The organism is Dyadobacter fermentans DSM 18053 (assembly GCF_000023125.1).
GTDB classification, from domain to species: Bacteria; Bacteroidota; Bacteroidia; order Cytophagales; family Spirosomataceae; genus Dyadobacter; species Dyadobacter fermentans.
The window spans coordinates 1,268,774-1,384,116 of sequence record NC_013037.1; the positions used below are offsets into that span (position 1 = coordinate 1,268,774).

Genomic DNA, 115,343 nt, shown 5'->3' on the forward strand with positions numbered 1-115,343 from the left:
CGCTGATATTCCCGTTGGAGGCTCCGCCGATTACATTGTCGGAACGGTTATGCACTACATGCACCACCACGGGTATGGTTACGATCTCGTCCGCGTGCGTACGCGCAGCTTTCTGCTCACGCAGGTAGTTCTGGATCGCTCCTTCCGAGCGCATGCGCAGGTTGCGCAATACAGGGTTTTTCAGCAAACGCACCGAATCGCGTTCGGTGCTCGCACAGCGCGTCACAGGCACCTCCTGCGCCTGCCCGAGCAGCGACAGGGCCAACAAGCCAGCCAGCAGCAAGCTATTTCTCCGATTTTTCATAGGCAGCAAGAATGTCCTTCACCAAACGGTGCCTTACAACATCCGACCCGTCGAGTTCCACGAAGCTGATCCCTTTAATGCCCTTCAAAACCGTCAGCGAGTCAATCAGACCCGATTTGAGGTTTTTGGGAAGGTCAATCTGCGATTTGTCCCCGGTGATGATCGCTTTCGAGCTGGGGCCCATACGCGTCAGGAACATCTTCATCTGCATCGGCGTAGTGTTTTGCGCCTCGTCGAGCAGAATGAATGCGTTGTTCAGCGTTCGCCCGCGCATGTAGGCCAGCGGGGCGATTTCGATCACCCGGCTTTCCAGGTACAATTTCAGTTTTTCGGGCGCGATCATGTCGTCGAGCGCGTCGTAGATCGGGCGCAGGTACGGGTCGATCTTCTCTTTCAGATCGCCGGGCAGAAATCCGAGGTTTTCACCAGCTTCCACCGCCGGGCGGGTAATGATAATCTTCCTTACTTCTTTGTTTTTCAATGCCTTCACCGCAATGGCCACCGCGGTATAGGTTTTACCGGTACCCGCCGGACCGATCGCGAACACGAGGTCGTATTTGGCGGCCTGCTCCACGAGCAGCTTCTGGTTGGGCGTTTTGGCCTTCACCACCAGGCCCTTGTTGCCGTAGAGGATCACGTCGTCGTCGTCCTCACCGGTGGCCACCGGCATTTTCGCAATGCCGTTCAGATAGCCCTTGACATTGTCGTTCGTTATTTTTCCATACTTCTGGTAATGCGCCAGAAGGGAGTCGATTACATCTGTGATTCGGATAATTTCGGGGGCAGTCCCCTGGATGCGGATCTCGTTTCCGCGTGAAATAATTTTACTTTCGGGGAAAGCTGCGGCGACTTCCTTGATATTCGAGTTATGAATCCCGAGAAAATCTACCATGGATACGTCTTCGAGCGTGATGATTTTTTCCAGCAAATGAATCAGAGTTTAATGTTTGTCTTAATCGTTGTAAAATTTAGTAATAATAACCAACATTTGTAAAACATAATTGCCGAAAAAACAATTGCGCCGCTAAATGTGCGGCCAAAAAATAAGTGTTTTCCGACCAAGTCTTTCATTATCAGACTGCCACAAATCGGCGCTTTCGGAGAAAAAAATTTAATGCTTCAAACAGCCCCGCCGTCCTTTTCTCAGAGGTGTCCAATCATTAACTTTGTCTTAATATGGAAAACGATAAGGCACCAAACAACTACCCCAGGGGCGGGTCCAAGGCCGGCAACGGCACCAAGCGGTCATCCCCCCCTAAGACGCCATCCAACGATCAGATATTCAGCAAATTACCACCACAGGCGATTGACCTGGAAGAGGCGGTTCTGGGCGCTTTGATGATCGAAAAGGATGCGCTTACGGCGGTGGCGGATATCCTCCGTCCGGATAGTTTTTACAAGGAGTCGCACGTGCGCATTTACAGCGCCATCGTTACGCTTTTCGCCGACTCCGAGCCGATTGATATGCTCACCGTTACTTCCAAGTTGCGGAGCACCGGCGAGCTCGAACTCGTCGGCGGCGCGTCATACATTATGGAGCTGACCAGCAAGGTCAACTCCGCCGCCAACATCGAATTCCACGCCCGCATCATTTCGCAGGCTTACATTAAAAGAGAGCTGATTAAAGTAGCTTCCGAAATCCAGCGCGACGCTTACGAGGACACGACCGACGTGTTCCGCCTGCTCGACAAAACTGAGCAATCGCTGTTCGAAATTTCGGAATCCAATATCAAGAAAAACTACGCCGACATGGGCGCGCTCATGCGCCAGGCGCTGGCCGAGCTCGACCAGAAAAAGAACAACAAAGACGGCCTCACCGGTGTACCATCCGGTTTCAGCGCGCTCGACAGGCTTACTTCGGGTTGGCAGAAAACGGAATTGATGATCCTTGCGGCACGTCCGGGTATGGGAAAAACGGCATTCGTCGTTTCCTCGTTGCGGAATGCGGCGGTGGACTTTAACATTCCGGTGGCTATCTTTTCTTTGGAGATGTCGTCGGTACAGCTGGTAAATCGTTTGATTTCCGCTGAGGCTGAGATCGATAGTGAGAAAATCCGTAAAGGAAGCCTTGCCCCGCACGAATGGGAGCAGCTGCACCACCGCATTCACCGTCTCACCAATGCACCCATTTACATTGACGACACCCCTGCCCTCTCCGTGCTCGAACTGCGCGCGAAATGCCGCCGTTTGAAAGCCCAGCATGACATTCAGATGATCGTAATCGACTACCTGCAGCTTATGACGGGCGACACAGGCGGCAAGAGCCCGGGTAACCGCGAGCAGGAAATTGCGATGATCTCCCGGTCGTTGAAAAACCTTGCAAAAGAGCTCGATGTGCCGGTAATCGCCCTTTCTCAGCTCAGCCGGGCCGTGGAAACGCGCGGAGGCGAAAAGCGCCCGCAGCTCTCCGATTTGAGGGAATCCGGGTCGATCGAGCAGGATGCGGATATGGTAATCTTCTTGTATCGTCCTGAATATTACGGCATTACAGAGGACGAAGCAGGTAATTCGGTAGCCGGTGTGGGTGAAGTGATTTTGGCTAAAAACCGTGCAGGTTCGCTGGATACCATTCAGCTGCGCTTTATTGGTAAATACACGAAGTTCGCCGACCTCGATTCCGGCTTCACGCCAGCGCCATTCTCTATCGACCGCCCGATCCAAACCTCGAATCCAATATCATCATTCGAAAACCAGGCCAAACCGACAGCCCCGCCGATGGGCGGAACGCTCCGCAGCCGCGCGAATGACCTGAGTAATTTCGATTACAAAGGCCCTGACTCGGAACCGCCGTTCTGATCTGCACGGCATTAACATTTTGATCTGGCTGGGAACAAGTAAACCGTTCGGGAATTCATCGGTTGCCGCCTGATCATCCCATTAGGTTCTCCCCTGCCTATATATATTCATTTGGATAGTCATCCAATTAAATCGACTATCCAAATGAAAAACTTTATCAGCCAACTACTGGTTGCACTACTGGTAACTTTCCCGCTGCTTCAATGCCAGCATGACAGGCCTACTCCTTCTCCCGGAGAAAGTCCGCAATCCGTTTCAATGGTTATTACCGCCAAAGATGCGGAAAGACTTGTTCTTGCCGGACTTTCGGAAGCCACGAATGCTACTTCCAGAACTTCTGCTGCAAATGCCGGTGCCTCCAAACGAATCAAAAACGTTCGTACTTTGAACGACGACGAGGGCAGTCCCTTAATGCACATCATTCATTTTGAGTCGGATACAAGTCCTGATGCAGGTTTTGTGATCATTGCAGGTGATAGACGTGTCATCCCGATTCTGGCAAAAGGCGACAGCGGCACATTCGAACCGGACGGCGAGAATCCCGGGCCCCGCATCTGGATCGAGCATGTAAAGGTTGAAGTGGCGGAGGGTAAAAAGCACGTCAACGAGCCCGGCAAGGGTATCGAATTAATGTGGCGGAAGCTGGAAGACGGAAATGCGTTGACATGGGGAAAAAGGAATAGTGAACCACCCATTGACCCTACTAACTGCCCGGCGGATACGTATTACAGTAGCGGGCTGCTCATCACGTCGCAATGGATGTCAAAAAAGGCGTACAGCATGTACTGTCCATCCAAAAGTTGCGATGGTTGCCCTACGGCAAATGCAGGTTGTGGCGCAGTTGCTATCGCCCAGGTTTGGAATGCCTCGTGCAATCAAAAGCCCGCGACATATTCAATTGCACCGGGGCCGGTTACGAATTACAATTTCCCCTTAAACGATAAGATTTTACGACTAACTGTTCATCAGCGAATCTTGCCGATCAGCAGATTGCGAACATGATACGCGTGGCTGGAATGTTCGCCGGCTCCAATTACAACCTGCTCGGGTGCAACACATTCACTTTGCGTGAGAACATTAAGTTGGCATTCCAGGCAGCCGGCTATTCCAATTCGGGAAAAAGGTCGGCGTTCAACAATGTATTGAATGAAGTTAGGTCAGAACTTATGAGTGGTCACCCCGTTATCATGGACGGTACGAACCAGTTTCTTGGATTTAACAATTGGCACATTTGGGTGATTGCCGGTATACAGGAAACGATTCTGCACGGAGTGGTTGAATTAAACGGGGCGGCAACTTGCATGGCCTGGACTTACAACTTGTACTACCTCAATTGGGGCTGGGAAGGAAGTTCAGACGGGTGGTATGCCGGCGGAAATTTCATGGGTGGCAACCAAAATTATGATACGGCGCTGAATGTAACTTACGGCATGCGGAAATAATTATGAATAACAAAAACTGTACAACATGGCTGATTTTCACCGCACTATTATGCGGTTGTGAATACAAGTATGGCCCGCAAATATCGTCAATGACTAACCGATCCACCTACGAGGCGGATCGGACTTACCATCGAAAGTCTGACAGAAACTTCTACTACGACAGCACACACACCCGGCGAATCATATTCAAAGGGTTTGATACGATAATGGTGGAAGACAACGGCAAAATCAGTGCGGTCATTTTTAAGATTACCAGGAAGATGATGCCTGGAACCGGGGAAGAAGAATCTCCTCATAGGATTTACCAGGGACGAGACTCGGTACATAATAGAAAATGCCTCCGGCTAACGCTTGAAGACGTCGACATAAACAAGCCCAGAATTGTAACCAGTGAGGTAATGGACGGCGAGTATAATCCCGCCGCCGATTCAATATGGACTTACTACAAATATCTAAATTTGAACAAGTAATGTGCACTAACAATTACTAAGAAACGTCCGGTAAGGGATGTTCATTTATTGCGTATAGCGATCTGCAAATGAACATCCCTGTCCAAAACCTATTTCCTAACCAGCAACGCCACGTTCTCCACATGGTGCGTGTTCGGGAACATATCTACCGGTTGCACGCGGGTGACTTCGTAGTCTTCCGACATTAGCGCCAGATCCCGTGCCTGGGTAGCCGTATTGCAGCTAACGTACACGACGCGGTCGGGGGCGGCTTTGAGGATCGTTTCGATCACGGGCACGTCCATGCCCGCGCGCGGCGGGTCGGTGATGATCACGTCGGGGCGGCCATGCGTGTGCAGGAAGCTCTCGTTCATAATCGCGCGCATGTCGCCGGCAAAGAATGCAGTGTTGGTAATGCCGTTCAGTTGGGAGTTAATGCGGGCGTCCTGGACCGCTGCTTCCACATATTCCACGCCTACCACTTTTTTGGCGCTGCGCGCGACGAAGTTGGCAATTGTGCCCGTTCCCGTGTAAAGATCGTAAACCGATTCGTTGCCCGTCAGCTGTGCGTAGTCGCGGGCGACGCTGAACAGTTTGTAGGCCTGCTCGGAGTTCGTTTGGTAAAACGATTTCGGCCCGACCAGGAACGTCAGGTCCTCCATTGTCTCACGGATCACCTTATCTCCCGCGTAATGGATCACTTCCTGATCCTGGTAGGAATCATTCCCCTTTAAGTTCACGATGTAATTCAGCGAGGTGATTTCCGGGTGGTTCTCATGCAGGAACGCCATCACTTCTGCAATAATATCGTCGTTCTGCTCGCCGAATTGCACGATCACCATCACGTCGCCGGAGTTGGCTGTGCGGATGATCACATTGCGCATAACACCCACATTGAAACGGACATCATAATAAGGATAGCCCTTTTCCTCCGAGAAACGGTGCAGCGAATTGCGGATCGCATTCGACGGGTCGGGTTGCAGGTGGCAGTGGTCTACGGTGAAGATTTTGTCAAAACGTTTTGGCACGTGGAATCCCAGCGCGGTTTTAGCAAAAGGCTGTCCCGAATCGAGCTGCTCCTTGGTCAGCCAGCGCCAGTTCGAGAAAGTGAATTCCAACTTATTGCGGTAATATTCAGTCTTAGGGGCAGCGAGAATCTCGTTGATCTCAACATTCCTGATCTTTCCTATCCTTTCAAAATGATCCACAACCTGCTGCCTTTTGAACCTGAGCTGGTGGTCGTAGCCGATATGCTGCCACTTACAGCCCCCGCAAAACCCGAAATGTTCGCAATAGGGTTCCGTACGTAGCGGGGATTGCGAATGGATTTTGGTGACGATCGCTTCCTTCAATTTCTTCTTCGTGCGGACCACCTGAAGATCGACGATGTCACCGGGAGCCACATTTCCTTCTACAAAGATTACGCCGTCTTCCGATTTAAATATACATTTGCCTTCTGCCGCAAAATCGGTAATTTCAACGTACTCGTACTTGTTACTCTTAGACATTATTTCCTGTTTTAATTACTAAATCCCAATATCCTATCGGATCAATTTTACTGCCGCATCATTCCATGAAAAAACGGTTCATCTTATTCATTCTGATGCTGTTTGCCATTTGCGAAGCCCGTGCGACGCACATCGTCGGCGGACAGCTCTTCATCACGCACAACCAGGACAGCTATTACAACTATAACATGGGCCTTACGATGTACTTCGACGCCCTGAATGGCAATCCCGGCGCGGAAGATCCGTTTGTTACGATTTATGTCTTCAGAAAGCGCGACAACCAGGCCGTAGGGTATCTTGAAGCCCCAAAAATAGAACGAAAATCGGTCAACTACGCAAACCCGCTCTGCGGAATCTCAACACTGCAAACTTACCAGATCACATATAGCGCCACCGTGCACCTCACACCGACCGAATTCAGCGATCCGCAGGGCTATTACATGGTGTGGGACCGGTGCTGCCGGAACGGGACGATCACGAACATACAGGCGCCCGGCGACGCAGGCAGTTTGTTTTACCTCGAATTCCCGCCGCTTTTCAAAAACAATGCAAATTTCAAAAACTCCTCCCCCGTTTTTCCTGAAATCAAAGGAGATTATGCGTGTGTGAATTCGCCATTCTTGTTCGATTTTGGCGGCACCGATGCCGATGGCGACAGCCTGGTATATTCGCTGATCACGCCCATGCAGGGCTATGCCGACAAATCCAACCCCAGCGCACCTGCCCGCGGCTCATCAAACTACCCGCGCCTGACTTGGGTCAACGGCATTACGGTCGATAACATGATCCCCGGCCCCGCGCCATTGAAGGTGAACCGCACCAATGGCATGCTGTCCGTCACCGCCGGGTCTATCGGATTGTACGTGTTTGCCGTGCAGGTGGATGAATACCGCAATGGCCAGAAAATCGGTACGCTCACGCGGGATTTCCAGCTCAAAGTCGTCGACTGCCCCAAAATGGACCCGCCCAAACTGTTATTCAAACCAAAAGGGAAGAACACTTATTACACGGAAAATGAAATAATTACCGTCAAAAAAGATGATCCCAATTGCTTCGAAGTAATGGTGACCGACCCGACGGTAAACCAGATCGTAAGCGTTGAGGGCGCGACGGTCAACAACTCCAAGAACTACTTTACCGTGCTTCCGGCCCAGTTTACCACGAAAGTCCCCAACGACACGCTGAAATTCCAGGTCTGCCTGGAAGACTGCTTCGTCACCTACGACAACCGCCCGATCCGTATCAGGCTGGTGGCGCAGGACGGCAGCTGCCCCTTTCCGCTTACCGACACCCTCAACATCTACATTCGCCGCGAAAACAGCAGCAACAATGCTCCGAGCGTGTCAACGTCGCTCGGGGGCGACTACGTGCACGTGAAGGCGGGCGTGCCTGTGACGTTCGATGTATTCGGCAAGGACCCCGACAAAGACAAGCTCGCGCTTTCGGGCCGCGGCCAGGATTTCAATATGACCGATATGGGAATGGAGTTCAAACCCGTGAGCGGCCAGGCCAGCGTACAGCAGAAATTCACCTGGGTGCCGCCCTGCAATGCCAAACAGGGGGACACGCTCGCCGTCGATTTCAAGGTGGAGGACATGCGGTGCGAAGGCAACCCGATGCCGGTTTCGAAGCCCGTGTATTTTATCGTCGACGAATCGCCGAATCGCCCCCCTGCCGTGCGCACCTCTCTGCCGATCCAGGAGATCACTTATCAGATTGGCAGTCCGCAGGGAATCACGTTCGATGTGCTGGCGACCGATCCCGACACCAATACGATCGTTCTGACGGCCGCAGGCCGCGGCTTCGACATGAAGAATGCCGGAATGATTTTCGAGGCCAAATCGGGCGTCAATTCCATCACTTCGCCGTATGCCTGGAACCCCGAATGCATATTGCTCGACGGCCAGCCCGAGCAGGCCTTCCTGGTCGACTTCATCACGCAGGACAAGAGCTGCGCCGCGGCCACCGACACGACCACCGTGAAGGTCATTTTAAAAGACAGCGGCACCACCCCTTTCCCCGAATTCCCGAACGTAATCACGCCCAACGGAGATGGAAAAAACGACTGCTTCGTATTCCAGGAACTCCCGGCCGACAACTGCCAGGATTATTTCAAGGACGTCACGATCTTCAACCGCTGGGGAAAACAGGTCTACTATTCCAAAGTACGCCCAAACGACTGGTGCCCCGACAAAATATCCGGCGGCTACTATTATTATGTGATCCAGTATACCAAACGCTCGTATAAAGGCGGGCTCACAATTCTTAAATAGCTGATAATCAATTCTATAATCCTGCCACATTTAATATTTTTGTAGCGATATATATTTTTCATATGTATTTAACATTCAATACTTTTAAAACATATTTCTTTACCTAAATGTATTTTGCATACTATACTTTTGTTTGCAATCACTTAGTAAGGCCGATTTCGATGGCGACGCAATCCTTTAATTACATTTTTTACAGTATAGAAATATGTTAAATATTAAACATACATTACTTTTTATACTTAATAAACATATAAAAAGTATTTTACGTTAAAAATGTATTTTGATCCGGCAACTACTGTCAGGCCTATGTTTCGATCTAACATTTCCCACTCGGAAGCTTGCATCAAATCAGCTAACAATCCCTCACTTCTTGCATTTCTAAAAAATTCCTGCACCTTCATACTGTAATAATAAACATTACAGTATGAACAGCGGCCGCTTTGCCATTTCGGTACACATTCTCACTTTACTGGCTTTCTCGGAAGACGAATGGACGTCGTCGGAATATCTGGCGGGGAGCATTAACATTAACCCCGTGCTGGTGCGGAAAGAACTGGGCAATCTTCGTGAGCGCGGGTTGGTGGCGAGCAAGGAGGGGAAGTCTGGCGGCAGCCGTCTTGCGAAACCCGCCGGCCAGATATTTATGTCGGAAGTGTACGAGGCGGTGAGGCAAAAAGACCTGCTCGGAAAGGGTATCAACTCCCCCAACCCCGACTGCCCTGTCGGCCGGAAGATCAACGATCATTTGGACGGTCTTTATGACGCCGCTGAGCAGACTTTGCTGGCTAGCCTGGGTAAAGTATCGCTCGCGGAGTTTTGCGCCAAATTCGGGTAGTTTATTTAACCAAAACTGTCACATTTTTTATTTCAGTAATATTTAATCTTAAAATCAACACTTATGAAAATTGCATTGATCGGCGCTACGGGATTCGTGGGCAGCCATGTTTTGACGGAACTCGTGTCACGCGGCCACCAGGTGACGGCCATTGCCCGTAATATCGACAAGATCGACGCCAGCAGCGGCCTGGTGACGGCGCAGGCGGCAGACGTAACCAATGCCGATGAAGTTGCCGCTGTCGTTGCGGGGCATGATGCGGTCATCAGCACGTTCAATTCGGGCTGGACGAACCCGAATATCTACAACGACTTCCTGAATGGAGCAAAGGCGATCCAGGCCGGCGTGAAGCAGGCAGGTGTAAAACGCTTCCTCACAGTGGGCGGTGCGGGGAGTCTGGAAATCAAGCCCGGCGTGCAGCTGGTGGACACGCCCACTTTCCCCGAATCTTATAAAGCGGGGGCGACAGCAGCACGCGACTATCTGAATTACCTCAAAACCGAAACAGATCTCGATTGGACTTTTCTAAGTCCGGCTATCGAGATGTCTCCCGCACATCCGGGTGAGCGTACCGGCAAATACCGCACCGCTCTTGACACCCCGGTGCTCGATGAACACCAGCGCAGCCGCCTGTCCGTAGGCGACACGGCCGTCGCGATCGTGGACGAGATAGAGCAAGGATACTTCATTAAGAAGCGCTTCACCGCTGCCTATTAGGTGATTACATTTGATACATTCATAATGTATTAAATAGTGAGATACGTATCAAATGTACGTGGCTTTCTGAACATTCTTTCAATATCAAACTTTCAGTTAGTCCCTTACATTTGAACTGAGTGGTTGGTGCAAATAAGCTGTATACTTTTCTAGTGCATGAAAAGTATACAGCTTATTTTACTTTTCATACATTTTATTCATTTAAAACGTGACGTTCATATCCGTAATTTTGACTCAAATGGTTCATATGTTACTTTTTATCCTTTAATTACTTTTGATGCTTTTATCACATTATATACATTACATACTTTTACTACTATTATTCATTTAGATACTTATATTTAGTATTAAACATTTGCTGTTCTTCCCTGTTAACACTTTTAATACATTAACTGCATCTAATAATACAATCAATACTATAAATATTATAAGTATTAAATATATAGATGCTTACATCCTTCTGGCAGTCAATTATTTAAACCACAAAATAACTCACACCTGCCGTTCAGCATCCTACAAACTCACATGCAACCTGCTTTGCTCACGCTGGCATTCCTGGCGGTTTAGCGTGCGTTGCGGGGTTGTTTTTTGGCTAACTTTGTGCTCTTAAAATCCCCAAAACATGGAAACAAGTGAGAAAAAATCTTCGAAAGAACAGCTGGCCAGGCTCTCGGCGGCGGCATTAAAGAACAAAACAGGCCGTGGATGGAAAGAATGGATCCAGTGGCTGGACGACCTTGGCGCTGATAAAAAGACTCCGAGGGAGGTGCAAGCTGCGCTGGCCGAACATGTGGACAATGTGTGGTACCGGCAGAAAATCGCGCTCGGCTACCGCGAAGCCAGGGGCCTGCGCGGCGTGGGGGAGCTCGAATCTGGTTATGAAATCGGCGTTACAAGGACTTTTCCGATCCATTCGAGCAAGGCATGGGAGGTGCTGACGTCCGAAGAAGGACTGGCTGCATGGGTCGGCGATCTGGAAAACGGCACCATCGGCCCGGCCGAATCATTCACTACCAAAGAAGGCATTACCGGCACGATCACCGTCCTCCAACCCGGCTCGCATTTCCGCATCGCATGGCAACCGCTGCATTGGCGCCAAAGCTCGATATTGCAGGTGCGCGTAATAGGCAGCAAAAGCAAAAATGCAGGCAAAAGCGTGATCAGCTTCCATCACGAAAAGCTTCCGGGCGCCGGCGACCGCTCCGCCATGAAGCAGCGTTGGGAAGAAAAACTATCGCATCTGGCTGAAATAATTAAGGGAAAATAAGGTTCTTTGTACCCCGATTTCATAGCCACCAATTATATACCAATGACGTTCCGTGTTGCCAGCCTAATTTTACTTTTTATACTTTTAAGCCATTCAAACCTTTTTGCCCAGCGCTTCCTAATGGACCTTGTGGACACTACAAACCAGATGGGAAAAGGAATGCTATCGATCTACGAACGTTATAACCGGGTGAGAATCAGCGGTTATATTCAGCCGCAGTTCCAGGTTATTTCCAAAGAGGGCGCAGAAACATACGCAGGAGGGAATTTCTCGGGGCTTTCCAATAACCGCTTCATGCTCCGGCGCGGGCGCCTTCGCGTGGACTATGCCCACCTGAACAAAAACAATGATCCGACTTCCTATTTCGTATTTCAGTTTGACGGCACCGAACGCGGCGTGGCCATCCGCGACTTCTGGGGAAGGTTTTATGAAAACAAGTTCAAGATTTTTGCATTGACTACCGGGATGTTCGCTCGGCCATTCGGACATGAAGTGAACCTGTCGTCGGCCAACCGCGAAACGCCCGAACGCGGGCGCATGTCGCAGATCCTGATGCGAACCGAGCGCGACATTGGTGCGATGCTTACCGTAGCCAGCCGCAAATCGGACCTGTGGCACCAGAAGCTCAAATTCGACATCGGGGTGTTTAACGGACAGGGAATGTCCGGACCGATGGATTACGACAGCCACAAGGACGTGGTCAGCCGCCTGAGTATGAAACCGACCAAGATCCGCGCGCTGGGTAATGCCACGCTCTCCGCGGCCATGTCGGGCTACGCGGGCGGCATTGTGAGCCAGGGCAACATATTATATAAAACCGAAAGACTGGGCAGCGAATACCAGGTCGTGCGGGACTCGTCGGCTTCTAACCTGCACAAAGTAAGGCCTCGCAACTATGCCGGTGCCGATTTCCAGCTCGCTTTCCCGAACCGGAAGGGCGAAACGGAGTTCCGTGCGGAATACATTAAAGGACAACAAACGGCGACGTTCGGCACGAGCGAAACGCCCGGCACGTACCCGACCACCAACGGCGTGAAAGATCCGCTCTACACCCGCAGCTTCGATGGTGCCTATTTCTATTATCTCCAGCACCTCGGCAGCCTGGACCATCAGTTCATCATGAAATACGACTGGTATGATCCCAACACCAAGGTTTCGGGCCGGGAAATTTCGGCAGACAATGGGTTCGGAAAGGCTGATCTGAAATATAACACGCTGGGAATGGGCTATGTATACATGGCCAACGAGTCGCTGAAATTCGTTTTTTACTACGAGTTTGTGCGTAATGAAAAGTCGTCGCTTGCCGGTTACGAAAGCGACGTTTCCGACGACGTATTCACTGCGCGCGTCCAATACAACTTCTAGGAGCCGAATCTTTCGGACAATACCTTTTTCCGGTAGACAAAAATCGCATTCACTTCCCGGTTCACGATCATCCGGTCTACCAGATTTCCCAACACGCCGAAAGGCACTTTATAATGCAGGATATCTTCCATCAGCACGCCGCCGTTTTGCTCTGTGAACCGGTGCTGGTGGTGCCAGAATGCATAGGGACCAAAGCGCTGTTCATCCACAAAATACTGTTTATCAACCACATGCGTGATTTCCGTACACCATTTGAGCGGAATACCCATGAGGGGCTTAACGATGTAGCGGATGATCTGGCCGGCGTACATGCGGTCGCCGTGCGCCGATGAGGTCACCACAAAACCCATGTGAGGCGGCGTGATGTCTTTGAGATTCGAGGGGTTGGAAAAAAAGTCCCAGGCCTCGTCGAGGCTGATCGGGAACCATTGCTTGAAATACAGCTCGCGCATGTCAACTTGTTTACCTTAATATACGTTAAATGAATGATCCGGATTAAAAATCCGGGCCGAAACTTTCTGGCACAGTTTTCTCACATTCAAAACAGTACTTAACTCCCAAGGACATGAACAGAAAACAGCTTGCAACCACAACCATTTCTATCCATGCAAGCCCTTCTGCGGTGTGGAAGGCATTGGTAGATCCCGAACTCGTCAAAAAGTATTTTCACGGCACCGAAATGCGTTCCGACTTCGAAATTGGCAGCCCTATTACCTTCGAAGGTGTCTGGCAGGGCCAGCATTATGTCGATAAGGGGGAAATCCTGCGGATTACGCCCGAGCGCGAACTCAGCTATTCGTTCTGGAGCCCGCTATCCGGTACCGAGGATTTTGAGGATAATTATACTCATGTAACCTTCCATTTGTCGGAATATCACGACAACACGACGCTGGTAGTAACCCAGGATAACCTGGACGACGACGAGGCCGTGGTGAAGGCCGAAGGGAACTGGATGAAAGTGCTGCACGATCTGAAAAGGGTTGTGGAGGAAGAACGGCTGCACGTGCTTTGACCGCCCGGAGATATGCAAAACCCGTCGGCAGCGAGCCGGCGGGTTTTGTATTTTTCAAAGTTTCATCGACAATGCGATCCGCTTCCTGGCGAGGTCTACCTCGGTGACTTTCACGGTCACGTGCTGCTGCAACTTCACGACTTCGTTCGGATCTTTCACAAACTTCTCGGCCATTTGTGACACGTGCACCAGGCCGTCCTGCTTCACGCCCACATCGACAAACGCGCCGAAGGCTGTGATGTTGGTGACGATGCCCGGGAGCACCATTCCGACTTTCAGGTCCTCGGGCTTCCGGACGGAACTGTCGAACTCAAACTTCTTGATTTCCGCGCGCGGGTCACGCGACGGTTTTTCCAACTCGGCCAGGATGTCCTTTAACGTAGGCAACCCCACCGACTCCGAAACATACTTTTCGATCCTGACCTGCCGCCTCAGCTCGGCTTTCTGCATCAGATCCTTCACAGTACTGCCTGCATCCTTCGCCATTTGCTCTACGAGGGCATATCGCTCCGGGTGTACTGCGCTGTTATCCAATGGATTAGCTCCATTTTCAATACGCAGGAAGCCTGCGGCCTGCTCGAAAGCCTTGGCCCCGAGGCGCGGCACTTTCAATAATTGCTGGCGTGATTTGAAATTTCCGTTTTTAGCCCGAAAATCCACGATATTCTGCGCCAAAGCGGGCCCAAGGCCCGAAACATAGCGCAGCAAATGCTTGCTCGACGTGTTGAGATTTACGCCTACGGAATTCACGCAGCTTTCTACGACTATATCCAAAGCATTTCGCAATGAATTCTGATCAACATCGTGCTGGTACTGGCCTACACCAATGGATTTCGGATCGATCTTCACGAGCTCCGCAAGCGGGTCCATAAGCCTGCGCCCGATCGACACAGAGCCGCGAACGGTAACATCCTTATCGGGGAATTCCTCCCGCGCCACTTCCGACGCCGAGTAGATGGACGCGCCCTGCTCGCTCACCATGAAAAGCCCGATTTCCGAAGATTTTTCCGAACCGTCGAGCAGCTTCTTTACAAAATCCTCCGTCTCGCGCCCAGCCGTTCCATTACCGACGGCGATGGCCTCCACCTTGTGCTTACGGATGAGCTCGCTGATACGTGCGGCGGCATCAGCCGGCTTGTCGAAAGGATAAATGACGTGGTCGGCCATGAGGTTGCCTTGGCCATCGAGCACCACTACTTTGCAGCCCGTGCGGTAGCCCGGGTCGATCGCCAGCACGGTTTTCTGGCCTAATGGCGATGCGAGCAGCAGCTGCCGCAGGTTTTCCGAGAAGACCTGGATCGCGGCCACGTCGGCTTTTTCCTTGGACAAATTGGCAAACTCCGTTTCAATGGACGGTTTCAGCAACCGCTTGTAACTATCGCCAATCGCGAGTTCGAGCTGGTCTTTACAGGCCTCCGTCCCAAACATAAATAGCCGGTCCAGCGCTTCGAGCGCCGAGTCCTCGTCCGGCGAAATATCCACGCTCAGGATTCCCTCTTCCTCGCCCCGGCGCAATGCCAGCAGCCTGTGGGAAGGTATTTTGGCCAAAGGCTCCGAAAACTCGAAATAATCGCGGTATTTGGCCCCTTCCTCCTCTTTTTTCTTTTTGACTTTCGACGTGATGACCGCCCCCTTCTGAAAAGTATACCGGATCTTCGTCCGCGCTTCCTGATTCTCGTTGATCCATTCGGCGATAATATCCCTCGCGCCCTGCAATGCATCGGCCGCATTGGCCACCTGATCATTCAGGAACGATGCTGCCTTGCCTTCCGGATCGCGCTCTTTTCCTTCAAAAATCAGCTTTGCAAGCGGTTCCAGACCCTTTTCAATGGCAATGGTTGCGCGGGTCTTTCTTTTCTGTTTATAGGGCAAGTAAAGGTCTTCGAGCTCAGTCAGTGAAAAAACGGCTTCAATCTTCTTTTTCAGATCGGGAGTGAGTTTCCCCTGCTCCCCGATACTCTTCAAAATAGCCTCACGCCGTTTCTCGACTTCCTGCTGCTTCTGCCAGGCGTCCCGGACGTTGCCGATCTGTACCTCGTCGAGCCCGCCGGTCGCTTCCTTCCGATACCGGGCGATAAACGGCACCGTGGCGCCTTCTTCGAACAGCGCAATGGTATTCCGCGCTTGCTTGTCGCTCACGCCGGCCTGTTGTGCAATTAGGGTGTAGTTCATGCTTACTAATGAAATTGGAACCGGCAAATAAAGCGGATATTCACGGTTTTCAAAACTAAAATTACCGGACGAACGACCAACGCACTTAACCGATTATATTTGGCTGGATTTAATGCGCTTCCCTAACCCTTACTGACATGAAATACCTTTCCGGAAAACCGCTGGCGATCGCATTCTTTGTGCTGTGCGTCCTGCTCGGTTCGCACTCTTCTTTCGCCCAAAACAATCCCAAAATCAATGTAATCGCCTTTTTCACGGGCAAGAACGATCGGGCACACGTCAGTTTTGTGCATGAGGCAAACCGGCGATTGCCCGAACTGGGCGCGCAAAATGGTTTTACTTATGATTCTACTTCCAATTGGGACAATCTGAATGCGGCATTCCTTTCCAAATACCAGGTCGTGCTCTTCCTGGATACAAGGCCGGAGACACCCGGCCAACGTGCTGCATTTCGGCAATATATGGAAAATGGTGGCGGGTGGATCGGCTTCCATTTCGCTGCATTCGCATTGACACCCTCGGCATACCCGCAGAACTGGGATTGGTACCACGAGCATTTCCTCGGCTCGGGGCAATACCAAAGCAACACCTGGCGCCCGACTTCGGCCATTTTGAAGGTGGAAGATTCGACAAGCCCGGCCACCAGGGGCTTAGGAAACACTTTTAAAGCATCGGCCAATGAATGGTACCGCTGGGAGAAAGACCTCTCCAAAAATCCTGATATTCAGATACTTTTATCCATTGATTCATCCAGCTTCCCGCTGGGCACCGGGCCGAAGCAGCACGAGATCTGGCACAGCGGCTATTATCCCGTGGCGTGGACCAATAAGAAGTACAAGATGCTTTATATCAATATGGGGCACAATGACATTGACTATGAAAACAAGACCAACAAGGAGCTTTCTTTGACATTCGATAACGATGTGCAAAACAGGTTTCTTGTGAATGCTATCCTGTGGCTGGGCACTAAAAAGCGGGGCCACCGGTAATCGGCAACCCCGTGTTAGTTTAAGGATTTTGAGATTCGATCTCGCCTACTTCATCTTCATCCGTTTCCTGCGCAGGCTCGTCGTCATCGATCCTTGAACCGGTGCTGACCTCCGGCGCGTCGGTGCCGGGCACGTCCGGGGTTGGGTTCAATGGGCCCGTATCACGCGGCTTTTCGGGATAACTGGGTGATGGCGGCTGGTGGCTCGGCCTCACCGCGGTTGGTGTGGTCGTATCGTTTTTGGTTTGGAAGTCCATGATCTTGTTTGTTAATGTAAATCCACCCCATCCTCAAAAACCATGCCTTAGCAGCCCGCTAATGCGCATTTAAATGCATTTGAAAGCGAAATCACGCACCTTTGCGTTCCAGCAAGGCCATATAGAAGCCGTCGAAACCGTCGCGCGCAGGCGATGACCGGTGTTCGGACACGAAGTTCCAGTCGGCCTGATGCCGCTTCATGAACGACCTTACTTGCTCTTCTGATTCGGAAGGCAGAATGCTGCACGTGGCATACACCATCTTACCTCCCTTTTTAACCATTTTCGAATAATTTTCCAGAATCTGGGCCTGTACCTTGCGGATTTTGTCCAGAAATTCGGGTTTTAGCTTCCATTTGCTGTCCGGATTCCGCCTCAGCACACCAAGCCCCGAGCAAGGGACGTCGAGTAGAAGCCGGTCGGTCGTTTCTGCAAGGTTTTCAATGATTTTATCGGAATTGATCAGCATTGTCGAAAGGTTGGTGACGCCGTTTCGGGCTGCGCGGCGTTCCAGTTCCTGTAATTTATGGTGTTCGATGTCCATTGCGAGAATGGAGCCGGTATTGCCCAGCAAAGCCGCCAAATGCAGGGATTTCCCGCCCGCCCCGGCGCACGCATCGATTACCGACATGCCCTCACGAATATCCAGATAGGGAGCGATCCATTGTGAACCAGCGTCCTGGACCTCAAAAAAGCCACTCTTAAAGCTGTCGAGCCCGGAAACGTTCAGGCGCTTTTTCAGAACAAGCGCTTCGGGTACGCTAGGAACAGGCTCGGCAATGTCCGCTCCAAGCAATTCTCTGACTGTTGACACATCGGTTTTCAGGGTATTCACCCGCAGGACAACCGGCGCGGTATGGTTCAGCGCCGCGAGTTCGGCGTCCCAAGCGGCTCCTAGTTCGGCCGCGCCTGTTTCATCGATCCAGTCGGGAATGGATTGGGCGATCTTGCGGGTGTTCAATCCCTCGCGGTATCGCTCGAAGACTATTTCAGCATTGATAGGGACGAACTCCGGCCATTCTGGGAGGCTGTCGGGTGCTTCAAGGCCATCCAGATGCACCGGCCGGATGAGCTGCCACACGCCCATAATCCGCCAAAAATCATCGCTTTCGACAGCTTTGTCTATCTGCGCAGCATATTTCACCAGCCGCCACCAGCGGACGATGCCGTACACATTCTCGGCAATGAAGGCACGATCGCGGGCACCCCACTTTTTGTTGGATTTCAATAGCTGTTCAACCACGCGGTCCGCTTGCCGGTTTTTGATAAAAATATCCTGCAATGCCTCGACACTAGCCGCAACAAGTCCTTTATGTAGTTTCAAAATTCAATTTTCCAGGTGAAACAAGACCACAAAATTGGCAATAGATCGCCTGGAAAGCAAAAGCATTTTGATTAGTAAATACTTTGGGGAAGGTCAATTGCGAAGGTAGTGCCGACACCGGGCTCGGACGTGATCTGGATCGTGCCACCGAGGCTATCGACCAGATGCCGCACCAGCGCCAGCCCGAAGCCAAAGCCCTGCTCGCCGCCCGTACCGCCGGTAGACGACGCCGTGCCGGACAGGATCGCCTCGATGTTTTCCCCCGAAATGCCTACGCCCGAATCGCCCACAGCAATGCGTAAAACGGGCTTTGCCTGGTCGATCAGTAATTGCAGGTCCACCACCACACGGCCACCCACAGGCGTGAATTTGATCGCGTTGGAGATCAGGTTACCGGTGATTTGCAGGAGTTTATTCTTAGAAAAATGGATATTTTCCGTCAACAGGCTCGTATTTACCTCGAATGCGATGCGCTTGTGCTTCGCCTGCGGTCCATACAGCTTTTCCAGCTTATCCTTGAAAATCGCTAATGTAAATCCCTGTCCATTAGCGACTTGTGGAGTACTCGCCGGTTTCGCCTTATCCTTATGCGATTCCAGGATTTCCTCGGCCAGGTCCAGGATGGAGTTTCCGCTTTTATGGATGAGGTTTATGAATTCCAGCACTTCGTCCATCCGGTTTTCTTCGCCCTGGTCGCGGATAATCTGCGCCAGACCTACGATCCCGCCCAATGGGCCACGGATGTCGTGCGCGACCTTTTTCTGCGTCTGCCGTGCTTCGAGCAGCCTGGATTTGAGGTTTTCCAAAACCTTGTGTGTTTTAAGGCGCGAAACAATCTCGTCGGCAATGATTTTCAGCAGCTCTATTTTCTCCGGTTCCAACGTTTTGCGCTCCTGGTCCAGCACGCACAATGCGCCGATATGCAACCCTTCGGTCGTTTTGAGCGGGATTCCATAATAGTACCGGACATTAGGGTCGCCGGTAACATAGAATTTGTCCTTGAAACGTTCGTCCACACTCAGGTCACCTACCTCGAAATGATCCGTTTCCATGATGGTGTACTGACAAACGGAATCCTCACGGAGCATTTGTTCAATGTCCAGACCATAATTTGAGATTGTCCATTGGGTAAGCGAGTCGATCAGATTGACCAGCGAAATGCGGGTTCCGGTAACTTTGGCGGCCAGTTTGGCCAGGTCCTGAAAAGTTACCTGGTAGTCCGAATAATCGATATCCAATTCGGCAAGGCTGAGCAAACGATCCATTTCATTGGCAGGAACCGGTGCATTAGAAGTACTCATATAGCATGCATTTTCGCTGATTCTACAATCGATCTTTAAAAATAGAGAACTACTTCGATAAAAAACAATTCCAGCTGGCCGGGTCATCAGAATTTGGGAAAGAAATCTCACGGGGAAATCCTCTGTAAAATGTAAACAAATGCGGGAATAACTTTTGCTATTTATGAACGGCAGCCTCAAGCCGACAGGCCCTGCACCAGGTCGCCATCGTAAGCCTTCTTGGAATAATTCTGTTTTGGAATTAGCTGAACAGTTGTATATTGTCACACCAACTAAATGCAGCGATTGGATTTTAACGAGCGCACGAAGACCTCAGAATCAACTTAACAACGTTAAGTACCAAATCTATCATTGTTAAATATAAAACCGTTGTTAAAATTAGCCGAATGAGCCACATATTGACAGTTTTGATTTTTACAACAGTTACCACTGTTAAATTTCAATTAATTTAATCTTGCATATTTTTAAGACCCAAAAATATCACGAAGTTCCTCCGACACGGATTATAAGAATGATAAAAATACTTTTTACTATATTTTTTTTAGCGGGATTTGCGCCGGCAGGGTCGCAGATTATCGTAGCTGACAGGATCATTGGTGAGTGGATCAATGAAGAGAAAGATACCCGGATCGAGATCTATAAGGAAGGCGAAGAATATTTCGGACGGCTGCTCTGGTCGGAGGACCTGTATGAAGCCGATGGAAAAACTTCCCGCAAGGATGTCCGTAACACAAATGAAAAACTGCGGGGCAGAAACCTGCTTCATGTGAACCTGCTAAACAACTTCGTTTTTAGCGAAGACCTTTGGGACGACGGCAAAATGTACGACCCGAAGAGTGGCAAGACTTACCATTGCCTCATTCGATTGCGGCAGGAAAAAATGGAAGTCCGCAGCTACGTCGGCTTTCCATTGCTCGGCAGGAGCACCTATTGGGACCGCGCCCGCTAAGCTCCCCTACCCCGTCCGCGAACGTTACTATACCCGCAGAAAGGACATTTTTGGCCAAAGAAATGAATACAATTGGCCTCAGCCGTGTTATGCTTCAAATCACGTATTGATCTTATGAAGCATTTCAAACTCGGCATTCTCGACCAGTCCGTCGTACGACGCGGCGCCAGCGTCGGGGAAGCCATTCAGGAAACCATTGCCACGGCCAGGCTGGCCGAAGAACTTGGTTACAGCCGTTTCTGGGTTTCCGAACACCATAATTCCACATTTATCGCCGGTTCCGCACCGGAAATGCTGATGGTAAAACTGGCCGATGTAACGCGCCAGATCCGCATCGGTTCGGGCGGGATAATGCTGCCCAACCACAGCGCGTTGAAGGTAGCGGAGAATTTCAGGATGCTCGAAACGCTCTATCCCGGCCGCATTGACCTCGGCATGGGCCGTGCGCCGGGCACCGACCGGCTCACATCATCGCTTCTCAACCCGTCCAACGATTTCAGCGAAAGCAGCTACCTCCGCCAGCTCGAACATTTGCAGCACTTTTTCAGGGACACGGCCGGCACCGAACGCGGGTTCATTTACGCCACACCCCAGTCGCCGACCATTCCCGAGCAATGGATTTTGAGTTCCAGCGGGGGCAGCAGCGCCATCGCCGCCCGTTTCGGCATGGGCCTCGCGGTGGCGAAGTTCATCAACGGGTTTGTGAAGCCGGACGTGGTGGAGGAATACAAGCGAAATTTCAGGCCATCGGACCAGCTCGAAAAGCCCAAAGTGATCATCTCCGCATTCACATTGTGTGGCGAAACGGAGGAAAAAGCGGCCGAAATGCGCAAGATGATGGACTACGTGCTCGTGGAATTCGAACGCGGCAAATTCGGGCCGTTCCCCGACCCCGAAACGGTGCGCAAATACCAGTTCAGCTTCGGTGAGCTCGACCGCATCCGCTACAACAGCGGGCGGATCGTTTCGGGCACCCCGGAATCGGTGAAAGAGCAGCTTACCAAACTCGCCGTCGATTTCGAAGCCGACGAGGTGATGGTCTCGACCATGGCCGATACATTTGAAAACCGCATCAAATCCTTCGAACTGATTTCGGAAGCATTTAATTTGAGAGAACCGGTTCTTTAACCTTAATTTGTGCGGACATTCCTTAGCCGACACTCATGAACCGTTTCGACCGCATTACAGCCATCCTGATCCAACTTCAATCCCGCAAAATTGTCAAGGCCCAGGACCTGGCGGAACGTTTCGAGATCAGTCTGAGGACGGTGTACCGCGACATCAATTCGCTTGCGGAAGCGGGCGTACCCATTATCGGCGAGGCAGGCGTGGGCTATTCCATTATGGATGGCTACCGCCTGCCTCCCGTCATGTTTACCAAGGAAGAAGCGCGTACATTCATCACCGCCGAAAAGCTGATGGAGAAATTCACTGATCTTTCGACGCAATCGCATTACCAATCGGCGATGTACAAAATCAAGGCGGTATTGCGGAGCACGGAAAAATCGATGGTAGAGAACTTGGAAAACCACATTGAAGTGCGCAGCCGACCGAGGGCATTCCACCAGCCCGACAGCAACACGCTCGATGTGCTGCTCAGAAGCATTTCCGAACGCAAAATCGCCAAGATCCTCTACGTCGCATTGAGCGCCTCCGAGCCGGTGGAGCGGGTAATCGAGCCGGTGGGCGTTTACCACGAAAACAATTACTGGTACACGATCGCATTCTGCCATCTCCGGAACGACTACCGCAACTTCCGCTCCGACCGCATACTGCAATGCGACATCACCGAGCGCCCGTTTGTGCACAAGCACGGCCCGCTGAAAGACTTCATGCACGATAGCTGGGAGAATGAAAACATCCGCCTCGTACGCGTGCGGGTGAACAAGCGCGCGGCGCGTTACATCCGCGAGCAGCGGACCGCCTACGGCTTCGCATCCGAAACCGAAACGGACGAATACGTTGAAATGACATTCCTCAGTCCATCGCTGGAATGGTTTGCGCGCTGGTACATGATGATCGCGCCGGAGGCCTGCATTATGGAGCCGGAATCGCTTAAAACGATCGTCCGGCAGCTGAATGAAAAAATCCTGGAAAATTTAAGTCACTGATAATTGCTCCTGACAAAGGGTTGTCATAAACATATATTTTCTTTGTAATGTACTTAAACAAAGGAGATATGTCAGCCACAATTGAAAATCCGACCGCAGAAAACAGCCTGGCCTATGCGATGAAAAATTTCGCTGATTACAACCATTGGGCCAACTGCACATTGGTGAACTGGTTGCGTACCAAACCGACAGAAATCCTCGAAACCGAGCTGAAATCGAGCTTTGCGACCATTCGGCTGACGCTCATCCACATCCTTGAAACACAGCGCTACTGGCTCTCGATCCTCAATCCGAACGCCCCGTACAGCGGCCAGGATTTCGATGGAGACCTCAACTCGACGTTTGATACACTTATAGCGCAATCTCAGGAGCTTGCGGAATACATTGAAAGCCTTACCACCGCCCAAATCCAGAGCCCGACGCTGATTGAAAGCCAGTGGTTCCAATGCAATTTTCCGAACTTCGAGTACATCATGCACGTGGTGAACCACACCACTTACCACCGCGGACAGGTCATCACGATGGGCCGTAACCTGGGCTTTACCGACGCGCCTATGACCGACTACAATTTTTACAATGTGATGGCAAAATAACCTGCATTGTCAAAATCCAATTTATTATCCGGCAAACAAAAGACTATAATTTTCATAGAGTAATATCATTTAGTTTGATACATTTGGGCTTTATCCACTTTAACCGTTCAAACCAAATGAAATTTGAAACCTTGCAGCTCCATGCCGGACAACAGCCCGATCCCGTTACCAATTCACGGGCCGTGCCTTTGTACCAAACCACTTCTTATGTGTTCAATAACGCCGAGCACGCTGCTAACCTTTTCGCTTTAAAGGAATTCGGCAATATATATTCGCGCATTATGAACCCTACCAACGACGTTTTCGAGAAGCGCGTGGCGGCTTTGGAGGGTGGTGTGGCTGCTTTGGCGACAGCGTCGGGGCATTCGGCACAGTTTCTGGCGATCAACAACATTACTACCGTCGGCGACAATTTTGTTACGACCTCGTTCCTGTACGGCGGTTCTTATAACCAGTTCAAAAACTCATTCAAAAACATCGGCGTCGAAGCGCGCTTTGCCGACGGCGACGATGTGAGCAGCTTCGAAAAGCTGATCGACGACAAAACCAAGTTCATTTACCTGGAAACTATCGGTAACCCAAGCTATTCCGTACCCGATTTTGAGGCATTTGCCGCGCTCGCGAACAAGTACGACCTGCCGTTGATCGTCGATAACACATTCGGCGCTGCCGGGGCGATTTTTCAGCCTATCAAGCACGGTGCGCACGTGGTGGTGCAGTCGGCCACGAAATGGATCGGTGGGCACGGCACATCCATTGGCGGGGTGATCGTGGACGCCGGCACGTATAATTGGGGCAATGGCAAATTCCCCCAATTCACCGAACCTTCACCGAGCTACCACGGCCTCGTCCTGAACGACGTGTTCGGCATCGGCGGACCGTTCGGCAACATCCAGTTTATCATCCGCGCACGCGTGGAAGGCCTGCGCGACTGGGGCCCTTCCCTCTCGCCATTCAACTCGTTCCTGTTCCTGCAAGGTCTGGAAACGCTTTCGCTCCGGGTGGAGCGCATCGCCGAGAATGCCCTGAAACTGGCCCAATGGCTCGAAAAACACCCGAAAGTAGAAAGCGTAAACTACATCGGTCTGGAAGGCAACAAATACCATGAGCTCGCTAAAAAATACCTCACACGCGGCTTCGGAGGCGTATTATCATTCTCATTGAAGGGCGATAAAAAGACCGCCGAACAGTTTGTCGACAACCTGAAACTAATCAGCAACCTCGCCAACGTAGGCGACGCTAAAACGCTGATCATCCACCCGGCATCCACCACGCATTCGCAACTATCTGAGGAAGAACAACTTTCCGCAGGCGTACTACCCACCCAGCTACGCATCTCGGCAGGTATCGAGCACATCGACGATATCATTGCGGATATTGAGCAGGCGATTGCTGTGCTTTAATGAGTGAATTTTGAATGAGTGACCGGGTCGCCGGAGCGATGAGGGACCGGGTCGCCGGAGCGATGGTTGATCGGGTCGCAGGAGCAATGAGGTCGCAGGAGTACTGGTGGCGCGAGGAATGCCATTAGGCATGTAATATTGGTAGCAAAGAGCGGAATTGTTTTGCCAGGAATGCCCTTGGGCATGCAACAACAGCGCACAGCTAGCTACGTCGTCAGAAGGGTTGTTACATCCCTACCGGGATTCTGGCTATCCTTCTTCCACCTGTTTTTTCTACCAATATTACATCGCTACGCGATTTATTCAATCATCGCTCCGGCTACCCGGTCACTCGTTCAAAATTCATTCCCCAACGCCTTCCAGCGCGAACATAAATGCGAACTGCAAGGCGATTTCCTTCAAGTAATCGAACCGGCCGGAGGCGCCGCCGTGGCCGGCTTCCATGTTTGTTTTCAGGAGCAGCACATTGTTGTCGGTTTTGTGCGTTCGCAGGCGGGCTACCCATTTGGCGGGCTCGAAATATTGCACCTGGCTGTCGTGTAGGCCCGTGGTGATGAGCATGTTGGGATATGCCTTTCTTTCTACATTATCGTACGGCGAATAGGACTTCATGTAGTCGTAGGATTCTTTGCTCTTCGGGTTACCCCATTCATCGAACTCATTGGTTGTCAATGGAATGCTTTCATCCAGCATGGTGGTCACCACGTCCACAAACGGCACGTCCGCGATGATGCCGTGCCAAAGTTCCGGCCGCATGTTGCTGATCGCGCCCATGAGGAGCCCTCCGGCGCTGCCGCCTTCGGCATACAAATGTGCCGGAGAAGTGTATTTTTCACGGATAAGGAACTCGGCGCAGTCGATGAAATCGTTGAAGGTATTCTTCTTTTTAAACATCTTACCGTCTTCATACCACTTGCGCCCCATTTCCTGGCCGCCGCGTATATGCACGAGGGCGTATATAAATCCACGATTGAGCAGGCTCAGTCGCGTGCTGCTGAACGAAGCATCCATGCTGTTGCCATACGAGCCGTAGGCGTACATGAGCAGCGGCGTTTCAGGGCTCTTGGGCGTATCCTTTTTGTACACCACCGAAATGGGCACTTTCACGCCGTCGCGCACGGTGGCATACAAACGTTCCGTCACATATTCGCCCGGATCGTACCCTCCTACCACTTCCTGCCGCTTTTTCAGGTCTTTTTCACGGCTTTGCATGTCATAATCATACACCGAGCCCGGCGTTGTGAGGGACGTGTAAACGTAGCGAAGTTTCGAACTGTTATATTCCGGATTTGAGCCGGCATAGGCGGTGTAGGCGGGTTCGCCGAAATCCACGTAATGCTCTGCCTGGCTGGCCACATCGCGGATACGAAGCTGCAACAGGCCATTTTTGCGCTCGGTGATCACGAGGTAATCCTTAAAAACGTCTATTCCTTCCAGCAGCACATCCGCGCGGTTCGGGATCACTTCTTTCCAGTTTTCAACGCCGGTTTTGTTTAATGGCGTTTCCATCAGCCTGAAATTCAGCGCGTCCTTGTTCGTTACGATGAGGAACTTGTCGCCCTGGTGGTCCACATCGTACAGCACATCCTTCATGCGTGGCTGAAACACTTCAAACTGGCCCTCGGGCTTGTCCGCGTCGAGGATCAGGTACTCGGACGACATCGTGGCCGACGATGTGATCACAATGTATTTCTCCGACTTCGTCTTCCCAACGCCGATATAGTTGCTTTTATCCTTCTCGTTATAAACCACTACGTCCTTCTTGGCGTCCGTGCCGAGTGTATGGCGTTTGATTTTCTCGCTGAGCAGCGTCTTCGGATTGGTGGCCGTGTAGAATAGCGTTTTGTTATCATTTCCCCATTCGGAACCGCCGCTGGCCGGGTAAATTTTGTCGTCAAAATGCTCCCCCGTTTCCAGGTTCTTAATGTAAATGGTGTACTGCCGCCGTGAAACGGTGTCGACACCGTAGGCCAGTAGCTTGTTATCCGGACTCACATTGAAACCGACGGCCGAGTAATACGGATGCCCTTCCGCCATTTCATCGATGTCGAGCAGGATTTCTTCGGGCGCTTCGAGCGAGCCCCTTTTGCGGCAATATTTGAAATACTGTTCTCCCTCCTCGCTGCGGGTGTAGTACCAATATCCATTGCTGAACACCGGCACCGATTCGTCCTTCTCCTTGATCCGGCCTTTCATTTCCGCGAAAAGCTGCTCCTGAAATTTTGCCGTGCCGGCCATCATCGTGTCGGTGTAAGCGTTCTCTGCATTCAGGTATTCGACGACCTGCTCGCTGTCGGGGCCTTCGCGGAAGAAGTCGCCCATCCAGTAATATTCATCGTTGCGCTTGTCGCCATGCATTCCGGTTTCATGGTCTTTCTTAGCTGCTACGGGAGGTGTGGCTCCCGGCCATTGATATGCTTGTTTCACGGGTTTGTTTTGATTACAGGAAAAAATGATAACAGCTAAAAATAAGCAAATAATTCTCATGACATAGCCTGGTTAGGTATATAATTGATTATCAATAATATGCTAAATTTAAAAGTATTCTTCTAATCATACATAAAGTACTTTTGAAACTAAAAATGTACAGTACTTACTATACTTTTAAACCAATTTCAAGTACTATACTTTTTATACATTTAATACAATTATATCGATTTGAATGTATTGAAAGTTTTCTGCTTTTGATACTTTAACACATTCCTAATGTATGATCCTTGCCATACATTAAAGCCATTCAACACATACCTTATGTATTATCCTTTCAAAAAGTTTAGAATTATATAAAATTATTAAAAGTATTATAAGTATAAAAAAACCATATACTTTTTGTAAGTACTAAAAGATACTCCCGGTCAATACATCTTATTTAAATCTTCAAAAAACAATCCGGTAATCCTTCCCCGTCGTGGGAGTTGCATTATATTTGAGTTTCGATCATAAACTTACCTCATGGAAAAACCCATTCATAAGCTGTTCCTGCTGGACGCTATGGCCTTGATTTACAGGGCACATTTCGCGTTCATCAAGGCGCCGCGCATCACTTCAAAGGGACTGAATACCAGCGCCGTTTTCGGCTTTACCAACACACTGCTGGAAGTACTGCAAAAAGAGAAACCTACCCATATCGGCGTTGCATTCGATACCGCCGCGCCGACATTCCGCCATGTGCAGTTTGAAGCCTACAAGGCGCAGCGCGAGGCGCAGCCGGAGGATATTACCGTAGCGATCCCACTCGTGAAGCGGCTTTTGCGCGGTATGTGCATTCCCATTCTCGAACTCGACGGCTACGAGGCAGATGACATCATCGGCACCATTGCCAAGGAGGCTTCGCGGGAAGGTTTCGAGGTTTACATGATGACGCCCGACAAGGATTACGGGCAATTGGTCGAACAATACATTCACATTTACAAACCCGCATTCCTCGGCAAAGGCGCCGAAGTGCTGGGCGTGCAGCAAATACTCGACCGCTGGCAGATCCAGCGCATCGACCAGGTGATCGACATTCTCGGATTGATGGGCGACGCGGTCGACAACATTCCGGGCATTCCGGGCGTTGGCGAAAAAACGGCACAGAAACTCATCCAGGAATACGACACGATCGAAAACCTGATCACACATGCCGGCGAAATCAAAGGGAAACTCGGTGAAAAAATCCGTGAAAACTTCGATAAAGCGGTGCTTAGCAAGCAGCTTGCAACGATCGATTGCAAAGTGCCGGTGCCATTTGATGCCGAAGATCTCACCATTTGCTCACCCAATGCGGAACTGATCGCAGAGCTTTTCGATGAACTCGAATTCAAAACACTCAAAACCCGCATCCTGGGCGGCCAGCCAGGCGGTTCCGCAGGAGCACTAAGTCCGCGCCCAGCAAGCGCGCAGGCTCCCGCACGCAAAAACGCCAAAGGCCAACTCGACATTTTCGGTAATCCAACGGAAGAAATCGGCCAGCAACCGGCGGCTGTGAGCGGCGACCTTGCAGATGGTGAACTCACCGAAGACACGTCCGAAATCCGCATTCCGACATCCAAAAGGACGATCGACAATACTTTCCACCGCTACCACACGGTGGACACCCCGGAACTGATGACGAGCCTGGCGCATTACCTGAGCTTGCAGGACGCATTCTGCTTCGACACCGAAACCACCTCGCTCGATACGACGGACGCCGAGCTTGTAGGGCTGTCGTTTTCGTACCTGGCCGGCGAGGCTTTCTACATTCCCGTGCCCGCCGACCGTCAGCAAGCCGAGGAGATTGTAGGGTATTTCAGGGCGGTTTTTGAGAATGAAAACATTGAAAAAATCGGGCAGAACATCAAGTACGACATGCTCGTGCTGAAAAACTACGGCATCGAAGTGCACGGCAAGCTGAGCGATACCATGCTCGCCCATTACCTGCTCGAACCGGATAAGCGCCACGGCATGGACATTCTTGCCGCTTCCTACCTGAACTACGAACCGGTGTCGATCACGTCGCTGATCGGCAAAAAAGGCGGGAAACAGGGCAATATGCGCGACGTCGCTATTCCCGAAATCACGCAGTATGCCGGAGAGGATGCCGATATTACGTTCCAGCTGCATTCGATTTTCAGTCGGGAATTACCCAAAGTGAATGCGGCGAAGCTGTTCAACGAAGTGGAAATGCCGCTCACGAAAGTGCTGGCTTCTATGGAAAATACCGGCGTGCGGCTGGACATCAATGCATTGAAGGAAATGTCGGCCGTGCTCGAATCCGACCTTCGGCAAACCGAGTCGGAGATTTACGAAGCGGCCGGTCAATCGTTCAACATCAGCTCGCCCAAGCAGCTCGGAGAAGTTCTCTTCGAGAAAATGAAGCTGATTGAAAAGCCTAAAAAAACCAAAACAGGGCAATACGCGACAGGCGAAGAAATCCTCTCCGATCTGGAAGCCAACCACCTGATCGCACGCAAAATACTCGACTACCGCGAGTTACAGAAACTCAAATCCACTTACGTAGATGCATTACCGACGATGGTAAGCAGCCGCACCGGCCGCATTCACACGTCTTACAACCAGGCCGTTGCAGCCACGGGGCGGCTCAGTTCCACCAACCCAAACCTGCAAAACATCCCGATACGCACGCCGCGCGGCCGAGAGATCCGCAAGGCATTTGTGCCTGATTCCGCAGATTTCCAGATCCTTTCCGCGGATTACTCGCAGATCGAATTGCGCATTATGGCGGCATTCAGCGGCGACGCGAGTATGACGGAAGCGTTCAACCAGGGCCGCGACATCCACGCTACCACGGCCAGCAAGGTGTTCCAGGTGCCATTGGAAGAAGTGACTTCGGACATGCGCCGGAAATCTAAAATGGTCAATTTCGGTATCATTTACGGCATTTCGGCATTCGGCCTTGCACAGCGCCTGGGCATCCCGCGCGGGGAAGCGAGCGAGATCATCCGCGCCTATTTCGAAGAATTCCCGGCCGTGAAAGGTTACATGGACAAAGTCGTGAACGACGCCCGCGAGCGCGAATATGTAGAAACGATCCTGGGCCGCCGCCGCTATCTGCCGGATATCAACTCCCGCAACCAGACCAACCGCGGCTACGCCGAACGAAACGCCATCAACGCCCCGATCCAGGGCTCGGCCGCCGACATGATCAAAGTCGCGATGATCAACATCCACGACTTCATGGCAAAAGAAAAGCTCAAATCGCGGATGATCCTGCAAGTGCATGACGAACTCGTCTTCGACGCGCATTACAGCGAAATCGACCTCCTGAAAGAACGGGTGGACGAACTGATGCGAAACGCAATCCCGATGGCCGTTCGCATGGAAACCGGCATCGGCGTCGGTGCGAACTGGTTAGAGGCGCATTGATTTGCGCTAAACTAAGAGAGAAACGGGCATGCAGTATGTCATGCTGAGCGGAGTCGAAGCACTTGCACGACGGCACAATCACCGTACGGACTGTCTTCGACTTCGCTCAGACTGACATCTAACTTATTTCGCCACCCAGGTCCGGGTGTTCAAATCATCGGTTCCCTGGCGTTTTACGGCCTCTTCGCGGTTGGGGCCGTTGAGGGATTGTTCGGAGAGCGGATAAATGAAGCGTACCGGCACGCGGTTCTGGTTCAGGTTGTCGGGGCCGGGTTTGATCTCCGGCAGGCCGGTGCGGCGCCAGTCGAACCATGCTTCCAGACCGTTGAAATAGTACGCGATCCACTTTTGCAGCGCAATTTTGCCGAGTTTTTCGGCGCTTGTACCGGTGTAGGCAACGGCCGGCTGCGTGTAGTACGATGCGTCGGGTGTTACATCAATGCCGTACGACGAAGGCACGACGCTTTTCCAGTATTCGAAATTGCTCTGAACGCCTTTGGTATAATAACCTTCTGCTGTTCCGGTGGTGATCAGGCCTTTCTCGCGCGCTTCGGCGAGGGTGAACTGCAATTCGGAATAGTTCATCAGGATACCGCGCGGCGCAGCAGGGTCCGGCGGTGCCTGGCCGGGATCGTTGCAAACCAGGCACGCAAACGTGTAACCTATGCGCGACACGCCCTGCGGACCGCCGTTGTAGTTCAATGCAGGCACATCTCCAAGGCCATTGGGCACACCTTCGATCACCGGCTTACCGGCCGTCACCGACGATTGTGAAGGACGACCAAAAACCGTCAAACGCGGATCTTTCAATGCCGTGAGGCGGTCGCTGAGGGTTTTGCTCACGCGGAATTCGTCGAACGAGCCCACGCGTGCGCCGTATAGCGCCCATTGGTTAGGGGCTGCCGCCAGGTATTTCAATTCGGCATTGTCCTGATTACCTTCGAAAATGGGGTTTTTAGCGGGATCGGCAAGGATAGCCTGCATTTCTGCTTTCACATCCTTTTGCTTTGAAATACGCATTAAATAACGCAACCGCAGCGAGTTGGCCAGTTTGCGCCATTTGATCAGCGAGCCTGTGCCGCCACCGAAAAGGATGTCGCCGGAAACCGCTGTCGAGCTTGCAGCGAGGATGTTGTTAGCCGTGCTAAGGTCGGCTAAAATGCCTGCGTACACGCTTTCCTGGGTGTCGTATTTGGGCAGGTAAACGCCGTCGGTTTTGCCTTTGGTCGCTTCGGTGTATGGAATGTCGCCATAAGCGTCGGTCGCCAGTGCAAACATCCATGATTTGAGGATCAGCGCGATGCCTTTGTAGCCGTTGGCATCGTCGGTGCCCACCTGGTCGAGGATGTTTTTGACATTACGCATATTGCCGTACACATTGTCCCAAATGCCGTTCTGCTGTCCCCAGAGGTAGCGGTCCTCGTTCACGAACTGGATTTTGGCATGGTGCTGCACCACAATGTTGCCAATGCCCCAGGCGTCGTTCACCTGGCTATTGACCATGTTTCGGATAACGCCGGCAAGCAGCAGGTCGGGCGTCACATTGTTCGGTACGTTGTCGTTGGTATTGACTTCCTCAAAGTCGTTGGTACATGAACCTGCCGACAACGTCAGCGCAGCAATGAGATATATCGGAATTAGCTTTTTCATTGTTTGAAATATTACAGTTTGAAACTCACATTGAAACCATAGCTGCGGCTGGAAGGGATCGACATGTATTCGATACCCGGCAATGCAGTTCCGCCGTTGTAAGCCATTGTTTCTGGGTCCACGTGCGGCACTTTCGACCACAATGCAAGGTTACGTCCCACGAACGAAACAGTGATGTTCTTGATCGGCGAGCGGCCCAGCAGGCGGTTCGGGATCGAGTAGCCCAGCTGTACTTCGCGGAGTTTCACGAAAGACGCGTCGTACATCACCCCTTCGGCAATGTTACGGCCGCCGGTGTAGGCGGTATGCCATGCGCGGGCGGTCAGTTTCACTTCATTTTTGCTGTAAGAACCGTCTGCATTCTGCACCACGCCGTCGCCGATCACCCCATTGCCCGGTTTGCTCAGGTCGTAGCCGTCTGCACGTCCTTCGAGGGTTTCTTTGATGATACCACCTTCACGACCAACGGTTTGTGTATGAGAATACAGCTTTCCTCCATGACGCACATCAAACAAAAAGCTCAGTTTCAAATTCTTGTAATTGAACTGATTGGAAATACCTGCCAGCCAGTCGGGATTGTAGTTACCCATTTTCTGAACATTGGTGGTAGGCACCGGACGACCGTCTTTGTAAACGATCTGGCCCACATTCTGGCCCGTAGCATCGTAATATGGCGCCGAAGGGTTTGTGTTCTGCACACGTGCGAACGCGATCCCATACATATCGCCCATCCGCTCGCCTACGCGCGCCTCTATGCTGACACCCTTGCTGGCCATTACGAAGTTGGTGATGCCGTCGGACAGTTCGAGCACCTTGCTGCGGTTGGCCGAGAAGTTTACGCCGATATTCCATTTGAAATCATTGATTTCCACCGGGGTTACATTCAGCATGGTTTCAAATCCCCAGTTTTTGATCTCACCTGCATTGAAGAAACGGCCATTATACCCTGTCGTCTGCGAAAGCGGGATTTGAAGGATCTGATTTTTGGTTTTGCTTTGATAGAATGTAAAATCCAATCCCACGCGGTTTTTGAAAAAACGCAGGTCGGCGCCCAGTTCGTAAGCCGTACTGATCTCCGGTTTCAGGTTCAGGTTAGCCAAACGGTCTGTTTCGCCGTAGATCTGCGAGCTGCCGTAAGGCGTGCTGGGATTGTAGGCCTGGGTGAACGTGAAAGGATCGGTATCATTACCCACCTGGGCGAAGCTGGCGCGCAGCTTGGCAAAGGACATTACCTCCGGAAGTTTCACCATATCGCTCACTACGGCGCTTAATGCTACCGATGGATAGAAGTAAGAGTTGTTTTCGGTACCGAACGCTTTCAGGGCTGTGGGGAGCGTCAATGCGCTGCTCCAGTCGTTGCGTGCGGTAACGTCGAGGAACAAATAATTGCGGAAAGAAACCGATGCCGATCCATACAAGCTGTTGATGCGCTTGCCGACTTTGCTCTGTGACGCTACCAGCTGAATGCGCGAGTTGGTAAGGTTATAAATGCCCGGCAGGTTGAGCTGGCCCGCATTTTCTTCGTCGTAAATCGAGCTTTGACGGTTCTGGTTACCACCGAATGTAGCCGAAATATTGATGTCCTTGCTCACATCCTTGTTGAACGACAGCAGGAAATCGGAGTTGCGCTCTTCGGTGTTGATCTTCACCTCGCGGTACTGCCCGAACGGGAAGCGCTGGGTGCTGAACCCACGGCGATATTCGCGGCGCTCGTTGCCCCAGTCGGTGGCCGTGCGCACTTGCAGGCTCAGCCAGTCGGTAAAATCGTATTTCAGGATCACATTGCCGATGATGCGGTTCACGTCCTGACTGTTGGTGTTTTCAAAAACCGTCAGATAAGGGTTATCGTGGTAGTTGTAGTTCCAGCTGAACTGGCGCTGGTCTTCCAGTCCGTTCATCCATAAACGTTTCATATCCGAAACCTTCACCGACCGCGGCAGCCAGCAGTTGAAGAGGTACATAATGCTCTCGGTACCATAGCTGATGGACGGCCGGTTACCGCTCGCGCCCTTCACGTAACTCACGAAAGTCTTGGCCGAAAACTTCTTGGTAAGGTTGTAACCCGCACTCAATGAGACGGTATTGCGTTTCAGATCGGTGTTCGGCACGATCCCTGTCTGGTCCAGATTTGTATACGACAGGCGGAAATTACCCTGGCCGTTGTTGCCGATCAATGCGATGTTATTCGTGAGCGTGCGGCCGGTTTGGAGGAAGTCTTTCAATCCGTCGACATCCGCTTCCCACGGCGTAGCGGTAATCACGCTGCCTGCGGGGGCATTGAGGTCGCCGCCGAGGTATGGGATCGGCTGTCCGTTCAGTGTGCGTGGTGAGTTGTATTGCGGGTAGCTTTGTCCTTTAAATTCCGGCCCCCAGCCTTCGTCGGTACCGTCAGTTAGGCCACCGCCTCCGCCATTCACGAATGCGAAATCGCCGCCGTTACCGTTGCCCTGGCCGTATTTGTTTTGATATTCAGGGAGTTTTAATGCGCGTTCGAAGGTTGTATTGCTGTTAACCTCCACGCCGATGCCCTTGTTGCCCTTGCCGGATTTGGTGGTGATGAGGATCACCCCGTTGGCCGCTCTCGAACCATACAAAGCCGCTGCGGCAGGTCCTTTGAGCACACTCATTGTTTCCACATCGTCGGGGTTGATGAAGCTAGCGCCATTCCCGAAATCGACTTCCAGGTTGCCCTGGCCCGACCCGCCGGTGATCGAGTTGCTGATCGGCACCCCGTCGATCACGTACAATGGCTGGTTTTTGTTCAAATCCACCGAACGCTCGCCGCGGATCGTCACCCGCGCCGAACCGCCGATCCCCGACGGGCTGCCCACAACCGTCACCCCGGCCACTTTTCCGGCCAGCTGGTTCACAATGTTCGTCTCGCGCGCCGTTACAATGCTCTCGCCTTTCAGCTCCTGCACCGCGTAGCCGAGCTTACGGACGTCCTTTTTAATACCCAGCGCGGTTACGACCACTTCCGAGAGCTGTTTCGAATCCGCAAACAGCGTCACATCGGCCACCGCCCGGCCGCCTACCGTCACTTCGTGTGAAACGTAACCCAGGAATGAGAACGTCAGCACCGCGCTGGCGCCTTTCACCGAGATCTGGTACTTTCCGTTCGAATCGGTTACGGTACCGTTGTTGGTGCCTTTTTCGATAACGCTCACGCCTGCGAGGGGCGCTTTGTCATCGTCGGAGATCACCTGCCCGGTAACCACCGACTGCGCCACACCCGCGTGGCAGTAGAGCAGCCCCGTGAGCATGAGCCCCGTGTACGCGCTTCTTCTGAAAATACTCAGCCGGAAGCATAAGTAAAATTTTTTGATCATGAGCACTTAGGTTATTAAGGTGAGAAAAGAATGGAACTGGCAAAATATGCCTTGCAAGGCGCAAAAATCCGGTTAAAAACAGTCTGTTCTGTTAAGTATTTATTAACATACTATAAACAAATCTTCCGCTGCGCGACACCAGCCGGAAGACCGGCAACGACTACTGATCAATGCTTCAAAATCTCACTAACGCAGGCTCCCGCAGCGCCGGTTATACACGCGCTGCTGCCGCTTACTCACTTGGGCTGTCTTTAAATATACAAATACTTTCCGTAAAGAAATGCAACCGCATGTTGCTCTATTCAACTGTATTTAAACATTTTATTCATCACAGTTATCCCAAACGCTACAAAATCACATAGCCATTTTGAAATAGTACATTAAAATCTTTGAAGAGGACTATCATAGGGTCGGCAACTGAGCTCATCAACTTCAATGGTCCCCTGTTCTTTTGCAATCGGTTCCAAACCCTTGCGGTTATACGCCGGCCGGAAGAAATTCATCATTGGTAAACTTTTAATAGCGCTGCCCGGGCCTTCAAAAAATTCATACTATTTCCGGATATAATGGTAAAAAATTACCGAACTTCGCTTTTTAAATGTAAACAATACACTTAATCGATTCCAATGCATCAATTGTTTCAGAAAGTCTCCCTGCTGTTGCTGGCCTGCCCGGTGATGGTAATGGGCCAGACAGCGAAGGGAAATTATTCTCCGCTTCCCCTCAAAGACCTCAGCGCATTTGAAAGCGCTGCCCCCAACTGGTCGATACAAGGTGGCATTTCCATACACCCCTCAGGGGCGGCAAAGCCCAAAACACTTGCCGGCGACGGCGTTCTCATCGGAAATGCGGGCACGGTGCTCACTACCAAACTGAAAGCAAGCGATCTGCGGCTTTATGTGGAATTTAACGTGGCGCCGGGGGCCGAGGGTAATATCATTCTCCCGGGCGGACAAAAAATCAAAATCTCCGATAGCAGCAAGCAAAAAGTAGCCAACGCTTCCACATCCGGGTACATTGGCCAGTTTCCCAGCCAGAATGCCGCCAAGTCTCCGGGCCTCTGGCAAACGCTTGAAATCTCCTATGATGCATCTGTACAACATATTCCTAACTCCGCGCGCCTGAACACGCTTTCGCTCAACGGCGTCACAGTACTTGAAACGGTTTACCTCCCCAACACCAAAGCAGCCGTAGACGGCCAGCCGATTGCATTGGAGGTTACCAAAGGCAGCATTGCTTTCCGGAACGTTGGCTACCAGCTTCTTGCTAATCGTAAGCCATTGTCAATCAACAATCTGCAATACAAAGTTTACTCTGATAAATGGGATGCCAAAGAATATAGCAAGCTCGATCATGAAGGGCAGTCGCCCGTGCTAACGCAGGAAGTGACCAACGGCATGCGCGAATTCCACCTGGTGTACGAAGGCGACATCGACGTGACCGAGGCGGGCGATTACATTTTCACGACCATTTATTCGGGTCCCGTTCTTTCGGTTGACATCGACGGCAAAAGTGTGGTATCGTCCGGCGAAGCCACTTCGCAGGAAACGCACACCGGTTCCATTAACCTCACACAAGGCAAGCACAAATTCAAAATCCATTACTCGCGCTTTCCCTGGCGCCAGCCTGCATTGGGGCTGCGCGTAGAGAAATCGGGCGTGCGCCCTTACGACCTGCACACGCTGTCGTCGCTTCCCGAGCCCGAGCCGAAGCCGTACATCAGCGTGACGCCCGAAATGCGCCCTGAAATGGTGCGGTCGTTCATCCAGGTGGAAGGCGAGAAATCAAAACGCACGCATTGTATTTCGGTGGGAAGCCCCGACGGCTGGAACTACACCGTGGACCTGAACCGCGGCGCGCTGGTTCAGGCATGGCGAGGACAATTCGCCGACGTGACCGAAATGTGGTACGAGCGCGGTGAACCGCAGCTCCTTTTCCCGGCAGGACTGAAAGTGCACGTGTCAGGCCGCAGTAGCGTGGCAATGCTCGATAATGCCAATGCAGCATGGCCAGATTCTTCCAATATCAACTTCCTCGGTTATAAAATCGATCAGAAAGGCTATCCCGTGTTCCGCTACGCAGTCGGATCGGCCACGGTGAGCGATGAGCTCGTTTCCGGCGGCAACACGCTCTCGCGCACATTCCGCGTGGAAGGCCGCCTGGAAGGCTCCCCTACCGGTTCGCTATATTCCCTGCTGGCCAGCGGCAAGCAGATCACCGAAATTGAAAAAGGACTTTACCAGATCGACGACCGCTTTTATGTACAGGTTGATAAAAAGGCCAAAGCGATTGTCCGCCCGGCTGGCGAAATGAAGGAGCTGATCCTTCCGGTTTCCAATGCCACCAGCTATTCCATGTTTTGGTAAAACCTCATTATCTGAATGCTATCAATGAAAAATATTCTCTTAACTACCCTGATTACCGCCGGCTGCATGAACGCATTTGCGCAGAGCAAACCGAGCAAAATCGACGATTACTACCGCATCATCACCATACCCATTCCCGAAAACATTAAGATGGAAGTCGGCGGGATGCAGGTGCTGCCTGACGGCCGCCTTGCTACTTCCACGCGTCGCGGCGAAGTATGGCTGATCGGCAATCCCTATCTGAAAGGGGACGGCAAACCTTCATTCCACCGTTTTGCATCGGGCCTGCACGAGCCCCTGGGCTTGTACTACCGCGGCAAAGACTTCCTCGTGTCGCAGCGCGGAGAGGTTACCCGCCTCGAAGACACGAACAACGACGGCGTAGCGGACGTGTACGACTCGTTTTCGCGCTGGCCGCTTTCGGGCAACTACCACCAATACTCGTACGGCCCCGTACCGATGCCGAACGGCGAAATGCTCGTAACCCTCAACCTCGACTGGGTGGGCCGCGGCGCGAGCCAGTCGAAATGGCGCGGATGGATGCTGAAACTCGGCCAGGACGGCAAACTCACGCCCTGGGCAACCGGCCTGCGCTCCCCTTCCGGCTTCGGCTCGTACAAGGGTGATATTTTTTATACTGAAAACCAGGGCGACTGGGTAGGTTCCGGCCGGATGACGCACCTTGAAAAAGGCGATTTTGCAGGTAACCCTGCCGGTTTGCGGTGGAGCAAAGAGGAAGGCTCTCCCGTGAAACTGACCCCGGAAGACGTTCCCAACACCGGCGAACCGCTTTACGACGTTGCCAAGAAGGTGCCAGGCCTGAAAGCCCCGGCCGTGTGGTTCCCGCATACATTGGTGGGGATTTCCACATCGGATTTCAAGGAGGACGTCACCAATGGCGCATTCGGGCCATTTACGGGCCAAATGTTCGTGGGCGACCAGGGGCACAGCATCATCACCCGCGTAGACCTCGAAAAAGTGAACGGCGTGTGGCAGGGAGCGGTTTTCCCTTTCCGCGAAGGCTTTATGTCGGGTATCCTGCGGATGGAATGGGGCCTGGACGGCTCGATGTTTGTGGGCCAGACCAGCCGTGGATGGTCGGCAACGGGTAAGGCTGAATTTGGTATTCAAAGACTCGTTTGGACAGGTAAAATGCCGTTCGAGATGAAGACTGTGCGCTCGATGCCGGATGGTTTCGAGATTACATTCACCAGCCCTGTCGACAAAAAGGCCGCTGCTGAGCAGGACGCCTATAAACTGAACAACTTCACCTACCGCTACCACCGCACTTACGGCAGCCCGATCATTAACACGCAGGAAGTGCCGCTGAAAGGCATTATCGTGTCGGAAGACGGCATGCGCGTGCGACTGGTGGTAGACCCGGCGGCATTGCGCAAGGGATATATCCACGAGATCAAAACGGAAGGCGTGAAATCGCCGGACGGCAACAACCTGCTGCACAGCACGGCTTACTACACGCTCAACGAAATCGCGAACGGGCAAGCCGCCAACGCATCACAGTTCACCACCACCGTGAAAGCGACCGCCAGCACTGGCACTGCCGACCACAGCGCGCATGCGATGCCCGCCAGCAGCGAAACCGCCACTAATACAGCCGCATCGGCCAAACGCGTAACGGAAATGCCCGCCAGCTGGACCAAAGGTCCCGACCAGGTAGTGACGATCGGCACGGTGCCGGGCCTGAAATTCGACGTTTCGGAAATACAGGTGAAAGCAGGCAGCAAGATCAAGATCGTGTTCAACAACAACGACGATATGCTGCACAACCTCGTCATCACAAAGCCGGGCACGGCCAATGCGGTAGGCGAAGCAGGCCTGAACCTGGGCTTGAAAGGAACAGAACTGAACTACGTACCACGTACGAACGACGTGCTTTTCCATACCAACATCGTAGAACCGGAGAAAACCGAGGCGATCTACTTCGTGGCGCCCAAGCAGCCCGGCACATACCAGTACGTATGCACATTCCCCGGCCATTATTCGCTGATGCAGGGGAAACTGAAAGTCGTCAGATAGCGCGCAGCGCGATTGACCTTGCGGCGGGGCGGCGAAATACCGCCCCGCTTTATTTTCCATCCCAGGCTGAATAATTACCGGATTTTCCAAGGAGAATGCCACTATCAGCCGCTTTGATTGGTATAATTCATTGATTTAATAAAACATTGCCGTTGCATTAAGGATTTGAATCAGGAAGAAAACATATCTAGCGCCAGTGAGCTGAATATCAGGCTCTGGCAGCGGTTCAAGGCCGGCGATTCGGAGGCGCTCGGGCAGCTCGCCCAAACGCACTACCGGGCGTTGTACAACTACGCCACCAAATTCTCCTCCGATCCCGATTTCATCCGCGACTCCATTCAGGAGCTTTACCTCGAACTCTGGGAGCGCCGCAATTTCCTCTCCGAAACGGCATTCGTCAAATCCTACCTGCTCAAAGCGCTCCGTCACAAACTCATCAAAGAGAGCATCCGCCTGAAACGTTTCCACGAGCCGCAGGCAGCGCTTTTCGACACCGACCCATCCGACCCGTCCATCGAAACGAATATCATCGAAGACGAGCAAATCCGTTTTCAGAACGGCCACCTCAAACACATCATCTCGCTCCTTTCCAAAAGGCAGCAGGAAATCATTTACCTGCGCTTCTACCAAAACCTCGACAACGAAGACATCGCCAGCGTCATGGGCCTCGGCCGCCAGAGCGTCTCTAACCTGCTTTACCGGACATTGAAAGAGATCAAGGAAATCTGGGCACCTGCGGAGTTTTTTTGGGTGTTGCTGGTAATGTTATCATAGGCTCCGACAGAGCCGCCCCATCTCGCTTTCCCACCATTTGTATAAAGAGGAAGACGCTCCACGTCCGCGGCACACCCCTACCCGATCACCCTCACAACTACTTACCCCAATGCCGTCAGGCATGAAATATCGGTAGCAAGAGTCCACATCAATTCCCGGAATGCCCCTGGGCATGTAACAACAACCCACTGCAACCGAAGTGTCGTTGCCCATGACAGCGTCTGTTAGATAGCTACACCCTGATTTCTAACAATATTACATGGCTAAACAATCGCAAACGCTAAATACTTTTTGTATTATTAATAACTACTATCTTATTATACATTTATAACTTTAAATACATTTACACCATATTAAACATTTGGTATTAATAGCCCAAAGTCGCTCCTTTCTTAACGTTGTTCTAAATTTCCCATCCATCCAAAACACCACTCCTCCATCCTCCTTTCCTCCCACCATATAACTTTTCAAAATTTTTTTTGACTTTTTTGGTTATCCCGGCCGCTAAAACTGACATAAGTATTCAAAGGACCTTCCAATGTCCTGTACGCCATGCTTTTGATTGACCAATGAGCTCATACCGAATTTTTACCGTGGAGGAACTGGCGACGGATGAATCGTTTCGCTGCTGGGTGATGGCGCCCACACCGGAACTCGACCGTCACTGGCAGCAGTGGCTGCTCAAAAATCCCGACCATGCCGGCGTGGTGACGCGGGCGCGGGAGCTTGTGCTTGCAGTGCATGACATTTACAAGGATGAGCTTTCCGATGATATGGTGCGCCATGAGATCGCGGAGATTACCCGTATGGCCGAGGAGCGCAAGGCGGAAGGTCCGGTGCCATTTTACCAGCGCGCTGCGTGGCGCGCCGCCGCGGTGTTGCTGCTGACAGGCGGACTGAGCTGGCTGTATTACACCAATCACAGCACGGTGAAGAGCACCGTGAATGCGCAGCAGATTGCTTTGGAAATGCTGACCCAAACCAACCGGACCGAACTGGAAACGACCGTGCTCCTGAGCGACAACAGCGTGGCGACGCTCGCCAAAGGCAGCAGCATCCGGTACCCGCGCCAGTTCGCCGGGCGCGAGCGCCGTGTGTACCTCACCGGTGAGGCGTTTTTTGACGTCGCCAGGAACCCGCAGCAGCCTTTCCTGGTGTACACCAATGAAACGGTGACGAAAGTCCTCGGGACGAGCTTCCGCGTGAAGGCGTTCGAAGGGGATAATACCGAAATGGTGGCCGTGAAAACAGGGCGCGTGTCGGTGTTTCCGAAGAAAGACTATGAGACGCACCACGGCGGTAATACGGTGGCGGGCGTGATCCTGAACCCAAACCAGCAGGTGATTTATAACCGCAAGGATAACAAACTCGAAAAAGCGGCGAAAGCCAACCCGGTGCTCCTGGCCGAATCGGCGGTGCTGAAAGACCAGGTTTTTGACGATAAACCGGTGTCCGACGCCTTCGAAGCACTGGCGAAAGCTTACGGGATCACGATTGTGTATCACGCCGAAACGCTTTCCAACTGCATGATTAGCGCGCAGTTTGGGGAAGAAAACCTGAAACAACGATTGAATGCGATATGCCAGGCCATCGGCGCCGGCTATGATATGGAGAATGGTCGCGTTGTGATCAGTTCCAAAGGTTGTAATTGAGTGGCTCTAACACAGCTTTTTACAAAAAATCTAAACCCTTTTCAGGACTAAAATCAGCTACCATCAATCCCAAATTTGCCTATGACATACCCGTAACTCTGCTTACACTTTGAATGATAAAGAGCCAGTGATGATTGCGCCATCACCGGCCCTGCGACTCCCCCCGCCAAGACTGGAATCTGAGGCGGTACAGGAGCATTTTGTCCCTTCATTTCAATTCTGAACAAAACTTTCAAAAGTATGAAAAAACACCGACATCTATCCCGGCTACTTTACAGGGCTATGAGAATATCACTTTACCAATTATTAATTGCCTTAATCTTTGCCACTGTATCCGCAGCAGGCACCGTTGGGGCACAGGATATTCTGAATCAGAAGATCACAATCCAGGTTAGCAACCTGGAAATGAAGACGGTACTGACCAAACTGAACAAGCTCACACAGCTCCGTTTCACATACAGTTCGTCGCTGATCAAAACGCAGCGCAAGGTGTCGCTCAATGCGGTGGACAAGCCGCTGGGCGATATTCTCGACGATCTTTTTAAACCGGCCAACATTACGTATAAGATTGACGGCAGGCAGGTTGTGCTCATCAAAAACCCCGGCGAACCTGGCAGCGCACTACCCGAAACGATCCGGAACCAAAGCAGCATCGACCGCAATATCACCGGAAAAGTGACCGACGAAAAAGGCATTCCCCTACCCGGCGTGAGCATTGTTGTGAAAGATACCAAAGCAGGCACGGCTACCGACTCCGAAGGAGCGTTCCAGCTGAGCGTTCCCGATGCGGGCGGCACACTGGTGTTCTCGTACGTAGGCTACACGCCACAGGAAATACCGCTCGGAAATCAGACGAACTACGACATTTCGATGACGCCCGACGTGCGCAACCTGGAAATGGTGGTAGTTACCGCGCTGGGTATCAAGCGCGATGCCAAAAAACTCGGCTACTCAACCGCCACCGTGAATACCGAAGAACTGACGACCAACCGGACTACCAACCTCGGTAACAGCTTGCAGGGAAAAGTGGCAGGTTTGAATGTGACACCGCCGGCGAGCGGTCCGGGTGGTTCTACCAAAATCCGTATCCGCGGCCAGTCGTCTTTTGGTGGTAATAACTCCCCTTTGATCATTGTAAACGGCATTCCGATCAACAACAGCAGCGTTTCGGCAGGTGGTTCGCAGGGAAATGGCACGGGTAACCCCACCGGCGGCTCATCCGATGCGGGCGATGGCTTGCAAAGCATTAACCAGGACGATATCGAGTCGATGACCGTGCTGAAAGGCGCTGCGGCGGCCGCATTGTATGGCTTCCGGGCGAAGGATGGTGCGATTATCATTACCACCAAAAGCGGCAGCAAAACCACCGGCATCGGCGTGGAGCTGAACTCGAATTTCCAGGCACAGGAAGCATTGGATTATACGGATTTTCAATACGAGTACGGTCAGGGGGAATTTGGAAAACGCCCTACCAGCGTGGCCGAAGCGCAAAGCTCCGGAGTTTTCGCATTTGGCGAGCGGCTGGACGGCCAGCCTACGCCGCAGTTCGACGGCAGCACGCAGCCTTACGTTGCCCACAAGGACCGTATCAAGAAGTTTTACCGCACCGGAACGAGTTTTACCAATTCAGTTGCATTATCAGGCGGCAATGAAAAAGGCAATTTCCGCCTCTCATTTGCCAATACCGACGCCAATGCGATCATGCCCAACTCGGCTTACCACAAAAGGATTTTTAACCTTGGCCTGAACTATAAGTTTACGAAAAAGCTGTCTGCGCAGCTGAACGCGAACTATTCCAACGAGTACAACAAGAACCCGCCGCAAATCGGTATCCAGGATATGAATGCGAACACGACCATTTACACCCTGGCGACGAGCATTGATACCGACTGGCTCAAAAACCGCAAGGATGCCAACGGCAACGAAATGCCCCTGGCGCGTTTCACCAACCGGAATAACCCCTACTGGGTAGCTTACGACCGCTTCGAAAACGTGCGCCGCGACCGGATTTTCGGTAACACTTCCGTGCGCTACGATTTTACCGACTGGCTGTTCGTGCAAGGCCGCATCGGGCAGGATTACTACACGCGTCCGTACAACTACAACCGCCCGACAGGAACGCGCTCGATCGGCGCCGTCGCGACGGGTTTCAATGGTTACTACTACCAGGATGTGGCCACGTTCCGCGAGCGTAACATCGACATTCTCATCGGCGCGAATAAGTCGTTCGGCGATTTCGGCATTGACCTTACATTGGGCGGCAACCAGATGTTGCAGGTGAACGACAACGTGTCCACCGCCGTCACCAATTTCTACGTGCGCGACCTCTACACGATCGCCAACGGCCAGATCAAGAACCCGAATTACAGCTATGGCAAGAAAAAGGTCAATTCCATTTACGGATCGGCGGAGTTTTCCTGGAAAAACTTCCTCTTCCTGAATGTAACCGGCCGCAACGACTGGTTCTCGACATTGAACCCGCAGTCTAACAGCTACTTGTATCCATCCGTAAGCGGTAGCTTCGTGTTCAGCCAGGCATTCAACAATACGCCTGAATGGCTTACTTACGGCAAGCTGCGCGCTGCCTATGCGGAAGTGGGTGGTGATACCGATCCTTATTCGAACAACCTCTATTATGGAATCAATGCCAACCCGTTCAACGGAACTGCATTGGGTAACCTGCCTTCTACCGTGGCTCCTAATGCAAACCTGCGGCCATTGAAAGTGAAGGAAACGGAATTGGGTCTGGAATTGAAGACTTTCGACAGCCGCCTGAACCTCGACCTTTCGGTTTACCGCAAAAACACCGTCGACGAAATCCTGAATGTCGATATTTCAAACACCTCGGGTTTCAGCCAGACTAAAGTGAACGTGGGCAAGCTGCGTAACCAGGGTATCGAATTCTTGCTGACCATCGTGCCAGTGCGCAACGATAATTTCACCTGGGAAACGAGCTTCAACGGAAGCTACAACAAGAGCAAGGTAATCGAGCTGGCTGAGCGCCAGGATCGCTTCGACGTGGGCCAGGGTGAGTTTTTCGGTATCGTTTCACATGAAGTGGGCAAGCCGCTGGCCTCCCTCCGCGGATTTGATTACAGAAGAGACGCACAAGGCCGCATTGTCACTTCGGGCGGGTTGTTCCAGCAGGGTAATCTCACCACATTCGGCAGCGCAATCCCTACCTGGGTGGGCGCGTGGGTGAACACGATCAATGTAAAAGGCATCCGCATCGGCACGCAAATCGACTTTAAGGCGGGCAACAAAATCCTCTCGAACTCGAACCTGAACTTCCTGCGCGAGGGTATTTCCAAACCATCGCTCGTAGGCCGCGAAGGCGGTGTGCTGCTGGACGGCGTTACGGCGGAAGGAACACCAAACACGACCCGCGTAGAAGCACAGCAGTTTTACACCCAATACCGCAGCACCAACCTTGCAGCGCCATTTGTGTACAACGGTGCATTCGTAAGATGGAGAAACCTGTCGGTAAGCTACGACCTCTCGCGTTTTGTACGTGACAACACCTTCATCAAAGGCCTGAGCGTATCCCTGATGTGCAACAACGTGCTGATGATCAAGAAATACCTCGACAACCTCGACCCCGAAGCAGCCGTATCCGCCTCCGACAACCTCCAAGGCATCGAAACGCACACGCTCCCAACAACGAGAAGTTACGGTATCAATTTGAACGTGAAATTATGACGAAGGAGGAAAGGAGGATTGGAGGAAACAATCACTCATCGCTCCGGCGACCCCATTCACTCATTCACTCATTCACTCATTCACTCATTCACTCATTCACTCATTCAATCATTCAATCATTGAAAATTTGAACATGAAACGAATATTCATATACGCCGCCGCTCTTACCATGCTCATGGGCGCCAACGCCTGCGACAGCGGCTTCGAGGAAGTAAACAAAAACCCGGTGCTCGCGACGAGCGTCGATCCGATCTACCTGTTTTCGAATGCCGAATTCACTTCGGCCATTGCGACGCAGAACTACCAGTTGCAGATCGTGCAGCAGATCAACACGCCTTACACCGGTGTACTCGAAGGCGGGAACCACAATGCGGTTTCTGACCCCAATTCGAATGCGAATTTCAACTCGCTGTACCTGCAAAACGGTCCTGTGAACCTGCTGACCACGGTTATTTCCCAGACCAAAGACAATCCGGCGCGCAGTAACCTGTACAACATGTCGCGCATCTGGAAAGCCTATGTATTTATGGTTTTGGTAGATACCTATGGCGATGTGCCGTATTTCGAAGCAGGAAAGGCGTTTCTGGAAGGCATTAACCTGCCTAAATACGACGACCAGAAGCTCATTTACGACGACATCCTGAAAGAATTGCAGGAAGGCACCAAGGCGCTGGACGCCTCCAAGTCGATAGAAGCGGGTGATTTGTTTTTCAAAGGGAATATTGCGCAATGGAAAAAGCTGGGCAACTCGCTGCTGCTCCGCGCTGCCATGCGTTATTCCAAAATCGACGAGGCCAAAGCGAAGCAATATGTAGCCATCGCGGTGGACCCCGCGAACGGCGGCCTGCAAAGCTCCAATGCCGACAATGCCCTGATCGCCTTTAACAGCACGTTCAACCATCCGCTGGCCAACTATTTCCAGGGCACCGAGCGCGGTAATGTGTACCTCGGCAAAGCATTCGTGGATTTCCTGAAAACGACTGCCGACCCGCGTTTGCGCGTGATCGCGGTGAAGTATGAAACACCCGGCAACCCTATCGCGACTGCCGGCGCGGAAAATACGACCCCGGCCGACCAGGAAGGCATGCCGTACGGCTACAACGAGTCGACGATCGCCAATGCGCCGGGCTTCCCGGGTAAAATCGGTTCTGCATTCAAATATTCGCAGATCAACCGCCGCACGCTGGGTAAAATCGACGCGCCGGAGTTTTTCATCACCTATTCGCAAACCAGCCTGCTGCTCGCGGAAGCCGTACAACGCGGCTGGGCAACGGGTAACGTGAAGGAATTGTACGAAGCCGGCGTGCGTGCACACATGAACCAGATGGCGACCTACGACGTGCTTGCAACCATTCCGGCCGCCAGCCAGGACGCGTTTCTGACGGCCAACCCGTTTGTGCCTGCCAAAGCATTGCAGCAGATCAACGAGCAGTACTGGGTTTCATCCTTCCTGAACGGCTCCGAGGCCTGGGCAAACTTCCGCAGAAGCGGCTTTCCAACACTGCCCGTAAATACCTATCCCGGCAAAGACCCGTCGGTGAAAGACTTCATCAGAAGATTGGTGTACCCCGTCCGCGAACGCTCCGTGAACGAGGCCAACTACCTCGCGGCCATCGCACGCATGGGCCCCGACGAGCTGGGAACACCCGTTTTCTGGGACAAATAATAACTATTACCAACCCTTAATTGTTCTTTTATGCTTAAACAAACCTTGCTTGCGGGAGCGTTTGTGCTGGGAAGCGTCGCTTCCCACGCACAGGCGATCTCCCCCACTCCTGACCAGATCAAAGCCTACACCTCGGCCTGGAAAGGCGAACGGATGCCCGACGGCCGTCCGAAGGTGTCCGACGCGATCCTGGCCCGCCTGAAAAACATTTCGATGGAAGAGGCATGGGGCGTGCTGCGCAACAAAGGCTACCACAACCAGTACGAAGGCGAATGGCAGCTCATCCACAACGACAGCACCATGACCGGCCGCGTGGTAACGGCGCAATACATGCCCTCCCGCCCCGATTTGCAGGATCTCGTGAAGGAGACCGGTAAGAAAGAAGGCCGCGTGCAAACCGGCGGCACCAACTCCTGGCCCATCGACGTGCTCAAAGAAGGCGATGTGTACGTGGCCGACGGCTACGGCAAAATCGCGGACGGCACGCTCATCGGCGACAACCTGGGCAACTCCATTTACGCCAAATCCAAGCGAGGGGTGATCTTTTACGGCTCCGTGCGCGATGTGGAAGGCCTGAGCGAGATCAAGGGCTTCAATGCCTGGATGAAAGGCCAGGACCCGTCGTACATCCAGCAAATGATGCTCACGAACATCAACACGCCGATCCGCATTGGCCGGGCGGTGGTGCTCCCGGGCGATATCGTGCTGGCCAAAAAGTACGGTACGATCTTCATTCCGGCACATCTGGTGGAAGAACTGGTGCTCACGTCGGAAGTAACCGCCCTGCGCGACGAATTCGGCCATCTGCGCCTCCGCGAAGGCAAATACACGCCCGGCGAAGTGGACACCAAATGGTCCGAAGCAATCCAGAAGGACTTTTTGAACTGGGTCAACAACTACCCCGGCAAACTGCCGATGACGAAGAAGGAGTTGGATGATTATTTGAAGGAAAGAAATTATTGATGGCCGTCGGCTGTCGGCAGTCGGCTATCGGCTTTTGTCTGCAACAGAAAGAAAAGCCGAAGTACGACAGCCGAAAGCCGAAGTAAAACTAAGAACTATGAAAAACATCTTAAAACAAATCATCGATTCAAACAAACAAGTAGAAACAGCCGAAAAAGCGGCGGCAGCAGCGGAAATCGCGAACCCATCCACCAAAGACAGCCGCCGGAACTTCCTGCGCAAAACGGCCGTGGGCGGTATTGCGTTAGGCGGTTTTATGTCGATGTCAACCGAGGATACCATTGCGCAGGCAACGTCCAAGGTGAGCCGTGCTTCGAAGCCTTCGGAATTGAAAATCACCGATTTGCGGTATTGCATCGTCCAGAATGTAGGTCGTACGCCCATTATCCGCATCGACACCAACCAGGGCATTTACGGCCTGGGCGAGGTGCGCGACGGTGCCGACGAGCGGTATGCATTGTTTTTGAAAAGCCATTTGCTGGGACAAAATCCATGCAATGTGGAGCAGCTGTTCAAATCGATCAAGCAGTTTGGCTACCACGGTCGCCAGGCTGGGGGCGTTTGCGGGGTAGAAATGGCGCTTTGGGACCTTTGCGGCAAAGCCTACGGCGTGCCCTGCTGGCAGCTGCTCGGCGGTCGCTACCGCGATAAAGTGCGTTTGTACGCGGATACGCCGGAGTCGAACGACATCAATGAGTTTAAGCAAAAAATCAAATTCCGTACGCAGGATCAGGGCTATACCTGGCTCAAAATGGATATTTCGATCGGTATGCTGCGTAATAGCGAAGGCGGTGTCGTGAACAACAAGTTCTGGGGCGGCGGCTTCTCGCAATGGGCGGGCGATTACCATTCCTATGCCAACACCAAACACCCTTTCACCGCAATCCAGATCACGCCGAAAGGCCTCGATGAAATGGCGAAAGTTGTAGAAGACGTGCGCAGCGTGATCGGCTACGAAATTCCGCTTTCTTCCGACCACTACGGCCACTTTGACCTCAACAACGGTATCCGCCTCGGAAAAGCGCTCGACAAATATCGCCTGGCGTGGTTCGAGGACATGGTGCCCTGGGAATATACCGACCAATGGAAAACCATTTCGGACGCATTGGAAACACCTACCCTCACCGGCGAGGACATTTACCTCAAAGAGGGTTTCAAGGCATTGATCGAGCAGCGCGCGGTGGACATTGTGCACCCTGACCTGGCATCGTCGGGCGGCTTGCTGGAAACGAAACGCATTGGCGACTACGCCGAGGACCACGGCATTGCGATGGCGATGCACTTCGCGGGCACGCCGGTGAGCTTCATGGCCAATGTGCATTGCGCAGCAGCCACGCAGAACTTCCTCGCATTGGAACACCATTCGGTGGACGTGCCGTGGTGGGAAAGCCTGGTGAAAACCACCGACGGCCGCAAGCTCATCGACAAGGGCTATGCCGTGGTGCCGCTGGAAGCGCCGGGCCTGGGCATCGAGCTGAACGAGGAGGAGGTGAAAAAGCACCTGCATCCGAAAGACAAATCGTTCTTCGCGCCGACGCCCGACTGGAACGATAAACGCTCGCACGACCGCCTGTGGAGCTAAGTAACCGGAAGATGGTAGGGCGTAATGTCCTACCATCTTTCCGCTTATTTCAGTATTTTGCGCGCTTCACTCTCAATTGTACTGATGAAGAACATTCGCAACGTACTCTTTTACTGCATTACCATCGGTATTTTCGCGGCCCTGCTTTACTTCTTTATCCGACAGGGCACATTCCTCGAAAAAGCCGGCCAAATCACTCAAAAAGCACCAAACACTTCTTCCTGGGAGCAATTTACTGACACCTTCGGGCACAACCTCACCCACCCGCTCGCCACGCTCCTCGCCCAAATCGTTACCATCATCATCGTGGCCCGCATCTTCGGCTGGATCTGCAAGCTTATCGGCCAGCCTACCGTTATCGGCGAAATCGCAGCAGGGATTTTTCTCGGGCCGTCGGTGCTCGGCATGTTCTACCCGGAGCTCTCGGCATTCATATTTCCGCAAATCTCGCTCAGTAACTTACAGTTTCTCAGTCAGGTAGGGCTTATTCTGTTCATGTTCATCATCGGCATGGAGCTGGATTTGAAAGTACTGAAAACGAAAGCGCAGGAAGCGATCGTGATCAGCCACGCCAGCATTATCCTCCCGTTTGCGCTGGGCGTAGGCCTCGCATTATACATGTACACCGATTTTGCCCCGGAAGGCATCAACTTCCTTTCGTTTGCTCTTTTCACCGGTATCGCATTGAGTATCACGGCATTTCCCGTTCTTGCACGCATTGTGCAGGAGCGCGGGCTCTCCCGCACGCGCCTGGGCATGATGGTGATCACCTGCGCCGCCACCGACGACGTTACCGCCTGGTGTATCCTCGCAGCGGTGATCGCGATCGTGAAAGCGGGCGAATTTGTGAGCGCTATCTACACGATCATCCTCTCCGCGGCTTATGTATTATTGATGTTGCAGGTGGTGAAACCCATGCTGAAACGCATCGGCGACCATTATGCCTACCGTGAGGGCCTCACGAAACCGGTTGTGGCGCTGTTTTTCGTCGTCCTGCTCGTATCGTCCTACCTCACCGAGATAATCGGCATTCACGCACTGTTCGGGGCGTTTATGGCGGGCGTGATCATGCCGGCCAACCAGCGTTTCCGGAATATTTTTATCGAAAAAGTGGAGGACGTTTCACTGGTACTGCTATTGCCCCTATTCTTCGTGTTCACCGGTTTAAGGACCCAGATCGGCCTGCTCAACGACCCGCATTTGTGGTACGTCACCGGGCTGATCATTGCGGCGGCGGTGGTAGGCAAGTTCTTCGGGAGCGCCATTGCGGCATTGTTTGTGAAACAATCCTGGCGCGACAGTCTCATCATCGGATCGCTCATGAACACCCGCGGCCTGGTGGAGCTGGTGGTGCTCAATATCGGCTACGACATCGGCGTACTTTCACCCGAAATCTTCACCATGATGGTGATCATGGCACTCGCAACTACCTGTATGACAGGCCCCGCGCTCGACCTGATCGACAAATTCCTGCCCGCCCCGAAGGAAGATCTGCATCCGGTACACGAGCCGTCGCGCTTTTCCATCCTCATCGCCTTCGCAAGCCCGCAGGGCGGCCGCAAAATGCTGCGCCTGGCCGAAAAGCTCGCCCCCAGGCAGCCCGATGAACAGAGCATTACCGCACTGCATTTGTCGCCGAGCAGCTACCTCAACCAGGTCAATACCGAAGAATACCAGTACGAAACCTTCCGGCCGATCAACGAAGAGGCGCATGCGCTCAACACCCGTTTCACGTCGCTTTTCAAGCCCTCCCAAAGCATTGAACACGACATCATCGAAACCGCAAACGAAGGCGAGTTCGATATGCTCATGATCGGTATCGGCAGGTCGGTATTTGAGGGTACATTTTTGGGTAAAATATTAGGTTTTACCTCCAAATTCGTCAGCCGCGAGCGGCTTTTCGATACCATTACCGGCAAGGAAAAGCTCTTCCACGCCGATGTGTTCGATGAGCGCACGACGCACATTATCCGGTCGGTAAAAGTGCCCGTGGGCATTCTGATCGAGAAGAACCTGGAACAGGTAAGGCACGTTTTCATGCCGCTTTTCACACCGGAGGATCGCCGGCTGCTGCCGTTCGCCGAGCGGCTCACCGACGTGAGCGGGTTGCAGATGACGATCATGGACCCGTCGCAAACGGTAAGCCAGCACGTCGAAACCGGCGAAGCATTGCATGCATTGCAAACAAAATCGCCCGAAAATGTGACGCTGCTTTATGAAAACGTGCTCGAAAAGGACTTTTTACAAAGCCAGGACCTGATGGTGATCTCCCTTGAAAGCTGGATCAAAGCGGTGGAATCGCACAGCGTGTGGCTTTCCAACTCTCCTTCCGTGCTGATCATACGCGGCTGAGGGTCCGTAACTTACGGCCAAACGCACCTTCGCTGTCATGTTGAGCGGAGTCGAAACATCATCTGCAAAGCGCATTTGGCCTTCGACTTCGCTCAGGCAGACAACTAAGTGCCACTTTAATGCTATTTGACGCATCATCGACCCCCATGGGTTTTTAAAAGGAATAATAAGTGTTTATTTTACAGTAGCGACGCTAGCATTCCAACTCTATGATCCCATTTCTAAGCCAAAACCGCTTCACGAAGTCCATTAACCCGCAAACGATCCTTTTTTTCTTTCATAACTTCTTCACGAATGTCGGTACCACGCTGGTGTACGTCTCCGCCAATGTACTGCTCCTCGAAAACCACCCTGAATACTCGCTCCCGCTTGCCTACATCGCCGCCGCGCTGGCCGTGATGGTTTCGGGCAAGATTTACGAGCATTTCGAACATCACCTTTTATTGAAAAAGCTGAGCCTCGGGACGATGCTTTCGGCGTTGTTCATGGTAGTGGTGGTCATGGGCCTGCTGCTGGTGGGCCACGGCGTGGCTACGGCCATTGCCGTGATGGTGGGTTACCGCGTCATCTACCTGCTCATCAACCTGGAATTCTGGGGGTTATCTGCATTGGTTTTTGATGTACGCCAAAGCAAAAGGCTGTTCAGCGTGATCGGCTCGGGCGATATGCCTGCCAAAGCGCTGGGTGCTGTGCTCACGGTGCTGATCCATTCGCCGTCGGTGCTGACTATTTTGCTGGCTATCTCGCTGGTCTTCTTTGCATTGGCATTCTACACACAAATCCTCACCTTCCGCCATACCGACATTCCCAACCCGCACCACGCCCGCACGCGGACAACGGAATCGGATTCGCGCATTATTCAGAAATATTTCGGCGGCAATAAGCTGCTCACGTCGCTTTGCATTGGAATGGTGGCCATTGCCGCGACGGCGACGTGGATCGAGTACCATTTCTTTGTGAATGTCAAATACAAATTCCATAGTCAGCACGATGTGATCGTATTCGTGGGTTCGCTGCTCACGCTCACCTATGTGATTTCGACGTTTGTTAAAATGCTGTTTTCGAGCAAAACTGTGGAGCGGTTCGGCATTAAACTTACCTTATACCTGCTGCCGCTCACGACGATCGCGATCTCGCTCGGCTTGCTGGTATCGTCGTATTTCCGGAAAGACGAGCCTTCGCTGCTGGCCTATTACTGCATTGCCTATTTGCTTTTCGAGCTCGTGAGAAGGACCATTTTCGACCCGGTTTTCCTAGTGTTGTTCCAACCGCTTTCCACCAAAACGCGTTTAAAGGGCCACACGCTGGCGAAAGGACTTTTTGAGCCGCTGGGTATGCTCATTGCCGGCGCGATGCTCTGGGTCATTTACACGCAGCAATGGAGCGACATTAGCCTCACATTCGACCTATCCCTGCTTTTTGCGCTCGGCGCATTGGTTGTATTCCGCAAAACCTACCGCCATTATATGCAGGAGCTCAAATCGGCGATCAGCAAGCGATTCATCCGCAGCGGCGAAATGGCATCCCCTGCCGAAGCATTGCCGATCATCACCGAAAACCTCCAAAGCGACCGCAAGGAAGAAGTGCTGAATGCGATCGACTGGCTCGCGCGGAACAAAGTTTCGCTCTTCCGTAAGCACGCCGACGAGCTGCTGGAAAGCCCGTTCGTGCAGGTAAGGTTAAAGACGTTGCAGACGCTCTCGACCCTCGAAAAGCCCGAGCTTTCGGATGCATTCATCCAGTACATCGAGGAAGAACCCGACGCGGCCTGCCAGGTACTCGCCGTGCGCCTGGCCTGTGCGAACGGACGCCTGAACGACGAGCAAACGGCCCATTTCCTGGCCCACAGCGACCTCGACATTGTGAAAGGCACGATCATCGGCTGCTGGGAAGCCGGGAAAGCATTGCCGCTGATCCACGGTACTTTGCAACGCCTTTTCGGCTCCGAGCAGGAAAGCCACCAGCTCGCCGCGCTCGACTGCCTGAAAGTAACGGGTGTCAATTCCTACGAAAATCTGCTCAAAAGCTGCATTCAAAACGGCTCGCAGCGTGTACGCAACTACGCCATCGAAGTAGCCGCCACGGTGGGTTCCCCTGCCCTGCTGCGCGACCTGCGCCTGGTCCTCACCGGCACATTAACCCCCTCGACGATCCAGGCGCTCATCCATTCAGGCGACCTCGGCATCCGCATTATCGAGGGTTGGTTACAGGAAGATTCCACCGGCGAGCGCATCCGAACATTCATTAAAAGTGCTGAAAAGGGCAAACATGAATTTGTATTGCAAATACTTTTTAACCTTATTAAAAATATCTACCATAATAAACTATCAATTAATACAGAAAATATTGATAGTTACACCCATATTGCGGCGCTAAAGGTGCTGAGTCAATACACATTAATAACTGACTATCAAACGCTTATTCCCGAGTTTGTGGAAAAAGAGCTTATCCATGCAGGCCAGTTGCTCAACGGAATGGACGCCAGCGAAACCGATATCAGCTGGAACAATGCATTGGAATATGAGCTGCAACTGACGGCGCAACGGCTGTTTTACCTGTTCATGATGCAGTATGACAAGGAAGCTGTGCAGAGCGCGTGGAAGGGAATCCGGCAGGCGAGCAAGGAGAAACGGGCCAATTCCCTCGAACTGATCGAAAGCCTTTTGCCGCGGATGCTGTACCCGTCGCTGCATGCATTGTTTGAAAACATCTCCATTCAGAAAAAGCGCGACGCGCTGCGCCAGTACATGGGCAATGTGGAACCGGGGCTCTCGCTGATCACGATGATCCTTTCCCAGGAAGAACGGGCATTCACGACGTGGACCATCGCGCTCGCCGTGGGCAGATGCGACGCGGCCGAGGCCGACCTCGTGCATCTCGAGAAACTGGCGAACCACTCGTCCCGCCTGGTTCGTGAGGCAGTATCTCAAAAATATGCAGCCCTGGCCCAGCGGCCCGATCTTAAATTTACGCTTCGAATCCCTATGAAACACGCCGAACCTACCCAGCAGATTTCCGAAATGGAAAGGGTGATTGTCCTTAAAAACACCCAGCTTTTCGCACAGACGCCCGAGAACGTGCTCAGCTCCATCGCCCCGATTATGAAGGAAATTACGTACACCGACGGGCAGGAAATATTTGCAAAAGGCGACCTCGGCGACTCGATGTACATCATTTACACCGGCCAGGTAGGCATTTACGACGGCCCGAAACAGCTTGCATTATTCGACAAGGGCGAGATTTTCGGGGAGCTCTCATTGCTCGATACCGAGCCGCGTTCCGCCACGACCGTCGCCGAAACCGACTCGCTTGTGTTCCGCATCGACCAGGAAGATTTCTTTGAACTGATGGAAGAACGCGACGAAATCCTGCGCAATGTGCTCCGCATTCTGTGCCAGCGCATCCGCGTGCAGAATGAGAAAATGCGCCAGCTATAAGGCCCTGGGGCTGTTTTTGAGGTGTTGGAGATGTCGCTGCTTAGCGGCATCCCGGCGCTTTTGCTGCGAAGCCGTCCAGTAGGAATGCGCTTCCAGGAACTTCACCTGCACCGCGTCCCACGCAGGAATGTCCTCCACCATATCCCGCACTTTCAATTCCTCAAATAAAGTGGCGGCAATGGCTTCAAAATCGGCACGCCCGAGGTAATCCAGGTCGGCGTCGCAAATGATCTTTTCCAGCGTGTTTTGGGGGCTTTGCGGGATTTTTGTAGCCATAATCATCCCGCAGATGGTTTCAATTTGCCTGGCATTGTAGCCAAAATCCGCCAGCACCTCGCGTGCAAGCGCGCATCCGGCCTCCTCGTGGCCCTGGTAGGCGGTCAGAAAGCCGCTATCGTGGTACAATGCAGCCGTACGCAGCAATGCGAGCGATTCACTGTCGGTTATCCCTTCCAACGCCGCGATTTCCGCCGATGCCGCTACGACATCGAGCGTGTGATGGATGCCGTGGTAAAAAAGCGTGCGGTCCAGCCGGCTTTCGAGCTGCCCGAGCACATATTGTTCAGCCTTTTCGATTCGCATGGCTATTCGATCACTTCGTAGATCAGCACCGGGTTGGATTTGTTTTTGAGGTTCACTTCGCCTACCTGGGTGCATTTAAATGCCTCTTTCAGCTTTTCGTAGGCAGAATCCGGCACCACTACCTGCCCCGGTTTGGCAATGGATTGCAGTCGCTGCGCCACATTCACCACATCGCCGATCACCGTGTAATCCAGCCGTTTCAGCGCCGCCGAACCAATATTCCCCGACACCATTTCTCCGGAATTAATGCCGATCGAAACCTTGGGATGGTAGCCCGAATTATCCGAAAGTTCTTCTTTAAATCCATTGATATGGTTGCGAACGGCCAGCGAACATTCCACCGCGCGGTCGAGGTGGTATTCGCCGCGGAAAACCGCCATGACGGCGTCGCCCATAAACTTATCCACGTGCCCGCCCTGCGCGATGATTTCCTTCACCATCACATCGAAATACTTGTTGATCAGCTTCACCACACGGTCCGGCTGTTCCTTCTCCGAAATGGCCGTAAAACCGCACATATCCATAAAAACGACCGTTCCTTCAATGGTTTCGCTCGTCATCAGCGACTTTTCGAACGTTTCCTGCGTCATAAATTGCAGCACCGAAGCATCCACATACATGCGCAGAATATCGTTTTCCCGCACCGCCTTCAATGTGTCTTTCAGCTGCGCCACGTATTGGAGCGTTTTCTCCATCGTGACCTCCAAATCGCGGAAATCAATGGGTTTGGTCAGAAAATCGAAGGCGCCCCGGTTCATGGCGGTGCGGATATTGTCCATATCGCCATATGCCGATACGATAACGGATTTCAGCAGCGGGCTCATTTCGCCGAGCCGCACAAGGAGCGTCAGCCCATCCATTTCGGGCATATTAATGTCGCTCAAAACCATATCCACATCGGGATGCTCCGCCAGCACTTCCAGCGCTTGCAGGCCGTTCTCAGCAAACACAAATTCGTATTGCTGCTCGCGGATTTGCCGCCTGAACTTCTGCTTAATGAGCAGTTGCAGGTCGGCCTCGTCGTCCACTACGAGAATTTTGGCTTTCATAACAGGAGCAGTTTCTCTTTCAGTTCGTTAAAATTGACCGGTTTGGTCAGGAAATCGTCCGCGCCGAGCTGCATGGCCTGGTCGTGGTTGGCGGCATCGCCGTAAGCGGTGATCATCATCACTTGCGGGGGCGCCGAGGGGTGGTCGGTGCGGATGCGTTTGAGCAGCTCGATCCCGCTCATGCCGGGCATATTAATGTCCGAAAGGATCATCACCACTTCGGAAGGGTGATTTTGCATGTATTCCAATGCTTCCTCGCCGGAAAAAGCGAAGGAAAATTCGAACTGCCCGCCGCGGATCTCCCGGCGGAATTTTTGTTCAAAAAGCGACTTGACGTCTTCCTCGTCATCTACAACCAGTATTTTCATATTCGGGTAGGGTTAAAATCAGGCAGCGGGAATTGTGATGCGGAATTCGGTCTTTTCCCCTTCCACCGTGTCCACTTCGAGCACGCCGCCGTGGCCGTTGGTGATGATGTCGTAGCTCATCGAGAGGCCCAGACCGGTGCCCTGGCCCGTCGGCTTGGTGGTGAAAAACGGCTGAAAAATCTTCGCTTTCACATGCTCCGGCATGCCCGTTCCGTTATCCGACACCCTGATATAGAGCTTATTATCAAATTTTTTGGTACTAATTCTTACCTCCGGCTTGTAATCTCCCAGCTGGCCGGCCTCGCTAAGCCGCCGTTTTTTCTCGGAAACCGCGTAGAAAGCATTGGTAAAAAGGTTGAGAAAAACGCGGCCCAGATCCTGCGGGAGCACATTTACCGTTCCGATCGTCGGGTCAAAATCGGTCACGAGCGCGGCATTGAACTCCTTGTCCTTCGCGCGCAGGCCGTGGTAAGCGAGGCGCATGTACTCGTCCGCGAGCGCATTCACCTCCACCGGCTCCTTCTCGCCCGACGACACCCGCGAATGTTGCAGCATTCCTTTCACGATCGAATCGGCGCGTTTGCCGTGGTGCGTGATTTTCTGCTGATTTTGGCTCAAATCGGCGATAATGCCCTTGATATAGTCCTTATCGTCGTCTGCAATGCCCGTTTTTTCAATCTCCTCCTCCAACTCCTGGCAAAGCTCCACGGACACTTCGGAGAAATTATTAACAAAGTTCAAAGGATTCTGGATTTCGTGCGCGATGCCGGCGGTAAGCTCGCCGAGCGAAGCCATTTTTTCACTCTGGATCAGCTGGTTTTGAGTGGCTTTCAGTTCTTCGATGGCCTTTTGCAATTCTTCTTTCTGCTGCGTCAGTTCGTGGGTACGCTCGGCTACGAGGTATTCCAATGATTGCCGCTGCTCCCGGGCGATTTCTTCGTCACGAATCCTGTCGCGGCGTTCCTGTGCCAGCACTTTCTGCTGCTTTTTGGCATAAATCCATATCACAAAGCAGAAAAGCCAGGCGAAGAGAATGGCCATGCCGAAAAAATCGTCGTACTCGTCATGAAACTTGGGCAACACGAGCTTGAAGAAATCACTGAGCATCGACACGCCCACAAACGGCACGATCGACTGCACCAATGTGCGGATCGACCTGAAATCTTCCTCCTTGTAAAATATCGCCAGCAGTCCGATCAACGAAAGATTCCATACCCAAGTGAACATTTCCGGTTGCCTGGCCACGTAATACACCCCCAGCAGGATAAACACGTAGTAGCGTGCATATTTGAAGAAGTTCTCCCATTTGGGCCGCTGATCGGTATGCTGCATCGCCTGCTGGGCGAATTGGACGAGAAAGAAGGCTACGATAAAATGCATGTATATTATCCGGCGTTCGTTTTGCTGAAAAAAGTATCTCTATCCGGCAAAATAGTTATTTTCTCCCGGAAATTAATTCCACTACCGCAATCACGGAACCTGGCTGTTCCGACAGAATGTATGCATTGACCCGCATTAATTCCACCAACAGGCTCGCGCTCACAATCCCAGATCCCGCCAGCGCCGCGATGCAACAGATTTCCGAAAGATGTATTTTTGTTTTAACCAAAACCTAAACACATCACTATGACAGACAAAAACCCGATTTCGGAAGCAAAGCGCTATCTGGACAATGCGCGGACTATTTTGAAAGAGAAAGGAAACAAGGAAAACCGGTTTTATCGCGACCCTAAGTACGTCAAAATGGCGGGCCACACCGCATATGCAGGCGTGCTTCTTGCCCTGGACGCATGTTTCGGAGACAAGACCAAGGGCAGAAAGGACGTAGGATGGTATAAGGAGCAGCTGTCGGGCATGGACAAAACTGCCCTGAAAAACTTCATCAGCGCCTACGATCTGCTGCATGTGGCGATGAGCTACGATGGCAATACCGATTCGGATATCGCCAAACTGGGACTAACGCGCGCAGATGAAATCATCCTGTGGGTCGAGCAGCGGACTGTTACTTGCTAATTGAGCGCTTGCCGGCAGATAATCCGTGCCCTGCCAAAATGATTGGCAGGGCACGGATTGTTTTTAATAGGCTCATTATTTTGACCTTAAAATAATTTGTCGGAGCGTAAAACGGTCGATTTTAGCTAAATTTCCTAAGTACTATGCCCATCGCGGAAGCTGGCTTAGCCGACTATACACTTTTAACGATCGTTCCTGATGCAAAAGCGCTACCTCCTTTCTCTACTGCTCCTTTCGTGCCGTATGGCCTACGCCCAAACCACCGATTCCATTCCGGGCGAATACCATTTGCAGGGCGTCATGGAAACCGCCTCCGCAATCCTGCTCAAACCCGACAGTACTTTCGAAATCTACTTTTCCTACGGTGCTATGGATCGCCAGGGGAACGGGAAATGGACGTTTAAGGATGGCAACATTGTCCTTAACAGCCGCCCCAGACCTGAACGCGATTTCGCGCTGGTTACCAGCAAAACGGTATCCGACGACTTTGTCACCGTCAGAATCGTGGATAGCAATGAGCAGGTACTCCCCTTTTTTGAAACCGTCGTGAAGACTGCCGACGGCGAAAAATATGGCAAGATCAGCCACGAAGGCGTTTTTAGGACACCCAAAACCAAGACCACCGGCATCGACCTCTTCTTCACACTCGCACCGGAACGTTATACTTCATTTCCGCTGCAGTCCGATGATAATTATTTTGAATTCCGCATTGAGCCGTGGATCATGGAGATTTTCGTTGAGCATATAGTCCTCAAAATCGACCAGGACGGCCTCAGAGGTGAACATCCGCTGCTGAAAGGCGACGCGTTTTCGTACGAAAAGATGAAATGATCGCACGAAAAGCGTCGGGACAGGGATGCTCGCAGGCCGCTAGGCGTCAAAGTTGGTAGACAACGAAACTGACTTCCAATTTTCCAGCTCCGTCGAAAGTGCATTGATCTTCGCTTGTGCCAACCCGAAAGCATCTTCGCCCAGCAGCAAATGCACCGGCGGATTTTGCTCCGAAGCAACGCGGATGATGGCCTCGGCCGCTTTCACGGGATCACCGGGCTGAGCACCGTTGATCTGCTGCTGGTGTGCATCCTGCGATTCCCGCACCTTTTGATAATCCGCAATCTGATTTTTGGGAGTTGCGAATGATCCGGCGGTAAGGAAATCGGTGCGGAAATAGCCAGGCTCAACAACCGTGACTTTAATGCCGAATTCTGCCACCTCGGTCGCAAGGGATTCTGAAAGTCCCGAAACCGCGAATTTGGTAGCGCAATAAATCCCGAAACCCGGGAAAGCGCCATTAAGCCCGCCGATCGACGACACATTCATAATGTGGCCCGACTGCTGCGCACGCAGGTAAGGCATCGCAGCACGGATCACATTGAGCGTTCCGAACACATTCACGTCGAAATTCCCGCGCGATTCGGCATCGGAAAGCTCTTCGATACTTCCCGCAAGGCCGTAGCCTGCATTGTTGACGATCACATCTATACGGCCAAATGCGGCCACGGTATCGGCGATCGCCTGCCTTACGCTTGCCTCGTCGGTAAGCGACACGCCCAGGGGCAAAAACTCAGGCCCAGTATGCCCTACGGCATCTCTAAGGTCGGCTACGTTGCGTGATGTGGCGGCTACTGAGAAGCCACCTGCGAGTAATTTTTGTACGAGGGCCAGTCCCAGTCCTTTGGAGGCGCCGGTAACAAACCAAACTTTTCTGTTTTCCATCGTTCTTTGTGGATTTGATTGAACATCACAAAGGTAAAATGGACTTGCGGGGCCGGACTTGCGCGGTTCAAACAGATAATTGCGAAATTCAAACAATCCGGAATGCGGAGGGTGTTTGGCTCGTCTGCTTTTTGAAAAAATTGTTGAAATGCGCCGGCTCCTCGAACCCCAGGCAATAACTGATCTCCGAAATGTTCCAGTTGGTATGCCGCAGCAATGCTTTTGCTTCCGAAGTAAGGCGCTCGGCGATGTGCGTCGTGGTGGTTTTGCCCGTCGTTTCGCGAATGGCCCTGTTGAGGTGGTTCACGTGGACCGACAGTTGCTGCGCAAAATCGTTGGCAGAGCGCAATGCAAACCGCTGCGAAGGCGATTCGATGGGAAACTGCCGTTCCAGCAGCTCCGTAAAAACGGAGGTAATGCGCGAATTGGCATTAGGATGCTGATATAGCGCCTCGCTCGGCTGCATTTTGAGCGCATAATGAACGAGTTCGGTCACGTAGTTGCGCAGCAGGTCATATTTAAAAGGATAATCCGAGCTAATTTCTTCCAGCATTTTCTCGAAAATCTGGCTTACGTGCGCATCCTGGGCGTCGGTGAGCAGGTAGGAAGGCTTTCCGCCGATCGCGAACATCGGGAGGTCGGCCACATTGCCGCGCAGCTTTTCCGAGAAAAAACCTTCTTTGAAAATACAGAAATAGCCCGTAACTGTGTCACAGGCCGCTTCCCACGTGTAGGGCACCAGCGGGTTGAAGAACATCAGCGATGTCCCGTCGAGCTCGATGCTCTTATCGGCATAGTGGTATACATTCTTCCCGCGGATGAGCACAATTTTGTAAAAATCCCGCCGGCTATACCGCGCGGTGACGGGATTGGTCACATAATTCTCCCCCATCGAAAACACATTGAAATGCCCGATATCCTGTTGCAGGTTGTCGGGCAGCCAATTGAATTTGTACTGATAAAACTCTTCGAGTGATTCCGGCTTTTCCATGCGATAAAGTTACGAAAATCAAATAGGATAAGTGTGCACTATAAGTCCGATTATTAACTCTATGTAACCAATCGCACATTTTTATCAAATATCTATTGACATACACAGATCGAATTGTATCTTTCACACATTCAAAAGTTTCCCGAGTCGGTCAGAAATCACCTAATCCCTTCGTCGAATATGAATGCGCTTTCCCCATTGCTTTCTGAATACCTGCAAAATAATACGCTCGTGTGCCCGGTGTGCCATTCCCGGCTGACGGTCGCGACCGATCGCATTATATGCTCCTCCGGCGACTGCCGGCATTCAGCCGATCCTATTCCGATGATCCAGGGCAAAATCCCGGTTCTGGTGAACTTCGAGGAAAGCATTTTAAACAGGGAAGCGCTCATAGCCACCGCCGGTGAAAGCCTTATTCCAAGGAGCGGTAATAAGTATGACGCCATTAAGAGGATTTTCTGGGGCCGTGGCAAGAAGACGAAGATTAACCTTCAAAAATTCCTCGCGGCCGTTCCCAAATATCCCGGCAAAAAATCGTCGGTGCTGATCATCGGAGGCGGGGCGATCGGAAACGGGGCCTCGGAAATGTACAATGCGAAAGACATCGACGTGCTTTCATTCGATATTTACGCTTCTCCGAATACCGATTTCGTCGCAGACGGCCATTCGCTGCCCGTGGCCGATAATAGCATCGACGCCGTCTGGATCCAGGCGGTGCTGGAACACGTGATGTATCCGCCGCGGGTTGTGGCCGAAATCCATCGGGTATTAAAACAAGGCGGCGTCGTGTACGCCGAAACACCATTCCAGCAGCATGTGCACGAGGGTCCTTACGACTTCACGCGCTTCACCGAAAGCGGGCACCGGCTGCTGTTCAAGGACTTCCGCCTGCTCGATTCGGGATTCCTTACCGGCCTGGGCACGGTTCTGCAATGGAACGTGCGCTACGCCGCCTGGGGCCTTACCCGAAGCAGAAAAGTGGCGATCGTTGTGGCCATGGCTTTCGCGTGGGTCCGGCTGTTCGACCATCTTGTGCCGGAGTCGTTTAACGTGGATACTGCCAGCGGCGTGTATTTTCTGGGCCGCAAAGATGCGGGCCATCGATTCAGCGACAAGGACATTATCGCTCATTACAAAGGGTTTCAGCGGAAATAATGCGTTCGTAAGCCCTTACCGCTCACCCACCGGCGCCCTGTTCCGGTCGGTGATGTGGGCGAGTGAGAGCAGGATGGCCTGTAACACTACGAACGAGGCCAGCAATGCAGGTATCGAATCTTCCGGCGGCGGACCGAACATATTGAACAGCTCGGCGACGACAAAGAATGCGACCAATGCGACGAGGCCCCATTTGCCTTTCGCGGGGATAGCGCGGGTGTTTTTTACATAAATCCAGACACCGGCTATGAAAATGGCACTTTCGACCAATATCGTGGCAGGCAGCGAATTCCACAATCCCATTCCGACCTTTTGATCACCGAAAATGGTCAATGGCAAATCCGGGACATGCACGACGACATCGAGAAACCAATGGCTCAGCACAGCCAGACCTACGACCACCGCACTGCGGACGTCCTTTTGAAATAACCAATACACTCCCCCGCAGACGAGCCCCCACACGATGCCCATCATCAGGCTGTGCGTATAGGGATAATGCAAAAATTCGAAATGCGTGACCTCGGTAAAACCCGGGTGGATCTTTACCTTCTCCACATCCAGCAGCAGCAGGAAAGGCCAGAGAATGTCCACAAATTCAACTGCGACGAAGAGCGTCAGCAGCGAAACGCGGGGAGCGACCTTCTTTGCTCCGAACGCTAAACCATAGTGACCTAAAAACATATGACAAGTGGTTGATTAATGACCCTGCAAAGGTATCGGGGCCATTTCCAAACGCACTTGACCTAGATCAAGAAATCAGCTGAGCTGCTTCCGGCGGATGCGGCTGATGGTTTCGGGCGTCATGCCGAGCATGGATGCGATGTATTGCAGCGGCACTTGGGTGAATATGTCGCGATGGCTTTCGAACAGCAGGTTATAGCGCTGCTCGGCGGTCATGGAAAGGAATGAGAACACGCGGTCTTCGAGCGTGGTGAAGCAATGGGCAATGAACAATTTCTCGGTCACCGGCCATTTTGGGATGTAGTCACCGATCCTGTCATAATCCTCTTTATCAATGGTATACAAAAACGTATCGGTCAGTGCCTGGATGTTCCAGCGCGCGGGCTTCGCGAAAACCAGGCTCGAAAGGTCCGTAACAAAATAGCCCTGTGTGCAGATCCACTGGGTAACTTCGCGATCTTCGAGGTCCACGTAAATCCGCAGCAGACCGGATTTGATGAAACTCAGTTTGTTGCAGGGTTTCCCTGTTTTAAGATAATAGTCGCCCTTTCTGAGCATTTCCGGTTTGAAAAAAGAGGCTACCTTCGCCAGATCGCTCTGATCGAATTCAAAATAGGTCTGCAAATAGTTTTCGAGGTCTGTCATACATATCAGAATGGCCTTAAAGTTAGTAAACATCACCAAGCCGGGATGGTCATAATCGTACAAAAGTGTCCGAATGCGGACGCCGGATCTTAGCCAAAACCATTTACATCATTGAAAAACAGATATTTACAAAATTGGCATGTATTTTATACAATGTACTATGCAATACAATGTACCGTTTATTAGCCATGAAAATTGATTTATTGAAAGTTACCCGATCCGTCCTGGTCCTATGCTGAAAAACTATTTCACTATCGCGTGGCGAAACCTGGCCCGGAACCGGGTGTTTTCGGCCATCAACATTACCGGGCTGGCCATTGGGCTGGCCTCGTGTATGCTGATCAGCCTGTACGTTATCGATGAGCTGAGTTTTGACCGCTTCCATGAGAAGTCCGGCCGGATTGTCCGGACCACTTTTAAGGGCACGATGGCGGGCGGGATTATCAACGAGTCGCACGCTATGCCGCCCACCGCGGGCGCATTGAAGGCCGATTACCCCGAAGTGCTCGAAGCGACAAGGCTCCGGCAGAGCGGCAAACCGCTGGTTTTACACAACAACCGCATTTACAATGACGAGAAACTGGCATTTGTGGATTCCAATTTCTTTTCGGTTTTTACATTGCCTTTCATTCAGGGAAATCCTAAAACTGCTCTGCTCGAACCCAACACCATTGTTTTGTCGGAAACTGCCGCGCGGAAATACTTTGGTAAAACGGATGTAACGGGGCAGATTATCACTTTTAAAGATTGGAACAAAACCCTGCGCGTGACCGGCGTGATGAAGGATATTCCGTCCAATTCGCATTTCCGGTTCGATCTCCTCGGTTCGATGGCCACGCTCGACGAAGCCAGGTCGACTTCCTGGCTCACTTCTGAGTTTTTCACTTACCTCGTGCTGCCGGAGGGTTATGATTACAAAAAGCTGGAAGCCAAACTCCCCGCCACCGTCGATAAATACATTAGTCCTCAATTGAAACAGTCGATGGGTGTAACAATCGCCGAATTCCGCAAGCAGGGCAACAACCTCGAACTACGGCTTCAACCATTGACCGACATTCACCTGCATTCCGATTTTCAGTACGACCTCGACGTGAACGGCGACATTACCTACGTGTATATATTTGGTGCTGTGGCGGTTATGATGCTACTGATCGCCTGCATCAACTTCATGAACCTGTCCACGGCAGGATCGTCCCGCCGGGCGCGGGAAGTGGGCGTACGAAAAGTAATGGGCTCGGAAAAATCCGAACTTGTGCGGCAATTCCTCATCGAGTCGATCCTGCTGACATCCATTGCGATGGTACTTGCCATTTTGTTCGCCGTGATCGGTTTGCCGGTTTTCAATGAATTATCGGGTAAAAATCTGTCGCTGCAATGGGACGCTGTGCCGGGACTGATTCCTGCGACGTTAGGCTTCGGGATTTTGGTGGGCATTCTTGCGGGCAGTTATCCTGCATTCTTCCTGTCGTCGTTCAAGCCCATTGCCGTGCTGAAAGGCGGGGCGGCGGCCATCCGGCTTTCATCGTCCGGGCGCAGTATCAACCTTCGCAGCGGGTTGGTTGTATTTCAGTTTGCGATGTCGATCGTCCTTATCGCGGGAACTACCGTAGTGTTTCAACAATTGCAGTTTATCCGGAATAAAAAATTGGGATACAACAAAGATCAGGTGATCGTGGTGCCGGTTTGGTCGCTGGGCAAAAACGTGGAAGCATTCCGGGAGGCGCTCACGAAGGACTCGCGCGTGGAACGCGTAAGCTTGTCGGGCTATGTGCCTGCGGGGCCTTCGGACAACAACAATTTCACCGTCAACCCGGACGGAAAAACGGACCGGATGGTAAAAACACTCCGCTATGACGTCGACTACGACTACATTCCTACGCTGGGCATGACCATCGCCCACGGCCGCAACTTTTCGAGGGAATACGGCACCGATTCCTCGGGCATTATCATCAATGAAACCGCCGTTAAAACCTTCGGCTGGACGCCCGAGAATGCGATGAACCGGCTCATTACCCGCAACGATAACGACGGCAAGAAAACCACATTCCGCGTGATCGGCATTGTGAAGGACTTCCATTTCAGGTCGATGCACGAACAAATCGGCCCGCTGGTGATGACGCTCAGCAGCGGCTGGGGCTGGATGATGGTTAAAACGCGCAGTAAGGATGTTTCACCGCTGCTTGCTGCGATGAAAAGCAATTGGAACAGCTTTCAATACGACATGCCGTTCAGTTACACTTTCCTGGATGAGCGTTTTAACGAAACTTACAAAGCGGAGCAAAAAACCGGTCAGATCCTCGCCACTTTCGCCGGGCTCACCATTTTTGTCGCCTGCCTCGGGCTATTCGGCCTCGCCACATTCACCGCCGAACAGCGCACGAAAGAAATCGGCGTGCGGAAGGTGCTCGGCGCATCGGTGGCAGGCATTATCGCATTGCTTTCCAGGGACTTCCTGAAACTGGTGATCATCGCATTGCTCATCGCTACGCCCGCCGCTTGGTGGCTGATGGACCGGTGGTTGCAGGAATTTGCCTATAAAGTCGACGTTTCCTGGTGGATATTTGCGCTGGCAGGCGTACTGGCCGTGGTAGTGGCGCTGTGCACGATTTCTTATCAGTCGGTGAAGGCTGCGCTGATGAACCCCGTGCAGTCCCTTCGATCAGAATAGCCGGTGGATCAAAATACGATATCCGACCGGTCGTGAGTTATTACATTTGAGTCCGGGCTGTGTGCGCTCCGCACCGGCCCGGGCTTTGTGTGAAAGGACTTAACCGATCTCCGTATGGAACCTGTGATCCGCTGCAAAATCATCCGGCACACGCATGTCTTCCAGCCCGGCAATGTAGTGGAAGTGAGGCGGCGCATTATCGAAAAATCTGAAAATCAACCCGTTTCAGGATATTATATTCCTGATATCGGCGACGGCACGCCGGGTATCATCCCGCTTGACGCTGCCGAACCGGTGGCCGACAATGCGATTCCGGGCGACTCCTACCACGGCAAATGTGTGCTCACATCCGTTTCCAACTACTACAAAAATCCCGGTGAAGCGGGAAGCAGCCTGCAAACCGGGACCATCAAACCTGAAAACGTACGGGTTATCCATTATGCCGACTGCCAGCAACTGGTGTTCCATATGCCCGCCTACGCCTGGGACGCGGGCACATTCCGCCTTACGAACACGTGTTCGGGCGAAGTGCTGGAAGAAAAACCCGTGCGCAACCGTCTCAACGGCGGCACCATGATTTTGACCAACACACTACCCTACCGGCCCGGCTTTTACGCCATGGAAGCCGACTGGCCCGACGGCCGCACCCACCGCATTTCGTTCATCAAGTTTTCAGAAGGTTTTCCCAAAGCACCATTCGAAAATGCGACAGCCGCAATGCTGCGCGCGATCCGTAATGAAGAAGTGCATCTGTACAGCGAGCCCGATCCCTCCTATTCGTCGCCGCCGTGCCTACTGCCGCTGGTCCAGAACAGCGATCAGCAGCGACTTCGCGATTACCAGGGCATTGACTCCACAACAACTCCAACGGAGAATGGCGAAAAAGTGTATCCAACCAGCGCGATCAGCGCAACGCATCCGACCGAAGAAAACCTTGCAGTACGTCCGGCCAGCGGCATTTTCCCGACATTGGAATACACACAAAGCGGCCGCGGCGGAAGCATTTACTACCACGAGGGGCCGATCCGCATTTCTTTCGGCTGGGAGTTTGGCGGAGGCAATGCGGTAGCCATTCTTTTTATGCCTGAAACAAAACATTGGGAAGCGCAAACGGGAACGCCGCTGGCGCGCCGGGACGAGATCCTGCGGTTTGTGTGCGAACAGGTGATCCGCGACCAGGCACCCGGCTGTCGGTACGAGATCTGCGAAAACAGCATCAGTATTGTCCGGTGAGGCTTTGGAATGGTTATTGATAGGAATGCGCCATCATCAAACGCAAACCAGCAATGGCACAGAATTCAGAAACCATCGAAATCCTGAACGACCTGATCCTGATCAACAACGACCGGATAGCAGGCTATGAAAAAGCCGAAGCCGAAACCCAGGAACTTGAAAACGACCTCCGGGCCATGTTCCGTAACCTGGCCGACCAAAGCCGCGCGCACGTCCTAGACCTGACGTCGCACGTGACGCACCTGGGCGGCGAGCCCGCCACGGGTACCATGCTCTCGGGCAAGCTGTACCGCATTTGGATGGATATCCGCGCCACATTCACGTCCGACAACCGCCGGGCCGTGCTCGAAAATGCCGAAATGGGCGAAGATGCCGCCAAAAAGGCCTATGACGAAGCCCTGCAATCCGAAGAGCTCCCGGCCGACGTGCGGCAGCTCATCCTGAGCCAGTACACCTCAATCCAGTCCGCCCACGACACGATCAAGACCGAGCGCGACCGGCAACGGGACGTCTCGAAATACCCGCTAACGACCTAGCAAAGCCCCGAACGGGGCTTTTTTATTATGCCGACGCGGCATTCGGTTGCCAGAACACACGGATCTTGCTCACATCTACCGTCTGCCTGGCCTTTGCGAGATCGTAGTTCTCCTGGGCATTCAGCCAAAATTCCGGTGTCGTGTTGGCGAATGCCGTGGCGAGGCGGATTGCCATTTCCGGCGTTACGCCCTGTTTCGCATTGAGAATCGCCGATAAGGTCTTTCGGGTTACTCCCAGCCCTTCGGCCACCTCTGCGATCGTCAGTCGCTGACCTGTTTCTTCCCTTAGTCCCTCTATCGTTTCCCTGATCAGTTCTCCTGGGTGTGCGGGATCAAAAATTGCCATAGTCGTCATATTTTAGTGGTAATCCACATAGTCTACATCAAATGCATTTCCTCCTTCAAACCTGAAAATGATCCGGTAATTGCCGGACACTCTCACGGAATGGTAACCCTTTAAGTCGCCGGTCAAAGCATGGAAATGGTAACCCGGCTGGTTCATTTCGATGGCATTTGCCGCCGCATCCAGTCGCGTTAAAATAAGCCGGACCCGTGCCAGATGCGCTTGCGGCAACTTTGAACGGTCTCCTTTGCGTGCGTATAGTTCCAGCCCTTTATGCCGGTAAGTTACAATCACAAACCAGGATGTAACGTGAAACGTGTCAAGTTACAGAAAATATTTTCAACTTTTTCCCTAAATTCCTGTAACCTTTCCTTCCCCGCGCAGTTACCACATCAAAATCACGAAAACAGAGAGCGACGCATTGAATACCCTGACCGACAATTCGCTGATGCTCCGGGTGAAATCCGGGGACCTGGATAAGATGGGCTTGCTCTTTGAGCGGTACAACCGGCCGCTGTTCGGATTCTTTTACCACATGACGCACAAAAGCGACCTCAGCGAGGACCTCGTGCAAAATGTGTTTTACAGAATGCTAAAATACCGGCATACGTTTACGGGCGACGGTGAATTCCGGACGTGGATGTACCACCTGGCGAGGAATGTCCTCAACGATTCAGTGAAACAAAACAGGTCGTTCAATTTCTATGATGTGAACGAAGTCGCCGACCGGCTGGGCGGCGGGATGCCGGCCGACGAAAACCTGGAACGCCAGCAGGATAAGGATTTTTTGCACGAAGCCATGGGCGCACTAAGTCCGGAATACCGGGAAGTGCTGATTTTGAGCCGGTTTCAGGAAATGAAATACGACGAGATCGCCAAAGTGCTCAACATTAACGAAGGAACCGTGAAAGTGAGGGTTCACCGGGCATTGGGAGAATTGAAGAAGAGGTTTTTTACAAATGAAAGACGATAAGCACATGAGCTGCGAACATACCAAAGGCAAACTGACCGAATGGCTCAACAATAACCTGGAACGGAACGCGCAAATGGAGATCAACCGGCACCTGGCCGAATGCCTGAGCTGCCAGGAGGAATTTGCCGCCGATAAGCAGATCTGGGACGGCATGGGGAAAATCAGGATACCCGAACCCCGGGGAGCCATGCGGGCGAATTTCTACACCATGCTCGACGAGTTCAAGGAAACGGAGAAAGCGGCGGCGCGGTTTTCGTTCCAAAGCATGATGGAAAGCATCCGCGATAGCATACCGGCCCAATGGACGGTACCGCAATGGACATTACAAGTCGGGTTCAGCCTCCTGCTCGTGGGCCTGGGATGGGTGATCGGCAGCCGCACAAACCGCAGCACGCCGAATGTGGCCGCCTACCAGCAGCAGATCGAAGCGCTGGCCGCCCAGGTGCAGGACATGAAAAGCTCGATGATGCTGTCGCTGCTAGAAAACCCTTCGGCCACCGAGCGCCTCCGGGCCGTGGGTTATACAAGTGAGATCGCGCAGGCAGACGATCGTGTCCTGGAAGCGCTTTTTACCACCTTAAACAACGACCCTAACGTAAATGTCCGGCTCGTAACGCTCGAAGCGCTCACGCAATACGCGGGCGAAGCGTCCGTGCGTGAAGGGCTGGTGAAGTCCCTTGCATTGCAGGACTCTCCGATGGTACAGGTGGCAATGGCCGACGTGATGGTGAAGTTGCAGGAAAAGCGGTCGGTGAAAGCATTGAAATCCCTGTTAAAAAAAGAAGACCTGAACGACCTCGTGAAAGTGAAGATCGAACAGACCATTAAGGACCTTTCATAAACCTAAATCAACTATTAGCCATGAAGTATTTTTCAATCCCCCTGCTGGCGGGAACAGTGCTCTGCTGTGCCCAGGCCGCGGCGCAAAAGCTGGAACACAAGGAGCGCGTCAGCAAGGAATTTACCATCAGCGCGGGCCAGGCTGCTAAAAATGTGCTGGCGATTTACAACATCAACGGGTCCATTAAAGTGGAGGGCTACAATGGCGACAAGGTCATGCTCGAAATCGACAAGAAGATCAGTGCCAAAACGCAGGCCGTGCTGGACGAGGGTAAGGCGGAGTTAAAACTGGAAATCGAGCAGCGCGCCGACAGTATTATCGCCTACATTGCCAACCCGTTCGATTCGCGCCCCAACCGCGGCCGCCGCAACTGGGACGGACCCAATATCCAATACGATTTCGAGCTCGATTTCACAGTTAAGGTTCCCTACTCGCTCAATCTGCACGTTTCGACGGTCAATGGCGGGGATATCAATGTGAACGACGTAACCGGTTCGCTGGGCGTCCGCAATGTGAACGGCGCGATAAAAGTCGCCAATGCCAAAGGAACGGCCAGTATGCACACGATCAACGGCAATGTGGAGGTGAACTTCGTGACAGTGCCGCCCGGCGAATCGGATTTCAAAACGCTGAACGGCGATGTGAAGGTAAGCTATCCAGCCGCGCTGGCCGTGGATTGTCAGTTCAAAACCTTCAACGGGGATTTCTTCACGGATTTTCCCAATGTGGAAAGACTTCCGGTACGCGTGGTGAAGAATGCGGAAAACCGCGAAAACAAAACGGTTTACAAGCTCAGCACCGAAACCTTCATCCGCATCGGCAGCGGCGGCCCTACGTATAAATTCGAGACATTCAATGGCAATATTTATCTTAAAAAACAATCATAGCAAAATGAAAACCCCGCGCATTATCGCCCTCGCAACACTCGCAGTGCTCAGTACCTTATCGGCACCCGTGTTCGCACAGGGAGATTTGAAAGAACAACTCACCATTCCCCTCACCGACCCCGCCAAGCCCGGCACACTGAAAGTCCACCTCATCAGCGGTTCCATCCGCGTGACGGGTTACAGCGGCAACCAGGTAGTGATCGAGGCATCGACGAAGCAGCCGGACAAGCCTGAAAAGCCCAGGGAGAATACCGAAGGCATGAAACGGATTTCGAAAAACGGCTCGCTCGATATTTCGGCCACGGAGGAAAAAAATGTAGTGAATGTAAGTTCGAGACTGATCAATGCCCGCATGGACCTGAACATCAAAGTACCGATGAAATTCTCGCTGAGTGTCGGCACGGTCAACCAGGGTGATGTGCTGATCGAAAACGTGGATGGTGAAATGGAAATCACGAATGTGAACGGCGACATCCGGCTGGTCAACATTTCGGGATCGGCCGTCGCCAATACCGTGAACGGCGTGCTGAAAGCGAACTTCAAAACGGTGGACGCCAAATCGCCGATGGCGTTTTCGACGCTGAACGGCAATGTGGATGTGACGCTGCCGGCCACCGCCAAATTCGACGTCAAAATCAAATCCGACCAGGGCGAGATTTACAGCGATTTCGATGTGGACGTCGATAAGTCCGCGCCGCAGGCCACGCGTAGCGCCAAGGACGGCATGTACAAGGTGACCATCGACGACTGGGTGAAAGGCAAAGTAAACGGCGGCGGCAGCGAGATCATGATGAAGAATATGAACGGAAATATTTACGTGAGGAAAGCCAAATAACGCACCCCGAACATGCCCCAACGCCTCTGGCAGATCGTCTGTCAGAGGCGTTTTCTTTGGCCTGTACGAAACCTTTCCCGGGAGCGCGCCGGCTATTCAATTGTCGCGCCCAGTTCCAGGAGCATTTTCTGGAGGTCGTCCAGCTTTTTGGTCTTCACGGCCGCCATAATCTGATCGGTCGTAGCCTCGGCAGTTGCGATCGCTTCGAGGTAAATTTTCTTCCCGGCATTCGCCAGCTTCACGTACGACACGCGCGCATCGCGGCTGTTCGCCTCCCTTTTTACATACCCGAGTTTCTCCAACGGCGACAGCATCCGGGTGATTCCCGAGGCCGTCAAACCCACTTTTTCGGCCACATCCGTACGCCGCAATTTCTCGTCCTGCGCATTCGCCAGGTGGTGCAAAATCATGAATTCGTTGAGGCTGATCCCGTGACTTCCCAGTTTGGCATCGAAGCGTTTGGCGGTCAGTGTTTGGATCATGGTAAGGTTTAAAAACAGTTTAAGTCCCTGAGAAATAGTTGACATAAAATTGAAATGTATTTGATTATTAGTTGATATATATTTGAGTTATCAAGTATTATGCAAATATAAAACTATTCTAACAAATTGAAAAGCAGCATTATGCTTTACTGCTCAGCACCCTACCCTGAATGCGAGCGGAGCAATTGCCGGTAACTGTTCAGTACGGAAGATTTGGAAATGAAACCCACGAACTCGCCGTCGCCTTTCACCACCGGCAAATTCCAGGCGCCGGTTTCATCGAATTTTTTGATGACGGTTAAGACATTTTCGAACTCCTGCACGACCGCCGGGGCCGGCTTAACGAGGTGGGAAATTGTGAGCATCGTATAGCCGTCCGCCGTGAAGAGCAGCGGCCGCACGTCGTCCATCGAAATGGTGCCGACGAATTTGTTGCCTTCTCCCAAAACCGAGATCACGTTGCGCTTGCCGGCGCGGATAAGACCGGCCAGTTCCTCACGCGAAGCATCCACATGCACCACCTGAATATCCTTGTCGATGAGGTCGGAAATGTGGAGCAGCGAGAGCAAATTCCGGTCGTGCTCGCGGGTGAAAATCTTGCCTTGCCGGGCGAGTTTTTCGAGGTCGGGCGAGACGGACGAAAACCATTTGGCCATCGAAAATGAGATGACCGAAACGATCATCAGCGGAATAAACAGGTCGTAGCCATACGTCGATTCGGCGATGAGGAAAATGGCGGTGAGCGGCGCATACAGCACCCCGCTCATCACCCCTGCCATACCCACGATCACGAGATTACTTTCGGGCACATGCTCTATCCCCAGCTGCGTACACACGAGCGCGAATGCATAGCCGACAAGCCCGCCGGCGAACAGCGAGGGCGCGAAGTTTCCGCCGTTGCCGCCGCTGAAAATTGTGATGGAAGCCGAGAATGCTTTGAGCAAACAAATGACCGCGACGAACACGATCACCACCCACTCGTGGTACCCGATAAAACGGAAAAAACTGTTGGCGATCACCTCCTGGATCTGGCCGTTCGTAATGGCCTTGATCGTGTCGTAGCCCTCGCCGAAAAGCGGCGGGTACAGCACGCAAAGCACGGACAGCACCGCCCCGCCGATCGCAGCTTTTTGAATGCGCCCCATTTTGAGGTTATGAAACCATTGATCGACATACTTGCCGATCAGCACGTAATAACGCCCGTAGAGGCCGCACAGAATGCCGAGAAGCAGGTAGAACGGGATGTTGTGGTAATCAAACGGCGCGCGGCTGCTGAACTGGAATAATACCGACTCTTTGAGCAGTACTTTGGACGTGAGACTGCCGCAAACCGCCGCCACCACAAGCGGGAAGAAATCGAAGAAAACGACGCCGGTCAGCAGGATTTCAAATGCGAACATCATCCCCGCAATGGGTGCATTGAAGGCCGATGCAATACCCGCCGTAGCGCCCGCGGCGAGCAGCAGCGTCCGCTCGCGGTAATCCAGCTTGTAAGTCTGCGCGAAATTGGACCCGATGGCCGCGCCCGTCACGGCAATGGGACTTTCCAGCCCCGCCGATCCGCCCAGCCCCACGGTGATCGCGCTCTGCACAATTTGCGAATACATTTTAACGGAAGACACAATGCTCGAATTCTGTGCGATTTCATACAGCACGGCCGCAATGCCTTTGCGGTCCTGCCCTTTGAAGAAGAACTGGACGACCACGGTGGTCAGCACAATGCCCAAAAAGGGGAACAATATGTAGAAAAACACTTGCCGCTCGAAATGAACGCGGTAAGTGATCACGTGGTGAATGTAATGCACGAGCGATTTCAGCACCACACCGGCCAGGCCGCAGGTAATGCCCACCAGGATACCGGAAAGGATCAGGAACTGGTTCCGGCTCAGGATACTTTTCAGCCAGAACAGGACGATTTCGTAGCTTTTAGCTTTTTGGAGGCTATAACGGGTAAAGTTTCGTCTGAACTTCAGGAAACTGTAAAACTTCTTAATGCTGCTTCTATTCACGATCAATCCCTTTACAAGGCGGGTAACGGCTTGTACTAAAACCTAAAAATAGCGTTCCTGCCCCGCCGGCAAGCATTAAATGGATGTTTGATTATTTGTTAAATTATTTAACATTGTTAAAACTTCCATTTGGGTGTTAATCTGGCACAAAAAAGCCCGCTGTCGGATAGCAGCGGGCTCGAATTGATTGAAAAATATGGGTTAGTTTGCCCGCGCCAATTGGACTTCCAGGCGGATGTCGACATTGCGGTCGTTGCCATTGTAGCGGGAATTGTACCCGCCGGTGCCAATACCTACTCCCATTCCACCGCCCATTCCGATGCCCCCGCCCAAGCCAATGCCGATACGCGGGCTAAAACCGGAGTTGGACGATGACTGCCCGTCGACTTTAATGCTCATACCCATCATGGCTGTTTCGCGTGCATTCACGTTCATGAGCGCAAACGGTATCGCGATCTGCTCGGTGAGTTCGCCGTTTTTGTCCATCGAAATGCGCGATTTGATGCTGCCGTCGGGCCGCACGAGGTCTATCAGGTGCTGGCCGTCGCGATCTTTCCAAACGGCCTCCTTGTTGTACGAATCGAGCAGCAGATCGAGCCCGAGGCTGTTCGGCATATCGGTTTCGATACGGCGCAGGGCTTTGCGGTCTTCCTTCATTACTACCGGGAAAGTTAACGCATATGCCTCTTTCTTCTGCCCATCCGGACTGAAAGCGATTTTAAGGCCGCTGGTCAAGATATTCTGGATCGTGTTTGGGTCCTTTGTTTTGAGCGTGATATACACATATTGCTCGTCGTTGATGATTCCATATCTGAGTCGCGACCGCTGATCCTGCTGGTCGGGTTTGATTTCATCCACATAGGAGAATGGCGCATTCCATTTCGACTCGTAGGGCATCGTTTTGGAAGAACTGCAAGCGCCGAGGGCTATTAACAGCAGCAATGACCAACTGTTTCTGATCGTTTTCATTTGTTGTTTATAAATTAGAATTACTCTTTCTACAACGAAATCCGGCAAATAATCATTACGAACACTTGCTGCAAATCGTTGCATTTCACCTTTGGGACACGTTTGCGGGCGCTAAGGTTGAAAGCAGTAAATCTATTTTCTGGTGCAACTTCTCCGGCTCAAACGGCTTCGATAGCGTATCGTTCATGCCGGCTTCAAGCGCCTGGGCCACTTCTTCGGGCAAAACAGTCGCCGAGAGCGACAATATGGGCGTTTTTACATGCAACTCCTCGCGCGCCATGCGGGCGGCCTGGAAGCCGTCCATTTCCGGCATGCGGGTGTCCATAATGATGAGGTCGAACGGCTCCTCTCGCAGCTGTTCCACCGCTTCTTTGCCATTGCCTACGATTACCGCATTCAGTTGCCACGCTTTCAGGTATTTTTTCAAAAGCAATGCATTAATGGGGTTGTCTTCGGCTACGAGCACTTTTTTCCCTTCAAACGGCGGGAGGTTCTGGAACGAAACCACCGGCTTCGCGTCACCGCTCTTTTCGTTGGCGTCTTGGAGAATGAGGGTAAAGAAAAACTGGCTGCCCTCCTGGAAACGGCTGTTTACTTCTAGCTCACTGCCCATGAGCCGCACGAGCTTTTGCGAGATCGTCAGCCCGAGGCCCGTGCCGCCGTACTGGTGAGAGATATTTTCAGAAGCCTGCCCGTATTCGGAGAAAATATTGGCCAGGTGATCGTCCGACATTCCGATGCCCGTATCCTCCACCGCAAAGCGGATCGTGTGCCCGGCCGCCGTTTGGGCCAGATGCTCCATTTTGAGCGTCACATTGCCCGTCCCTGTGAATTTCAATGCATTACCTACGAGATTGAGCAGGATCTGGTTCAGGCGCATGCCGTCCACGGTCACACAATCAGGAATATCTTTGCCGATTTCCAACCGCAGTTCGAGCTTCTTTTCGTCCGCTTTGAACTGCATGAGGTCGATAATCTGCTTGCCGAGCACCCGGAGGTCAGTAGACGTCGGGATGATCGAAAACTTGCCCTCATCGATTTTGGAAATATCTAAAATATCATTCAGAATATTCAGCAGCGAGCCGGACGATTGGCGGAGCATATCCACCAGCTCGGCCTGGGCCTCGCTGAGCTCCGTCGCTGCGAGCAGGTTACCCAGCCCGATAATGCCATTGAGCGGCGTGCGGATCTCGTGGCTCATATTCGCCAGAAACGATTCCTTCGTTTTCCGTGCTTTCTCGGCCTGCGCCTGCGCGTCGATCAGCGCCAGCTCGTGCGCTTTGCGTTTTTCGACATCGTGGAGGTTCACAAACAGCAGGCGGTTTTTGTACATAATCCGCAGTTCCAGCCAAACCGGCTGCCGCAGGCGGCCATAGAACTGGTCCTCCACCACGATCGTCTCCCCGCCTACAAAGCTCCTTTTCACGAGCACTTCGCGCAATGCGGAATTCAGCGGATCTACGAGCAGGTCCAGCACCGACGTTTTGATCAACGACTGCGGACTAATGCCTAGAATCGCCTCCACGGAAGGGTTAATGGACAAAATTGATCCGGTATCCGGCTCCACGGTGGCGATAATGTCCGGAGAATTGAGGACAATCGTCGCGTAATTTTCGAGCAGTTTGTTCTTATCCCGGATCTCACGCTGGCTGCGCGCGAGCTTGATCAGCGAGTCAACCTTAGCATTGGTAATGTAAGGATCCAGCGGCTTGTAGAGGTAATCGATCGCACCTGTTTTGAGCCCCCGCACGGCATAGGTCGTTTCTTTGGAAATGGCCGTCACGAAAACGATCAGGATTTCGCGGGTTTTGGGGTTGGAAAAAAGCGTCTCTGCAAACTCGAAACCATCCATTCCGGGCATTTGTACATCTACCAGGGCCACGGCGATATCGCTTTCCCAAACCATGCGCAGGGCTTCGTTCGGCGAGGTAGTGGCGTATATTTCGATATCGTCCCGGTTGAGGATCGCTTTGAGGGAGATCAGGTTTTCCTCCCGGTCATCCAGCAACAAAATCTTTGTATTTTCCATGGGTAATCGTTGAGTAGCTATTGTAGTATATCGTTGATGACCGAAAACAGGTTGCCGTCCGCCAGAATCTGATGCTTGTCGCAGGCCGCCAGCGCTTCGGCCGGCATGCGTGAAAACTCGGCCTCGGCAGGCTGCTGAACGTAGGTGGGAAAGCCCTTCTCAGCCAGCGTTTTCATCCCGAATGCACCATCGGCGCTGGAACCCGAGAACAGCATGGCTGCCTTCACGGGAATGCCGGACACGGCCGCCGACACAAACGTAGCGTCGATCGAAGGCCGGGAAAAGAAATCCTTGTCGGAGCAATCGTAGTAAAACCGCCGGTCTGACCCGATCAGCAGGTGGTAGTCCGGGTAGGCAAAATAGATAGAATTCGCCTCGATCGGATCCAGGTGAAACGGCTCATTCATAAATACATTTGTCTTTTTTTTAAACAATTCCGGCAAAGCGGCGGTACTCGATTTGCCACGGTGCAACACGAATATCAATGCGAAGGACAACGGGTTCTTGACGAGTTTAAGCATTTCCTCAAAGATTGTGAAGCTGCCCGACGAGCCGCCGACCAGTACCAAACTCAACGAACCATTCTCCTTTGCCGCCTTCATCGGATCTTCTGATAAATGTTCAACGCACTGTCGATCACTTTGAAATTTTCTTCCAGGCCCGAATAGCGCAAGGTTTCCCGCTTGCCCAGGCAAAGAAAGCCCAACATACTGAGACTGTCATACAAAAGCCTGAATACTTTTCGCCGCAGCTCCAATGTAAAATAGATCATCACGTTCCGGCAGCTGATAAACTGGAACTCGTTGAACACGCCGTCGCCGGTGAGGTCGTGCATGGAAAAAACGATGTTCCTGCGCAGCTCCGGCACGATTACGGCCTTATTATACGCAACATGGTAGTAGTCGGAAAGCGAATGCCGCCCGCCCGCTGCCAGGTAGTTTTCCGAAAATGTACGGGCATTACCCAGTGTAAAAACACCCTCCCGCCCGGCTGTGAGCGCTTTGTTGCTAAGGTCGGTCGCGTAAATCAGCGATCGGCCCAGAAACCCCGCCTCTTTCAGGAAAATTGCCAGCGAATAGGCCTCTTCACCCGATGCGCACCCTGCCACCCAGAAACGCAGCGTCGGGTACGATTCCAGGTAAGGGAATACCGCCGTGCGCACTTTCACGAAAAAATCCGCGTCGCGGAACATTTCGGAATAGTTGACCGTCAGGTCCTGAATGAGGTCGTACACCGCCCTGCCGTCTTTGCCGATGTGAACGAGCAATGCGTCGAGCGTCATTTTATGGTTCGTGAGATACCTGCTCGCCCGGCGCAGCAGCGACGGCCGCGCATAGCCGGAGAAATCGAACCCCGATATTTCCCTGATCCGCGTAATGAGTATTTCCAGTTCCGTATATTCCATGAGCACCATATCTACGCGGCATGTAACCAGACCTTGATCAGCGAAAGGAGCTTATCAACGTCCACGGGTTTAGAAATATAATCGTTCGCACCGGCTTCGAGGCATTGCTCGCGGTCGCCCTGCATGGCTTTGGCCGTCACGGCAATAATGGGGATGTTGGCCCAGCGAGGCACTTGCCGGATGCGCCGGGTAGCCTCTATCCCATCCATTTCGGGCATCATCACGTCCATCAGGATCAGCTCTATTTCGGGGTAATCTTCCAGTTTGTTGATCGCCTCTTTCCCGTTCGTCGCGATTTCAATGCTGAAACCGGCGTCTTCGAGGACGGCGCTCAGGGCAAAAATGTTACGCATATCGTCGTCGGCCAGCAACAGTTTTTTGCCTAAAAACAGTCGTTCCGCATTCACGACCGCATTACTAAACGACTCTTTACGCTCCTCCGGCTCCTGCACTTTCGGCTGGATCTTTTTCAGAAACAGTTTTACCTCGTCGAGCAGGCGTTCGTTGGATTTTTTAGTTTTGATCACTACCGGATGCGCATACTTCATCACCCTGCTCAAATCGGCCTGGCTCAGGTCCTCGGCCGTATTGACCACCACCGGTATCGCGCTCCATTGCGGGTTTTCCTTGATCGTATCCAGCAGGTCGAGCCCGTTCATATCGGCCAGCCTGATGTCCAGGATAATACCGTCCACGCGGTCGGTGCCGAGAAGGCTGAGCGCTTCCGCGGCCGAATAGGCGTACAGCACGAATATGTTGTTGCCAGCCAGAAAGTCGCCTAGGTATTTGCTTTGGTAAGCATCGTCCTCGATGAGCAAAATGCGCTGCTGGCCGAGGTCCTTGCCTTCGAGCTTCAACGCCGAGAATATGTGCTGGGCAGAGCGCTCGTCCACCGGCTTTTGCATGAAGCCTATCGCGCCGTTTTTAATCATTTCCTCATCGAAATAGTCGCCCGACGACACCGTGTGTACCGGGATGAGACGCGTGCGGCTGTCGTTTTTCAATGCCTTCAACACTTCCTCGCCGGACATATCCGGCAAATGCATATCCAGGATAATCGCCGTCGGATCAAACCCGGTCACCATCTCCAGTGCCTGGCGGCCAGAGGAGGCGATTACGACCTCGAAGCCGCTCCCTTGCGCTTTGGAAGCCATATCGGCGGCAAAAATGGTGTCGTCTTCGATCAGCAGCAGGCGGTGGGCCTTGCCATTCTCCGATGCCGGCGGTACGGCAACAGGCTGAGCGGGCGCAACGGCCACAGCCACAGGTTCCTGCCGCGCCGGCTGTTCGTCGGATTCGGTCAGGTAAGGGATTTTCAGGGTAAACACCGAGCCTTCGCCGGGCGTGCTTCTCAGGGAAATGGAGCCATTGAAAAGGCTAGCCAGCTCCCGGCTGATAGACAGTCCCAGACCGGTACCGCCGTATTTCCGGCTCGTTGAGCCATCGGCTTGCTGGAATGCCTCGAATATCGACGCCTGTTTTTCAAGCGGAATGCCAATGCCGGTATCCGCCACCTCGAAATGCAGGTAACCGTCCGCCTCCGAAATCGTGAGCGACACCCTGCCCGGCGCGGAGGTGAATTTCACTGCATTGGAAATGAGGTTGCGCAGGATCTGTAACAGGCGTGTGTGGTCGGTCAAAAGCATGTCCGGGCAGGAGCCGGTTTTTTCCACTGCCAGTTCCAGGCCCTTGTTCTCGGCAATCTTCTGGAAAGTGTTCCGCACTTCTACCAAAAGCGATTCCGTGCTGATGTGCTCATGTACGAGCTCGATTTTGCCCGCTTCCACTTTCGCCAGGTCGAGAATGTCGTTAATCAGCGTCAGCAGATCATTGCCCGAATTGTAAATCACCGAGGCGTACCGCTGCTCTTCCTCATTGAGCCGTGCACCTTTATTTTCACCCAAAATGCGCGACAGGATCAGAATGCTATTCAGCGGCGTGCGCAGTTCGTGGCTCATATTGGCCAGAAACTCGCTCTTGAAACGCCCGCTCCGTTCCAGTTCGTCGGCTTTGAGCTGGATCTGGTCGCGCGCTTCCTCGATCGTGCTCTTCTGTTCTTCGAGCATAAATGCCTTCTCTTCCAGCTCCGTGTTGATCTGCTTCAATTCCTCCTGCTGCACGCGAAGTTCCTCCTCCGAAACCTGCAAAAGGGATGTCTGGCGGGTGAGTTCCTCGTTGGTAACCCGCAGTTCCTCTTGCTGACTTTCCAGTTCCTCGGCTTGTAATTGGGTCTTTTCGAGCAATTCGGCTGCGATTTCGCGTGCGCGGGCTGCCATAATGGCTACCGCCACATTGTCGGACACCATCGAGAGCAGTTTCACGAGCTTTGAGCCGGGGTCCTGCAAATAACCGATCTCGATGAGCGCAGCCACCGAACCGTCGAAGCTGATATTTTTGATCAAAACCACGCCCGGCGCGGAATGTCCTGTGGCTGTTTTCACCTGCAAATAGCCCTGGGCCACTTCAAGCCGCCTGACGTCGCCCCGATCGGCGGCAAACTGCCCGAGCACGCCTTCGCCGAAAGAAATATACGCAGGTGCCGAATCCGCGGCCGGAAGTCCATACACCGCCGCGCGCTCGAGCACATTGCCCGAGCGCGTCACGAGGTACATCGCCGACACCTGGGCGCCCGTTACCTGGCCGAGTTTGTGGAGCAACCGCTCCGAAAGCTCCGTTAAAGTTGGTTCCCCGCGAACAGCGGCAGACAATTCCATTGCTGCATTCAGTATCCAATTTTTCTCGTGGTCTTCCAGGGCCAGCGCTTCCAGTTTCTGGTTAGCCAGCTGAATGGCCTTTTCGCTTGCCAGCTGGGCGAGGTAAGTTTTTCGTATAAAATAATACAGCAGGAGAATCACCAGAATGAACAGCAGCGACCCCATTACAATGCATTGCTTCGCACGCGCAGAGCTTTTCGACGCGAGTTGTTCGCGCTCCGTAAGCAGGCCTTCTTCCAGGTTTTCGATGCGGCGGAAACTGAATTCGATTTTCAAGGACACTTCCTTACCCTGCAAAACAATGCGCTGGATGGTGTCCATGCTGTATTTTCCTGCTTTCAGGATTTCGTATTGCCGGCTCATGAGTCCCACCCTGTCTTCGAGCAGGCCGGAAAGCGAATCCACGCGCGTGCTTTGTACTTTGTTGTCCCGCACAAGTATCCGCAGTGCTTCCAGGTCTTTCCAGATCTCGCTGGTAGCTTGCAGGTAATTCGTTTCAAACGCGCCGTTGCCCGTGATCGCGAAGCCGCGCACGTTGGCCTCGGCGCTGAGCAGGCGGTTTTTGACGGCTGTGGATACCCGCATTACCTCCCGGGTATGGTCTACCCAGCCATCGTTTTCCTGCTGCAAAAGGATGGCATCGTAGGACACATAGCCGACTACGAGCACGAGAAGAATTGAAAATGATATTCCCAGTAAAACCTGACGCTGAAATGTGAGTCGCATAAACGTTGAATAACCGTAGAAGTATTACTAAATGCCAGTTTGGGGTATTAACCGGTAAAGTAACGCTTTTTGGCCGCAACTTGGCCTTTTCTCCCAGTTTTTAACGTTATTATAATTTGAGAAATATTAAATACTTCTACGCGTCTACCCACTCAACCAGCTCATCTTCAAGCGTAATGAGCACGCCGCGCGACACTTTTCCGCCTTCCATAAAAGCCTTGATCAGCTTCTTCAAATGGCGCCGCGGCTCATCGGCACTGTTGCCGCCGACGAACGACATAAAGATATATTCCCCGCCCGGCTGTTGAACGACCCTGTCTATATGCAGCATTTTCCCACCGGGTATCAGCAGCTCCTTGTTGATCTGAATGTGGTTTTCATCCTGATAAAGCACTTGCAGCGCCGCGTCCTGCAACAGCGAGCGGGTAAGGCTTTCGATCTCACGCGTCTCCTTTCTTGTAAAAATCCCTTCGCCTACCAGCTTTTCCAGTGCATCGGGCAGGTCGGAAACGGTTTTCAGCCGGGTAAGCAGATAGCGCATTTTTTGCAGGCGGTCGTGGCGCGGCTCGAAGGTTTGCACGTCGAAAATGCGATCGGCCATGCGGCGCAGGCGCAGCGATTCGGTGCGGTCGTTGCTCAGTATGCTTTTCATCACAAACGGACTCGTTCCTGCGCTCACGTGTGCGTGGCGCAAGCGACCGGGCGTTCCATCGCGCGGGTCCTCTGAAATGACGTACCGGGAAATTGTTTCGTCCCAGGCCGGCACGAAGCCCTCCTGGCCCAGGTAATCGCGCAGCCAGTGGTTGACCTGCTGCCCAGACTCCCACCTGCGCTCCCGCTTCGCCAGCACGTAAAGGCGCTGCACCGGCCGTGTGAAGGCCACGTAAAGCAGGTTGAGGTTTTCGATCAGCGTCCGCATGCGTTCTTCGCGGTACTGCTCGCCCACCACGGTATTTTCAAGTTCTTTTACGACCGATACCATCGAGCTCCGCAGTTTGGCATTCGCATAATGCGGCTTGTCGGCCAGGCGGATTTCGTCGTAATCCACCTCATCCATATCCACCCAAAGCCTGTCGAGCCGTGCATTAGGGCTCACTTTCCATTGGGCATACGGAATGATCACCACGGGATATTCCAATCCTTTCGACTTGTGGATAGTGGTAATGCGAATGGCATCGGTGTTGTCGGGAACGGTGATCGAAAACTTGTATCTTGCTGATTCCCAATAATTCAAAAAATCACCGAGGTGGTTGCTTTTCCGGTTGCCGAATTCGAGCACCACATCCAGGAAACGGAACAGGTATTCGCTTTCCAGCTGCTGCCTGAACAGCCCGAATTGCTGCATCAGCAGTTCCGTTAGTTCAAATACCGACACCTGCCGCATTTTGAAGGAGGTAATACTGATGTCCCATTTCCTGAAATACCCGAGGAAACTATCGAGCCCGCGCTCTTCGCAGAGCATCCTGATTTCCTCGTATTCGTGTGGCGCGGGATTTTGCCGGCGGATCACCTGATGGAACAGATAGGCCGCCTCGTACCGCGCGAGCCGGTGATCGGAGCTGTGCAGCACTTTCATGAACGACACGATGAAATGCACCGACCGCGAATAGGCCAGCGACAAGGCGTCGTCGGAAATGAGCGGGAAACCAGCCTCTTTCAGCGTGTTGGCCAGCATCGTGGCTTCTTTTTTCTTTCTGCACAAAATCGCGATGTCGCGCCAGTGGTAACCCTCTGAACGAAGGCTGTTCACCAGTTCCAGCGACCGCCGCGACATCTGATCGGAAGAGTTTTCCTCGGCGCCTTCCTCAGGCGCGTCGTTCATTTCGAGGAATTCTATTTCCACATGGCCGCCCTCGCTCACGCCCTCCGGTATTTCCTGACTAAAATGCTCGTCGTACACCTCGCGGATCAGCGGGTATTCATCGCCCAGCGAGTCGGCGATAAAGCCGAAGAAACGGTTGTTGAATTCGGTCACCTCCCGGAAGCTGCGGCGGTTTGTTTTGAGGTGATTGATATGCAGGTAGTTATCCAATGCAAACAGCCGTTCTTCGTTGAACGGGCTGTCGCCGAGTATGCTGCCCAGCCGCATTACCTGGCTTTGTGCCAAATGCAATATCAGGTCCATATCCCCGCCGCGGAACCGGTAAATCGACTGCTTCGCATCGCCTACAATGAGGTTGAAATACCCGCCCGACAATGCATTTTCGATCAGCGGCAGCAAGTTCGCGAATTGCAGCTTGGACGTATCCTGAAACTCGTCGACAAGAATGTGATTGTACTTTTCTCCGAGCCGCTCAAAGATAAACGGCACCGGTTCGCGTGCTACAATGTCAACGATCTTCCGGTTGAAGTCCGAAATATGCACCTGGTTGTTCTGTTTCAGCAGCGCGTCAAACTCCTTGCGGATTTCGCCCAGTAGCGACAGGTTGTAAATATGCCTGTCGAGCTGGTTGTACAATGTAATTTTTCCGGTCTCGGAAGAGCGGATGTTTTCGATCTGGTGAAAATAGTTTTCAAGGTCCGTCCGCAGCCGCTCGATTTCGTCGCGGATGGGCGCGGGTGTTTTTGCACCATACCACACCCCCTCACCAATGGTTTTATAAACGTAGGAATTGGGCTCCATCCAGAGCTTTTTGCCCTCCGCACGATCGCGGAAGTAGCCGTAAATGCCCCGGCCGCTCTGGTGAAAGTCTTTTTCGGACAGGTATGTGGATTGAATGAGTTCAAAAGCATTCCTCGCGTCCTTGGTCATCATGTCCTCCCGCCCGCGTACGAACTCTCGCATTTGCCTGCGCACCGCGATCCAATCCTCCATTTTCAATTCTTCCACGCGCTTCATCTGCATGTAGCTCTGCTCGCTCAGCAAAGTGCCCGCCGTGTCGCGGATCTGCATTGGCAATGCGCCCCAGTTTTTGCCTTCCTCCGCATTCTCGCGGTAGTATTTTTCTACAATATCGGTGAGCACCTCCTCGCCTTCCTGCCCAATGCGGGCCAGCAGGCGGTCCACGGCGCCGTCAAGCAGGTCGCTGTCAAGTTGTGTTTCAAATATGAATGGAATGCCCAGTTCGTCGGTAAAGCTGCTGATGAGCCGCTGGGTAAACTTGTCGATCGTCATCACCGAAAAGTCGGAATAGCGGTGCAGGATTTGCCCGAAAACCATTTGCGCCCGCGCGGCGATCAGCTGGCACGCACCTGCAAAAAGTTCCGTATTATGTTCGGTATCAGGGTACATTTCGACCACTACGTCGCGCATCATCGGATGCGGCTGCGCGTCGGTTTCGGTGTAGGCCGCAAATGTGCGGAGCATCAGCAGGATGCGGTCCTTCATTTCATTGGCAGCCGCATTGGTGAATGTAACGGCCAGGATATGCCTGAAATACAATTCCGAATTGGAATGCAGGGCCAGTTTGAGGTATTCTTTGGTGAGCGTGTAGGTTTTTCCCGAACCTGCCGATGAACTGTAAACTTTAAACACTTTGCGCCTGTGAATTGGTGAAGCGAATGAGAACCGCGGATCAAATTAAACAAAAAAAGCAGGCTTGCGCCCGCTTTTTCGTATGCTTTTGAAAGAAGTATCTGCTCAGAGATTGAAGCGAAGGCCCGCCGAAATGTTGGGGCTGAAAAAGAATGGCTTCCTCAGGAGCTCCACATAAGTACCGCCTTCCAGGAACACAGAGATACGGTTATCAGGAATGTAGTATTCAAAACCACCCAGCACAGAGCCACCCAGTGTGAGGTTTTTTTCATGTTGCCCGTTCAGGCGCTTCGGATACGACCGGCGGTTGTTGATCTGCCCTCCGAGGCCATAATACACGTGCACTGCCTCCGAGTTGAACAAAGGCGTGTGCCACAAATAATGCACTTGGAGTGAAATACCGGTGTTTTTGTAAATCCCGTTGTCGCCGCGGTAGTTACGGTCGTTTCCGAGTACACCGCCGTAAGTTCCGATGGTCACGTCAATGGCGTTGATGTTGTTGAAGTACTTCCGGATGTTAACGCCGGTAGGTTCGCCGAGTTTGAAACCGACGGCCCAGTTGTCGTACTGGGCATGTGCCATTCCGAAGCAGAGTGCGCAAATAATGGTTAAGGCTAATTTCTTCATAGTTAATTAAATCGGGGAAAATGTTCCTGGAACGCTGTTGAGCAGCTACACAATAACGTTCCGGGGATGGAATTTCTTTAATGATTCGATCAAAACTTCGTTTTCTTCTTTCGTTCCCACAGTAATCCGGAGGCATCCCTCACACAAATGTACGCGCGAGCGGTCGCGAACGATGATCGTTTCGTGGATCAGATAGTCCATCACTCCTTTCGCATCTTCAAACTGCACGAGCAGGAAGTTGGCGTCGGTCGGGTGGATTTTCACCACAATCGGCAGGCTTTGCAGCATGCCGGTCAATGCATCACGCTGTTCGAGAATGTCGGCCACCATCCGGTCTTTTTTCCCGATGCCGTTCAGGCCTTCGAGCAATGCCTGCTGCGCGGGCAAGCTGATGTTGTATGGCGGTTTGATCTTGTTCAGGATGCGGATCAGTTCAGGAGAAGCAAAACACATGCCTACGCGGATACCGGCTAGTCCCCAGGCTTTGGAGAACGTCTGCAACACCACCAGGTTAGGATATTGGTCCAGGTGCTGAATCCATGAAGGCTCGTCGGTGAAGTCAATGTAAGCTTCATCCACCACCACCAGTCCGGCGAAGTTTTCGAGGATGGTTTGAATGGCGTCGCGCTGCATCACATTGCCCGTCGGGTTGTTTGGGGAGCAGATCCAGATGATCTTGGTCAATGGCGTTACCGCGTCCAGGACAGCCTGTGTGTCGATATGATAGTCGGATGTCAGCGATACTTTGTCCAGTTTCACATCGTGGATCGATGCGCTTACTTCGTACATGCCGTAGGTGGGCGGCATGATGATCACCCGGTCCTGCCCGGGCGTGCACGTAGCGCGGGTGAGCAGGTCGATCGGTTCGTCGCTGCCGTTACCGAGGAAAATACGGTCGGGGCTTACCTGCTTGATCGGGCTCAGTTTCTGCTTGATTTCGGCCTGGTAAGGGTCGGGATAGCGGTTAAAGTTCTCACCCGTTACCGAACCGTAGGGATTCTCGTTGGCATCCAGGAACACGCCTACATGGCCGGTATATTCGTCTCTGGCGGATGAATACGGGGCCAGCGTGAGGATGTGCGGGCGGAGAAGTTTTTGTAGATCGAAACTGTTATTCATATTATGGAATGTTACGGCAGCTGCCGTGTGTGGATGCTAGATTTTCTTGAAGAGCCTTTTGTCGAAATTCAGCGGCTCGATATCGGTAATGCGAAGGGAAACGACGTCGGGATGCATCGGGTTCACCAGGTAATTCTGCTCCGCTTTTACCACCACCGACGGTACTTTAAAAAGGAGGCTATCGCCGGCTTTCAGCCACGCGTCGCCGGTATCCCTGCTCCATCGCTGGTCTTCGGGCCAGTCGGGGATCAGCTTCGGTTCGGCAATGGTTGCCAGGTTATCGGGCAATGCCAGGGAAACGATCACGTAATTCGGGGGAGTTACTGTTTTATGCCAGTGCACGAGCACTTCCAGCATGGCCAGTGAACGGTGCGATGAAGTGTAAAGCATGGCGTTTCTCGGGGAATTCCATCGTCCTCCGTAGTAAAAAGCCCCTATTCCACTCAAATCCTCCTGATATTCCGATCGTGTTATCCTGAATAGCTCCATTAAGCGAAAATACCGTGTTCCATGCGCCCCAATTCGGTTTTTACCAGCTCAATACCCGCATGGGTCCGCAAAAAGCTGATAGGTTTCTCACTTCCCAGCGCAGGCACCTCGTTGTTCAGCCAATCGAGGAAATATTCTTTCCCCAAAGCCCTGTTCCCTACCGAGAAGAGATCAGCGAGGGCGATCAGGTGATCAGAAACTACATTGCTGAGCAGATCGATGTCATTGTAACGCTGTAAGTTGCGTGAAGTAACCGGCAGCAGCGCAATCACATCTTTAATATCCATCCCGATCGAATCAGCCAGATGCTGGATAGAAGCTTTCGGAACGCCGTTTTCGGCCAGGTAAGCCAGGTCGAAATCATCTTTTACAGCATGTTTGAGGATTCCGTAACCTCCCAAACGTTCGTTAACCATGTATGCTGTCATTTCCGTGTTATTTTAAGGCCGTTGAAATTTGTCCTCTAATTTAGGACAAATTTCCAGAACTTAAAATTTTTTCACAAAAGACTTTTCAATCGAATGGTCACTGCCTTCTTATGGGCATCGAGCGATTCGGCTTCGGCCATGGCTTCCACCACGGGCCCGATGTTGCGGATGCCCTCCTCGGTAATATGCTGAACGGTGATTTTTTTCACAAAACTATCCACGGATACCCCGCTGTAAGCCCTCGCATAGCCATTGGTCGGCAAAGTATGGTTGGTTCCCGAAGCGTAATCCCCGCAGGATTCGGGCGTGTAATTGCCCAGGAAGATCGAGCCGGCATTGTAAATTTTTTCGGTTACCGCTTCCGCATTGGCAATGCTCAAAATCAGGTGCTCGGCTGCATATTGGTTCAGCATTTCAATGGCTTCGTCCCCGGTTTCGACGAGGATTGCCTTGCTGTTCGCCATGGCTTGTGCGGCCAGGTCTTTACGCGGCAGCGCTTCCAGCTGTTCCGCCAATGCGATATTCACCGAGGCAAGCAGTTTTTTACTGGTAGAAACCAGAAGTACCTGGCTATCGGCGCCGTGCTCGGCCTGGGAAAGCAAATCCGCGGCCACGAAGCAGGGTAATGCCGTGTCGTCCGCGAAAATCGCCACTTCCGACGGTCCGGCCGGCATGTCGATCGCCACGCCTTCCTTGCTTACCAGCATTTTGGCAGTGGTAACGTACTGGTTTCCAGGACCAAATATCTTGTAAACTTTGGGAACGCTCTCAGTACCGTAGGCCATCGCCGCGATCGCCTGCGCGCCGCCGATGCGGAATGCCTTGGTTACGCCCACGAGTTTGGCCGCATATAAAATCGCCGGGTGATCGGACGGTGTGCAGAGCACCACTTCCTTGCAACCAGCAATTTGCGCCGGAATACCGAGCATCAGCACCGTACTGAACAGTGGCGCCGAGCCGCCGGGAATATAAATCCCCACCTTTTCGATCCCCACGCTTTTACGCCAGCAGGTCACGCCGGGCATGGTTTCCACCTTCTCGGGCGCCTGGAGCTGGCCTTTGTGGAATTTGCAGATATTCTCGTAAGCCTGACCGATCGCCGCTTTCAACGCGTCGTCGAGCTTGTCGCCAGCCTCGGCAATGTCCTTTTCGGAGAATGCGAGGTCGGTCAGTTCTATTTTATCGAATTTCAGGGCGAGGGCTTTAATGCCTGCGTCGCCTTCATTTTTCACTTGTTCGAGCACAGGCTGCACCCGCGCTTCGATGTCCCTGGCTTCCAGAACGGGCCGTGCCAGCAATGCGGGCCATTGTTCCCTTTCCGGAAATGGAATGATATTCATAATGTCAGAATCAAAACCCCGTACTTAAACAATCATTTTCTCGATCGGGATCACCAGAATCCCCTCTGCACCAGCCTGGCGGATTTTTTCGATATTCTCCCAGAACTCGTTCTCGTTGATCACCGAATGCAGCGAGCACCAGCCTTCCGTCGCCAATGGCAGGATCGTTGGGGAACGCATGCCGGGCAGGAACTTCGTGATATTCTCCACCGCATCCACAGGGCAGTTGAGCAAAATGTACTTGTTGTTCTTCGCCACCTGCACCGATTTGATACGGAACAAAAGCTGGTCCAGCAGATCCTGCTGCACGGGCGAGAGGTGCTTGCTCGCGATCATCACGGCCTCCGAGCGGAAAATCGTTTCCACTTCTTTCAAACCGTTGCTCAGCAGCGTGCTGCCCGAGCTCACGATGTCGCAAACGGCATCGGCCAGGCCAATGCTCGGCGCGATCTCCACCGATCCGCTGATTTCGTGGATATCAGCCGTAACATCATGAGATTTAAGATATTGTTCCAGCAAACGCGGGTAAGTGGTGGCAATGGCTTTGCCCTGCAAATCCTGCACGCCGTTGTACTCCTGCTCGCGCAGCACGCCGATGGATAACCGGCATTTCGAGAAGCCCAGCTTGTGAACGGTATCCACATCCTTGCACGATTCTTCGGAAACGTTCTCCCCAACGATGCCCAGATGCGCCACGCCGTCTTCCACATAACCTGGAATATCGTCGTCGCGGAGGAAAAGGATCTCGGCGGGAAAGTTCGTCGCGTCGGTTTTGAGTTTACCCGCGCCGTTGTCGAAGCGGATGCCGCATTCTTTGATCAGTTTTAAAGAATCTTCACTAAGCCTGCCCGATTTCTGGATGGCAATTCTTAAAATATTATCATTCATAAAGTTATAGGTTGCTCACGCAGCCGTTTGTCGGTATTGAATAGGGTTAATGGTCTTACCGGTTGAGCAAAGTTATGATATCTTCCGCTTTCAGTTTCTGCTGCTCGCCGGTTTTCATGTTTTTCAGGGTCAGCAGGCCGGATTGTATTTCGTCCGAACCGATCAGGATCACAAACGGAATGCGCTTGCGGTCGGCATAATCGAGCTGCTTTTTCAACTTCACCGAATCCGGGTAAATCTCCGAGTTGATGCCCGCTTTCCGGAATTTCGGCAAAATCGATAGCCCGTAAGTAAATGCCTCTTCATCGAAATTGGAGATCATCACCTTCGTGCTCGTCGTCTGGCTGTCGGGGAAGAGGTTCAGTTCTTCCATCACATCATAAATACGGTCCACACCGAGCGAAATGCCCACGCCCGAAATGCCCGGCACGCCGAAAGTGCCCGTCAGGTTATCATAGCGCCCGCCGCCCGAAATGCTGCCGATCTGCACATGATGCGCCTTCACCTCGAAGATCGCGCCCGTGTAATACGAGAGCCCGCGCGCGAGTGTCACGTCGAATTCGATCTTCGCATTTTCCAATCCCAGGATTTTCACCATCGCCCACACTTCTTCCAGCTCCTGGATGCCTTTCAATGCCACCTCCGATTCGGATAACCAGCTTTTCAGCTCCGTAAACGGGTCTTCGTCGGCCGAAAGGCTGAAAATCGGTTCGAGCTTATCGATACTATCAGAAGCGAAACCGCGTTCGAGTAGTTCCTCAACGACCTTGTCCTTCCCTATTTTATCCAATTTGTCAATCGCCACACAAAGCGGCCCTTCCATGCCATGCGCGCCGATGATGTCGGCAATGCCGGTGAGGATCTTGCGGTTATTGATCTTGACGGTGAAGTCGTTGATGCCCAATGCGGGCAGGATATCATGCAAAAGACCTACGATTTCCGCTTCGCAAAGGAGCGAATCGGTGCCTACCACGTCGGCATCGCATTGGTAAAATTCGCGGTAGCGGCCTTTTTGCGGGCGGTCCGCACGCCATACGGGCTGGATCTGGTAGCGTTTGAATGGCATCGCCAGCGTACCGCGGTTCATGACCACGTAGCGTGCAAACGGCACGGTAAGGTCGTAGCGGAGGCCTTTTTCGGAAATTTTCGTAGTCAGTGGCTTCGAGCCTGCTTGCCAGTCGGCGTCGGTAAGCTTTCCGGCGTAATCCCCGGAATTTAATATTTTGAACAAAAGCTGGTCGCCTTCCTCTCCATATTTGCCCATGAGAACGGACAGGTTTTCGAAAGCGGGGGTTTCTAATGGCAGAAAGCCGTATCGTTGGAAAGAGCGTCGGATGGTGTCGAAAATGAAAGTCCGCTTGGCCATTTGCTCCGGACCAAAGTCACGGGTTCCGCGGGCAAGAGATGGTTTACTCATTATTGTAATGCTGTGAAATTGGGCCTCAAATGGCCTGTGAAACCGTAAAGTTAGGGCAGGTTGTGCAATATTTATGACTATTGCGTGTATTATTTACGTTAAAATGCTTAATTTTGCGGCTCTTTCACAAAACAAACTTTTACAATGGGAGTTACGGAATTAAAACGTAAAGGTCGCAGAAACAAAGCAGTAGCAAACAATCGCACTGCCAAGATCAAAAACCTTCTACGCAAACCAGAAGTGCGCAATGTTGACGTTGAGGCTATCAAGGCTCAATTCGAAGCAAATAAAAAATAATCGAGCCTCTTCGGAATGTTATTCAACTAGTCCTGTCAATCTGTTTTGGTAGGGCTTTTTGCTTTTTTGGAGGATTTGTTTTTTCCCGAAGCAGCTTTGAGATTGACCTTCCGCAGCAGCTGGCGCATGCTACGGCGCGTTTCGCGGCGCACATCGAGCAAAATGCGGAACCGCAGCGCTTCACCGAACATGATCAGGCCCCCGTTGATCAATGCGAGGCTGTAAAGGCCCAGCACGACCCAAACCTGCGTAGGCTCCCCGATGCGCCGCTGATGCGCCGCTTCGCTCAATACGGTAAGACCAAAACTGAAAAGCAACAAGCCTAATGGAGCTAATATCATCCATTTCGTGCGTGTGGACATTTTTTTGATCAGTCGCTTTCCAGGAGGTTTAGGGTCAATCGAAGGGATCATTTATTCAGGTTATTCGGTGTTGTGATCCTAAAATTATTAATTTTTAGTCAATTGGTTTAATGAAATCCATCATTAGTTTAGTTCTGCGCTACATCCCGCGACCTTACCTCCAACTTGTCGGACACTGGGCTGCGCGGTTACTCAGCATCTTCTATACCGGCAGCAAAGTGGAATGCCCGGTTTGCAACAGCAAATACCGGAAGTTCCTCCCCTATGGCCGTAATACATCGAGCCGCGAGAATGCGCTGTGCCCCAGCTGCTTGTCGCTCGAACGCCACCGGCTCATGGCGCTGTATATGAAGCGCAGAACCAATTTTTACACCGCTAACCTGAAAGTCCTGCACGTAGCACCCGAATACTGTTTCATCGACCGTTTCGAGCAGATGAAAAACCTGGATTACATTACCGCCGACATCGAATCGCCCCTCGCGAAGGTGAAAATGGACATTCACCAGATCCCATTCGAAGCCAATACCTTCGACGTCGCCATTTGCAATCACGTCATGGAGCACGTAGATGACTATATTCTCGCCATGAGCGAACTTCACCGCGTCCTCAAACCGGGCGGCTGGGCATTGATCCAATCCCCGCAGGACATGAAATACGAAGTAACCTACGAAGACCCGACGATCACCGATCCCAAAGAACGCGAAATCCATTTCCTCCAAAACGACCACCTGCGCCTCTTCGGCCGTAACTACGGCAAAGAGCTCGAAAAAGGTGGTTTCAAGGTAACGGAAGACCGTTTTGTAATGGATGAATTGACAAAAGCAGAAGTGCAGCGGTATTCGTTGCCTGGGGAAGAGATTGTTTATTTCTGCCAGAAGTAAATATTTATGCATAAAAAAGAGGGCGCTTCCGCGGGAGCGCCCTCTTTTTTATGCTGTAAGTCTGATCACGAAGGATACTCTATCGCCGCCCCTGTTTCGCGGTGGGCCTTATTTTCCCAAAGCCGCTTCCAGCCTTCCTGCAAGAATCCGATGCCGTAGCCGAAAAGCTGCGTAAATGCCGCTCCAATGCTCAGGACAGCGACGTCCGCCCGCTTTGTCTGGCGCAATGCATCAATGAAAAGCAATGCGATGTAAATGCCGAGAAACCAAAGCCCCAGGTAGAAGAATGGTTCGAAAATGAAGTACCACAATGGAATGCTGCAAACGCCCAGCGTGAACAGTAACGGGAATGTATGCACGAGTTTCAATTCCTCGGGGTAATAGCGGGCGATGTTGATGCGCGCGCGGCCGAAGAATTTCAACTGCCTGAAAAACGACCCGAACTGCGTCCTGCGCTTGTGGTAAATAAATGCTTCGGGAATCAACGCGGACTTAAATCCGAGTCGCAGCGCCGAAATGCTGAACAGAATATCCTCTCCCATCCGGCTCGTGAGAAACCCGCCCGTGCGCTCCCAAACCTTGCGCGAGAGGCCCATGTTGAAGCTACGCGGATGGAATGTACCGCCCATATTATTCTTCTTACCGCGAATCCCCCCGGTGGTAAATACCGAGGTCATCGAGTAACTGATCGCCTTCTGGATAGGTGTAAATGAAGGGTGATCCGTATCAGGCCCACCGTACAAATCCACGTAATCGGCATTCAAACGATTCTCGACGATCGAGAGATAGTCCGGCTCAATCAATGCATCCGAATCGAGCAATATGAAATAATCGCCTGCCGCGCGTTCGAAACCATGGTTACGCGCAAAGCCCTGGCCGCCATTTTCTTTGTAATGGTAATGAATATCGAGCCTGTCCGCAAATGAAGCTACCACGGCATCCGCTTTGATTTTGGAGCCATCTTCGACGATTACTACTTCGAAATTTTTGTACGCCTGCTGTGCCAGACACGCCAGAAGCTCTTCCAGCTCGTCAGGGCGGTTGTAGACAGGGATGATGATGGAGTAGCGGCGGGGGGTCAATTTTGAATGAGAGAATGAGTGAATGAGTGAATTTTGAATGACTGAATGAGTGAATGAGTGAATTTTGAATGACTGAATGAGTGAATATCGACCGGGTGGATTTTGTACTATGACTGAATGCCGTTAGGCATGTAATATTGGTAGCAAAAGATGATCAACATTGGTTTTGAAATGCCCTTTGGGCATGTAACAACAAAACATTTGCGTGGCCAGCCCGGCGTTGTTGTTGCATCCCTGACGGGATTTTACAATCTGCTTCATCTTTCAAATGCTACCAATGTTACATCGCTACGCGATTAGGCTGTTATTTCTATCAATGCTTCTTCATTTGCCGCGATAATCCGCTCCAAATGCGCGTCCGTCAGCGCGATCGAGAGGAACATGGCTTCGAATTGGCTGGGGCCCATGTAAATGCCGCGGTTCAGCATTGCGTGGAAATATTTGCCGAACAACGGCAGATCCGACGACTTGGCCGATGGGAAATCGGTAACGGCGTCCGGTGTAAAAAACAGCGTATACATGGAACCGATTTGGTTCAATGTGTAATTCAAACCCAACTTTTCCATCGAAGCGCGGAAGCCGTTTGCCAGCTTGTTACCTGCATTTTCGAGCTGGGTATAAACTTCGGGATGTTCGTTCAGGTAGGTAAGCATGGTGTAACCTGCCGCCATGGCGATAGGGTTACCGGAAAGCGTTCCCGCCTGATAAACCGGACCGGCCGGGGAAACGTAGTTCATGATTTCCGCTTTGCCTCCGTAAGCGCCAACAGGCATCCCTCCGCCTATAATTTTTCCTAACGTCGTTAAATCGGGCGTAATCCCGAATCTTTCCTGCGCTCCGCCCTTCGAAAGCCGGAAGCCGGTCATGACTTCGTCGAGGATCAGGACAATGCCTTCTTCGTCGCAAATGCGGCGTAATCCTTCCAGGAAACCCTCTTTCGGGAGCACGCAGCCCATGTTGCCCACCACCGGTTCGAGGATCAATGCGGCGATCTGGCCTTTGTTCGCGTCCACGAGTTGCTGCACGGCTTCGAGGTCGTTGTAAGGGGCCGTGAGGGTGTCGTTAGCAACGCCTTTGGTTACACCCGGACTGTCCGGCGTACCGAATGTGACCGCTCCGCTCCCAGCCGCAATGAGGAAGCTGTCGCCGTGCCCATGGTAGCAACCTTCAAACTTGATGATCTTGTCGCGCCCGGTGTACCCGCGCGCCACGCGAATGGCCGACATCGTAGCCTCCGTGCCGGAATTCACCATCCGCACCTTTTCAATCGAAGGCACCATCGACACGATCAGCTCCGCGATCTCCACTTCCCTGCGCGTAGGCGCACCGAACGAGAATGAATGCTGAATGGCATCGGAAACGGCCTTTTGGATCAGCTCGTGCGCATGGCCGAGGATCATCGGCCCCCAGGAGTTGATCAGTTCAATGTATTCGTTGCCATCCTCGTCGTAGATGTAAGGGCCTTTAGCTGATTTGATAAATATCGGGTTACCGCCTACCGCACGGAACGCGCGTACGGGCGAGTTCACGCCGCCTGGGATATAATTTTGTGCTTTTTCGAAAAGTTGCTGGCTCGTTGAAGTATTCATTCTGTAAATGTAGGTTGGTATTATCTGTCCACAGGCACCCATTTGGAGCCATTGTATTTCAGGACAGGCGTAATCTGGTTTTCATTCGCTTTGGTATAGTCAAAACCCGACAGCAGGTATTCTTCGCTATCGAATTTCCGCGATTGCAGGCCGGAAGGCAGCTTGTCTTTGTGCTTAGAAAGCATCCGCCCAAAGAACAGCAGCTGATCATAGCCCTGGTACGAATACACCGAAGGAAATGTACTGGTTTTGTTATAATAGTTTTTCTGGAACTGGCGGATCGTTTCCTTCTCGCGGTCCACATAGTCGGCGTCGATGAGCGTCAGGCGCGCTCCGTAACGCGATAGCCTCGCCTGCTGGGAATTAAAGCTCGTTGATGTGGCTACAACAGGCAGGGTGTTCAGCTTGCGGCTGTTCAATACCTCTATCAGGTTTCCGCCCGATACACCGTCCGAAGAAAACAATGCAACGTGCGCAGGTTTATTGGTTTCAAACGAAGGGACCTTGTTTTCCATCGATTCGCGGTCGGGCTGGATGCGCGTGAGGGAGGTTACCTTCCCTCCTTTCGCCTTCCACTCGGCAGCGTACGAAGCAGCCATAGCCGAATCCTTGGCCGTATTGCCGTAGTAAATGACCGTGCTAAGGCCCGGAGAAAGCGTCCGCATCCATTGGGCGGCTCGTTGGGTTTGGTAGGTAATGGACGGGTGCCCGAGGTAAATGTTGCCGGCTTTCAGCAAATTGGCGTCCGTCGAAAGCGGGTTCAGCATAATCGCATTGCTGCCTGAAACGAAGTCGGCCGCCACGTCGAATGTATTGGCATACAACGGCCCGATCACCATGTCCGAGAGCTGGAAATTCTTGTTATCCGCAATCGCCTGCATGCCCCGCGCATCGTTGCCCACATCGTAAGCCCAGAGGTTCACGGTGATCCCTTCGCTTTGAAGCTGTTCTTTTGCAATGGTCAGGCCGAGGTAATAGTCGTAGGCAAACTGGTTGGAGCGGCGCCGGGAACTGCTGAATTCGTCGAGGCGGAACGGGAGCAGTACAGCCACGTCCAGGTATCCTTTCGTCCATTGTGTGTCGGATTTCGGTGCACTGCGCTTGGGCGCTTCCTCTACTTTTTCGCTTTTACGGAATTTAAACTGCTTGTCGAGCTGTGCGGCGTAGGCCAGGTCGCCCTGGGCCGGCGTACGCGTGGATTGAATGGCCTGGTAAACCATCAATGCAATGTCCCGGTCGGCAGGATACTGCTTTTGCAGGTCTTTCAGTTTCAAAAAGTCGCTGATCGCGCCGAGGTGATGTTGTTTCAATGCCTGCACATCCTTGTTGAGCGACGAATCCTTGATCCTCGCTAGCTGTTCCAGGCCCTCGCCGATCTGCCCGTTCTCGAAATTCACGGCGCCGAGCAGATAATACACGTCATTGATCTTGTTCCAGCCGGGGTAGCGGCTTTGGAGTTGGAGCAACATCTGCCGGCTGTCCTTGTAGCGTTTCAGATTGTAGGCGCTCAATGCATAGTAGTAGTGCGCATAGGGCGAATAGGCCGTTTTCGCATTTACGCTCGTCATGGAATAAAACTTATCCATCGCCACGGCGTATTTACCTTGTTTAAAATCTGCCAGGGCCGATCGGTACCGGCTGTCCGATTGAGCGCTATTCTGCCCGTATGCGGCCTGGAACAAACCGATCTGAACTGTCAAAATCAAAAAAAAGATAACTTTCATCAGGATTTCGGGGTCAAGATTATGCTGATTTTCTGGCTGCAAAAATCAGCCCAAAATGGAAAAAAACGGGCAATATCCCAACCGGAACATTGCCCTTTATTAATTACGATCTAAAAAGACCTTTTATTTCTTTTTTGTCTTTTTCTCTAATTCAGCCTGCTTCTTTTTTGCTTCTTCCGCAGCCTGCAACGATTTTTCGAGGTACTTCTGGAATTTGCTCTGTTTTTTCTCGCCGGTCGCGTTTTTCTTGCGGTTTTCTTCCAGGATATTTTTGATTTTATCCTCATTCACAAACCGTTTGATCAACAGCTGCTGAGCGATAGTCACGACGTTCGAAACGAAGTAGTAGAACGTCAAACCAGCCGGGAAAGAGTTCAATATGAACATGAACATCAGCGGCATCACGTACCCGAGCGCCTTCATATTCACCGGTCCGGGTTGTGTAGGCGTGTTCTGGTTGTTGTAATAGGCGTAACCGATGCTGGAAGCCGTCATCAGGATGGTGAACAAGCTGATGTGGTTACCGATGCCGAACGGCACTTCGAACGGCAGCTTGAAGAACGAATCGTACGTAGAAAGGTCATCCGCCCACAGGAACGATTGCTGCCGCAGCTCGATCAGGTTCGGAAAGAGGAAGAAGAGCGAGAACAGGATGGGCATCGTAGCCAGCACGGGCACACAGCCGCTCAGCGGGCTTACCCCTACCTGCTGGTAAAGCTTCATTTGCTCCTGCTGCTGTTTCGCGAGGTCGTCTTTGTTTTGCTCCCGGATTTGTTCCAGTTCCGGCCCCAGGATACGCATTTTCGCCATGCTGATGTACGATTTGTAAGTCAGCGGCGTGAGCAGCGTTTTAACAAACAATACCAGCAGGATGATCAGCAAGCCATAATTGCTCACAAATCCCTCGATGAGGTTGAAAAGCGGAACAAGGAAGAATTTGTTGATCGGTTTCAGGAATGCGTAACCGAGGTAAACGTTCTGGTCGAAGTTCTCGGCCTTCACTTTGTCTACGATGTGGTATTCGTTCGGGCCGAGGTAAAACTGGAAGTTCGCTTCGCCTTTCTGAACCGCTGCCGTGGGAATGCCCGCGAAAACGTTCATATTTTTCACGATCACCGAATCCTCCGGGTTCACGTTTGCACGCACGGTGACGTTCGTGAGCGGATGTTTTTCGGCGATCAGGCCCGCCAGGAAGTATTTGTGCTTGATGGTGAACCATTTAACCGGATCGGCCGTCTTTTCTTCCTCGTTGGAAGTCGGGCTGGTGGCCAGGCTTTTCAGTTCGTCCGTGTAGTAGTTTACGGTCACTACTTCACGGTTTTTCTTCATATCGTTTTCCAGTTGGAGCAGGTCGTTATCCCAATGGAATTCAACCGACTTGTTGGCCGGCAATGCGCCGCTGGCTTTAATGCCGTAGTCGATCACGTAGCCGGTGCCCCGCACTACGTAGGTCTGCTCAACCGTTTGATTATTCTTAATCGTCGCACGGTAAGTAATCACCGCCGAATCGCCTTCCGCAAGGGTGCGGTCCTGTGCGTCGGTCGTGAAGGTCTGGTTAGTAAGCCTTACGTCGCCGGTCTGCGTAGGCAGGTCGATCTGGAACTTGTTATGGTTTTCGGCGATCAGGTAAAGGGGTTTCTGATCGTAGGTTTTGTAGTTTTTCAACATCACCTCTTTCATTACCCCGCCTTTGTTGGTAAAAACCACGCGGGCGTCCTTCGTTTCGATCACCAGGTCCTTTTGCGGAATTGCGAGGGAATCAACTGATTGTGAGGAATTCTGGGTAGTATCCGAAGTGACAGACGAGGGTTTGGAAACCTCCTTCTTCACCTCCGCCACCGGAGTAGGTTCCACGGGTTTGGGAACCAGTATCTGGTAGCCTATCAGCATCAGCATGATCAAGACCAGGCCGATTACAAAATTTTTATCCATTATTTACTTTAAATTATTGAAATAACATACCGCTTACAAGGCGGCAAAGGTAACAAGTTTTTTCGCTTAACAGGCCTTAAAATGTGATCAGTGGGAAACCGGGTTGAGGGTTTCTACCGATCTTTTTTGCAATGAATAGGTCAATGCGGCCGCCACGAAATTCACGAAGATCGGGTGCGGGTTCATCACGGTGCTTTTCAGCTCTGGGTGAAACTGTACGCCAATGTAGAACGGATGCGAAGGCAGCTCGACCATTTCAACGAGGTTGTTGTCCGGGTTGATACCGGTAGCCAGCAGTCCCTTTTCGTCGAATTCCTTCAAGTATTTGTTGTTGAATTCGTAGCGGTGACGGTGGCGCTCGCTGATATTGGTTTTGCCGTAAATGCGGTGCGCCAATGTATCCTTTTTAATGCGGCACGGGTAAGCGCCCAAACGCATGGTTCCACCTTTGTTCGAAACATCTTTCTGATCTTTCATCAGGTGGATCACCGGATGGTCGGTAGCGGCATCCATTTCCACGGAATGCGCATTCTGCCAGCCGATCACGTTGCGGGCGTATTCGATCACGGCCATTTGCATACCCAAACAAATCCCGAAGAACGGAATGTTGTTCTCGCGTACATATTGAATGGCGGCGATCTTACCTTCGATACCGCGCTCGCCAAAGCCCGGAGCTACGAGCACACCATCGAGATTTTCGAGTTTTTCGACTGCATTTTCGGCAGTAAGGCTTTCAGAATGGATCCATTCGATATTCACCTTGCATTCATTCGCAGCGCCGGCGTGGATAAACGACTCCACGATCGACTTGTATGCATCGTGCAGCTCTACATATTTACCAACCAATCCAATCCGGACGGAATCGATCGGGTTTTTGAGTCTCGAAAGGAATGTCTTCCACGATTCGAGGTCCACGTCTTTGTCATTATAAATGTCGAGCATGTACAATGCACGCTGGTCTAGGCGCTCTTTGAGCATCAGCAAAGGCACGGCGTAAATCGTATCGGCGTCCATCGCCTCGATCACCGAGTTCACCTGAACGTTACAGAACAATGCGATTTTCTTGCGGATGTCGTACGGCAGCGGGTGCTCGGTGCGGCACACGAGGATATCCGGCTGGATACCCGATTCCTGCAACATTCTCACCGAGTGCTGCGTGGGCTTGGTTTTCAGCTCGCCTGCGGAGTTCAGGTAAGGGATAAGTGTAAGGTGGATCACAAGTGTATCCTGCTCGTCCATCTCGAATTTCACCTGACGCACCGCTTCCAGGAACGGCAGTGACTCGATATCCCCTACGCAACCACCTATTTCCGTAATCACAATGTCGTAATCACCGGTTTGGCCCAGCAACAGCATGTTTCTTTTCAGCTCGTCGGTAATGTGCGGAACCACCTGTACGGTTTTCCCGAGGAAGTCGCCGCGACGCTCGGCGGTAATAACGTTGTGGTAGATACGCCCTGTGGTGACGTTGTTTGCCTGTGAAGTGCGAACGTTCAGGAAACGCTCATAATGGCCCAGATCGAGATCGGTTTCGGCCCCATCGTCCGTTACGTAGCATTCGCCGTGCTCGTAGGGGTTCATGGTGCCCGGGTCGATGTTCAGATACGGGTCAAATTTTTGGATGGTAACGGAAAGCCCTCTGGCTTGCAGTAATTTAGCTAGTGATGAGGCAATGATTCCCTTGCCAAGTGAAGATGTAACACCGCCCGTAACGAAAATGTACTTAGCGGTCTTTCGTGCTTTGGAAGCCATAAGACTTTGCTGTTTTTCTATGATTACGGGATACAAAGATACAGGATTATTATAAGAATCTAAGCGGGGCCTGTCTAAATATTTGCCTGTAAAACAGTAAGGGCTTGGAAGTCTGACGGGTTATCAAATATAATTTTTTCAAATATTTAATTTCTATTTTGCATTCATTCCAAACCTTAATATCCTTTTAAAAATGATCCGAAAATTACTGTTCCTTCCTGCATTGCTGCTTTGCGGCGCCGGTTCCTGGGCGCAACAAGCGGCCGATCAAACCAAACCGCTTCACATTATCGTCTTCGGCGCCCACCCCGACGACTGCGACCTCGGTGCCGGCGGCATTGCTTCCATCTATTCTTTGATGGGCCACAAAGTGAAATTCGTTTCGCTCACGAACGGCGACGCGGGCCACCAGGACATCGGCGGTGGAGAATTGGCTGCGCGCCGCTATAAAGAAACACAGGAGGCTGCACGCCGCTGGGGAATCGAATACGACGTGCTCGATAACCACGACGGCGAGCTTTTGCCTACCATAGAAAACCGTCTGGCCGTGATCCGCAAAATCCGCGAATGGAACGCCGACGTGGTCATTGCCCCGCGCACCAACGATTACCACCCCGATCACCGCAATACGGGCGTGGTGGTGCAGGATGCCGCGTATCTCGTGATCGTGCCCAACGTACTCAGCAGCGTGCCGCCGCTCACAAAGAACCCCGTTTTCCTCTATTTCCGCGACCGTTTCCAGAGACCCAACTCATTCCGCCCGGATATCGCGATCGATATCACTGAAAATCTTGCTAAAAAAGTGGACGGACTGGACGCGCACGTTTCCCAATTTTACGAGTGGCTCCCCTGGACAAACGGTGACCTTGCTAACGTTCCCAAAGACGCAACCGAACGCAAAAAATGGCTCTTCACATCCATGGAAAAACGCTCATCCGTAACCCCGGAAATCAAGGCGTCACTGGACAAATGGTACGGCGCAGAAAAAGCCGCGAAGGTAAAATATGTAGAAGTTTTCGAAATCACGGAGTACGGTAAGCAACCCTCCGCGGAGGAAGTGAGGAGGCTGTTTCCGATGCTGCCGAAGTGAAATGATTGAATGATTGAATGATTGAATGATTGAATAGTTTGAGAGAAAATTCATTCAATCATTCAATCATTCGGTCATTCAATCATTAGCACATTTCCGCGAAACGCTTCAAGCCAAAAAACCACCCACTCCACCAATCTCCCCTCGCTTACTACGATAACCTGTCCTTAAAGCTCTCATATCCATACGATCGCACGAGCTGGAATTTTTGGTCAGCTTTCCATATACCAATGGAAGGTAAATTAACACCGTTAAATGTCGTGGTCTTCACCATCGTGTAGTGGATCATGTCCTCAAATATGATTTTATCGCCAGCGGCGAGTGGCTGGTCGAATGAGTAGTCGCCCATGTAGTCGCCTGCGAGGCAGGTCATTCCGCCCATGCGGTAGGTGGGTTTGCCGGGCTCCGGGTCCTGGTATGCGCCGCGGATGACGGGCTTGTAAGGCATCTCCAATGTGTCGGGCATGTGGGCTGCAAAGGAGGTGTCGAGGATGGCCACGTCGATGCCCTGGCTGTCGAGTACGTCGAGTACCATCGTGTATAATATTCCGGTGCGCCAGGCGATGGCTGAGCCGGGTTCGAGGATCACTTCCAGGTTGTATTTTTCTTTGATAGTACTAACTAATTTAATTAGCTTACTAATGTCATATCCTTCTCTGGTCATCAGGTGACCGCCTCCCATATTGAGCCATTTGGCCTGATGCAGCAAATCGCCGAAACGCTCTTCCAGTGCGGCGAGGGTACGCTCCAGAGTGTCGCTGCCATTTTCACACAGCGTATGAAAGTGAATGCCGTCGATCCCTGCGGGAAGCTCGTCGGGGAGCTTGTCGCGGGTGACACCCAGGCGCGAGCCCGGCACGCAGGGATTATACATGTCCGTGGCCACCTCCGAATATTGCGGGTTCACGCGGATTCCGCATGAAAGCGTCTTGTCCGGGTTAGCGGCTTTGTAGGCCTCTACCCTGCCCTGGAACCGCTCCCATTGGCTTAGGGAGTTAAAAGTAATATGGCTGCTGCGCTGCATGATCTCCTCAAACTCACCGTCGAGGTACGCGGGCATGTACGTATGCGACTGGTAGCCCATAAAATCGTTGATCAGCTTCACCTCGTTCAGCGAACTGGCGGTGGCGCCGGAGAGGTATTCCTTCACGATCGGGAATGCGCTGTACATCGAAAAACCTTTCAATGCGAGGATGATCTGGCATCCCGCGGCTTGCTGCACGGAGTCGATGAGTTCGAGGTTTTTACGGAGCAATTCCTCTTCCAATATGAAACACGGGGACGGAATTTCTTTAAAATCGATAGCCATTTGCTATAAATGAGTGTTTGTAGAATCTTCTTGCATGCAATGATTGCATAATTTTGTACACAAAACTATAAGTTTGAGTTTCCAAATCATGACCATTTTTCCAACCGACCTGCCAGCCAGCCTATGTCCTTCCTTGTTTTAGATATCGAAATGACCGGGCCGGAGCCGGGCTGGAATGAGATCATCCAGATTGGCGCAGAGTTTTTCGACGACAACTGGCGGTCGCTCGGGACGTATCTCCAAAACGTGTATCCTGAGAACGAGGAGGCGTTTTCAGTGAAATCGGAAGAAGTGCACGGCCTTTCGCTCGACGACCTCGAAGACGCGCCGATGATCTACGACGTGCTCCCGGAATTTGAAAAATGGATCAAAAAGCTCAATGCCGGCAAGCCGAGCCTGGCCAACGTCGTCATCTGCGGGCAGAGCGTGATCAACGACATCAACTTCCTCCGCTTCGCCTACCGCAACGAGAAGATGAAATGGGGCTTCTCCAACAAACAGCTCGATCTCCACACCGTATCCTATCTGTTCTTCCAAATCCTCGAAAAAAACGGCAAACAAGTACCTCGTTCGCTCAGCCTGGGCTCGGTGGCAAGCTATTTCGGATTCGAGCGGGAGGAAGAAACGCACAATGCGCTGGAAGACGCCCGCCTTACCGCCAAATGCTTTAAAGAATTTTTCAAGCTCATCGACCAGGTCAAACTTGTATGATCGACTATAACCCCAAGGAGTGGTTACGCTACATTTTCTATTTCCAGAAGGCGGACACCGTGCGCAAGCTCATGCCCATGATCCTCACCATGGCCGCCTATTCGAGCGTGATCGCATACCTGATCATCGTCCATTTCAGGATCACGGAGAACAACGACCTGAAAAACATTTCATTAATGCACTCGCTGCTCGGTTTTGTGATCTCGATGCTGCTCGTGTTCCGGACCAACACGGCGTACGACCGCTGGTGGGAAGGCCGCAAGCAATGGGGCATGCTGGTAAACGGGAGCCGCAACCTCGCGCTCAAACTGGCCGCGCTGATAGGCCCGGAATATGCCGACGAGCGTGAATTCTTCAAAAAGATGATCCCCAACTACGCCTTCGCCATGAAAAACCACCTGCGGAACAGGTACATTTCGGAGGAGTTTGAAGATACCAAGCTTTTTCAGAAATCATCGCTGGTCACCACCGACCATGTGCCCAACCAGATCGCCGCCGCGATATTTGCCAAAGTGATAGAGCTGCAAAAAAGGGGCGTATTGCTGCCCGAGCACACCATTATCTTAAACCACGAGCTCGAAGGGTTTACCAACATCTGCGGTGCCTGCGAGCGGATCAAGAACACGCCTATCCCGCTTTCTTACAGCTCGTTTATCAAGAAATTCATCTTTATTTACTGCCTCACGCTGCCGATCGGGTACGTGTTCAGCCTGCATTTCCTCGTCATTCCGTTCGTGATGTTCGTGTTTTACATCCTCGCGAGCCTCGAAGTAATCGCCGAGGAAATTGAAGATCCGTTCGGCGAAGACAGTAACGATTTGCCGATGGAACGCATCAGCGCGGGCATCCGTACTGCCACGCAGGCGCTTCTAAAATGACCTTGCAGCACCGGAAATTAGAAACTGGTTAGAAATACATTAAAATGCAAAATTTTTTCAGGATTTTGCGAGGTTTCGTTTCCACATAATTCTGGGCTATCCTGCAAAATTTCTGACGAAATAGCTTTCTAACGGATGGCATTTTTTCCTATCCGGTCATTTTTACTTAACATAGGGTAAATATATCGCCCTGTTTTTGCCAAAACGGCAATTCCAGCACTTATTAGAGCATTTGGCATTACTTTTTTCTGTTGTTAATTTTCATACAAGCCCTCGGAAAGAAGGGTTTATTAGTGAGAATAAACGATTACCGACATGAAAAAAGCTAGTTTTTTAATCGCCATATTAGTTGCCGGACTGTTCACCATCGCTGCCAGCGCGCAGTCGATCGTAGACCCGGGTATCTCAGTTTATAACTACAAACATCCTAACAAAGCTGCGCAAGCAAAAGCTGCCGGCAAGGACCAGAACACGATTCGCGTTGCTAACATGCGTACCGTCGAGCGCTTCGGCAAATACCAGACGAAATACATGAGCACAACGCCGAAATATGCGCCACGGCCTGCTACACTGGTTGTGACAAGGGAATATAAGCCGGAAGGTGTGCAGATTAACCCGCTCACTTCGCCGCGAAATTACAAAACCCCCACTCCCGGTGTGAGCACTGATACGGTGCAAATGGCTGAATATTATAATACCCCGGATAAGGTTTATCCGACGCAAGATTAACCATTGTATAATTGCGGAAAACGCCGGCTTCGATTGAGGCCGGCGTTTTTTTTATCAGCAATCCATCCTACTATTTATCAAAAAGTTCAAATAAAGGCGATTAGCAATTTTTTGGGCTTTTTTTGTCTGTTTTAAACGCCGGCAAAACGTCCCTTTAAATAATCTAAATTCTTCCCGACCAGAATGCTAACGCGCTGAAAAATAATTTTCAGCATGATTGAATTTTATAGTTCAATGTTTGAAAAGGATATGAATTGTGAAAAACGTTGCGGGTAATTTTGAAAACAAATCCTGATAACCTGTTTCTTAATTAACCTGTAATGAATCCTAAACCACTCGTTTTTGCAGCATTCCTCGCATTAGCCGCAACCCCTGGCAATGCGGCCCGGGCACAGGCCCTCCGCCTCACCGACCCGGGCATTTCGACCCACAATTACAAGCACCCAAACAAAGCAGCAGCGGCGCCGAAGGCCAGGCTGGTTGTCGAATCCTCTGATCCGGCGCTCGCTGCCCGCTTTGCCACACTCAGTGTAGGACGCCCCCAATCCGACCCGACGCCGAAATATGCGCCGCGCGAGGTGCGGTTCGTCGTCTTCACCCGCCAGCGCACGCAGCGGGGCCTGATCAACCCGCTCGTATCGACGCGGAACTACAAAACCGGCAATGGCGCACATTCGATCCAACCCGCCCGGGAAGCCGGATGGCTCTGCGGTACGAATTAATTATAACAAATGCAGCCTATTGCCAGGCCGGTGCCCATGCACCGGCTTTTCCCGTTGTCGGGCCGATAGTGGTTTAACCGGGAAAATGTATGACGATACCAAGCGCCGCCTCAGTTTAATCAATTTTTAACCCACTGGCTTTGTAGCCAATATTTGAATTTCATAATTTCAGCTCATGATACCGAATGAGACCGTAGCGCATTTTTACGAAACGCACCCCGCTGCGAAGGGACTGAAAGGTCCTGACAAAACCACCGGGGATGAAGGTCATTTCAACGTATTCTCCCGGGTGTTCTGCAACAAATACACTTCCTATGCAAGAAGGGATTTTTACAAAATCTCGCTCATTCTCGGGAAGGGGAAGATTACCTACGGCAACCAGGAGATCGAGATCAACCGGAATGCACTCGTTTTCTTCAACCGCAATGTGCCCTATTCCTGGCAGGCAATGTCAGAAGAGCAATCGGGGTACTTCTGCCTTTTTACCGACCAGTTCCTGAGCACGATCAACCGCTCGGCCACCGTGGCCGACTGCCCTATTTTGCGAAATGACGCCATTCCGGTGTATTTTATCAATGAAGAGCAGCAGGAATACCTCCTCAGCATTTTCGGCAAAATGCAGGCCGATATCGAGTCGAGCTACGTGCACAAGTACGACCTGATGCGCAATTACGTGAACGTGCTCGCCCACGAGGCCATGAAAATGCAGCCTTCCGAGGTGAACGACGTGCATGTGAATGGATCGGCAAAGTTATCATCGCAATTCCACGAGCTGCTCGAACGCCAATTCCCCATTGAATCGCCGGAACACAAGCTGAAACTCAAAACAGCCAAGGATTATGCCAACCGGCTTGGCGTGCATGTGAACCACCTCAACAGGGCATTGAAGGAAATAACGGGAAAAACTACCACCGAACACATCATCGACCGCGTGCTGGCGCAATCGAAAGTGATGCTCCGGCATTCCAACTGGAGTGTGGCCGAGATCGCGTTCTGTCTCGGCTTCGAATACCCTGCCTATTTCAATAACCTGTTTAAAAAGCAGATCGGCATTACGCCCAAATCGTACCGGGTCCACGAACGGTAAATATGTTTGAATTTTATAAGATATTGTTTGAAAGTATTAAGTCCTGCACACGCGCCCCGGTAGAAGTGCCATATAATTTCTGAATGCCCATGACGTCAAAGAAGTATTTTCCCTCCCTGCTGCTGGCCCTTTCGCTGGGCGGTGCCGGTGAGAAGCTGTGTGCCCAAACACTTACATTAGAGCAGGCCGTAGAGACCGCCGTGAGCAATTACGGCAGCATTAAGGCCAAAAATAATTACCTCAATGCTTCGAGAGCGACGGTAATCCAGAGCCGGAAGGAATACCTGCCCAATTTCAACCTCTCCGCGCAGCAGGACTACGGCACGGTCAACGGCCAGAACGGCCCGCTTTACGGCATGGGGCTATCGGTAGCTTCGTCGGGGCTGCCGCTGCCGGACCAAAACTGGAACTCCGCATTCGGCGCACTGTACCTGACGAACGTCAACTGGGACTTCTTCGCATTCGGCCGTGCACGTGAACGCATTCACGTAGCGCAGTCGGCCGTGAACCGCGACCGTGCCGACCTCGACCAGGAACAGTTCCAGCACAGCGTGCGCGTGGCCGGGGCGTATCTCAACCTGCTTGCCGCCCAGCGGCTCATCCGGTCGTGGGAAAACAACCTGGAACGCGCCAATGCATTGAAAACCGTAGTGGTAACCCGCGCAAAAAACGGGTTGATCCCCGGCGTGGACTCTTCGCTGGCCAATGCGGAAGTGTCGAATGCCAAGATCAGCATCACACAGGCGCGCGATTTCGAGCAGGAACAGGCCAACATCCTGGCCCGGCTGATGGGCGTCACCGAGCAGCGTTTTCAGCTCGATACATTGCTGCTCTCCCGAACACCGCGCATGGCCGCCGAGCCGGCCGGTAAGCCCGAGAACCACCCGTTGCTGCGGTTTTATTCCAACCGCATTGCCGTAAGCGAGCAGCAGGCCAAATACTTCCACACCCTTGCGATGCCTACATTCTCGCTGTTTGGCGTGTTTCAGGGTCGCGGAGCAGGTTTTTCATCCAGCTACGCCGCCGACCAGACGGCCTACACACACAATTATTTCGAGGGTATCAAACCGGTGAGGTACAATTATCTGCTGGGGATCGGCGCTACCTGGAACATGACGAGCATGCTGCGGGTCCGGCAGCAGGTCATGTCACAGAAATTCATTTCCAATGCATTGAAAGAGGAATACGACCTGGCCGATCAGCAATTGAAAAACCAGCTGATCCTCTCCGAAACGAAGATCAGCAATGCTATTGCCAATTACCGTGAGGCGCCGGTACAGGTACGATCGGCTTCCGACGCCTATTTGCAGAAAAGTGTTTTGTATAAAAACGGCCTCAGCAATATCGTGGACATGACGCAGGCCCTCTATGTGCTCAACCGCGCCGAAACAAGCCGCGACATCGCCGCCACAAACATCTGGCAGGCGATATTACTCAAAGCAGCGGCAAGCGGCGACATCGGCATTTTTCTGAATCAGTAACACCTGACCACAAATGACAATGTCGCTCATAAATTATAGTATCGTTACAATTCACATTTTCGTAACATGGATTTAATACGTTTTGCATTGCGTAAGCCGATCACCATCATGGTGATCGTAGCTGCGTTATTCTTTTTTGGAATTGATGCGGTGCGGAAGATCAAGGTCGATATTTTCCCGAAGCTCGATTTGCCGGTGATGTACATCGCGCACCCTTTCGGGGGCTACACGCCGGACCAGATGGAGACTTTCTTCGCCAAACAGTACATCAACATTCTCCTGTATGTAAACGGTATCAAGAGCATTGAAACGAAGAACATCCAGGGCCTTACCCTGATGAAGGTGAACTTCTACCCCGGCACCAACATGGCGCAGGCGTCGGCGGAGCTCAGCGCATTTACCAACCGCGCGCAGGCCATTTTCCCGCCCGGCTCCAACCCGCCGTTCATTATCCGTTTCGATGCCTCCACATTGCCCGTTGGCCAGCTCGTGCTAAGCTCCGAAAAACGCAGCAATAACGAATTGCTCGACCTGGCGAACGTGTACGTGCGGTCTACATTTACCTCAATACCGGGCCTGGTATCGGCGCCACCTTTCGGCGGTAACATTCGTACGATCGTCGTGAAAGTGGACCCGGAGTTGCTCCGCTCGCACAATCTCACGCCCGATCAGCTCGTGGAAGCATTGCGGGTGAACAACCAGACGGCCCCATCGGGCAACGTGCGCATTGGCGATAAAAACTACATTACCCCCACGAACACGACGGTGCGGTATGTGAAGGATTTTGAAAACATCCCGCTTTTCAAAGGCGGCGTGCAGAACCTTTACCTCCGCGACGTGGCTACCGTGGAAGACGGCGCTGATATAGCCACGGGTTACGGGTTGGTGAACGGCAAGCGGTCGGTGTACCTGAGCATTGCCAAAGGTGCCGACGCGTCGACCTGGGAAGTCGTTCAAAACCTCAAAAAAGCGATCCCGCGTATTCAGAACACATTGCCGGAGGACGTGAAGGTCAGCTACGAGTTCGACCAGTCGACCTATGTAATGAACTCCGTTAAAAGTTTGCTGACCGAAGGTGCTATTGGTGCCATACTCACCGGCCTGATGGTGTTACTCTTCCTCGGCGACGCCCGCGGCGCATTGATCGTAATCCTCACCATCCCGACATCGATCATTGCCGGCGTGTTGTTCCTTAACCTGTTCGGGCAAACGATCAACATCATGACATTGAGTGGGTTAGCACTTGCCATTGGCATTTTGGTGGATGAAAGTACAGTTACGATCGAGAACATCCACCAGCATTTTGACATGGGCAAACCGAAAGCGCTCGCGATCTGGGATGCCTGTAAGGAAATCGCATTCCCTAAGTTGCTGATCCTCTTCTGTATCCTGGCTGTATTCGCTCCGGCGTTCACGATGGGCGGCATTCCCGGATCGCTCTTCCTGCCGCTGGCGCTGGCGATTGGTTTCAGCATGATCGTTTCATATTTCCTCGCGCAGACATTCGTGCCAGTAATGGCCAACTGGATTATGAAAGTGAAGCATCACCAGAAACCCGATGGCACCGAAATGACAGACGCCGAAGAGTTTGCGGCATCGGGCCTGAGCAAAAATCCGGATGCACAGAAGGAGGCACTCATCCACCGTGCCGATGCGGATCAAAACGGCAAAATCAGCGTGTTTGAGCGGGTCAGGGCACGTTTCATGCGCTTTATCAACCGGACAATGCCTTTCCGGAAACCGATCGTGGTCGCCTATCTGCTCGTTACCACGGCTTTGGCGGCATTCCTGCTGAACAGCATTGGCAAAGATGTTTTGCCCAAAGTAAACGGCAGCCAGTTCCAGGTGCGGCTGCGTGCTCCCGAGGGTACACGAATGGAGCGCACGGAGGAGAAAACGCTGAAAACGATTAACATCATCAAAAAGATCGTTGGCCCGGAAAACGTATCGGTCACTTCCGCGTACGTGGGCCAGCACCCGGGATTGTTTTCCGTAAGCCCCATTTACCTGTTTATGGCCGGCCCGCACGAGGCCGTTTTGCAGGTGGGCTTGCATGAAGGATTCCACACCAACCTGGACGAGCTGAAAGAGAAGATCCGTACCGAAATGAAGCAGGCAATGCCCGACGTGACGACTTCTTTCGAACCCATTGAACTTACCGATAAAATCCTCAGCCAAGGCTCACCTACCCCGATCGAAGTACGGATGTCGGGCCGTGACAAGAAGCTGAATGAGCAATATGCGCAAAAAGTCATTGCCAAATTAAAGGAGATCAGCTACTTGCGTGACATTCAGCTGGGACAATCCACCAAGTACCCGGCCATTAAAATCGAGGTAGACCGCATTCGGGCTGCCCAGCTCGGTGTGGATATGAATGATGTTTCCAGATCGCTGATCGCCTCCACATCCTCTTCACGCTATACCGACAAGAATATCTGGGTGGACGAAAAGGGCGGTTTCAGCTATGCGGTGCAGGTTCAGGTCCCTGAAAGTAAAATGAACAGCGTGCAGGAAATGGGCGAGATTCCGCTGCTGCGAAACGCGAACCGCCCCGTGCTGAGCGATATCGCAACCATCACGCCGGATACCACTTACGGCGAAAATGATAACCTCGGTGCCATGCCCGTGCTCTCGGTAACGGCCAATTTGAACAATACCGACCTCGGTGTGGCGCAAGCGGATGTGCGGCAGGCGCTCGCATCCCTCGGCGAACTGCCCCGCGGACTGACCGTTGAGCTGGTGGGCCTGAGCCAAACATTGACCGACACGCTGGACAGCCTGCAAAATGGGCTGGTAGTAGCCATTGTGGTGATATTCCTGATGCTGGCGGCCAACTTTCAATCGTTCAAAGTCTCCGCGATCGTACTCGCAACGGTTCCTGCGGTAATCCTGGGCTCGCTTGCATTGCTGATGGTGACCGGCTCTACATTGAACCTTCAAAGCTACATGGGCATTATCATGTCGGTGGGCGTATCGATTTCGAATGCGGTGCTATTGATCACCAATGCCGAGCAGTTGCGCAAGCACAGCGGCAATGCGATAGAAGCCGCCAAAGAGTCGGCTGGCTTGCGCCTCCGCCCTATCGTGATGACGGCCGTGGCGATGGTGGTGGGTATGATCCCGATGGCGAGCGGGCTCGGCGAAGCGGGCGACCAGTCGTCGCCGCTGGGCCGGGCGGTCATTGGCGGGCTTGTGGCCTCCACGTTTGCCGCATTGTTTATCCTGCCGCTGGTGTTCGCCTGGGGACAGGGCAAGGCCTCTACGCAAAGCGTTTCCCTCGACCCCGAGGATGAAGAGAGTAAGTACTACGTTCCAATGACCCGTTAATCCAAACATCGAACCTATCCGACTATGAAACATATTCATCACATCGCCATCACCGTGCTCGTTGCCAGTACCGTCCTGCAAAGCTGCGGTTCGTCGCGGGCCGAAGAAGAAGAGCGCAAAAAGGCCGCTGCCGAAGCGAGCGCCGAAGCACCCGCAGTGGACGCATTCCCACTTAAAAAAGAGCAACTGGCATCGGACATCCAGATTCCAGGCGAACTGATCGCTTTCCAGCACGTCGATATTTATGCCAAAGTGAGCAGCTTTGTCAAAAAACTGCACGTGGATGTGGGTACCGAGGTGCGGGAAGGCCAGTTGCTGGCCACAATGGAGGCTCCCGAGA

The 115,343-nt window shown here is 52.3% G+C and carries 90 protein-coding genes (2 of these 90 running past the window's edge); 47 read left to right on the top strand and 43 right to left on the bottom strand.

Annotated features, from left to right (window positions below; genetic code table 11):
* Both DFER_RS05280 and DFER_RS05285 read right to left on the bottom strand, forming a co-directional pair.
* Positions 1-304, bottom strand: partial view of a T9SS type A sorting domain-containing protein gene (locus DFER_RS05280; protein WP_015810574.1) — the 5' portion only. Its footprint begins 974 nt before the window's first position; the window shows 304 of its 1,278 coding nt (coding positions 1-304); the start codon lies at positions 302-304; its stop codon lies beyond the left edge, outside the window.
* Positions 285-1,232, bottom strand: coding sequence for a PhoH family protein (locus DFER_RS05285; protein WP_015810575.1), 948 nt, complete (start codon positions 1,230-1,232; stop codon positions 285-287). The genes DFER_RS05280 and DFER_RS05285 overlap by 20 nt, the downstream gene beginning before the upstream one ends.
* 248 nt (positions 1,233-1,480) lie before the next feature.
* Between DFER_RS05285 and dnaB the strand changes: the two genes are divergently transcribed.
* From dnaB to DFER_RS05300, 3 genes are all read left to right on the top strand, one after another.
* The gene (gene dnaB / locus DFER_RS05290; RefSeq protein ID WP_015810576.1) at positions 1,481-3,100 is read left to right on the top strand and encodes a replicative DNA helicase; all 1,620 of its coding nucleotides are present in this window, start codon (positions 1,481-1,483) and stop codon (positions 3,098-3,100) included.
* A gap of 144 nt (positions 3,101-3,244) precedes the next feature.
* Entirely contained in the window at positions 3,245-4,102 is an 858-nt protein-coding gene (locus DFER_RS05295) for a Spi family protease inhibitor (RefSeq protein ID WP_015810577.1), read from the top strand.
* On the top strand, positions 4,099-4,542 hold the full coding sequence (locus DFER_RS05300) for a C10 family peptidase (RefSeq protein ID WP_083769045.1): 444 nt from the start codon (positions 4,099-4,101) through the stop codon (positions 4,540-4,542). The genes DFER_RS05295 and DFER_RS05300 overlap by 4 nt, the downstream gene beginning before the upstream one ends.
* A gap of 559 nt (positions 4,543-5,101) precedes the next feature.
* Here DFER_RS05300 and rlmD read toward each other — a convergent pair.
* Positions 5,102-6,499: a 23S rRNA (uracil(1939)-C(5))-methyltransferase RlmD gene (gene rlmD / locus DFER_RS05310; RefSeq protein ID WP_015810580.1), complete on the bottom strand. Its 1,398-nt coding sequence runs from the start codon at positions 6,497-6,499 to the stop codon at positions 5,102-5,104.
* Between the two features lie 65 nt (positions 6,500-6,564).
* Between rlmD and DFER_RS05315 the strand changes: the two genes are divergently transcribed.
* The 5 genes from DFER_RS05315 to DFER_RS05335 all read left to right on the top strand — a co-directional run bounded on the left by DFER_RS05315 (position 6,565) and on the right by DFER_RS05335 (position 12,956).
* The gene (locus DFER_RS05315; protein WP_015810581.1) at positions 6,565-8,772 is read left to right on the top strand and encodes a T9SS type B sorting domain-containing protein; all 2,208 of its coding nucleotides are present in this window, start codon (positions 6,565-6,567) and stop codon (positions 8,770-8,772) included.
* A gap of 424 nt (positions 8,773-9,196) precedes the next feature.
* On the top strand, positions 9,197-9,607 hold the full coding sequence (locus DFER_RS05320; RefSeq protein WP_015810582.1) for an Rrf2 family transcriptional regulator: 411 nt from the start codon (positions 9,197-9,199) through the stop codon (positions 9,605-9,607).
* 63 nt (positions 9,608-9,670) lie between these two features.
* Positions 9,671-10,324 (top strand): NAD(P)-dependent oxidoreductase, encoded by a 654-nt coding sequence (locus DFER_RS05325; RefSeq protein ID WP_015810583.1) that lies wholly within the window; start codon positions 9,671-9,673, stop codon positions 10,322-10,324.
* Positions 10,325-10,946: 622 nt separating this feature from the next.
* On the top strand, positions 10,947-11,591 hold the full coding sequence (locus DFER_RS05330; RefSeq protein WP_015810584.1) for an SRPBCC family protein: 645 nt from the start codon (positions 10,947-10,949) through the stop codon (positions 11,589-11,591).
* Between the two features lie 159 nt (positions 11,592-11,750).
* The gene (locus DFER_RS05335) at positions 11,751-12,956 is read left to right on the top strand and encodes a putative porin (RefSeq protein ID WP_229206187.1); all 1,206 of its coding nucleotides are present in this window, start codon (positions 11,751-11,753) and stop codon (positions 12,954-12,956) included.
* Here DFER_RS05335 and DFER_RS05340 read toward each other — a convergent pair.
* Entirely contained in the window at positions 12,953-13,408 is a 456-nt protein-coding gene (locus DFER_RS05340; protein ID WP_015810586.1) for an SRPBCC family protein, read from the bottom strand. The two genes, DFER_RS05335 and DFER_RS05340, sit on opposite strands and share 4 nt — an antisense overlap.
* A gap of 113 nt (positions 13,409-13,521) precedes the next feature.
* On the opposite strand from DFER_RS05340, the gene DFER_RS05345 reads away from it, so the two are divergent.
* Positions 13,522-13,968 (top strand): SRPBCC domain-containing protein, encoded by a 447-nt coding sequence (locus DFER_RS05345; RefSeq protein WP_015810587.1) that lies wholly within the window; start codon positions 13,522-13,524, stop codon positions 13,966-13,968.
* Positions 13,969-14,022: 54 nt separating this feature from the next.
* Here DFER_RS05345 and DFER_RS05350 read toward each other — a convergent pair whose 3' ends face one another.
* Positions 14,023-16,140 carry a Tex family protein gene (locus tag DFER_RS05350; RefSeq protein ID WP_015810588.1) on the bottom strand — a complete coding sequence of 706 codons (2,118 nt, stop codon included), beginning with the start codon at positions 16,138-16,140 and terminating at the stop codon, positions 14,023-14,025.
* A 137-nt stretch (positions 16,141-16,277) separates the two neighbouring features.
* On the opposite strand from DFER_RS05350, the gene DFER_RS05355 reads away from it, so the two are divergent.
* Positions 16,278-17,129, top strand: coding sequence for a ThuA domain-containing protein (locus DFER_RS05355; RefSeq protein WP_015810589.1), 852 nt, complete (start codon positions 16,278-16,280; stop codon positions 17,127-17,129).
* 19 nt (positions 17,130-17,148) lie between these two features.
* On the opposite strand, the gene DFER_RS05360 is transcribed toward DFER_RS05355, so the two are convergent.
* From DFER_RS05360 to DFER_RS05370, 3 genes are all read right to left on the bottom strand, one after another.
* Positions 17,149-17,385 (bottom strand): hypothetical protein, encoded by a 237-nt coding sequence (locus tag DFER_RS05360; protein WP_015810590.1) that lies wholly within the window; start codon positions 17,383-17,385, stop codon positions 17,149-17,151.
* A gap of 91 nt (positions 17,386-17,476) precedes the next feature.
* Entirely contained in the window at positions 17,477-18,709 is a 1,233-nt protein-coding gene (locus DFER_RS05365) for an RsmB/NOP family class I SAM-dependent RNA methyltransferase (protein WP_015810591.1), read from the bottom strand.
* 71 nt (positions 18,710-18,780) lie between these two features.
* On the bottom strand, positions 18,781-20,010 hold the full coding sequence (locus tag DFER_RS05370; protein WP_015810592.1) for a GAF domain-containing sensor histidine kinase: 1,230 nt from the start codon (positions 20,008-20,010) through the stop codon (positions 18,781-18,783).
* A gap of 511 nt (positions 20,011-20,521) precedes the next feature.
* On the opposite strand from DFER_RS05370, the gene DFER_RS05375 reads away from it, so the two are divergent.
* The 5 genes from DFER_RS05375 to DFER_RS05395 all read left to right on the top strand — a co-directional run bounded on the left by DFER_RS05375 (position 20,522) and on the right by DFER_RS05395 (position 25,066).
* Positions 20,522-20,959 carry a DUF2147 domain-containing protein gene (locus DFER_RS05375; RefSeq protein WP_015810593.1) on the top strand — a complete coding sequence of 146 codons (438 nt, stop codon included), beginning with the start codon at positions 20,522-20,524 and terminating at the stop codon, positions 20,957-20,959.
* 114 nt (positions 20,960-21,073) lie between these two features.
* Positions 21,074-22,087, top strand: a complete 1,014-nt coding sequence (locus DFER_RS05380; RefSeq protein ID WP_015810594.1) for an LLM class flavin-dependent oxidoreductase — start codon at positions 21,074-21,076, stop codon at positions 22,085-22,087.
* Positions 22,088-22,122: 35 nt separating this feature from the next.
* Positions 22,123-23,070 carry a helix-turn-helix transcriptional regulator gene (locus DFER_RS05385; RefSeq protein ID WP_015810595.1) on the top strand — a complete coding sequence of 316 codons (948 nt, stop codon included), beginning with the start codon at positions 22,123-22,125 and terminating at the stop codon, positions 23,068-23,070.
* Positions 23,071-23,138: 68 nt separating this feature from the next.
* Positions 23,139-23,663, top strand: coding sequence for a DinB family protein (locus DFER_RS05390; RefSeq protein WP_050774631.1), 525 nt, complete (start codon positions 23,139-23,141; stop codon positions 23,661-23,663).
* Between the two features lie 116 nt (positions 23,664-23,779).
* On the top strand, positions 23,780-25,066 hold the full coding sequence (locus tag DFER_RS05395) for an O-acetylhomoserine aminocarboxypropyltransferase/cysteine synthase family protein (protein ID WP_015810597.1): 1,287 nt from the start codon (positions 23,780-23,782) through the stop codon (positions 25,064-25,066).
* Between the two features lie 342 nt (positions 25,067-25,408).
* Here the strand turns inward: DFER_RS05395 and DFER_RS05400 are convergent, their stop codons facing one another.
* A complete protein-coding gene (locus tag DFER_RS05400; protein WP_015810598.1) occupies positions 25,409-27,424 on the bottom strand; it encodes a S9 family peptidase in 2,016 nt (671 codons plus the stop codon).
* A gap of 594 nt (positions 27,425-28,018) precedes the next feature.
* Between DFER_RS05400 and polA the strand changes: the two genes are divergently transcribed.
* Positions 28,019-30,910 (top strand): DNA polymerase I, encoded by a 2,892-nt coding sequence (gene polA / locus DFER_RS05405; protein WP_015810599.1) that lies wholly within the window; start codon positions 28,019-28,021, stop codon positions 30,908-30,910.
* Positions 30,911-31,033: 123 nt separating this feature from the next.
* Here polA and DFER_RS05410 read toward each other — a convergent pair whose 3' ends face one another.
* Both DFER_RS05410 and DFER_RS05415 read right to left on the bottom strand, forming a co-directional pair.
* Complete coding sequence (locus tag DFER_RS05410; protein WP_015810600.1) at positions 31,034-32,560, bottom strand: SusD/RagB family nutrient-binding outer membrane lipoprotein; 1,527 nt, start codon at positions 32,558-32,560, stop codon at positions 31,034-31,036.
* Between the two features lie 11 nt (positions 32,561-32,571).
* The gene (locus tag DFER_RS05415) at positions 32,572-35,889 is read right to left on the bottom strand and encodes a SusC/RagA family TonB-linked outer membrane protein (protein WP_015810601.1); all 3,318 of its coding nucleotides are present in this window, start codon (positions 35,887-35,889) and stop codon (positions 32,572-32,574) included.
* A gap of 626 nt (positions 35,890-36,515) precedes the next feature.
* Here DFER_RS05415 and DFER_RS05420 point away from each other — a divergent pair.
* From DFER_RS05420 to DFER_RS29080, 10 genes are all read left to right on the top strand, one after another.
* A complete protein-coding gene (locus tag DFER_RS05420; protein ID WP_015810602.1) occupies positions 36,516-38,255 on the top strand; it encodes a 3-keto-alpha-glucoside-1,2-lyase-like domain-containing protein in 1,740 nt (579 codons plus the stop codon).
* A 24-nt stretch (positions 38,256-38,279) separates the two neighbouring features.
* Positions 38,280-40,292: an auracyanin family protein gene (locus DFER_RS05425; protein ID WP_041734759.1), complete on the top strand. Its 2,013-nt coding sequence runs from the start codon at positions 38,280-38,282 to the stop codon at positions 40,290-40,292.
* Between the two features lie 165 nt (positions 40,293-40,457).
* The gene (locus DFER_RS05430; protein WP_015810604.1) at positions 40,458-41,066 is read left to right on the top strand and encodes an RNA polymerase sigma factor; all 609 of its coding nucleotides are present in this window, start codon (positions 40,458-40,460) and stop codon (positions 41,064-41,066) included.
* Between the two features lie 569 nt (positions 41,067-41,635).
* On the top strand, positions 41,636-42,718 hold the full coding sequence (locus DFER_RS05435; protein WP_015810605.1) for a FecR family protein: 1,083 nt from the start codon (positions 41,636-41,638) through the stop codon (positions 42,716-42,718).
* A 405-nt stretch (positions 42,719-43,123) separates the two neighbouring features.
* Entirely contained in the window at positions 43,124-46,417 is a 3,294-nt protein-coding gene (locus DFER_RS05440) for a SusC/RagA family TonB-linked outer membrane protein (protein ID WP_143828673.1), read from the top strand.
* Positions 46,418-46,550: 133 nt separating this feature from the next.
* Positions 46,551-48,083 carry a SusD/RagB family nutrient-binding outer membrane lipoprotein gene (locus DFER_RS05445; protein WP_041734761.1) on the top strand — a complete coding sequence of 511 codons (1,533 nt, stop codon included), beginning with the start codon at positions 46,551-46,553 and terminating at the stop codon, positions 48,081-48,083.
* A gap of 30 nt (positions 48,084-48,113) precedes the next feature.
* Positions 48,114-49,046: an RraA family protein gene (locus DFER_RS05450; protein WP_015810608.1), complete on the top strand. Its 933-nt coding sequence runs from the start codon at positions 48,114-48,116 to the stop codon at positions 49,044-49,046.
* A gap of 97 nt (positions 49,047-49,143) precedes the next feature.
* Entirely contained in the window at positions 49,144-50,628 is a 1,485-nt protein-coding gene (locus DFER_RS05455; protein WP_015810609.1) for a mandelate racemase/muconate lactonizing enzyme family protein, read from the top strand.
* 84 nt (positions 50,629-50,712) lie between these two features.
* A complete protein-coding gene (locus DFER_RS05460; RefSeq protein WP_041734762.1) occupies positions 50,713-52,980 on the top strand; it encodes a cation:proton antiporter domain-containing protein in 2,268 nt (755 codons plus the stop codon).
* A 209-nt stretch (positions 52,981-53,189) separates the two neighbouring features.
* Entirely contained in the window at positions 53,190-56,417 is a 3,228-nt protein-coding gene (locus DFER_RS29080) for a cyclic nucleotide-binding domain-containing protein (RefSeq protein WP_015810611.1), read from the top strand.
* Here DFER_RS29080 and DFER_RS05470 read toward each other — a convergent pair.
* Genes DFER_RS05470 through DFER_RS05485 form a run of 4 tightly spaced genes read right to left on the bottom strand, consistent with a single transcriptional unit; the run spans position 56,412 to position 59,796 of the window.
* Positions 56,412-56,999 (bottom strand): HD domain-containing protein, encoded by a 588-nt coding sequence (locus DFER_RS05470; RefSeq protein WP_015810612.1) that lies wholly within the window; start codon positions 56,997-56,999, stop codon positions 56,412-56,414. The genes DFER_RS29080 and DFER_RS05470 overlap by 6 nt on opposite strands.
* Positions 57,000-57,001: 2 nt before the next feature.
* Complete coding sequence (locus tag DFER_RS05475; RefSeq protein ID WP_015810613.1) at positions 57,002-58,048, bottom strand: adenylate/guanylate cyclase domain-containing protein; 1,047 nt, start codon at positions 58,046-58,048, stop codon at positions 57,002-57,004.
* The gene (locus tag DFER_RS05480; protein ID WP_015810614.1) at positions 58,045-58,416 is read right to left on the bottom strand and encodes a response regulator; all 372 of its coding nucleotides are present in this window, start codon (positions 58,414-58,416) and stop codon (positions 58,045-58,047) included. The genes DFER_RS05475 and DFER_RS05480 overlap by 4 nt, the downstream gene beginning before the upstream one ends.
* Positions 58,417-58,434: 18 nt before the next feature.
* On the bottom strand, positions 58,435-59,796 hold the full coding sequence (locus DFER_RS05485; RefSeq protein ID WP_015810615.1) for a sensor histidine kinase: 1,362 nt from the start codon (positions 59,794-59,796) through the stop codon (positions 58,435-58,437).
* A gap of 246 nt (positions 59,797-60,042) precedes the next feature.
* Between DFER_RS05485 and DFER_RS05490 the strand changes: the two genes are divergently transcribed.
* Together DFER_RS05490 and DFER_RS05495 are read left to right on the top strand one after the other, a co-directional pair.
* Complete coding sequence (locus DFER_RS05490; RefSeq protein ID WP_015810616.1) at positions 60,043-60,429, top strand: DUF5618 family protein; 387 nt, start codon at positions 60,043-60,045, stop codon at positions 60,427-60,429.
* A gap of 198 nt (positions 60,430-60,627) precedes the next feature.
* Positions 60,628-61,260, top strand: a complete 633-nt coding sequence (locus DFER_RS05495) for a hypothetical protein (RefSeq protein WP_015810617.1) — start codon at positions 60,628-60,630, stop codon at positions 61,258-61,260.
* Between the two features lie 39 nt (positions 61,261-61,299).
* Here the strand turns inward: DFER_RS05495 and DFER_RS05500 are convergent, their stop codons facing one another.
* Together DFER_RS05500 and DFER_RS05505 are read right to left on the bottom strand one after the other, a co-directional pair.
* The gene (locus tag DFER_RS05500; protein ID WP_015810618.1) at positions 61,300-62,145 is read right to left on the bottom strand and encodes an oxidoreductase; all 846 of its coding nucleotides are present in this window, start codon (positions 62,143-62,145) and stop codon (positions 61,300-61,302) included.
* A gap of 88 nt (positions 62,146-62,233) precedes the next feature.
* Positions 62,234-63,136 carry a helix-turn-helix domain-containing protein gene (locus DFER_RS05505; RefSeq protein WP_015810619.1) on the bottom strand — a complete coding sequence of 301 codons (903 nt, stop codon included), beginning with the start codon at positions 63,134-63,136 and terminating at the stop codon, positions 62,234-62,236.
* Between the two features lie 180 nt (positions 63,137-63,316).
* Here DFER_RS05505 and DFER_RS05510 point away from each other — a divergent pair, with 180 nt between their 5' ends.
* Positions 63,317-64,291 (top strand): class I SAM-dependent methyltransferase, encoded by a 975-nt coding sequence (locus tag DFER_RS05510; RefSeq protein WP_015810620.1) that lies wholly within the window; start codon positions 63,317-63,319, stop codon positions 64,289-64,291.
* 15 nt (positions 64,292-64,306) lie between these two features.
* Here the strand turns inward: DFER_RS05510 and DFER_RS05515 are convergent, their stop codons facing one another.
* Together DFER_RS05515 and DFER_RS05520 are read right to left on the bottom strand one after the other, a co-directional pair.
* Positions 64,307-64,972: a hypothetical protein gene (locus DFER_RS05515; RefSeq protein ID WP_015810621.1), complete on the bottom strand. Its 666-nt coding sequence runs from the start codon at positions 64,970-64,972 to the stop codon at positions 64,307-64,309.
* A 75-nt stretch (positions 64,973-65,047) separates the two neighbouring features.
* Entirely contained in the window at positions 65,048-65,650 is a 603-nt protein-coding gene (locus DFER_RS05520; protein ID WP_015810622.1) for a Crp/Fnr family transcriptional regulator, read from the bottom strand.
* A 199-nt stretch (positions 65,651-65,849) separates the two neighbouring features.
* Between DFER_RS05520 and DFER_RS05525 the strand changes: the two genes are divergently transcribed.
* From DFER_RS05525 to DFER_RS05535, 3 genes are all read left to right on the top strand, one after another.
* A complete protein-coding gene (locus DFER_RS05525; RefSeq protein WP_015810623.1) occupies positions 65,850-68,285 on the top strand; it encodes an ABC transporter permease in 2,436 nt (811 codons plus the stop codon).
* A 114-nt stretch (positions 68,286-68,399) separates the two neighbouring features.
* The gene (locus DFER_RS05530) at positions 68,400-69,518 is read left to right on the top strand and encodes a hypothetical protein (RefSeq protein WP_015810624.1); all 1,119 of its coding nucleotides are present in this window, start codon (positions 68,400-68,402) and stop codon (positions 69,516-69,518) included.
* Positions 69,519-69,571: 53 nt separating this feature from the next.
* Positions 69,572-70,054, top strand: coding sequence for a PA2169 family four-helix-bundle protein (locus DFER_RS05535; protein ID WP_015810625.1), 483 nt, complete (start codon positions 69,572-69,574; stop codon positions 70,052-70,054).
* Positions 70,055-70,079: 25 nt separating this feature from the next.
* Here DFER_RS05535 and DFER_RS05540 read toward each other — a convergent pair whose 3' ends face one another.
* Both DFER_RS05540 and DFER_RS05545 read right to left on the bottom strand, forming a co-directional pair.
* Complete coding sequence (locus tag DFER_RS05540) at positions 70,080-70,400, bottom strand: HigA family addiction module antitoxin (RefSeq protein WP_041735960.1); 321 nt, start codon at positions 70,398-70,400, stop codon at positions 70,080-70,082.
* Positions 70,401-70,412: 12 nt separating this feature from the next.
* Positions 70,413-70,691: a type II toxin-antitoxin system RelE/ParE family toxin gene (locus DFER_RS05545; RefSeq protein WP_015810627.1), complete on the bottom strand. Its 279-nt coding sequence runs from the start codon at positions 70,689-70,691 to the stop codon at positions 70,413-70,415.
* A gap of 154 nt (positions 70,692-70,845) precedes the next feature.
* On the opposite strand from DFER_RS05545, the gene DFER_RS05550 reads away from it, so the two are divergent.
* The 4 genes from DFER_RS05550 to DFER_RS05565 are packed head-to-tail and all read left to right on the top strand — an operon-like array spanning position 70,846 to position 73,933.
* Positions 70,846-71,370: an RNA polymerase sigma factor gene (locus DFER_RS05550; protein ID WP_041735963.1), complete on the top strand. Its 525-nt coding sequence runs from the start codon at positions 70,846-70,848 to the stop codon at positions 71,368-71,370.
* Positions 71,357-72,211: a HEAT repeat domain-containing protein gene (locus tag DFER_RS05555; RefSeq protein ID WP_015810629.1), complete on the top strand. Its 855-nt coding sequence runs from the start codon at positions 71,357-71,359 to the stop codon at positions 72,209-72,211. Before DFER_RS05550 ends, DFER_RS05555 begins: the two co-directional genes overlap by 14 nt.
* A gap of 20 nt (positions 72,212-72,231) precedes the next feature.
* A complete protein-coding gene (locus DFER_RS05560; protein ID WP_015810630.1) occupies positions 72,232-73,098 on the top strand; it encodes a DUF4097 family beta strand repeat-containing protein in 867 nt (288 codons plus the stop codon).
* A 4-nt stretch (positions 73,099-73,102) separates the two neighbouring features.
* Complete coding sequence (locus DFER_RS05565; RefSeq protein ID WP_015810631.1) at positions 73,103-73,933, top strand: DUF4097 family beta strand repeat-containing protein; 831 nt, start codon at positions 73,103-73,105, stop codon at positions 73,931-73,933.
* Positions 73,934-74,025: 92 nt separating this feature from the next.
* On the opposite strand, the gene DFER_RS05570 is transcribed toward DFER_RS05565, so the two are convergent.
* The 15 genes from DFER_RS05570 to hisS form a co-directional block, all read right to left on the bottom strand.
* Entirely contained in the window at positions 74,026-74,415 is a 390-nt protein-coding gene (locus DFER_RS05570; protein WP_143828675.1) for a MarR family winged helix-turn-helix transcriptional regulator, read from the bottom strand.
* A 161-nt stretch (positions 74,416-74,576) separates the two neighbouring features.
* Positions 74,577-76,424: a chloride channel protein gene (locus DFER_RS05575; RefSeq protein ID WP_041735966.1), complete on the bottom strand. Its 1,848-nt coding sequence runs from the start codon at positions 76,422-76,424 to the stop codon at positions 74,577-74,579.
* A gap of 201 nt (positions 76,425-76,625) precedes the next feature.
* Positions 76,626-77,393: a hypothetical protein gene (locus DFER_RS05580; protein ID WP_015810634.1), complete on the bottom strand. Its 768-nt coding sequence runs from the start codon at positions 77,391-77,393 to the stop codon at positions 76,626-76,628.
* Between the two features lie 85 nt (positions 77,394-77,478).
* Positions 77,479-79,422: a response regulator gene (locus DFER_RS05585; RefSeq protein WP_015810635.1), complete on the bottom strand. Its 1,944-nt coding sequence runs from the start codon at positions 79,420-79,422 to the stop codon at positions 77,479-77,481.
* 17 nt (positions 79,423-79,439) lie between these two features.
* Entirely contained in the window at positions 79,440-80,024 is a 585-nt protein-coding gene (locus tag DFER_RS05590) for a chemotaxis protein CheB (RefSeq protein WP_015810636.1), read from the bottom strand.
* Positions 80,021-80,827 carry a CheR family methyltransferase gene (locus DFER_RS05595; protein WP_229206188.1) on the bottom strand — a complete coding sequence of 269 codons (807 nt, stop codon included), beginning with the start codon at positions 80,825-80,827 and terminating at the stop codon, positions 80,021-80,023. Before DFER_RS05595 ends, DFER_RS05590 begins: the two co-directional genes overlap by 4 nt.
* A gap of 11 nt (positions 80,828-80,838) precedes the next feature.
* Positions 80,839-84,267, bottom strand: a complete 3,429-nt coding sequence (locus tag DFER_RS05600) for a response regulator (protein WP_015810638.1) — start codon at positions 84,265-84,267, stop codon at positions 80,839-80,841.
* A 136-nt stretch (positions 84,268-84,403) separates the two neighbouring features.
* Positions 84,404-87,742 carry a UvrD-helicase domain-containing protein gene (locus tag DFER_RS05605; RefSeq protein WP_015810639.1) on the bottom strand — a complete coding sequence of 1,113 codons (3,339 nt, stop codon included), beginning with the start codon at positions 87,740-87,742 and terminating at the stop codon, positions 84,404-84,406.
* A 105-nt stretch (positions 87,743-87,847) separates the two neighbouring features.
* Complete coding sequence (locus tag DFER_RS05610; protein WP_015810640.1) at positions 87,848-88,369, bottom strand: hypothetical protein; 522 nt, start codon at positions 88,367-88,369, stop codon at positions 87,848-87,850.
* Between the two features lie 45 nt (positions 88,370-88,414).
* Positions 88,415-89,488: a histidinol-phosphate transaminase gene (gene hisC / locus DFER_RS05615; protein WP_015810641.1), complete on the bottom strand. Its 1,074-nt coding sequence runs from the start codon at positions 89,486-89,488 to the stop codon at positions 88,415-88,417.
* A gap of 36 nt (positions 89,489-89,524) precedes the next feature.
* Entirely contained in the window at positions 89,525-89,977 is a 453-nt protein-coding gene (locus DFER_RS05620) for an RES family NAD+ phosphorylase (protein ID WP_041734764.1), read from the bottom strand.
* Entirely contained in the window at positions 89,977-90,405 is a 429-nt protein-coding gene (locus DFER_RS05625) for an Xre family toxin-antitoxin system antitoxin (protein WP_015810643.1), read from the bottom strand. Before DFER_RS05625 ends, DFER_RS05620 begins: the two co-directional genes overlap by 1 nt.
* A 71-nt stretch (positions 90,406-90,476) precedes the next feature.
* Entirely contained in the window at positions 90,477-91,745 is a 1,269-nt protein-coding gene (gene hisD / locus DFER_RS05630) for a histidinol dehydrogenase (protein WP_015810644.1), read from the bottom strand.
* 24 nt (positions 91,746-91,769) lie between these two features.
* Complete coding sequence (gene hisG / locus DFER_RS05635; protein WP_015810645.1) at positions 91,770-92,633, bottom strand: ATP phosphoribosyltransferase; 864 nt, start codon at positions 92,631-92,633, stop codon at positions 91,770-91,772.
* A gap of 55 nt (positions 92,634-92,688) precedes the next feature.
* A complete protein-coding gene (gene hisS / locus DFER_RS05640) occupies positions 92,689-94,050 on the bottom strand; it encodes a histidine--tRNA ligase (RefSeq protein WP_015810646.1) in 1,362 nt (453 codons plus the stop codon).
* A gap of 144 nt (positions 94,051-94,194) precedes the next feature.
* Here hisS and DFER_RS30045 point away from each other — a divergent pair, with 144 nt between their 5' ends.
* Entirely contained in the window at positions 94,195-94,347 is a 153-nt protein-coding gene (locus tag DFER_RS30045; RefSeq protein WP_015810647.1) for a hypothetical protein, read from the top strand.
* Between the two features lie 35 nt (positions 94,348-94,382).
* Here DFER_RS30045 and DFER_RS05645 read toward each other — a convergent pair whose 3' ends face one another.
* Positions 94,383-94,760 carry a hypothetical protein gene (locus tag DFER_RS05645; RefSeq protein WP_015810648.1) on the bottom strand — a complete coding sequence of 126 codons (378 nt, stop codon included), beginning with the start codon at positions 94,758-94,760 and terminating at the stop codon, positions 94,383-94,385.
* Between the two features lie 59 nt (positions 94,761-94,819).
* Here DFER_RS05645 and DFER_RS05650 point away from each other — a divergent pair, with 59 nt between their 5' ends.
* Entirely contained in the window at positions 94,820-95,590 is a 771-nt protein-coding gene (locus DFER_RS05650; protein ID WP_015810649.1) for a class I SAM-dependent methyltransferase, read from the top strand.
* 65 nt (positions 95,591-95,655) lie between these two features.
* Here DFER_RS05650 and DFER_RS05655 read toward each other — a convergent pair whose 3' ends face one another.
* The 5 genes from DFER_RS05655 to pyrG form a co-directional block, all read right to left on the bottom strand.
* The gene (locus tag DFER_RS05655; RefSeq protein WP_015810650.1) at positions 95,656-96,672 is read right to left on the bottom strand and encodes a glycosyltransferase family 2 protein; all 1,017 of its coding nucleotides are present in this window, start codon (positions 96,670-96,672) and stop codon (positions 95,656-95,658) included.
* A gap of 296 nt (positions 96,673-96,968) precedes the next feature.
* A complete protein-coding gene (hemL, locus tag DFER_RS05660) occupies positions 96,969-98,261 on the bottom strand; it encodes a glutamate-1-semialdehyde 2,1-aminomutase (RefSeq protein ID WP_015810651.1) in 1,293 nt (430 codons plus the stop codon).
* Positions 98,262-98,281: 20 nt separating this feature from the next.
* Positions 98,282-99,985, bottom strand: a complete 1,704-nt coding sequence (locus DFER_RS05665) for an ABC transporter substrate-binding protein (RefSeq protein WP_015810652.1) — start codon at positions 99,983-99,985, stop codon at positions 98,282-98,284.
* A gap of 123 nt (positions 99,986-100,108) precedes the next feature.
* Positions 100,109-101,917, bottom strand: a complete 1,809-nt coding sequence (yidC, locus tag DFER_RS05670; RefSeq protein WP_015810653.1) for a membrane protein insertase YidC — start codon at positions 101,915-101,917, stop codon at positions 100,109-100,111.
* Positions 101,918-102,004: 87 nt separating this feature from the next.
* A complete protein-coding gene (gene pyrG, locus DFER_RS05675; protein ID WP_015810654.1) occupies positions 102,005-103,669 on the bottom strand; it encodes a CTP synthase in 1,665 nt (554 codons plus the stop codon).
* Positions 103,670-103,862: 193 nt separating this feature from the next.
* Here pyrG and DFER_RS05680 point away from each other — a divergent pair, with 193 nt between their 5' ends.
* Positions 103,863-104,759, top strand: coding sequence for a PIG-L deacetylase family protein (locus DFER_RS05680; protein ID WP_015810655.1), 897 nt, complete (start codon positions 103,863-103,865; stop codon positions 104,757-104,759).
* Between the two features lie 151 nt (positions 104,760-104,910).
* Here the strand turns inward: DFER_RS05680 and nspC are convergent, their stop codons facing one another.
* Positions 104,911-106,068 carry a carboxynorspermidine decarboxylase gene (gene nspC / locus DFER_RS05685; RefSeq protein WP_015810656.1) on the bottom strand — a complete coding sequence of 386 codons (1,158 nt, stop codon included), beginning with the start codon at positions 106,066-106,068 and terminating at the stop codon, positions 104,911-104,913.
* Between the two features lie 123 nt (positions 106,069-106,191).
* Here nspC and DFER_RS05690 point away from each other — a divergent pair, with 123 nt between their 5' ends.
* The 8 genes from DFER_RS05690 to DFER_RS05725 all read left to right on the top strand — a co-directional run.
* On the top strand, positions 106,192-106,779 hold the full coding sequence (locus DFER_RS05690) for a 3'-5' exonuclease (RefSeq protein ID WP_015810657.1): 588 nt from the start codon (positions 106,192-106,194) through the stop codon (positions 106,777-106,779).
* Positions 106,776-107,657 carry a bestrophin family protein gene (locus tag DFER_RS05695; RefSeq protein ID WP_015810658.1) on the top strand — a complete coding sequence of 294 codons (882 nt, stop codon included), beginning with the start codon at positions 106,776-106,778 and terminating at the stop codon, positions 107,655-107,657. Before DFER_RS05690 ends, DFER_RS05695 begins: the two co-directional genes overlap by 4 nt.
* A gap of 315 nt (positions 107,658-107,972) precedes the next feature.
* Complete coding sequence (locus DFER_RS05700; protein WP_015810659.1) at positions 107,973-108,386, top strand: hypothetical protein; 414 nt, start codon at positions 107,973-107,975, stop codon at positions 108,384-108,386.
* 320 nt (positions 108,387-108,706) lie between these two features.
* Positions 108,707-109,108, top strand: coding sequence for a hypothetical protein (locus DFER_RS05705; RefSeq protein ID WP_015810660.1), 402 nt, complete (start codon positions 108,707-108,709; stop codon positions 109,106-109,108).
* 175 nt (positions 109,109-109,283) lie between these two features.
* Positions 109,284-110,195, top strand: coding sequence for a helix-turn-helix domain-containing protein (locus DFER_RS05710; protein ID WP_015810661.1), 912 nt, complete (start codon positions 109,284-109,286; stop codon positions 110,193-110,195).
* An 89-nt stretch (positions 110,196-110,284) separates the two neighbouring features.
* Positions 110,285-111,676, top strand: coding sequence for a TolC family protein (locus tag DFER_RS05715; RefSeq protein WP_229206189.1), 1,392 nt, complete (start codon positions 110,285-110,287; stop codon positions 111,674-111,676).
* 66 nt (positions 111,677-111,742) lie between these two features.
* Positions 111,743-115,003, top strand: coding sequence for an efflux RND transporter permease subunit (locus DFER_RS05720; protein WP_015810663.1), 3,261 nt, complete (start codon positions 111,743-111,745; stop codon positions 115,001-115,003).
* Positions 115,004-115,027: 24 nt separating this feature from the next.
* Positions 115,028-115,343: the 5' end (the start) of an efflux RND transporter periplasmic adaptor subunit gene (locus DFER_RS05725; protein WP_015810664.1), read on the top strand. 815 nt of this gene lie beyond the right edge of the window; 316 of the gene's 1,131 nt are visible here — the first part of the coding sequence; the start codon lies at positions 115,028-115,030; its stop codon lies off the right edge, out of view.

Bases quoted from the DNA above. Each gene is read 5' to 3' on its own strand.
- DFER_RS05495 (WP_015810617.1), top strand. From the start codon at position 60,628: ATGCAAAAGCGCTACCTCCTTTCTCTACTGCTCCTTTCGTGCCGTATG.
- DFER_RS05625 (WP_015810643.1), bottom strand. From the start codon at position 90,405: ATGACAGCATACATGGTTAACGAACGTTTGGGAGGTTACGGAATCCTC.
- DFER_RS05620 (WP_041734764.1), bottom strand. From the start codon at position 89,977: ATGGAGCTATTCAGGATAACACGATCGGAATATCAGGAGGATTTGAGT.
- DFER_RS05415 (WP_015810601.1), bottom strand. From the start codon at position 35,889: ATGATCAAAAAATTTTACTTATGCTTCCGGCTGAGTATTTTCAGAAGA.
- DFER_RS05340 (WP_015810586.1), bottom strand. From the start codon at position 13,408: ATGCGCGAGCTGTATTTCAAGCAATGGTTCCCGATCAGCCTCGACGAG.
- DFER_RS05535 (WP_015810625.1), top strand. From the start codon at position 69,572: ATGGCACAGAATTCAGAAACCATCGAAATCCTGAACGACCTGATCCTG.
- DFER_RS05400 (WP_015810598.1), bottom strand. From the start codon at position 27,424: ATGCATGGCGACAAGCGCAACGATGAATATTACTGGATGGGCGACTTC.
- DFER_RS30045 (WP_015810647.1), top strand. From the start codon at position 94,195: ATGGGAGTTACGGAATTAAAACGTAAAGGTCGCAGAAACAAAGCAGTA.
- DFER_RS05440 (WP_143828673.1), top strand. From the start codon at position 43,124: ATGAAGACGGTACTGACCAAACTGAACAAGCTCACACAGCTCCGTTTC.
- DFER_RS05680 (WP_015810655.1), top strand. From the start codon at position 103,863: ATGATCCGAAAATTACTGTTCCTTCCTGCATTGCTGCTTTGCGGCGCC.
- DFER_RS05600 (WP_015810638.1), bottom strand. From the start codon at position 84,267: ATGCGACTCACATTTCAGCGTCAGGTTTTACTGGGAATATCATTTTCA.
- DFER_RS05385 (WP_015810595.1), top strand. From the start codon at position 22,123: ATGAACCGTTTCGACCGCATTACAGCCATCCTGATCCAACTTCAATCC.
- DFER_RS05520 (WP_015810622.1), bottom strand. From the start codon at position 65,650: ATGTTTACTAACTTTAAGGCCATTCTGATATGTATGACAGACCTCGAA.
- DFER_RS05475 (WP_015810613.1), bottom strand. From the start codon at position 58,048: ATGAAAGCCAAAATTCTCGTAGTGGACGACGAGGCCGACCTGCAACTG.
- pyrG (WP_015810654.1), bottom strand. From the start codon at position 103,669: ATGGCTTCCAAAGCACGAAAGACCGCTAAGTACATTTTCGTTACGGGC.
- DFER_RS05325 (WP_015810583.1), top strand. From the start codon at position 9,671: ATGAAAATTGCATTGATCGGCGCTACGGGATTCGTGGGCAGCCATGTT.
- DFER_RS05355 (WP_015810589.1), top strand. From the start codon at position 16,278: ATGAAATACCTTTCCGGAAAACCGCTGGCGATCGCATTCTTTGTGCTG.
- DFER_RS05450 (WP_015810608.1), top strand. From the start codon at position 48,114: ATGCTTAAACAAACCTTGCTTGCGGGAGCGTTTGTGCTGGGAAGCGTC.
- DFER_RS05300 (WP_083769045.1), top strand. From the start codon at position 4,099: ATGATACGCGTGGCTGGAATGTTCGCCGGCTCCAATTACAACCTGCTC.
- DFER_RS05485 (WP_015810615.1), bottom strand. From the start codon at position 59,796: ATGCATTTTATCGTAGCCTTCTTTCTCGTCCAATTCGCCCAGCAGGCG.
- DFER_RS05570 (WP_143828675.1), bottom strand. From the start codon at position 74,415: ATGATCCAAACACTGACCGCCAAACGCTTCGATGCCAAACTGGGAAGT.
- DFER_RS05375 (WP_015810593.1), top strand. From the start codon at position 20,522: ATGATAAAAATACTTTTTACTATATTTTTTTTAGCGGGATTTGCGCCG.
- DFER_RS05645 (WP_015810648.1), bottom strand. From the start codon at position 94,760: ATGATCCCTTCGATTGACCCTAAACCTCCTGGAAAGCGACTGATCAAA.
- DFER_RS05350 (WP_015810588.1), bottom strand. From the start codon at position 16,140: ATGAACTACACCCTAATTGCACAACAGGCCGGCGTGAGCGACAAGCAA.
- hisG (WP_015810645.1), bottom strand. From the start codon at position 92,633: ATGAATGATAATATTTTAAGAATTGCCATCCAGAAATCGGGCAGGCTT.
- hisD (WP_015810644.1), bottom strand. From the start codon at position 91,745: ATGAATATCATTCCATTTCCGGAAAGGGAACAATGGCCCGCATTGCTG.
- DFER_RS05700 (WP_015810659.1), top strand. From the start codon at position 107,973: ATGAAAAAAGCTAGTTTTTTAATCGCCATATTAGTTGCCGGACTGTTC.
- DFER_RS05610 (WP_015810640.1), bottom strand. From the start codon at position 88,369: ATGAAGAAATTAGCCTTAACCATTATTTGCGCACTCTGCTTCGGAATG.
- DFER_RS05580 (WP_015810634.1), bottom strand. From the start codon at position 77,393: ATGAAAACGATCAGAAACAGTTGGTCATTGCTGCTGTTAATAGCCCTC.
- hisC (WP_015810641.1), bottom strand. From the start codon at position 89,488: ATGAATAACAGTTTCGATCTACAAAAACTTCTCCGCCCGCACATCCTC.
- polA (WP_015810599.1), top strand. From the start codon at position 28,019: ATGGAAAAACCCATTCATAAGCTGTTCCTGCTGGACGCTATGGCCTTG.
- DFER_RS05530 (WP_015810624.1), top strand. From the start codon at position 68,400: ATGGAACCTGTGATCCGCTGCAAAATCATCCGGCACACGCATGTCTTC.
- DFER_RS05490 (WP_015810616.1), top strand. From the start codon at position 60,043: ATGACAGACAAAAACCCGATTTCGGAAGCAAAGCGCTATCTGGACAAT.
- DFER_RS05460 (WP_041734762.1), top strand. From the start codon at position 50,713: ATGAAGAACATTCGCAACGTACTCTTTTACTGCATTACCATCGGTATT.
- DFER_RS05425 (WP_041734759.1), top strand. From the start codon at position 38,280: ATGAAAAATATTCTCTTAACTACCCTGATTACCGCCGGCTGCATGAAC.
- DFER_RS05320 (WP_015810582.1), top strand. From the start codon at position 9,197: ATGAACAGCGGCCGCTTTGCCATTTCGGTACACATTCTCACTTTACTG.
- DFER_RS05720 (WP_015810663.1), top strand. From the start codon at position 111,743: ATGGATTTAATACGTTTTGCATTGCGTAAGCCGATCACCATCATGGTG.
- DFER_RS05525 (WP_015810623.1), top strand. From the start codon at position 65,850: ATGCTGAAAAACTATTTCACTATCGCGTGGCGAAACCTGGCCCGGAAC.
- DFER_RS05550 (WP_041735963.1), top strand. From the start codon at position 70,846: ATGCTCCGGGTGAAATCCGGGGACCTGGATAAGATGGGCTTGCTCTTT.
- dnaB (WP_015810576.1), top strand. From the start codon at position 1,481: ATGGAAAACGATAAGGCACCAAACAACTACCCCAGGGGCGGGTCCAAG.
- DFER_RS05330 (WP_015810584.1), top strand. From the start codon at position 10,947: ATGGAAACAAGTGAGAAAAAATCTTCGAAAGAACAGCTGGCCAGGCTC.
- DFER_RS05690 (WP_015810657.1), top strand. From the start codon at position 106,192: ATGTCCTTCCTTGTTTTAGATATCGAAATGACCGGGCCGGAGCCGGGC.
- DFER_RS05480 (WP_015810614.1), bottom strand. From the start codon at position 58,416: ATGAAAATACTGGTTGTAGATGACGAGGAAGACGTCAAGTCGCTTTTT.
- DFER_RS05390 (WP_050774631.1), top strand. From the start codon at position 23,139: ATGTCAGCCACAATTGAAAATCCGACCGCAGAAAACAGCCTGGCCTAT.
- DFER_RS05505 (WP_015810619.1), bottom strand. From the start codon at position 63,136: ATGGAAAAGCCGGAATCACTCGAAGAGTTTTATCAGTACAAATTCAAT.
- DFER_RS05445 (WP_041734761.1), top strand. From the start codon at position 46,551: ATGAAACGAATATTCATATACGCCGCCGCTCTTACCATGCTCATGGGC.
- DFER_RS05410 (WP_015810600.1), bottom strand. From the start codon at position 32,560: ATGAAAAAGCTAATTCCGATATATCTCATTGCTGCGCTGACGTTGTCG.
- DFER_RS05565 (WP_015810631.1), top strand. From the start codon at position 73,103: ATGAAAACCCCGCGCATTATCGCCCTCGCAACACTCGCAGTGCTCAGT.
- hisS (WP_015810646.1), bottom strand. From the start codon at position 94,050: ATGAGTAAACCATCTCTTGCCCGCGGAACCCGTGACTTTGGTCCGGAG.
- DFER_RS05380 (WP_015810594.1), top strand. From the start codon at position 21,074: ATGAAGCATTTCAAACTCGGCATTCTCGACCAGTCCGTCGTACGACGC.
- DFER_RS05455 (WP_015810609.1), top strand. From the start codon at position 49,144: ATGAAAAACATCTTAAAACAAATCATCGATTCAAACAAACAAGTAGAA.
- DFER_RS05560 (WP_015810630.1), top strand. From the start codon at position 72,232: ATGAAGTATTTTTCAATCCCCCTGCTGGCGGGAACAGTGCTCTGCTGT.
- DFER_RS05470 (WP_015810612.1), bottom strand. From the start codon at position 56,999: ATGCGAATCGAAAAGGCTGAACAATATGTGCTCGGGCAGCTCGAAAGC.
- nspC (WP_015810656.1), bottom strand. From the start codon at position 106,068: ATGGCTATCGATTTTAAAGAAATTCCGTCCCCGTGTTTCATATTGGAA.
- DFER_RS05650 (WP_015810649.1), top strand. From the start codon at position 94,820: ATGAAATCCATCATTAGTTTAGTTCTGCGCTACATCCCGCGACCTTAC.
- DFER_RS05395 (WP_015810597.1), top strand. From the start codon at position 23,780: ATGAAATTTGAAACCTTGCAGCTCCATGCCGGACAACAGCCCGATCCC.
- rlmD (WP_015810580.1), bottom strand. From the start codon at position 6,499: ATGTCTAAGAGTAACAAGTACGAGTACGTTGAAATTACCGATTTTGCG.
- DFER_RS05595 (WP_229206188.1), bottom strand. From the start codon at position 80,827: ATGGAATATACGGAACTGGAAATACTCATTACGCGGATCAGGGAAATA.
- DFER_RS05295 (WP_015810577.1), top strand. From the start codon at position 3,245: ATGAAAAACTTTATCAGCCAACTACTGGTTGCACTACTGGTAACTTTC.
- DFER_RS05315 (WP_015810581.1), top strand. From the start codon at position 6,565: ATGAAAAAACGGTTCATCTTATTCATTCTGATGCTGTTTGCCATTTGC.
- hemL (WP_015810651.1), bottom strand. From the start codon at position 98,261: ATGAATACTTCAACGAGCCAGCAACTTTTCGAAAAAGCACAAAATTAT.
- DFER_RS05710 (WP_015810661.1), top strand. From the start codon at position 109,284: ATGATACCGAATGAGACCGTAGCGCATTTTTACGAAACGCACCCCGCT.
- DFER_RS05335 (WP_229206187.1), top strand. From the start codon at position 11,751: ATGCTATCGATCTACGAACGTTATAACCGGGTGAGAATCAGCGGTTAT.
- DFER_RS05665 (WP_015810652.1), bottom strand. From the start codon at position 99,985: ATGAAAGTTATCTTTTTTTTGATTTTGACAGTTCAGATCGGTTTGTTC.
- DFER_RS05715 (WP_229206189.1), top strand. From the start codon at position 110,285: ATGACGTCAAAGAAGTATTTTCCCTCCCTGCTGCTGGCCCTTTCGCTG.
- yidC (WP_015810653.1), bottom strand. From the start codon at position 101,917: ATGGATAAAAATTTTGTAATCGGCCTGGTCTTGATCATGCTGATGCTG.
- DFER_RS05540 (WP_041735960.1), bottom strand. From the start codon at position 70,400: ATGGCAATTTTTGATCCCGCACACCCAGGAGAACTGATCAGGGAAACG.
- DFER_RS05420 (WP_015810602.1), top strand. From the start codon at position 36,516: ATGCATCAATTGTTTCAGAAAGTCTCCCTGCTGTTGCTGGCCTGCCCG.
- DFER_RS05360 (WP_015810590.1), bottom strand. From the start codon at position 17,385: ATGGACTTCCAAACCAAAAACGATACGACCACACCAACCGCGGTGAGG.
- DFER_RS05585 (WP_015810635.1), bottom strand. From the start codon at position 79,422: ATGGAAAATACAAAGATTTTGTTGCTGGATGACCGGGAGGAAAACCTG.
- DFER_RS05695 (WP_015810658.1), top strand. From the start codon at position 106,776: ATGATCGACTATAACCCCAAGGAGTGGTTACGCTACATTTTCTATTTC.
- DFER_RS05555 (WP_015810629.1), top strand. From the start codon at position 71,357: ATGAAAGACGATAAGCACATGAGCTGCGAACATACCAAAGGCAAACTG.
- DFER_RS05345 (WP_015810587.1), top strand. From the start codon at position 13,522: ATGAACAGAAAACAGCTTGCAACCACAACCATTTCTATCCATGCAAGC.
- DFER_RS05590 (WP_015810636.1), bottom strand. From the start codon at position 80,024: ATGAAGGCGGCAAAGGAGAATGGTTCGTTGAGTTTGGTACTGGTCGGC.
- DFER_RS29080 (WP_015810611.1), top strand. From the start codon at position 53,190: ATGATCCCATTTCTAAGCCAAAACCGCTTCACGAAGTCCATTAACCCG.
- DFER_RS05500 (WP_015810618.1), bottom strand. From the start codon at position 62,145: ATGGAAAACAGAAAAGTTTGGTTTGTTACCGGCGCCTCCAAAGGACTG.
- DFER_RS05705 (WP_015810660.1), top strand. From the start codon at position 108,707: ATGAATCCTAAACCACTCGTTTTTGCAGCATTCCTCGCATTAGCCGCA.
- DFER_RS05370 (WP_015810592.1), bottom strand. From the start codon at position 20,010: ATGAGTACTTCTAATGCACCGGTTCCTGCCAATGAAATGGATCGTTTG.
- DFER_RS05435 (WP_015810605.1), top strand. From the start codon at position 41,636: ATGAGCTCATACCGAATTTTTACCGTGGAGGAACTGGCGACGGATGAA.
- DFER_RS05515 (WP_015810621.1), bottom strand. From the start codon at position 64,972: ATGTTTTTAGGTCACTATGGTTTAGCGTTCGGAGCAAAGAAGGTCGCT.
- DFER_RS05510 (WP_015810620.1), top strand. From the start codon at position 63,317: ATGAATGCGCTTTCCCCATTGCTTTCTGAATACCTGCAAAATAATACG.